The sequence below is a fragment of the Paenibacillus barengoltzii G22 genome, assembly GCF_000403375.2.
GTDB classification, from domain to species: Bacteria; Bacillota; Bacilli; order Paenibacillales; family Paenibacillaceae; genus Fontibacillus; species Fontibacillus barengoltzii.
The window spans coordinates 73,098-188,440 of the sequence record NZ_KE159654.1 but is presented as its reverse complement, the minus strand read 5'-3'; the positions used below and the strand labels follow the sequence as shown (position 1 = coordinate 188,440).

The window sequence follows — 115,343 nt, the reverse complement described above, 5'->3', positions numbered from 1 at the left end:
TGTATCCACATCTGTAATCTGATCTCGGTATGCTCGAATCCAGGTTCGAATGGTTTCTGGGTGCAGGTCATACGACCGGGCAAGCACCCCCACCTTAATCCCGGACAGAGCTTCTCTTACTACCTTTAAACGAAATTCATCTTTGGCTTTTCCCATAACTGAATCCTCTCCCTTATTTCCATTGTAAATCCTTGTAGGGGAGGACTCCAGTTTATTTAGGGGGCCTTAGGGAAAGTGCATTTCATGCAGGGCCAAATCCGGGGAAAGAGGAGCTTTTATCGGATGTAAACTGCACTTTTACATTTAAAACCCTAAATCGAGCCGAATAAGCGAATATGAACTGTACTTTTACATTTCACCTAAGAGAGTAGTTAGGTGTGCGACTTAACCCCTCTACCTCCGACTACTTGATGCCTTTCCCGCCAACGGGCGGAGCAGGATCGATTCCACGCCGGCGATCAAGGGCATGGCACGTTGAATCATCGCTCGCGTGGCTTCATCTTGCAGCGAGGCGTCATGGGCTGCCTTGCTGCTCCAGACTTCGGTAACCCACACGGCCTCGGGCTCCGTCTCCGAAACATTGACTACATACAGTTCACAGTCTGGTTCTGCCCCTGCACCCGCTGCGGCCTCCAGCAAGATCTCGACCAACGAATCGCGTGCTCCGGGTTGCGCTTTGAATTTGGCGTACATGCCGAACTTGTCCATGCACCATCCTCCTCGTATAGTATCTTTAAAAAGCTCTTTTAGGTTCATTTCCATCCCCCCGGGGGATGGAAAACAGCCTCCAAATTTCCAGCTTGTTCTTTGAAAATTCCATCAGGGACTGGACTTTCCGGTATGCCTCTGGACAATGGAACGTAGGGTCCATTCGGGGAAATCCTTCTGCCTCCAGTAGCATCGTCTACTCCTTAAGTCTGTTTCTCCGGTACGCGTCTGAGCTTCTTACCCGCTGGCTGTTCCCTTCGGCATCCCATGCCCGGTTTTAGCAGATCCGGGGCAGCTCATGGCCCGAAGTGTGTCCTCATACGCGAGGGTGATAGATCTGCGCGTGCGCCGGAGGCATCCCGGAGCGTCCATTCCCTGAATCCCTAGCGAAAGGAGGAATTTCACTTGAAGCTTTTTGTCGGTATTGACGTGAGCTCGCAAGAGCTCGAAGCGTGTTTCATGAACGCTGACGGTGACAAGCTTGAGACACTCACCGTCAAAAACAATTTGAATGGCGCCTCGCATTTGCGTGACCAAATCGTCGCTGCAGCGGACAAGTTGGCCGTCACCGAGATTCACATCGGCTTGGAAGCCACTTCCGTCTACAGCTGGCACCCTGCCATGTACCTGCATCAGGATCCAGCGCTTCGAGAGCGCAAGGCCAAGGTGTTCACCTTGAACCCCAAGCTCATCAGCAAGTTCAGAGAAGCCTATGCGGATATGGACAAGACCGACCGGCTCGACGCCTGGGTCATTGCGGATCGCCTGCGCTTCGGCCGCCTGACGACCACCATCGTCATGCAGGAGCAGTATGTCGCCCTTCAACGCCTCACGCGCATGCGTTTCCACTTGGTCCATAACTTGGCTCGCGAGAAGCAGTACTTCTTGCAGAACCTGTTCTACAAGTGCAATGCGTTTACAACCGAGGTCGACAGCTCCGTGTTTGGCCATGCGCTCATGGAGATGCTCTCCGAGAAGTTCAGCCTCGATGACATCGCCGAGATGGACGTGGCCGATCTGGCCGACTATCTGCGGGACAAGGGACGCAATCGTTTCCCCGATCCCGAGCGGGTCGCCCGCTGCATTCAGCAAGCTGCCCGCGCCTCCTATCGGCTGTCCAAGGTCGTGGAGGATTCGATTGACCTGGTGCTCGGCACCTCCATCGAATCCATCCGCAGCATCCAGAAGCAGCTCAAGGATCTCGACAAAGCGATCGAGCGGGTCCTCGACGGCATTCAAGGCGCTCAGTGCTTGCTGTCAGTGCCCGGCATCGGCAAAGTCTATGCAGCCGGTCTGCTCGGCGAACTCGGCGATATTGAACGGTTCAAGGATCAAGCCGCCGTCGCCAAGTACGCGGGTCTGACGTGGCGCAGGCACCAGTCCGGCGTCTTCGAGGCGGAGGACACCGCCCGCATCAAATCCGGCAACCGATTCCTGCGCTACTACCTCGTTGAAGCTGCCAACTCGGTTAGGATGCGCGATGAAGAATTCGGTGAATATTACCGGAAGAAGTATCACGAAGTGCCCAAGAATCAACACAAACGCGCCCTCGTCTTAACGGCAAGAAAACTCGTGCGTCTGGTCGATGTGCTGCTACGCAGCGGCCAACTCTACACGCCTCGAAGGAAGGTGAATAGCGCCAAGGATTAACGCCTCCTTTGCCTTAGTCCTTCACGAATTCCCAGTAAAAATCTGGTATCTGACATGGTTTTTGGCTGGGTTTGGTTTGATGCGCCCTTTTTTCGTGACTCCGCGCTCAACAGGCACGGGAAATTTCCAATTCGATTAAATCAACAGCTTGACATCATACCGCTGGACTTATCTGCAGTTAGAGAGATTATCTCCCAACTCTGCTCGATTTTGCGAATTTTGGATGGAAACCTCATCCTCACCTCCATGATATAATGAAACCAAATATCTGGGCGAAGGAGAGGATCGCATGCCAAAGGTGGTATTGGCCGGGGGAACAGGGTTTGTCGGGCAGGCGTTTGCGCGGCGGTTTCAGGAACGGGGAGCGGACGTTAAGATCATTTCCAGACAAGCTCCGCATATCTCCTGGGAGGACCCAAACGCTATTGTGGAGGCGTTGGAAGGGGCGGACCTGCTGCTTAATTTGGCTGGCCGGTCGGTGAATTGCCGCTATACGCCGGAGAACCGGCGCCAGATCTTGAATTCCCGGACGGAAACGACACGTCAGCTGGGGGAGTGCGTCCTGGCCTGCCATCGTCCGCCGGCATTATGGATGAACTCCAGTACGGCTACAATTTACCGGCATGCGGAAGATCGCCCGATGACGGAGCAGGGCGGGGAAATTGGCACCGGCTTTTCGGTCGACGTCGCGAAGGCGTGGGAGGAGGCTTTTTTTGCCTTTAATCTCCCGGCTACAAGGCAAATCGCCTTGCGGATCGCCATCGTGCTGGACGACGGCGGGGTGATGGCTCCCTTGCGGAACTTAGTGCGCTTTGGGCTGGGCGGAGCTCAAGGATCCGGCCGTCAGCAGTTTAGCTGGATCCATATGGAGGACCTGTTCCGAATCGTCCAGTTCCTGCAGGAGCACCCCGAGCTGGACGGCGTGTTTAACGCATCCGCTCCGAACCCGGTTACGAACCGGGAGCTGATGGCCAGCCTGCGCCGGACGATGGGCGTTCCGATCGGCTTGCCCGCTCCGCGCTGGCTATTGGAGCTGGGCGCACGCCTCATTCGCACGGAAACCGAGCTGGTGCTGAAGAGCCGCTGGGTGTTGCCGGAACGGCTGCAACGGGCGGGCTTCACCTTTCATTACGATACGTTGGATAAAGCCGTGGAGGAAATTGTAGGCCGGATGCGGTCAAGGTAGTCTGCAGGCCGCTGAAGCCGGTTTGCGATGCGGACAAGCAATGGTTTTCTCAACATCATGGGAATCAGAGAACTTTTTTACGGGGTTAACATTTAAGTGCATAAGTGTGGAGTGCCGAAATTTTTCACCCCTGGTGCCGCGATTCTTCTCCTTATGTTTTGAGAGCGCTAACATTACAATGGGTTTAATCAAAGCAAGGGGGGAATCAAACAAGATGAAAAAATGGATCTCATTATTGTGCAGCGCCGCCATGCTGATGGTATTGCTGGCAGGTTGCGGCGGAGGAAATGAAGCTTCCGGCAGCGGAGATAACGGTGGAGAGAAGGTCAGCATCTCCATCTGGCATAACTGGACAGGCCAAGACGCGAAAGCAGTGGCCATGCGGAAAATCATTGAGGACTTCCGGGCGGAGCATCCCGAGATTGAAGTCATCGACGAAGGGCTCCCGACAGACGGGTTGAAGACGCGTCTGCGGACGGTGGCCGCAGCAGACGAAATGCCGGATCTGTTCGTTATGTGGCCGGACGCCATGACGAAGGAGTTCGTGAAGGGCGATTTGCTGCAGCCCATCAATGATGAGCTGGATGCCAATCCGGATTGGAAGAACAACTTCATTCCGAATGCGCTGGACGGTTACACCGTGGACGGAAAAATCTACTCCGTACCGATGAACCTCGCACCAAGCTCGTTTATTTTCTACAATGATGCCCTGTTTAAGAAATATAACGTCAAAGTGCCGGAAACGTGGGAAGAGCTGGAGACCGCTATCCAAACGTTTAACGATAACGGCGTCATTCCAATCGCGCTGGGCAACAAAGCAAACTGGGTTGCACAGTCGACGTTCTTTAGCACCGTGGCAGACCGGATTACCGGTACCGACTGGTTCTTGAAGGCAGTTGATCAAGACGGCGCGAAGTTTACGGATCCTGAGTTTGTCGAAGCGCTGACTACATTCCAGAAGCTGGGTGAAATCAAGGCGTTCCAAGACGGCTTCAACAGTATCGATGAAACGCAAATGATGCAGCTGTACTTCCAAGGGAATGCCGCTATGGTCGTCAACGGCGGTTGGGCATTAGCAAACCTGGTGAACAATGCACCGGCGGAAGTGCTGGATAACACGCATATCACCATCGTTCCGACGATTCCAGGCGGCAAAGGCGCGCCAGACACCACTTCGGGCGTCGTGGGTACCGGCCTGGGAGTCAGCAAGAAGCTGACGGGAGCCCGGAAAGAAGCTGCTATGAAGCTGTTCTATGCACTGGCTGGTCCTGATGGACAGAAGGCTACCTTGGAGAGCAGCACCTTGGTCAGCTACAATATCGAGCTCGACAAGAGCAAAGCGCATCCGCTGTTTGTTGAACTGTACGATTTGATTCAACGCGTGAAGATTGTGCCGGTTTACGACTCCAAGCTGGGCTCGGCCACGGTTGAAGTGGTGAACAACGGGCTGCAGGAGCTGCTGATGGGCGGTAAGGCAGAGGATATTGCGCGCAAAATCCAGGATGCACAGGCTGCAGCGGTAGCCGCCAATTAAAGCGAACCCCTTCCCCTCAGGGGGAGGGGGATTATTTTTTTCCCTTAAAGGATGTGAGTAAGCATGAACGCATTGCGCAGCAAGAGCTTTATCATCACCGGGCTGCTGCCCGCGCTGGTGATCTACTCGCTGTTCGTCTTCGTGCCGGTGATCTGGTCGGCTTACTACGGCTTCTTCAACTGGTCGGGCATCGGCGAAGCGAAATACACCGGACTCAGCAATTATGCGGAAATCCTGCGGGACCCCATATTCTGGCGGGCGCTGAAAAATAACGTCGTGTTCGTGCTGGCCTCGGTGTTCGGACAAATTCCACTCGCTCTCGTGTTGGCCGTGCTGCTGCATAAGAGCAACCTGCTGCAGCGCTTCCTGCGCTCAGCGGTATTCCTCCCGATGGTGTTGTCCACGGTGGTCATCGGGATGATCTGGCAGTACATTTATCATCCGCAGATTGGGATTCTGAACTTCCTGCTGGATGCGTTAGGATTGTCCAGTTGGAAACTGGATTGGCTCTCGGATGGCAATATTGCGATCTATTCACTGCTGCCCCCGCTGATCTGGAGCTACGTTGGATTGTATCTCATCATCTTCATGTCGGCGCTCCAGAACATTCCGGGCGAGATTCACGATGCGGCCAAAATTGACGGCGTCTCCGGCGCCCGCAAGCTGCTGACCATCTCGCTGCCGATGATTAAGAACACGGTGCAGGTGGCGGTAATTTTATGTATTTCGGGCAGCTTGAAGTCCTTCGACCTGGTGTACATCATGACGAAGGGCGGACCGGCGCATGCGACGGAGTTGCTGGCGACGTATATGTATAACTCTACGTTCTCGACCTACCGGTACGGATTCGGGAGCGCAATTTCCACCAGCATTATGATCATTAGTCTGTTGTTGATCGGAACCAGCCAGTGGCTGACCAATCGCAAAAAAGACGCCGCTTAAGGAAAGGAGGAGCCCATGAACTTGAACATCAATACAACCACAACGTTGTCCGCAAAAAAAGCCGGGGTTGGCGGCGGCGGACGAATGTTACGGAAGACAGGCCGCACGTTGTTTTGGGGGCTGCTGACGATTTATGGCGTGATCACGTTGTACCCGTTCTTATGGCTGGTGATCAGTGCGTTTAAGACGAATGAGGATTTCTACGTCCGGCCCTTTGGATTGCCGCAGGTGTGGCACTTTGACAATTTCACGCGGGCTTGGGAAAGCTCGCGGCTGGGCACGGCATTTGGCAATTCGGTGCTCGTGGCAATCGGCTCGCTGGTGCTGACGTTGTTTATCGCCGCGCTGACTTCATTTATTCTCGCTCGCTTCCAGTTCCGCTGGAAAGGCGGGGTGCTGACCTTTTTCGTGATTGGGATGCTGATTCCGATTCATAGTACGTTAGTCCCGTTGTTTATTCTCATGAAGCAGATGTCGCTGCTCAACACGTATTGGGCGCTGATTTTGCCATATACCGCCTTTGCGTTGCCAACAGCAATATTCGTGTTGACGGCCTATTTAACAAGCGTGCCGCGCGATCTGGAGGAGGCAGCGTTTATCGATGGGACTGGATTGTGGGGGTTATTCTTCCGCATCATGCTGCCGATGTCGGTTCCGGCGTTGGCGACGGTGACGATTCTAAGCTTCCTGCATTCCTGGAACGACTTCTCCTTTGCGCTGGTGTTCATCAACAAGACGGCGCTCAAAACGTTGCCGCTGGCCATCGCCAACTTCGCTGACGGTTATCAGACGGATTATGGCTTGTCGCTCGCCGGTATGACGTTGTCGGTGATCCCTACGATCGTCCTCTATTTGCTGTTCCAAGAACAAATGATGAAGGGGATGACGGCCGGCGCGGTGAAAGGATAAGGGAGGAACATCCTACACCGGGGCAAAGGGGGAGCGCAAGATGTTGCATAAATGGTTGACTACGTCGCTTCAGCGCAAGCTGTCGGTGGTGGTTGCAGGGTCCATGATCGTGCCGATGCTGGCTTTGGGACTGTTCGCCTTTGTGATCTCTTCCAACATTACGGAGGAGAAAACGAAGCTGACCGGCAGTGACATGCTGAAGCAAATGGACGCCAATTTGCGCTTTATGTTGGAGGATATCGAGACATTATCGATTTTCTTAATTGGGGAACGGGATCTGCAGGCCTATCTGGCGGGCCCGGAGGACGACGAAGCGAAGCGGACGGAGCTGGTCGGGCGCATGACCAATTTGGCGGCCTCCAAGCCTTATATCGCGAATATCGTGATCTATCCCGAACGATTCGACGCGCGGCTGTCCACGGCCACCTGGTATGAAAATGAGCTTCCCGAGGAGGCGGCGAAGGCGATTGCCAGCGGGAGAAAAACGTGGTCCAGCGTGTACGAAATTCGCGACTACGCTGGGATGGAGCAGGTGATCACCTTGTTTCGCCCCATCCGCAGCATCTACGATTTTCGCCGCTTGGGTTGGCTGGCGATCAGCCTGGATGAACGGGAGTTAGCCCGTAATCTGGAATCACCGGAGTTTGGTCAAGGGATGGGCAAGGTGGAGCTGGTTGGGGGAGACGGGACGATTCTGTCCTCTGCCGACAGATCCAGGCTGGGCCGGCCGCTGGATGAGTATGTGCCCGGTCTGTTCGCCTTGCTGCCAAGGCGCATCCCGGAAGGAGAAGATATCGGGAGCGAACCGCTCTCTGCCAGTATGAACATCAGCGGCAGCGTAATCTTCGGCGAAGGGGACGGAAAGTCGACCGTGCTGTACCGTCATGAGCCGTTAACCGGCTGGATGCTGGTGGGCAGCGTTCCTTACGACCAATACCGGGCGGAGAACCGCTATATTCTCACGTTAACCGCCGAGGTCGTAGGCGTGTCGGTGCTCGTGTGCACGCTGCTCATCTGGTTTACCGTTCGCCGGATTACCCGGCCGCTGCGCGTGTTAACCCGTCATTTGTCGCGGATCGATCCGGAGCGGCCTTTGCCGCGTTTTCCGGCGACCTCGGATGATGAGATCGGGCGGTTGGGCCACAGCTACAACATGCTTGGCGCGCATATCGAACAATTGAAGCGGGAAGTCATCCGCGGCGAAGCCCGCAAGAAAGAGGCTGATTTACGGGCCTTACAGGCGCAGATCAATCCGCATTTTTTATACAATACGTTGTCATCGATCCATTGGATTGCCCTGATGTCAGGAGAGCGGCGGATCGCCGATATGGTTGAAGGGTTAAGCGACTTCTTGCGGATCAGTCTTAATCAAGGCAAAGATTACTGCCCGGTTGAGCAGGAGGTGGCCCATATCCGAAATTATGTGCGCGTCCAATCGATCCGCTTCCCCGATAAATTTACGGTCGAGTATTTCGTAGATGAGACGCTGAACGACAAGTGGATGCTGAAGCTGCTGCTGCAGCCTTTGGTGGAAAATGCCTTGATCCATGGGATCCAAAAACGCGAAGGAATCGGTACCATCACCATCTTCATCCAGCCGGAGGGAAGACGCATGCGCGTAACGGTCATGGACGACGGGCTTGGCATGAACGCCGAGCGCTTGGAGGAGGTACGCCAATCGTTGCTGCTGCCCGCCGCTCACGGGGAGGAGAACGGGCGGCCCGGGATATCAGGAACGGCCTTGGCGGAGACGGCGGCAATGACGGTTACGGATGCCCCAACCCCTGTTCCAGTTGCTTTAACCGGAACTGCAGCCTCGACCTCGGCAACTCGGGTAACTGCGTCATCAGCAGCGACCACACCTGCAGGATGGTCGGCCGGATACGGGCTGCGTAACGTCAACGAGCGGCTGCTCTTGCACTACGGACAGGAAGCGGGGCTCTCGATCGACAGCCGGGAAGGCGAGGGCACGCAGGTTTCATTTTCCATTCCGATCATGGAGGAATCGCCATGAATGTATTAATTGTAGATGACGAGGTGATTATCCGGACTGGGCTGGCCAGCGTCATCTCCTGGAGCGAGCTCGGACTCCATTTACTCCAGCCGGCTGCTTCTGCAGAGGAGGCGCTTGAGCGGCTGGAGGGGGAACGTCCGGATATTTTAATTACTGACATCCGGATGAATGGGTTAACCGGCCTAGAGCTGGCGGAAGAAGCAGTGAGACGGTTGCCTGGGCTGGAAGTGATCATTTTGTCCGGATATGGAGATTTTGCTTATGCCCAACAGGCGATTCGCCAAGGCGTTAGCGATTACCTGTTAAAAACGAGCAAACCGGAGGAAATCATCCGGACCGTGCTCAAAGCCAAGCAGCGGTTATTGGAGCGCCGGGCTGAGGATTCCCGCGCCCATCGGCAGGCACGGGAAGAACGGCAACGGCAGTTGTATAAATGGGTGATCGAGGGTGAGACGGGAGCGGCTCCCGGGGTTCCTGAGCCCTCAGATTCAAGTCAGCAGCTGAAGACCTTCGGGCATTCGGAGTACCGGCAAGTGCTGATTCTAACCGCCGGCGGCTGGGGGCAGGAGGAGGAGACCGGCTCGCTTCTGCGGTTTGCCGTCCAAAATATGCTGGAAGATCTGCTGCCAGGCGCGGCGGTGTTGATCCATCAAGGGCAGATCGTTTGTGTGACGGCGCCTGAGCAGAGTTTTCCGCTATCCAGTGAACAGCGGTTTAAGGGGATGCTGGAGCGGATCGAAAACTTGCTGAACTGCCAGCTGCGCTTGGCTGTCGGCGTACCTGTGGAAGAGCAGGATCAAGTGCATCATAGTTATGTGACTGCCCAGGCGGCTTTGGCTTATCATGATCTGCTGCCCGGCGCGAAGCTGCTGGATTACCAGGCGTTCGCGGACCGGAAAGGCGGGAAGACGGTCATCACGCAAGAAGAGGAGAATGAGCTTGGCTCGATCTTACTAGAGCAGGATCGGATGGCGTTGCGCGCGTGGACACATCGGCTGGCTGACGAGCTCACCGCAGATCCGGAATGCACGCCGGAATCGTATCAAGCCTGCCTGCAGTCCGCCGCCGTTGCCGCACACCGCTGGCTGGAGCGTACCCTCCGGGCGTTAGGGAAGGAAGGGGCCGCGCGCTTCACACCTTGGCAACAGCAGCACAACGGAGGTGCGAAGCTGAAGGATGAGCTGTTCCGCCATTTGCACGCCGTCATGAGCTTGTACCATGGTCATTTGGGCGAGGGGCAGGCTTCCCATGTGCAGCGGGCCAAAGCCTATATGGAGTCTTGCCCGGCGGAGGAGTTAAGCTTGCAGCAGGTTGCAGCTTATGTGCACCTGCATCCCGGCCATCTCAGCGAGCTGTTCAAAAAAGAAACCGGCAGCACTTTTAACGATTACGTTACGGCCTTGCGGATGCGCCGGGCCATGGAGCTGCTGGCGGTATCGCCAGCGAAGGTAAGTGAAATCGCCGGACTCACCGGATACGAGGACGTGAAATATTTCAGCCGGCTGTTTAAGAAGTATACCGGCAAGACGCCAAGCGAATTCCGCGAGGAAACGCCGGGCGGGACGATTCGGCAAGCTTAGCAGTACGGAAGGGATATTTTTTGATACACCATTTCATCAGGAAAAGAGGGACGATTTATGATCCTATCGGGACCATGGAAGCTGCAGCATTTTGAGGTTGGAGAGAAGCCGCCCCTGGAACTGGCCGCTCCCGGTCTGGACGACCGCTTCTGGGTGGAGACCCACGTCCCGAGCGACGTACACTCAACGCTGCTCGCCCGTGGTTTGATCGATTCCCCGTATTACGGGCACAACGATGCGAAATGCCGCTGGATCGAGCGGAAGGAGTGGTGGTACCGCACGACGTTTGAGCTGGAGGCCCTGCCGGGGGAAACGGAGCGAATCGAGCTTGTCTTTGAAGGACTGGACACGTATGCGTCTGTTTTTGTTAACGGACATGAGATCGGTTCAGCGTCCAACATGTTCCGCTGCTACACGTTTGATGTCACGCGGATCGTCCGTGAGGGGCGGAATACGATTGCCGTTCGTTTTGATCCGCTGTATTTGCATCATCGGGACAAAGAGCAGCTCGAATGGTCCTCGTATACGAAGGAGCGGCCATGGATTCGCAAGGCGGCGATGAATTTTGGCTGGGATTGGGGGCCGCGCATCGTCACGACTGGAATCTGGGGACCGGTTCGACTGGAGCGTCGCAGATTGGCGAAGCTGACAAGCGTATATGCCGCGACGATCTCTGCGACGGCAGAGGAGGCGGTGATTCAGATCAGCGCCGAAGTGGAGGCTTATCGCTCCGGGACGGCGGCGGTTGCTGCCCTCCGCTTGCTGGATGCGGAAGGCGAGGAGGTTGCGTCGGCCACACTTTCGATGCTGGATGCAGAGCAGCCCCTTATAGGTGGACAAGCCGCGTTAAGACAAGCTTTCCCGAATGCAATCCGCACCAAAGGGGCCGCATCGGCCGAACTACGCGTCACCAAGCCGCGGCGGTGGTGGACGCATGACTTGGGCGAGCCTTATTTGTACACGCTGGAAGTGACGCTGCTGGCCGGGGATGAAGAGGTTGACCGTTACGAGCAGCCCTTTGGTATACGGACGTTGGAATTATCGCTTGAGCAACCGGACGGCAGTCCGTCATTTGCCTTTATCCTTAATGGCATTAAGGTTTATGCCAAAGGAGCGAATTGGATTCCGGCAGATCATCTGATCGGATCGATTCCGGAGTCGACGTACCGCGGGTTAATTGAACTGGCGGTGGAAGGGCATATGAACATGCTGCGCGTATGGGCGGGCGGCATTTATGAGAAAGAGATTTTTTACGAGGAGTGCGACCGGCGCGGGGTGCTGGTATGGCAGGATTTCGCTTTTGCCAATGCGTTGTTCCCGGACTTCAACCATGACTTTATGGACAATGTGCGCCAGGAAATTATCGATAACGTCAAGCGGTTGCGGAATCGGGCTTCGCTGGCGCTCTGGTGCGGCAATAACGAAATCGATTGGCTGTATGACATGAAGTCGGCGGGCGGGGAGATTACCGGGGATTTTTATGGAGAATCGATTTATCATGAACTGATTCCCGGCTTGCTGGCTGAGTTGGATCCGTATCGACCGTATTGGCCTTCGTCGCCGTACGGGGCGCAGGATGGGTATGATGCCAATGATCCGAATCAGGGGGACCGTCATAACTGGCAGGTATGGCACGGGTCGGTGTATCCGCGTATGCAGGGCGAGAAGCCGCTATTGGATTACAGCATCCAAGGGGTCACTTTCAAAAATTTCAAACAAGACTTTGCCTTATTCAGCAGCGAGTTTGGCATGCACGCTTCCGCAAACCGGTATACGCTGGAGAAGAACATCCCAGAGGGACAGTTTACTTGGGGAAGCGCCGAGATGGCGTACCGGAATAAGGATACGAATCATCGTAAAGGGATTTTGCTCATGGAGGGCTATACCGGAATTCCGCGGGATATCGAGGAGTACATGAATTTCTCCATGTTAACGCAGGCCGAGGGGCTGAAATACGGGATCGAACATTATCGTCGGCATCGTCACCGGAACAGTGGTGCACTGGTGTGGCAGCTCAACGACAGCTGGCCGGGGACGAGCTGGTCGATGATTGATTACGAGCTGTTGCCGAAAGCTTCGTATTATTATGGGAAGACGTTTTTTCATCCGGTGCTCTTGTCGCTGGAGCATGAACCGGGCGAGCCGCTGCACGTGTGGGTCGTGAACGATACGCTGGAGCGGCTGGAGGGAACCATGATTGTAACGGTTCATCCTTTGGTTCAGCAAGGGGGTGCGGCCAAAACGGCGGAAGGTACGAGAGACGGGGGGATTCGTCAGTTTACGCTTCCGGCTGTGGTGCCGCCGCAAACCGCGGTGCGGCTTGGGCGCTTGGAAGAGGCCGAGGCGCTGGCGGGGTTGGCGCCGGAAGAGGTGCTGGTGGAGCTGAGCGCTGCGGGGTTCAGCGCGCCGGTGAACCGCTATTACCTGCGCGATCCGAAGGAGCTGCGCTTGCCAGCGGCTGAACTGGACGTGCAGGTGGACGAAGCGGAGCAGACCGTCACGGTCACCGCCTCCGGCGGGACGGCCGCCCGGCTGGTCAAGCTGGAGCTGCCGCTGGGCGGGGTCCGCTACAGCGACAACTACTTCGACCTGCTGCCGGGCGAGAGTCGGACGGTGCGCCTCCGGCACCCGGACGGCTTGTCATTGCCCTGGGCGGCGCTGCGGGTTGGCGCTCTGAACGCCGCCGTCTGGCTGGGCAAGCGCTAAGGCGGTCGGCGGGGCGAGCCGATGCGACAGCATCCAAAAACACCTCCACATTTGTGGAGGTGTTTTTGGCTATTCCTCGTGCTCGAAGAGGGTGATGCCCTCGATTTGGTTGATCGTTCTGCGCAGCTCCCGGGCTTGCTCTCGGCTGATGTCGCCGTTTTCGAACATCCGGTTGATTTCTGCGCGTTCGGCATCCATTACGATCAGCCGCAGTTCTTCCTTCTGCGCTTCCGTCTTCTCGTTGAAGGGACTTGCGGAACCTTTCAGACGTGCGATGGCACGCTTGTAATCCAGGATGACATATTGAACGATGTTGTCGGAATCGTCTCCCTTTTTCAACCCCTGTAAATATTCGAGTGCTGCTTGCAAGGCCTTCAGGTGAATGTCCCGCCCTACGGCCTTCAAGTTGTCATCTTTGTATTTCCGTCTTGCGCGGCGGAAATCCCGGACGGTCGTACCGACCAGGAAGAAGAAGCGGGAGCTTCCGCTTTGCGACAGCTTCTCTTCCCGGTGATCCAAAGCCTTCTCGAAGGTTTCATACATCTCTTTATCGATGCTGCCTTCCTGGACGGCTTGTTGGATGTAGTTGCGTTCTACCCTAAGTGCGGCCCGGTGCAGTTCGGTAATTTTTCCGAGCATCTCGGGTCGGTCAAGCCGCCGAGCGCCCCATTGATCCAACGCGGGCTTCAGCAGCCGGCTATACTCGTCCATAAGCTGGTAGGCTGCGACTTTGTTGTCGTCGTCCATGACCTCTTTGATCTTGTTCAGCGCCACGCGCAACACGCGGGTCCGAGCTTCGTTGTAATCGAGGAACGGGCTGTCTTCTTCGCCGGGTGCTCCCCCTTTGCTAAGCATCGGCAAAAAGATCGTGGCTGCGATCAACGTAAACAAGATCACGCCCGCGGCCAAGAACAGAATCAACGACCGTTCCGGGAACGGACCGCCGCTGGCTACGACATAAGGGATAGACAGGACCCCCGCCATCGTAACCGCGCCGCGAACCCCGGTCAAGGTCAGCATCAGGCTGGACTTCGCTGTAGGTTTATCCCCTTTGCCTTTCTTGTAATCATGAATGGCAAATAGATGCGACCAGATAAAGCGAATCCCCAAGATGCCAACCCCAACAATGAGCACGTACCCAATCGCCAGCACATTGTTAATATTCGGGTTAGCGACCGTATCCTGAATGGACGAAGGGATGTTGAGACCGAGCAGCAGGAAGACAACCCCGTTCAGGATGAACAGCAGGGTCGACCAAATATTTTCCGTTAACAATTGCTCCTCGGCCAGCATCGTTTCCGTCCGCTCCCGCATCAGCGAATGCACGATCCCGCCGACAACAACGGCAATAACGCCGGAAGCATGCAGGAATTCCTCCGTCACGATGAAGATCAGGAACGGTGTGAGAATTTGCAGCAGCGAGTGCAGCGTCGTATCCTTAATCCCTTGTTTGAGCAGGGAGAACCGGATCCAGGCCATCGCCAAGCTGAGCACGAAACCAAGCAAAGCCCCGACCACGAACATATAGGAGAAGTCAAACAACGCTTCTTTCAGGGAAAAATAACCTGTCACAACCGCCGCAACCGCGTAGTTAAAAGCGACCAGGCCGGAGGCATCATTGATCAACGATTCACCCCGGACCAGATTCAGCACCTTCTCCGGGATATGAATCCGCTTGGCAATCCCGTTGACCGCCACTGGATCGGTAGGGGAGAGGATCGCCGCCAGCGCAAACGCGGCAGCGAGCGGAATGTCAGGAATGACGGCATGAATGAGGTAACCGCCTCCCAACGTAGTTAATACGACGAGGATGATGGCATTCCCCAGAATCGCTCCGCGCATATTCCATAACTGGTCACGGGGGAAGTACCTTCCGTCGTTATACAACAGAGGCGCTACGAAGAGCAGCAAGAACCATTCCGTTTCAAGTTCGAGCGAGAACTCATTGTAGGCTAATGCAATGAGGATCCCAAGGGCGATTTGAGTCAGTGCAGTTGGGATCATTGGGATGTAGTGGCTGATAATGTTGGATACCACTAGACAGATGAGCAGCAAGATAACCGTAATCAGCAAATCCATGCATGCAACGTCCTTCCGAATGTGTTTCGGGCACTAGGCCGATGGTTTAGGATGGTAATGATTATAGCATATCCTGCTTTTTTAAACCGAATTTAAATAGACAAACTTTTCTGCAAAAAAAAGCTCCTCCGTAGCCGATGCGGAAGAGCCATAGATCCGTTTCACTTAAGCAGAGCAAGGAATTACAGGTCATCGAACCCGTTGTCGTCGCCGACCTTGCCATAGTTGCGAGATTTCGCTTCGAAGAAGTCCGTTTTCGTCGCGTTCAGCGCTTCATCGGAGAACGGCTTGATCCACGGCATGCAGTTGATATCCACACCTTCATAGGCTTTGTCCAGCCCCATCAACGTCAGCCGTTTGTTCGCGATGTACTTAATGTAATCGGACAATTCGTTTAAGTCGATGCCAGGGACATTTTTTAAGGTATAGTGCGCCCAGTTCGTCTCTAGTTCGACCGCCTTGTCGATTGTGCGATAGGCGTAATCGATATTTTCCTTCGTGTTGAGTTCCGGATAATCGATCAGCAGTTGTTTGAACACTTCGGCGAAGAAGTAGCAGTGCTGGTTCTCATCCCGTTGGATGTACGAGATCATTTGGCTGGTGCCCATCATTTTCTGGTCCCGCGCCAGATTGTAGAAGAATGCGAACGTACTATAGAAGAAGATGCCCTCCAGAATAAGATCCGCTACCAGCGCTTCAAAAAACGATTGCGGCGTAGGTTCGTCACGGAAGTTCTGATAGATGTTCGCGATAAATTTGTTGCGGTCCAGCAGCACTGGATCGTGCTTCCAATACTCGAAAATTTCTTTCTGCTCCTGCTCCGACACGATCGAGGACAGCACGTAGGAGTAGGATTGGTTATGTACGACTTCCTGCTGCCCGATGATCGCCGAGATCGCCTCCAACGAGGAGTCGGTGAAGTAGCGTTTGACGTCGCCGACAAACATCGTCTGCATCGAGTCGAGCACCGCCAAGAGCGAGATGTTGATCTTGAAGGTACGTTGCTCTTCCGGATCGAGCAGGGCGAATTGCTGTGCGTCTTTGGCCATCGGGATCTCGTCAGCGATCCAGTGGTTGAGCAGGAGCACCTTGTACAGCTTGTACATATGCGGCATGCGGATGTCGTTCCAGTTCAGGATGCCTGAGCATTCGCCGCCGATGATGCGCGTAGATTTGTTGGGGGCTTCGGTATTAAAAATCGTTTGAAGTTGCATGGGATTTTCGCTCCTTAATTTTTGTTGAGTAAGTTGTACATGGGATGGGGGTGCGGGATCAGGCCGCCGGCGTTTCTCTAGAATCATTTCACCCTCTGGCCCATACCCGCATGTATATATGTTCAAAACGTGAGCGCATCCCCGCAGGGGATAGCGTCTCCAAGCACGCAGTTACGCTCAAAGCGCCTTTGCTGCTCCTTCGTCTTGCGCCAAAGGTAAGTGCATCCCGAAGGGACAACGCCTCCCAGCACGAAGTTCCGCCTAAAGCGCCCCGGATGCTTTCTCGTTATGCACTAAAAAGTAAGTGCATCCCCGAAGGGGACAACGACGGTTACGCACGGAGCAGCACCATGTCCGCCGCAGTCGCAGTCCCCGCCCCGCAGGAGCACTGCAGTAGAGCGGGCCCGAAGGGCGACAAGCGGCTCACTGCACATATGCCGCCCGGGTGCGCCGACAGCAGCAGTCCTGAGCAGCACGGTTTTCCAGGTCACTCGGGAGCGCCCAAAGTAAGACGTACCCGAAGGGGGAAAAGCGTTCCACGAGCCAACCTCAGCGAATCCCCGATAGGGGAGAGCGCGCAGGAGCGCCTCTTGCTCTCCCACGTTCTTCCCCTTTGCGGGAGACCAGAGGGCAGCAGGCCCTCGGGCGCCCTCCCTTACGGTAAGGGAGGGGTGGGGAGGGTTGAGTACCTCATGAGGCGCAGCTCTCACACTCCTCAATCGTCAACGCCCGGCTCCGCACATAATACGTCGACTTCAACCCGGCCTTCCAAGCATGCAGATGCAGGTCAAGGAAGTCAGTGGCCCGGATGTCCGGCCGCACGTACAGGTTGAAGCTTTGGCCTTGGTCGACGTGGCGCTGGCGCGCACCGGCCATTTCGATCGACCAATGCTGATCGATCAGGAACGCGGTCTTGTAGTACCAGATCGTTTTTTCGGACAGGTCCGGTGCCGGATTGGCGATTTTGTACGTCGTCTTCTCTTCATACGAGAGCAGCTCGTACAACGGATCGATGCTGGCGGTGGAGCCGGCGATAATCGAGGTTGAACCGTTAGGGGCGATGGCGAACATCCAGGCGTTGCGAACGCCGTTCTCACGCACTTCCTTCTGCAGCTCGCGCCATTGCTCGGTCGTCACGTATTTGCCTTCGCGGGAGCCGTCCACGTAACCGCGGGATACGAAGTATTGCCCGGTTTCCCAATCGGAGCCGGAAAATTTCGGATATTTGCCTTTTTCCTTAGCCAGCTCCATGCTGGATTGGATCAGGAGGTAGTTGATCTTTTCATACAGCGCGTCATTGTATTCCACGGCCTCCTGGGATTCCCAGCGGATGCCTTCGAGCGCGAGCAGATGGTGCAGGCCAAACGTGCCGAGCCCGATCGCCCGATACTGGCTGTTCGTATACTGCGCTTGCAGCACTTCAATATTGTTGATGTCGATAACGTTATCAAGCATCCGCGTCTGAATCGGTACTAACCGCTCCAGTACGCCGGCCGGTACTGCGCGGGCCAGGTGGATGGAGTTCAGGTTGCAGACGACGAAGTCGCCCGGGATTTTGGACACGACGATCCGTGTTTGTCCGTCCTTCGTCACCAGTTCCTCTTGCTCGACGACAGTTGGCGATTGATTTTGCATAATCTCCGTACACAGATTTGACGAGTAAATCATCCCATGCGCGCGGTTCGGGTTCGCCCGGTTTACCGTATCGCGGTAGAACATGTACGGTGTGCCGGTCTCAAGCTGCGATTTCATGATGCGCTTCATGATATCAATCGCTGGCATCGTGATGCGTGACAGAGTAGGGTGGGCCACGGCTTCGGCGTATTTTTCACGGAAGCTGCCTTTCCCAAGCTCCTCGTCATAGAAATCCTCCAGCCCCAACGCACGCCCGTTCTCATCCTTCCAGCCCATCGTCTTCTTCACTTCGTGCGGGCAGAACAGATGCCATTCCCCGCGGGCCTCCACCGCCTCCATAAACAGATCAGGCAAGCATACGCCGTGGAAGACGTCATGCGCGCGCATCCGCTCGTCACCGTTGTTCAGCTTCAAGTCGAGGAAGGCGAGAATATCTTTGTGAAAAACATCCAGATAAACCGCAATCGCACCTTTACGAGTTCCCAGCTGGTCGACGCTGACGGCGGTGTTGTTCAGCTGGCGAATCCAAGGGATTACGCCGGAGCTGGTGTTCTTGTGGCCGCGAATGTCCGAGCCGCGCGCGCGGACCTTGCCGAGGTAAACGCCGATGCCGCCGCCCATTTTGCTCAAGCGGGCAACGTCGGTATTGGAGTCGAAGATGCCCTCAAGGGAATCGTCAACGGTATCAATAAAGCAGCTGGAGAGCTGGCCGGCTACTTTTTTACCGGCATTGGACATCGTTGGGGTTGCCGCGGTCATATACAGGTTGCTCATCGCCCAATACGCTTCCTTCACCAGCTCCAGACGCTTCTCTTCCGGCTCTTTATGCATCAGGTACATGGCGATGACCATATAACGCTCCTGCGGAAGTTCCATTGTCCGTCCGTCGAAGTCGGTCGCCAGGTAACGCTCCGTTAACGTCAACAGACCGATGTAGTCGAACAGCAGATCGCAGGATGGGTCTATCGTGCGGCCCAGCTCTTCAATTTGCTCTTTCGTATAGCACTCCAGCAGCTCTTCGCGGTAAATACCGAGCTGGCATAGCTCGGTGATGAGGTGATAGAACGACCCGTAAGGTTGCTCTGGATAGGCTTTGTAGCGACGATGAACCGCTGCTTTCTTATACAGAGAGGTAAGCAGGGAGCGAGCCGCTGCATATTTCCAATCCGGCTCATCTTTGCTGACCAGCTCCAGCGCGGACATCGTGAACGCATTACTGATTTCTTCCCCGGTCACCACATCCCGGCGGAGCTTCGCATGGACGCCGCGCAGCAGGCGCTCTTTATTGACGTTATGTAATCCTTGCAAAATCCGGTCAGCATAGACGCCAAGGCGTGCGCTGTCAAACGCAAGCTGTCGGTTATTTGGTTTTGTCACTAGAGTAGGCATGAGATAAATCCTCACTTTCCATATATTAAGGTAGGATCAATACTGCAGATGGGGGGCGTTACCCCGAATCTTGAATATTCAAATTGCAGATATTTGCTGAAAAAGGGGCGCAATCAAGTTGCGCTCAGAAGGAATAAGATCAATCCGTTTAAAAAGTGAACCTAGGCTCCCACAACACGGCTTGTCCTTGCTGCAGGCTGGGTTGAATATCGATCAGCCGTTGATTGGAGCTGCCCCGGTAGAGCAGGGAAGGGTCGCGAAGCTCTTCCACGAACCTTCCGTCAACCAGCACCTCGCAGCGCCGCAGCAGTTCATATTCCGGGGAGCCGGGGTGTTCGATTAATTCTTCCAACGTATAACCGGTATAAATCCAGATGGATCGGGGCCCGGCTTCCGCCACTAGCCGATCAATAAAGCCGCACACTTCGGCGGCGGAGAAAAAAGGGTCACCGCCAAGGATCGTAAGCCCGCTGAGCAACGGATTATGTTTAATGTCATGAATGATTTCCGCTTCCCGCTCCAACGTGAACGGTTCCCCGTAATCGAAGCTCCAGGTTTTCGGACTGAAGCAGCCCTTGCAATAATGGCGGCATCCGCTGATGAAGATCGCTGCCCTCATGCCGGGTCCTTCATTAATGGACTCCGGATAATAGCCGCAAATGTTCATGCGTCGTGTTTCACCCGGTCACGAACCTCCGCTTGTTTGGCGGGGTTGAACCGTGTCTGATAATCGCCGGTCAGATAGCCGGTCACCCGGCGCAATCGGCGAATATGCACTTCGTTCTCATGGCTGCCGCAGGAAGGGCAGCTTGCCCCAATGATCCCTTCAAAGCCGCAGGCCGAGCAGCGGTCGATGGGATGATTAATGCTAAAATAGCTGACCTGCTGCTGCAGAGCGTATTGCACGATTTTGACGAATGCTTCCGGATTGTTGCGGGCATTGCCGTTGAGCTCGATATAAGAGATCGCTCCGGCGTTGCACAGCCCGTGGAATTTGGCTTCCAGCTCGATTTTTCGTGCCGCACTGATGTTGTAGTAGACCGGGATATGGAACGAATTCGTGTAATACTCGCGGTCCAAAATCCCGGGCAGCGAGCCGTAGACCGCGCGATCGCGTTTGGTGAACTTGCCGGACAGCCCTTCTGCCGGGGTCGCAAACAGCGTGATATTCAGATTGTGAATTTCACTTTGGCCGTCGCAATAGTCGCGCATGTATGCGATCAGGTCGTAAGCTTTCTGATACACGGCTTCATCCTCACCGTGGTGCCTCCCGTACATCGCCTTCATGCATTCGGCCAACCCGATGAACCCGATGGACAAGCTGCCGTGCTTCAGCAATTCGCCGACCTGATCGTCCGGTGCCAGTTGTTCACCGCCTTCCCAGACGCCTTCCCGCATCATGAAATCGGAAGCTTTGGCTTTCTGGGAAGCCTGAATCGAGAAGCGATGCAGCAATCCCTCAAGGGCGATATTCATATAGTGAGTCAGATCGCGGTAGAAGGCGCGCTCGTCGGGTTCTTGGCGGTGTCCCAACGCAATGCCATGCTTCAAGCCGAGCTTGACCAGGTTCAGCGTATTAAAGGAAAGATTGCCTTTGCCAGACAGGTGATTGCGTCCGAACCGATCCGCCAGCACCCGGGTGCGGCAGCCCATTGTCGCAAATTCCGTATCCGGATCCGTTGGATCGTAGTACATCAGATTCAGCGGAGCATCCAGGTTGGCGAAGTTGGGATAAAGCCGTTTGGCCGAGCATTCCGCCGCTTTCAGGAACAGGGAATAGTTAGGTTCTCCCGGATTCTGGTTGACGCCTTGTTTACATTTAAAAATCTGAATCGGGAAAATCGGCGTTTCCCCATGACCGAGCCCGCGTATCGTGGCCGTAAGCAGGGAGTCGATGACCAACTGTCCTTCCGGTGAGGTGCATGTGCCGTAATTGATGCTGGTGAACGGGATTTGCCCGCCGGCCCGGCTCGACATCGTGTTCAGATTATGGATCAGGCTTTCGGCTGCCTGGAACGTCTCACTTTTGGTTTCCTTGAGCGCATAGCTAAATGCCTTAGGATATTGCTTCTTCAGATCGCTGCGGCTCATGGTGATATCACCAAAATCAGCGTTCGCGTTGCCCTCCTCGAAATAATCCAGCCCTTTGCGGAAGTATTTGGCGAACGATTTGGCTACGTACGGAGCGAGATCAAAGTCCAGCTTATTGGCGGACACGCCGCCGTATTGGGAGTTTTGCTGGGATTGGAAAATGATCGCTACCAGCGCCATCGCCGTCATGATCGAAGTTGGCGGGCGTACGCTGCCGTTGCCGGTGTTGAAGCCTCTGCGCAGCAGCTTGTCAAACGGGATAAAGATACAGTTCGTTGTGCCAAGAGCATACTGATCCAAGTCGTGAACATACACGATATTATCCTGAATCGCCTGGACCAAGCGAGTTGGCAGTACGAAATGACTTGCATACCATTTGGAATACTCGCTGCCGAATTTGCTCATCTTGCCGGAGAAGCTCTCTCCGTTTAAATTGGCGTTCTCACGCAGCACCTCAAGATTGCGGCTCTGGACGATTTCCTCGCCCATTCGAATCACTTCATCCAGCAAGGTGTCCCGGCCGGTATACGTCTGGCTTACCCATGCCATAACACACTTCTCCTCCCTGTAAACCGAGCTTTAGTTCAAAAATAAAAGAGCATGTCCAACCAACGAGGTAGACATGCCCGAATGCACTGCAAAAAAGATGGACAGACCAAATCAAGGCCCAACATTTCGGCGGCAAGCGGACACCATCCCTGATCCTCGCAGGTTTTCCGTCGGTGTCTTTCAAACGGGCAGGTCTCCTGGCTTTCGGAACGTTGCTGACGCCTTCCCGCAGCTCATCAAACATTAAGCTGTAGTGGCATTTCGTCAGTCAACGGCTGGGTCTTCCAGACGATATAGGCGGAACGCCTGTCTTTAGTACCCAGCTACCGATTACAGTGGCGGGACCGCAGCGGACTTGCACCGCACTTCCCTTTTAAGCTCCGGCGGATCGTCCGCCGGATCACCCGTTCACACTATATTTTGTTGCGTTGATCTAAGGATAGCCCAAGATGTTGTGTTTGTAAATGGGATTTTCCCATTGAAAACTGACTGAAAACGATGTGAAAACCTCCGGTCCGCGCAATGATGCGGAGAGCGGGGGACGGATGAAAAATGTGAACATTTATAAATGGGACTGGAGGACTAGACGGCGTTTTACAGGGGATGTGAGTTTTGGGGATGGCCTGGAAATTTAGCAGACGGGTTCGGTTGATCTTCAGGAGCGGGGTTGGTTAGAATAGAGTTATCGGACGAAAAACAGCTTAGGGATCTAAAGGTTTCAAACCAATCCAATAACCAGGAAAGAAGGGAGCCGATTATGGCTATCGCCGAAGTTACCGTTATTCCGATCGGGACGGGGAGCACCAGCCTCAGCGCTTATGTAGCCGAGTTGCATCGGGTGTTGGAGAAGCAGAAGGGCATTACCTTTACCCTCACCTCCATGAGCACGATTATTGAAGGATCGTTAGACGACGTGTTTGCTGCGATTCGCGCGATCCATGAAGCACCGTTCCAGTCCGGTGCCGGCCGGGTGTCGACCTCGATCAAGATCGATGATCGCCGCGACAAAGCCAGCTCCTCAGAGCAGAAGCTGCGCTCGGTGCGCGAGAAATTATAATTTCTTGAAATTGGCGCTTGCATTATTTTTAAAACTCGGTATAATAAATTTTGTTCGCTAAAAACGAACCTGCTGGTGTAGCTCAGCTGGTAGAGCAACGCATTCGTAATGCGTGGGTCGGGGGTTCGAGTCCCTTCACCAGCATCTGATATGCAAGCGTAACGCGCCCTCCGAGGTTTTCGGGGGGCGCTTTTTTTTATCATTTCAAAGCCAACTGAACCGCCGATTTCTCCGCTTCGGTATAGGCATTCTGCAAAACTTCATCTTTATCTAAAATGTCGGTTCCTTGAACCCGAATGATTTCAAAATCCTCGATCCCCAGAAATTGAAACATCGATTTCAGGTACTTATAAGAGAATTCAACTTCGGTATACCAATCGTTGTTGGTATAAATCGCTCCGCTGCCCTGGATGACCACCATGCTGCGTCCGTCCTTAAGAAGACCTACGGATCCATTTTCGGTGTACTTGAAGGTTTCTTTGGCGATCATAATGTTATCCATATAGTCCTTTAATTTGAACGGCACGTTAAAGTTATGCAAAGGGTAGGCGATGATATACTTCCGCGCGCTTTTGAATTGTTGAAGGACCTTGTCCATCTTTCGGGTGACCTCGTGCTCTTCGCTCGTTAGTTCTTTACCGTTTCTTTGTTTTCTCCATGCGCTAAGTACCGTCTTGTCCACCATGGGGACAACGTCCTCGTATAAGTTGATTTGTTCGATGATCTCCTCGCCGGATTGATGCTCTCTATATTTTTTTAGAAAAAAGTCCAATACGTTCAGACTAAAAGATGCAGTCGAATTTGCCTCCGGGTGTGCGTTAATGACCAGTAATTTGCTCATTGTTGGTTCCTCCATTTTGTCTTTATTTTGTGTACATCTATAAGACAAGTGAAGGAATCCATTTGTGACAGCAAACAGGGAGGTTTCCATCAACCTCCCTGTCCCTCATCGAGATTACTCGTGCTCCATCATCGCTTCTCGTTTCGTTCGATGCACCGTGCCAAATTTATGGTGCGGCGGGGCATAAATGACATACACCTTCAGCGGCTCATTGCCGGTGTTGATGATGTTGTGCCACGTGCCCGCGGGGATGAAGACCGCGTCGTCTTCACGGATGTTTCGTACGAAGGTGAGATGGTCCGCCCGATCGCCCATTTGAGCAACGCCTCGCCCCTCTTCCACACGTACAAACTGGTCCGTATTCGGGTGGATCTCCAAGCCGATATCTTCCCCGACAGGGATGCACATTAGAGTGACCTGAAAATGCTTGCCCGTCCACAGCGCAGTCCGGAAGTTTTGATTATGCTCGGCGGCATCGCTGATATTGATGACAAACGGCTGCTGCCCGTAATCCTGAAGGGGCTGCCGATCCCAAGATCCCTCTTGCAAAGGTGACGAATCGTATTCAGGATAGATCGGGCTGGGCTCGATATAGTCAGGATAGCGGGCAGGTTGATAGGCCGGCGGATTGGAGTAACCGTAAGCGAAATAAGGCTGAGGATAGATGTAAGGATCATACGGGGCAGCGTACGACCAGCCGGGGTACGGTCCGGGAACATAACTCATGTCTGACATAACCTCCAAGTTTTTTTTCCATCATATGCCCATTTCTTGCTTCCGTGCTTGTATAAAATTGAGTCAATTCTACTAATGCATTCATCTAAGAATCTTCTTTCTCTCTAACATAGAATAGAACATACCTTAGCAAAGGGGAGAGATGGTATGGCAAAAACGCTTTTGGATTACAACTCGACGGTTGTAACTCCGGTGACCAATGGTGTCAACATTCCGATTCCGGTTGTCGGGGGCGTACAAATTGCAGCGGTTTCGGTTTTCCTGAATCCAGCTGATCCTGCGTCCTTGACCAACCGCGTTGAATTGAAAGCAACGATTGGTGTTGAAGCGCTGGCGGATACGCCGAATATTTTGGTGCGCATTTGGAGAGCCGGCACGGAAATCTTCTATGGACTGGTAGAAATTGAGGACGCCTTCAACGATTGGGGGCTCATCAATGTGCATATGGTTGAACATGCCCCGCTTGGAGTCCAAAACTATCAGCTGATCGTAGAAAATCAGGATAATAACAGCTCCGCCAGAGTTGTAGGACCGGTCGTATTCTCAGCGATGGCGATCGGCGGATAATCCTCTTCTTTCATGAAAGATCCCCTCGCGGTGCGACCGGAGGGGATTTTCTTGATTGTGAACATTATTGGCGAGTATTGATGTTATCGGTTTTTAGGTTCCCTTCGTTTTGAATTGTTGTTTTCACAACCAAGTCCATTCTCAGACGGGGAAAATATTCCGACCGCCAATGGGCGAGCTGTTCCCTCGGGATTTTGTTCCGGAAATATTGGCCTACGCCCAAGATGTCCGCTTCATGCTGTTGCATGGACTTTATCATTTTTCTGAAACGTTCAGTCAACTGGGACTCGAGCTCATCCTTGATTGTATCGAGAGAAGGATGCCCGCGGGTTTCCAGGATCGACACCTTCAGATGGATCTGGCTGCGAATGTACGGTGCTCCGTTTTTCAGTGTAACGTGATGCTTCATGGAGTTGCCTAGGATAATCACGCTGGCGTGGTTCATGACCTCAATTCGGCCATGTGCGCTTCGCTCATTAAACGCATTGAACAGCATGGTTTCATCCGCCGAAATCTGCCCGACCATCCGGCCGTGCTGGATGATGGCAGTGCCGGCGTTTTCGATGATGGTGCTTGTTCCTGATCGAATGAGCGGAATCCCGATGTCCCGGGTGTAAGAATGGATGCTGCGAAAGATTTCCCAGATTCGCGAGACCGCGACGGTTGGGTTTAGACCGGCATTTTTCTCGAAGAAGTTGTATAACACGGTTTGATCGGTTTCTTTCTCTTTATGTAAATGATCGAAGAATTTGCCTATATCCTCATCGCAAATGGCAACCAATGCTTTGGCTGAAATTTCACGGGAACGGATGAAGCTGGAGACGCTGTCGGCTAACCCTTCCTCGGCATATTTTCGTTCAAAGACAATGACTTTTAAATGCAGCAAATCCACGCGGGATTCCATGTTTGAGCTAATCTCATCAACGATCTCGGTAATCGTCTGACCCGTTCGTGTCACGAGCATAGATTTAGTCCCATCTTGGCCCGATTCGGGAATCATAAGAAATACTTTGTACATGGAATCTACCCGGGAGATCCCCATGACGATAGGCAAGGAACGGTGGTTGATGTCTCGATTATCCCAACATCCGCCTAGAATGAAGAGGCAGCAGATGGCCAGTACCATTTTTAGTAGAAGCAGACGGGTCTTCATACGGCAGTCGCAGCCTTCCGTCGGGAAATCCATCCCAGAATATAGATCGAAAACGGAATGACGAGGTAATTATAGGTATGCAGCCAGGCATTCACATCAAAAAGGAAATCAACTTCCTGCAAATCTCGAATTTTGATGCCGGAGATGAAGATCAGCAGGTAGAGCGCGATGACGATGTAAGGCGTCCGGACGGTTTTCGGCAGACAACGCTTCAAGATCTCAGTATTGACCCAAACCGTCAAGGATACAAACAACATGAAGAACGTGACGGTGCAGAGCAAGAAGAACATCGTGATGCGGTCAAACATCAGCCAAGTAATATCAATGGTATCCACTGCGGTGATGAAGGGGAAATAGAACTTGGCCGCCGTATCCTCCCCAAAGGTTAACACCGGAATGTACACCGCAATCAAATAGAACGGAATAAGGGTAATGCTCCACCACAAGATTTTTTTACGGTTATACCGTATGCTGGGCTGGATGAATCCGAGATACATAAACCCGCAGGCAAATGTAGACTCCAGGTACTTGGGGTTGGTAAGGAACGAAAAATCGTTGCTCCATAAGGGGAAGACGTAATGCCAATCGACATTCTGAAACGCCATGCATAATACAAAGAGAATCAGAGGGAAAAAGATCACCCCCATAAGGACGCCGGTACGAAAAAGGGCATGGATGTCCAAGGAAGAGATGAAGGCCGAAATGATCGCGATGAGCAGCATGGTTGCCCATAACGGGGTGTAGGACAGAAACACGAGGGAGATCGTTTCCGCATACGCCCGAATCGTCACGGAGGCTAGCATAGACAAGTAAACGAATAGGGGCAACAGGAAGATCGCGGTAAGGAGCTTCCCATACTGGAGATAGATATCCATCAGGTTCTGGCCTTCAAAGCGGCTTAATCCCTTGGTATAGATGTAGATCAAAAACCAATGCAGAAGAAAGCCCAATAGGATCGAGATCCAGTGGGCTTCCTTCGTGCAGTCTATGATGGTCGTAGGGAAGATAAAGAAAACGATCCCGAGGTGAATCAGGATATGGACGATGATAACTTGAATACTTCTATCCACTCGAATCATCCTTTTGTTTAAAGAAGTGTAAGTAAGGAATGCCGTAGGTGGTCGCACTGGCAAAATAAGCGCAGAGGATAACCAAGCCGGACATAATCCCAAGAATGCCAAATAGGGCAGCCAAGATTAACGTGAGATATTTGTACAGACGCAGGGGCAACGAGTTCTGAAATCCTACCACGGTCGAGTTGGCAATACTGGTTGCCGCCAAGATAATGATCAGCAGGCTGCTGACCAATCTGGCTTGAACGACGGCTTGTCCTAAAATAATCCCTCCAACGACCGTAAGTGTAGGGCCGATGCTCTTGGGCAGTCGGACACTGGCAACGATGATAAGCTCCAGCACAATTAACAGCAGCATGGTCTCTACGAATGCCGGGTACGGTACACCGGATCGGCTCTCAGCAATCGTAAGCGCCAGTTCAATCCGCAGTACCTCCGGGTTCACGGAGACGAGCGCAACATAGAGTGCAGGGATAATGAGGTCGATGAGGATGCCAGCCAAGCGTAGCCCCCGAATGATATACATGAACATAGCCGAGTAATTCCGGTCATTCTCCATCATGAAGATATCGCTGACTAAAGCCGGTAAAATCAATGCAAGCGGTAACCGATCGATAAAAAGAAGAAGACGGCCTTGCCGGAGCGCATGGGCAGCCTCAATCGGCATCTCGGTTGTGTAGAATTTCGGCAAGGCGCTCCACGGATGGAAGCCAAGTGATTTGGAGAGACGTTGCACATTATAGATATCTTGGTGCTTGTTCGCCTCAAGGCGCTCCTTCACTTCTCGGAGCAGATCCGGCCTCACTTGACCTTCCAAGTACATCAGGGTTATTTTTCGAGACGTGTTCTTTCCGGTAAGGTACATCTTCGTACATAACTTCTCCGTGTTTAATTCCTTCTTCATGAGTCCTACATTGGTAAGGAGGTCATCGCTGAAGGCGCTGGCCGCACCTTGCAGTACGTTCTCATTGAGCGGCTGTTCGATCCCGCGGTGCAAGGTAACGGGAACTGGCAAGATCTGCAGGTACACTTGGGGATCTGGACAGCAGACAATCAAGTTGCCGCTCGTCAAAGCGGAATACAAGGTATCTTCGTTAGGTTCCGAGAGGACTTGGCCAAGATGGGCTAATACCGACAAGAAGGCAATTGGATCTTGGCTCCCGTCCCAATCCGCCTCCCGGATGGAGATCTGCAGATTCGCCCAAGTTCTCGGCAGATCGATCAATGACTTGAATCCCATGACGCGAACTGGTCGTCCAGCCCATATATGCTCTTCGATAAAAAAATCGCCATCCTGCTCAAAACGGCTGCGAATGCGGTCCACAAGTTCCATTGCCAATCCTCTTTCTCTTTAAATCGTCTCAATGGAAGTGTTTGCTGGAAAGGATGGGAATATGTACGTTGATAGAAAAACACCGCCAAGGAAATGACGGTGTGCTCCATGCTGAATACCCGGAAGCTGTAGCTTCCGGGTCGTCCGTCTCCCAAACGGATGGCTAACGGTGTTCAATCAAGTCGATGGTACCCAACACAATATGGGCCAAACCAAAGCCAAGCGCACCGGTAGCGGCAAGCTTATACTTGCTTCCAAGCAGTGTTGCGGCCGAAGCGGATACTACAGCTCCAAGAACGGTAGGAATCAAACCTTCGCGCATTTCATACACCCCTTTGGATTGTTTGGAAAGACAGCCTTATTCTAAGCAAAACAGGCACCGGCTATGCGCGCCAATGCCTGCTTCGTATTGTTATCCAAGCCTTCATATACACGTGAAGACCGGCCTTATTGTCCCTGCTCCGACTACAACAAACTGCCTGTTTCTAAAACAACAAATGCCCTACCTCTCATTTGTCCTTGCGGCTCCGATGACCGCGCCAGTGTGAATCAGAAAAACGTCCAAATTCTTACATTGATTGGGTCATTCAAATAAGGAATTTCATACCGAACGGTATAAGGAGAGTTATAATCTTCTGAGGAACTGCAACGTGGTTATAACAACTAATTTATTATTATACTTGAATCAATAAAAAAAAGCAATACATATATTTAGAGGGCTTTTTAAAGTGATGATTTTGTGAAACCCGGGGAAAACCGAAAAACGTGAGATATTTGTCACACTAGAGGAGGGGAGGCACCATGTATAATGAGGTCATCTAAGATTTATATAATCAAAAAATAAGGGAGTTAGCCATGAAACGCGGAGATATCCTGTTGATCGGAGCCATCGTCGTGATTGCTTTGGCCTTCTTGGTTCCGAGATGGTTTGGCGATTCAAGTGAAAACAATCACAATGATGAGAATCGGGTTGCGAGAATCACAGTGGATGGGAAGCTGTATAAGACGGTGCAGTTGACCGGAGAAGAACAGACGGTGGACATTAAAACGGAGTATGGCTACAACATTTTGAAGGTACATGACTACGGGATTGAAATGATCGACGCTGACTGCCCGGATAAAGTGTGCCTAACCTTCGGATTTATTGACCGGAACGGCGGGACGATTGTTTGCTTGCCACATAAGTTGATGGTTGAAGTGGTAGCTACAGAAGGGGGCGACGAAGTTGATGCAATCCTTTAATGAGTCATCAAGCCTGATGTTAAAAAGAACGGTGATCGTCGCGATATTCGCGGCAGTGGCGGTCGTTCTCAGCTTGGTAGAGTCTCTGATTCCCGTGAACATGAGCGTGCCCGGGGCGAAGCTTGGGCTGGCGAATATTATGGTGCTGACTTGCCTTTATTTTCTCAGGGCCCGGGACGCCTTCATGATGGTGCTGTTAAAGACGCTGCTCACGGCGTTTATTTTCGGGACCTTTTCCAGCTTTCTGTTCAGTATTATGGGGGCGTTGTTCAGCTTTGCGGCGATGTGGTTTCTGCTGCTGGTTGGGCGCAGACGGCTAAGCGTTATCGGGATTAGCATCGTTGGGGGGATTGCCCATAATATCGGGCAATTGACCGCCGCTGCTCTGTATTTTAGTACGACGAAAATTTTCTACTATTTACCGATGTTGCTCATCATGGGAGTTCTGACCGGGATCGCCGTTGGGATTGCTGTGAGATATTTGATTCCGTCGTTGTCGAAGCTGTCTTTGTTTGAAGGTTTTTTAGCGGAAACGGCATAAGCCGGAGGGGCTTCACATGACGTACACCTTAAGGGGAGAGAGAAATGGGAGAAACCGGATTCGCATATGAGCTGACGGAGGTTTCCTTCGCCTATCACCCGGAGCATCCTGTGCTTCATGATGTTACGCTTAGCATCCCTTCGGGCAGCTGGGTGTCGTTGGTGGGGCCGAATGGCTGCGGCAAATCCACGCTGGCAAAGCTGTTGGGCGGTTTGTTAATGGCTAACCGCGGCGCGATATATGTGCAGGGAACGAAGCTGGATCGGGATACGTTGACTTCGCTGCGTCCACGCATCGGAATGGTGTTTCAAAACCCGGACAACCAATTTATCGGCGCCACGGTCGAAGAGGACATTGCCTTTGGCTTAGAGGGGCGTAATCTACCGCGAGAAGTTATGGTAGGGCGCGTAAAGGAATATGCGGATAAACTGCACATCGGCCATCTGCTGTCCAAGCATCCCTCGGAGTTGTCGGGAGGACAAAAACAGCGGGTGGCCGTCGCTTCCATCTTGGCGATGGAGCCGGACATCGTCATCTTTGATGAGGCCTCCTCGATGTTGGACGAGAAGGCCCGGGGCGAGCTGCTTGCCATCCTGCGGGACATGAAGCAGAGCGGACGTTACACGATGGTCTCGATTACGCATGACGCCGACGAGATTATGGCTTCGGATCGGGCGATCGTGCTGGGGGACGGAACGGTCGCTGCTGACCTGGAGCCAGGCGAGCTGTTTGGGGATGAAGCCCTGCTGGTAAATTGCCGGCTGATCGCTCCTTATCGGATTCGGCTGCAACAGGAGCTGAGGCGGCGAGGCGTGACGCTTCCTGCGGGCTTTGAACCAGTTGGTGAAGAGGAGGCGAATCTTTAATGGCGATACAGTTCGAGCAAGTCAGCTTCGCTTATGATGAGCGCAGCCTATGGCGGCACCATGCGTTGCAGGAGGTCGACCTCTACCTGGCGGACGGCGTATTTGCCGGGATTGCCGGGGCTTCCGGCTCGGGCAAATCGACGTTGATGCAGCATTTGAACGGCATTTTGAAGCCGACGGGCGGGAAGGTGCACGTTCTGGATGTAACGATGGAAGCTGGCGGCAAGGCACCGCCGCTGCGCGAGCTGCGGAGGCGGGTGGGGCTCGTCTTCCAGTTCCCAGAGCAGCAGTTGTTCGAAGACACGGTGGAGAAGGACCTTTGCTTTGGTCCGCTGAATTTTGGCTGCTCCTTAGACGAAGCTAAGGCGCGAGCCCGCCGCGCGCTGGCCCTGGTCGGGCTGGACGACACCTTCCTCAGCCGCAATCCGCTTCGCTTGAGCGGGGGGCAGATGCGCAAAGTAGCGATTGCCTCAGTGCTGGCGATGGAGCCGGACGTGATCGCGCTGGATGAGCCGACAGCGACGCTAGATCCGCAGAGCCGTGTTGAATTGGCAGAAATGCTCGCGCGGCTGCACCGTGAACAGGGGAAGACGGTGATTGTGGTGACGCACCGGATGGAGGAAATCCTTCCGTACGCAGAGCAATGGATCGTGATGAAAGACGGTCGGAAATCGTTCCAAGGCAGTGCGGCAGAGTTGGTCCGAGAGGCCCCACGGCTGGAATCCGAAGGACTGGCAATCCCCGCGTGTATCCGTTATTGGAATCAAGCGGCAGCCCTGTTCGGTCTGACGGGGGAGCCGCCGTGTTTGACGGCGGAGGCATTGGCCGAGCGGTTGGCTCGGTTGTTGAGCGATGAGTCTGGAGCGGATCGGTCAGAGGAGCAGCCTGAGCTTGTCGGGCGATCGGAAGAACGGGGGGCGTCAGCGGGTGCGTTGGTGGAAGGCCATGTGTTGGAGGAGCTTCCCGTACCGGCCTCGTTGTCCGTGGATCAGCCCGTTCCGGCCGGGCGGCTCAAGCCGATCCTTTCCGGCGTTTCAGGGGAAGGAGGCAACGGACATGCGAAATAAGCTACTGTTCGGACGCAGTATTGATACCGGCTCTTGGGTGCATGCAGTGGATCCCCGGGCCAAGTTGACCGGGATGATGTTGTACTTGATCGCGATCGTAGCCGTTGGCTCTTGGCCTGCTTTGGCGGTGGCCGCGGTGTTCTCGGTGGGCTATATGCTGTCGACCAAGATCCCGCTGAAATATTATTTGAAGGCGGCCAAACCGCTGTGGGTGCTGATGGTGTTCATCTTCATCGTTCAGTGCTTCACGGTAGAGTCGGGGGAAGCGCTTTGGTCGATCGGCTCCTGGACCCTGTACAGCGGCGGTGTCAGCAGCGGATTCATCGCGGCCTCCCGGATGGGGCTGCTAGTATCATTCACGGCGATCCTGACGTTTACGACAACGCCAGGGGTGTTGAATCAAGGATTGAGCGGGGTGCTGAAGCCGCTCAAACGCCTTGGCCTCTCGCCTGAGCGATTGACGCTGATGATGAGCATTGCGCTGCGCTTTATCCCCACGATTTTGGAGGAAACGCACAAGATTCTTAAAGCGCAGGCGTCGCGCGGTGCGGACCTGAAGGAGCTGCCATGGAAGGAGAAGGGGCGCATGCTGGTCTCGCTTCTTGTGCCGGTGACCGTCAGCGCCTTCCGCCGGGCGGAAGAGCTTGTATTGTCCATGGAGTCCCGGGGCTACACGTTAGGCGCACCGCGTTCGGAATACCACTTGTTGGTCTGGAGAAGTCGGGACACTTGGTTTGTCTTGTCCTATGTGGTTCTGGCTGCAGCGGTTGTGGTCTATCGGTTGATTTGAACTACCAATGCAAGACTGTCCGTGAGTCATTCATGTAGATAGAGTTGGATGGGATAGGTTGATAGGTTGGACATCAAAATCTTGTGAGGGGGAAACGGCTGTGGCACGTTTTTTTAATGGAAAAGAAGTGGAGCTGCTGGCGCCTACGGGGACGTTCGAGATTTTCAAACAAGTCATTGTTGAGAATTGTGATGCGGTGTATTTCGGAGGGCCTAACCTGAATATGCGCCTGATGCGCAAAGGATTTAATTTTAGCCTGGAGGAAATTACGGAAGCTGTCCAGATTGCGCATGGACTTGGCAAAAAAGCCTACGTCACCGTCAACAATTTGCTGAATGAAGGCGAGTTGGAGGAGGCGCGGGCCTATTTGCGTTTCCTGGAATCGGCGGGACCGGATGCGATCATTGTCCAGGATTTTGCGGTGCTGAAGCTGATCCGGGAGATGAACTTGAAGTTAAACGTGCACTCCTCCGTCATGATGAACGTGCACAACGTGGAGATGGTCCGCGCTTTACAGGAGCTTGGGGTGACTCGCGTCGTCACTTCGCGGGAAATGGACCTTATGACAACTCGCTATCTTCAACAAGCGACCGGTATGGAGCTGGAGTACTTTGTGCATGGGGATATGTGCTCGGTGCATGGGGCGAACTGTTACTTCAGTTCGGCGGTATTCGGGATGAGCAGTAACCGGGGCAAATGCCTGAAGCCGTGCCGCTGGGATTATCGTGTAAAAAAAGACGGCAACGTCTATCCGGCGGAATACCCGTTGGCGGTTAAAGACATGTTCATGTACGAGCATATCCCAGAGCTGATTCATGGCGGGATCACTTCCTTCAAAATCGAAGGCCGCATGCGGGATGCCGCCTTCGTGGTGATGCTGGTGAAGGCGTATGGCGACGCGATTGACCGTTATATTAACGATCCGGTAGGCTTTGAACGCAACCGGGATACCAAGCTGCTTTATGATCATCGCAAGCGGGATTTTTCAACAGCCTATGCGTTTGGCCGACCGGGATTGTCCAACATCAACCGGCGTTACGAAGGAACAGGGAAGTTCTATAGCACAGGTAAAGTGTTCAGTACGCCAACGGAGGAACGGGAGCTCAGCGACAAACGGGTTGCTGTGATTCGCGAGACACTGGCGGAGGTGGGAGAAGAGAAGGGAACGGTGCAGGAGAATCACGCGGCTCCTGGCGTCTCCGTGCACGTGAATAACGTGGCTCAGGCCAAGGCTGCGCTGGAAGCGGGAGCTGACCATCTTTATCTCTCCGGCGACGTTTTTGAGCCGGATCGTCCGTTTACGAAGCAGGATGTGAAGGAACTGGCGGCAGTCAAAGGGAATGCGAAGCTTTATCTGAGCCTGCCGCGGATGATGACGGAACTGCATTTTGAAATGTATGACGGATTGTTGTCGGGCGAACGGTTGCCGATTGACGGCGTGATGGTGACAAATCTGGGCGCAATTCGGAAATTTGCCGATAAAGGGTACCCGCTGGTCGGGGATTTCAATCTGAACGTCTACAATCAGCTCGCGGCTGAGTTTTACCGGGAGCAGGGCGTCAGCCGGCTTACGGCCTCGATGGAGCTGCCGCTGAAGGAGCTGGCCGCGCTGCTGGCGCATGCCCCAGGCCCGCTGGAGGCCATCGTTCACGGCACACCGGCGATCATGTACATGGAGCATGACTTATACGAAAACGCCGAAGTGTTCCAAGCCATTGGCGAGGAAGACAATCACTTCGTGGATAACAGCATTCTCGTGCTAAAAACCGATAAAGGCGAAAATCCGGTTTACCGGGATGTGCATGGCCGCAACCATCTGATGTTGGCGAAAGAACTCTGTTTGTTGCCCGCGGTGAAGGAGTTGCTTGCGGCGGGACTCTCTGTCTTCCGCATCGAAGGGGCAACCTACCGCCCAGAACAGCTGGCCGAAATCGTGCGCACCTATAAGGCGGCGCTGGCGGATCCTGCAGCGGCCGGGTCGTTGTTTGCCGCGATGAAGCCGGTTTATGCCGGCTATACGCTGGGCGCGTTGCAGTTTGACGGCGGCAGAGCGAGCGGGGCAGCGGGTGCCGGAGCGGAGGCAGCCTCGACTCCCGAAGGCTCTGTCAAGGAAGAGGGCGTGGAAGTACGGGCTGAAGTGGCTGCAGGTGTGAAGTAGGAGTGGGAGCAAGAGCAGGAGTGCAAGCCTAGTTGGGGGAAAGGAAGCGAAAGAACATGTCAAATTACATCGGACCGGACGAAGTGATCAAGAAACGGCAGCAATATTTTTATCCTTGCACCATCCATTTCTATCGAAATCCGCCGCAGTTGGTGAAAGGGGAGATGCAGTATCTGTACGGTCATGACGGGAAGCGGTATACGGACTTTTTTGCCGGCGTCTCCGTTGTGGCCAGCGGGCACTGCAATCCAGAGATTGCGGAACGGACGGCCGAGCAGCTGCGGATGCTGCAACACACGTCCACGATCTATTTGACGCAGCCGAATGTGGATTTGGCGGAGCGGCTGGCGGACGTGCTGCCGGGGAATCTGCGCCGCACCTTCTTCGTGAACAGCGGCTCGGAGGCGAATGAAGGCGCCTTGCTGCTGGCTCGCATGCATACGGGGCGGCGGGGCTTCCTGGCGCTGGAGCAAGGGCTCCACGGCCGGACGTATTTGACGATGAGTGTGACCGGGCTGGCGATGTGGCGGACGGATCCACAGCTGGCGCATGACACGGATGTCACGTTTATCCCCCGGCCGTATGAGCGCGGGCTCAGCGCCGATGAGGCGGCACGCCGTTCCATCGCCGCGCTGGAGGCTGCGCTGGCGGAGAAGGGCGGCGAGATCGCGGCAATGATCGCCGAGCCGATCCAGGGGAACGCCGGCATCGTCGCGCCGGCGGACTGGTATTTCGCTGAAGCGAAGCGGCTGCTGGAGCAGCACGGCGTGCTGCTCATCGCCGATGAGATTCAGACCGGCTTCGGCCGAACGGGCCGTATGTTTGCCATGGACCGTTACGGCGTCACGCCGGACATCCTGACGATGGCCAAGGCGCTGGGCAGCGGCATTCCGGTGGCGGGCTTCGCCACCACGGACGAGATCGCTGCCAGCCTGAACCGGCCATCCGCCTCCACGTTCGGCGGCAACCCGGTCTCGTCCGTGACCGCGCTCGCGGTCCTGGACTACATCGAGGCGCATCGCCTGCCGGAGCGGGCCGAGCGCCTCGGTGAGCTGCTGCGCGGCGGCCTCCTGCGCCTCGCCGCGCGGTTCCCACAGCACGTCTCCGACGTGCGCGGCGCAGGGCTGATGCTCGGCGCAGAGCTGTGCGCCGAGGAGCCCGCCCGCGGCGCGAAGCTCACCGACGACGTGCTGGAAGCGATGCTGGACCGCGGCTATATCATCGGCAAGAACGGCGTGAACCGCAACGTTCTGGCCTTCCAACCGCCGCTGGTCATCGACGAGGCCGACGTGCGCGGCATGCTGGACGCGCTGGAGGCTTCGCTGGCGGAGCTGGTGTAACCCAGCTCCGCCAGCAGATGCGTTAGGCGGCAGTAGTGGGTGTGCCGCCTAAACGACAGGGGCGCCGCTTGCATAGCATGCCGCTGCCTAAGCGTCAGACGCGCCGCGCAGCCACAGGCGCCCCCAGCGCCGGCAGGCACCTCAGCGCTTGCAGGCACCTCAGCGCCTGCCGGCACTTCCGGCGTCGGCCAGGGGTCCCAGCGCTCGCCAGCGTCCCAGCTTTGCTGCGTGAGGGGCCCAACGGGCACTCGCGCACGCAAAGGCCGCCCATGGTGACGCCGGCCCCTGGTCAATAACGGTAAAATTGACCGTTATTTTTCGGCGTACCGGCGATTTACGTGAAATAGCGGTAAATGATACCGCTAATTTTACGATTGGCGGCCGTTTTGGCGGAATATGCGGAAAATAAGAGTACTTTTTACCGTTATTTTGCTGGAAACAGGCCGATGGGCCGAAAATAAAGGTACTTTTTAACGTTAATGAGACGGTCAGCCATGGGAGGGACGTCTGCTGAGTGAGAGACGTCTGTCGAGTGAGATACGTCTGCCGAGAGCGGGGAGACGTGGCCTGACCGCCTGTCGCGCCGTCAGAAACGTGCGCTGGGAGTAGCACCCTGTCCGGCGAGGCTTGTGGTCCTCTAGCTGCACATGCTGTCCCACTGCGTCGGGGCATGCCTGACGGACTGGACTCGCTAGCATGAAGGAGCACTTATATTAACAGTGCACGTTACGCTACGTGTTTTTAAGATGAGGAGAGTGACTATCGATGGAAATAGCCCGCAAAATCGGCACCAAAATTCGGTTGTACAGCGAATTGGTGATGTTTTCGCACACGTTGTTTTCGCTGCCCTTTGCGATCATCTCGATGATTTGGGCGGCAGAGGGATTCCCTTCATGGCACGTGATGCTGTGGGGACTGATCGCCTTGATCGGCGCCCGAAACGGGGCGAACGCCTTTAACCGCGTCGTCGACCGCGTTTTTGACGCGCAAAATCCACGCACCGCGCATCGTCACCTGCCGCAAAAGCTACTCGACGCCAAGGAGGTGCTGGTGTTCGTTGTGGTGAACTATGCGATCTTTATTTTTGCTGCAGGCATGTTAAATCCTTTGTGCTTGATCTTGTCGCCGGTGGCCATTTTCCTGATCTCTTCCTATTCTTATACCAAACGGTTTACGTACTTGAGCCATCTGTACCTGGGCTTTACGATTGCTTCGGCCCCCATCGGCGCCTGGTTTGCGGTTACCGGCCAATTTGCCTTTACGCCGTTTGTCCTCGGCACTGTAGTGATGCTGTGGATTGCCGGCTTCGATATTATCTACGGCTCCCAGGATATTGAATTTGACCGCAATCACGGACTCTGGTCGATCCCTAGCGCGTTTGGGCTCAAGAACGGTCTGCGGATCGCAGCCGGCCTGCATGCGATTATGGTGCTGCTGCTGATTGCTTTAATCCCGATTCGCCACCTGAGCTGGCTTTATATTACGGGGATTATCATCGCGATCCTGCTGCTAATGACGGAGCACAAAATCATTAAGCCGTCGAACTGGAAACGGATGAATGTGGCCTCGTACAATTTGAACCAGGTCATCAGCATGGTGATTCTGTTCTTTACGCTAGGGGATTACTTCCTCCTGTGAAATGGTCGCTGAATACAGAGCAACAGACGCTTTAATACACAAAAAAGCACGAACCATAAGGGATAAGCTTCCTTGAGGTTCGTGCTTATTTTTATTTCTCCCGCCCGCTGAAATACTCCAGCAGCGCTTGCAGATCCCGGTGCGCCGGGTAATGGCTGAGCCGGTGAATAATATCCTGCGCTTCAGCAAGATATTGGCGGCTGAGCGCTTCGGTTTGCTCCAGCGCGCCGCTGGCTTGAATCGCCGCGACGACGGCGTCCACTTCTTCGGCAGGGCTGTCTGCCGAGATAGCCCGGATCGTCGGGGCAAGGGTTTCGTCCTGCAACGCGAACAGGACGGGCAAGGTCACTTGGCCGCTGCGCAGGTCGCTGCCAGCCGGCTTGCCTAGCTTCTCCGCCGATTGGGTGAAATCGAGCACGTCGTCACGGATTTGGAACGACATGCCCAGCTTTTCACCAAAGCGATACAGCAGCTCGGCCGTTCCCGTATCCGCTCCGGCGGCCTTAGCGCCGATTTGCAGGCAAGTGGCCATCAGTTGTGCGGTTTTATTTTTCGATTTCTCCAAGTAGTTGTCGATCGTCACGTCATAGTCGAATAAGTGAGCAAGCTGCTGATATTCTCCGAGACATAGCTTGGTTGTGGCTAGAGAGGAGAGGTCGTACACGAATTTCTCTTGTTCCGCCGAATAGACGGAGATCAGCTCGATGACCCTCGCTGACATATAATTGCCTACATGCAGTGCACTGCTCACGCCCAGCTTGATATGCATCGCTTTCTGGCCGCGCCGCATGGGGGAATCATCGATAATATCGTCATGAATCAGCGAAGCGGCGTGGATGAATTCTGCGGCAGCGGCGAGCCTCCAGACCTTCTTCTCATCGGGATCAGGGCCGAAGCGGCTGCCGACGATCACCATCAGGGGGCGAATCCGTTTGCCGCCGGAACGAATCAATTCGACGATAGCTTTGGCCAATTGGGAGGAACGAGGGACGTCGCGATCATATTTGACCATGTTCTCAATTTCCCGATCGACAGTTTTTAAGGGGATGTTCAGTGTTTCCTCAAGCTTCATGTCGCTTCCCTCCTAAACTTGGGCTGGCAGTCATGGACATTCGGTGCCGAGTATTTTGCAGGGCATCCGAAATCTCACAGGCATTCTCCGTCCACGGCCGTCTACATCGCCTGGCTGGCGGTGCTGCGGTTGTTGTCCAGCTGCAGGAACCGTTCCCAGGCTTTGAGCAAGCGCTCGTCTTCCGGATGACCTTGGGCGCGTTTGATTTGGAGTTGTTTGATGATCGGAGCGAGATGCCCAAGCAGATTGAATTCCTCCCACTTCAGGCAAAGCTCGACGTAAAAGCTGTATAGGTAGTCGCCATCCAACACTTTGCGGGTTAACGTCTCGCCGGGGGCGAGGGAGCTGCATTCACTATGGCGTTGAAGGGCAAGCTTGATTGCGATGTAAATGGATAACAGACGGCATTGGCGTACCTGCGGCATATCGTATTGCTCCAGCAAGGTAGCCAGGGGGGCCGCTTCAGGATAGGGTAAATCTACAATAATGCCGGTTTCGGGCGATAATTCGCCCTGCAATAAGCGATAAGCGTCTTCGATAAGCTTCGGATTCATAAGGACACACACTCCTTAAAGAGGTAGTTCAAAAAAGTCATCAGTTGATTACGAACCAACAATAGGCAGCGTATCCGGTGCTGAATCCTGACTTTTTTGAACCTTCGCCTAAATGCAGGCAGGCTTGCAGGGGATCCTCACACCGATGTCGGCAAAAGGATAAAAATGAGAGTAATGTACGCTTGAGGGCGCACATTACTCCAGTTCAAAGTTGCATAAAGAGCTGCGATTATTCCGTGTATAGGTACCATCTTCGTACGAACGGGATTCGTTTCCATTGTTTCTTGAGCCAAGGAAGTACATAGTAATCCAGGCCAAATGTGCTGCCCGATCCGCCGATCAATGCGACGCCTGCGGTCATGTACCACAGCATTTCCGTCGAGGCCATGCTGGAAGACCAGATCATGACGCCGAGAGCGACGGTGGCTGCCGAAGCGACAGCGGTGAACAGGCCAACGATGATCATGATGCCAAGGGCGATTTCCGCAAACACCATAAAGAACTGGAACACAGTTGCTAGAGCGGTATATCCGCCATCCGAGGTGTAGAAGAAGACATCCATAAACCAGCTGACGATGCTCTTGATAAATCCAGGTACCGGCAAAGCCGTAACCGCGGTCGAGGCGCTTTCTACGGCTGAAGCTGCCGCTTGAGCATCGACGGTCTTTGTCACTTCACTAGCTGCTTCACTGGCTGCTGACACAACGTCAGCTTTCGGAAAAGCAGGGATAAGGAAGATGTTCGAAGGGTCTTTCCAAACCTTCGGAAGCTTATCGAGACCTTCTTCCAGCCACTTGTAGCCTACGAAAATCCGCAGCGGCAGGAGCCAGAAGTTCGGCGAACGCTTCGCAAAGTGACCGCCAACGAAGCTTCTGCGATTGTTCACGTGGAAGAATTCATGCATCATATAAGTCCATACTTTCGCAAAACCAGCCACGGTGAACAGGTAATACATATTGATTAAGTGCTTGCAGAACATGGCCATGAAGCCGCTCATCATGAACATTTTGTTTGGCAATCCGACATTCGCTACGCCGTAGCGGCTGCCGATGCAGACCATTGTTCCGTGGAAGCCCGGTTTATAGGACTTCTTCGGTTTGCCGTGAACGTCCGCATAAATGTTATGAGCGATGAGTGGACCCGCTTGTTCGGCGTTCTCAACCATTTGCGGTACCGGACGGGTTTCGCCTTCCGGGATGAAGAAGATGTTGTCGCCAACAATATAAACGTTCTCGTGATCGACGCTTTGCAGCTTGTCGTTAGTGACGATCCGCTTGCGGCCTTCTTGCTTCACATCGAGCTTGCCGACGAGCTCAGAGCCTTCAACCCCGGCAGTCCACACGATCGTATCCGCTTCGAGCTCTTTCCCTTCGCCAAGCTGTACGCTGGTTGGGGTAACGCCGGTGATTTTGGCGCTTGTAATGATCTCTACGTTCATTTTGTGCAGACGTTTCGTCGCTTTTTCGATCAATTTATCCGGCAGGATCGGCAGGATTTTCGGAGCCATATCGGCTACGACCAGGCGAACCTCGCTCGGATCGATATAGAACTCTTTGCACAGTTCATCGCGGAATTCAGCCAATTCGCCAACCAGTTCCACGCCGGTAAAGCCGGCGCCGACAACGACAAAGGACAGCATTTTACGGCGTTTTGCCGGATTGCTTACCTTCGCCGCTTCGCTGAACTTGCGACGTACTTGCTCTTTCAGACGCACAGCGTCTTCATAAGACCACAGGGTCAAGGCGTGCTCCTCAGCCCCCGGGATCCCAAAGAAGGTTGGTTTACAGCCGGTACCGATGACGAGGTAATCGTATTTATACGTCGCCCGCCCGGATCGAAGCTCATTGGCGTTAAAATCAATGGCATCGATGGAATCGAGCACGACATCCACTTTTTGCCCGGCAAAAATCTTCTTCAATTCAATCTTGACAGAATCCTCTGGCGCCCGGTTTGCTGCAACCTCGTGCAGCTCCGTCAGCAGCGTATGATAGGGATTCCGGTCAATCAGTTGGATCTCCACATCTTTGTCTTTTTTGAACAGTTTGGCCAGATGCTTGGAAGTGACTACACCGCCATAACCGCCGCCCAAAACTACAATTTTCTTCAAGAGATTCACCTTCTCATTTTAGGGTGGGGTGGGAATATGGGTTTATTTCGCTTGCTCAAGTGCTTGGCTCACGAGCTCGAAATGCGGTTGCAGCGTAATCGTTGCCCCAGCGATCGCGTCCGTTTTGCCCTCATCGTTAAATGTCACGGCAGCTGGATCTTGTTTTTCGATCAGGTAAGCTTCCGCTTTCGCTACTTCTTCATGCCATTCGGCTTGAGCACCGCCGGCTTTCATTCCATATTTGCCGTCAATCGAGTATTGCTTCTTGTCTTCGCCTTTGTCGTTCACACCGCTGAAGTTCACTTTGACGATCTTGCCGGCAGCGACGACAACGTCAACGGTATCTTTCCAACCAGAATGCTCGTCGAAGGAAGCTCCTTCTGCATGATAAGTGCCGTCTTTGTAAGGACCAACCTCAACTGGACCGGCATTCAGCGCTTGATCAGCCAAGTTAAAAAATTCACTTACATGGACGGACACACCTGCGATGGCATCCGTTTTGCCGTCATCTCCCAAAGTGATCGCTTTAGGATCTTGCTTTTCGATCAGGTATTGCTCAACCTTCTCGGCTTGTTCGTGCCATTCGGAGGAAGCGCCGCCGGCTTTCATGCCGTACTTGCCTTCTTTGGAATAGGTCACTTTGTCGACGGGAGCTTTTTCGCTCAGCGCATTCCATTTGGCTTCTGTGATTTTGCCTCCGGATACCGTCAGGGTTACGTAGGATTGCCATCCGGAATTTGCATCCACTTCACCTTGGGCGAAGTATACGCCGTCTTGGTATTTCCCTTGCTCTGCAGCTGCGTTATTTGCTCCTGCATTGGTTTCGTTTGCAGCAGAAGTGTTGTTTGCAGGTTGCGCAGAGTTTGTGCTGTTCGCCTCATTGTCCGATCCACAGCCGGCCAATAGACCTAACAACAGTGCACTGCTCAGGATAATTGAAGCTTTTTTCATGATTGAGACCTCCAGTGAATGAAAATATATATATTAAAATGTGAAGACATTTTAATAACGAATATCAGGTGGGGGACCCTTGAAAAAGGCTGATCTGATAAGGGGTTCGGGAGTCCCGAAACCTTTGTTCGAAGGCATTTTAGCATATAAAAATAGGGCTTAATGTGAAATTTATCACATGGAGTGTGATCTAAAACAACTGCTCCAAACGGCGAAACCAGCACTACGTAAGGGAATACCGCGTTCAAAGAATTGCCCAATTTTTAAAATATATATTTTTAAAAGATGAGATGGCCTAGGAGGAACGAATTTCCCGTACCGAAAAGAGGGCATATAAACAAAAAGTTCCAAACGTTTTATGAAAATCGGCATGACTTCTACCGATATAAATAGAAGCGGGCATGCCCGGAAATACGCGAGACGGAAGGAAGGCATCCTCCTTGACGGTTTACAGGACATTTATTTCGCGCTTACTGCTTAACTACACAGCGGGACTCTTGCTTGCGGTCACCGCGGTCGCGAGCCTGATTGCGGCTGCACCGCTGGATATATCCCCTTCGGACTATGCCTGGCTGATCCGGATTCTGATCTTGTCGCTGTGCTGTATGCTGGGGCTGGAATGGCTGGTGTTCAGCCGGCAAATCAAGCCGATCCGCAGCGTGTTCATGGAGGAAGTGGGGAGCTATCAAACGCTTCAAAATGTGTATATCCGTACCCATCGTTTGCCATCGCTTGCCGTCAAGCGGATTCTAGGACCTCATTTGTTTGGCTTGGTTGTTCCGGCTGTGGCCTTATCGCTTGGGTTAATCCGGGCTGGTCACCTGTCAATTCCGCCTTACTATGTGTTGCTGGCTGCCTTGAGCGGCATTCTGGTCAGCAGCATGCATGCATTGGTCGAATATTATTTAACTTCCTATGCGATTCGTCCTGTCCTGCAGGAGTTAATTTCCTGGAGCCGCAGAATGTTTGGCAAAGATTTATCGCTGAACGGCAGGGTTATCGTCCCGGTATCTCGAAAATTAATATGGAGCTTTTTCTTGATGTGTATGGCTCCTTTGCTGCTATACAGCTTATCCATGCAGTTCCGGTTGGAGGACCTTGACCATGGAGCCTATGCCTACTGGCAGTGGGCCGGCTATGTCTTGGCCGTGAGTATTCTATTCGCAATGATTGGCTCCCGGCTGTTGGCCCGTGAGATCATGCTGCCGATTCAGCATTTGTACGAGCGGATGGCCGAGGTAAAAACCGGCAGCATTCGTACAGCGGCCAGCGATATGTTTTCGGATGAATTTTCCCGTCTGATCACGGGATTTAATCATATGCTGCGCGGGCTGCAAACTCAGGCGGCTCGAAATAGCCAACTGGTAGACAGCTACTTCGCGACGCTGGCAGCGGCGCTGGACGCCCGCGATCCGTATACAGCGGGACACTCTCTTCGAGTAGCCGAATACGCCGTCAAAATCGGGGAGTTGGCCGAGTTGCCTGAAGATCGCATTGATGAGCTGCGCAAGTCAGCGTTGCTCCATGATATCGGGAAAATCGGCATTCGCGATGCGATTCTGCTGAAGGATGGCCGATTAACCGACGAGGAATGGGAGCAGGTCAAGCAGCACCCCGTGCTTGGGGAAGCGATCTTAAAGCAGGTCGAGCCTGCGGATGCGATGGCTCCTTATTTGCCAGGGGTTCGGTCGCATCATGAGCGTTATGATGGAAAAGGTTATCCGGACGGGTTAGCCGGGGAGGAGATCCCGCTATTCGGGCGGATTATCGCCGTAGCCGACGCCTTTGACGCCATGACCTCAGATCGGCCTTATCGAAAAGGCTTAGCGAGAGATAAAGCGATCGAGATTCTGGAGCAGGGTCGCGGTACCCAATGGGATCCTTACTTCGCCGGACTGTTGGTGCAGCATTTTCGCAGCGATATCCCAAAAAAAGAGTCCAGCTGATCTTGAAGAGAAGCGGGTTCTACGAGCAGGAGTGGGGATATGGGGATCGGTATTAGCTTTATACTAAATTTAAGTATGTTAATCACCGTCGCTTATTTAACCAACATCCTATATAAATATGGTTTGCGAAAAATGCCGCCGCCCAGCTTGTACGTCTTGTCCGTTCTAATGATGATTTTCTCGGGCTGGCTATGTATCAAGTTTGGCTTCCGGCTTCACGATGACGTCAGATTCGATCTTCGGGCAGTGCCGCTAATTATAGCGGCATTTGTTTATTCCCAGCCGTTAACGATGATCATCATCGGCTTCGGGATTGGCCTGGCCCGTCTGACGTTCGGTTTGAGCGAAGCAGCGATGGCCGGCTTTATTAACTTAACGGTCTTGGGATTTTTGTGCGCCGGACTAAATATCTGGATTCGGCGGACCAATTACAGCATTACCTTTAAGGGGATTGTAACCATTATTGTTGTGAATGTGGTCAACTCTCTGAACCTTGCCATCATCGGAGTCGTGCCCCGTAAGCATTATTTGCTGGATATCATGCCGATTGGACTTTCGTTAAGTATTGTACTTAGTATTGGCTTTGCTCTGATCCTTCGTGATTTTCAGTTGGGGGCAAAACAAAACCTGGAGCTGAAATACGCAAACGAGCTGCTCCGCAAGCAGGCCGATGAGCTGCAAAAGGCCAAGATTGGGCTGGAAGATCGGGCGAAGCAGTTATCTGAAGCATCCAGCCACAAATCGGAGTTCTTGGCGACCATGTCGCATGAGTTGCGCACGCCGCTCAATAGTATTATTAACCTGGCGGAAATGATCGCCGAATCCGACGAAGCCAGCGAGGAAATTTCGGAATATGGCCGGATCATTCACAGGTCAGGGGAAGAATTGCTTCAGATTATTAATGATATTTTGGATTTGTCCAAGGTGGAGGCAGGTCGGCTGGAGATTACAGACGAAGAAGTGGTATTGGAAGAAATCCCAGTATGGATTCAGCTGCAGTTCGAGCAAATTGCCGCTCAGAAGAATATTGCCTTTACGATCCAACTGGAGCAAGGTTTGCCCGATTCCATCATCTCTGATCCACAGCGGATCGCACAAATCCTGCGGAATTTATTGTCCAATGCGTTTAAGTTTACACATGAGGGACATGTGGAATTAGACATCCGCCGTGCTCCGGCGAAGGGAATGCACGAAGGGGAATGGCTGGTGTTTACCGTCTCGGATACCGGCATCGGCGTGGCTGAGGAGAAGCAGCAGGCGGTATTCGAGGCGTTTCAGCAAGCCGACGGCTCAATAAGTCGGCGATATGGAGGGACGGGTCTGGGCTTATCGATTAGCAGCAACCTGGCCCGCCTGCTGGGGGGGCACCTCCGTATGGAAAGCCAAGAAGGGCGAGGCAGCACCTTTTCCTTCTATTTGCCTTTAAAAATCGCTCGATCCCATTTCGGCGAAGTTCATGTACAGTCCGAGTTGCCGTGACGAAGGGGTTATCGGTAAAATGGGGAGAAGAAAGGATGGGATGATGAAGATGAAACAAGTAATTTCTACGACCGCTGCGCCAGGTGCCATTGGTCCATATTCGCAGGGGATTCAATTGGGAGATATGATCTTTACTTCCGGCCAATTGGGATTGGTGCCGGAAACCGGCCAGCTTGCTGAAGGCGTGGAAGCACAGGCTGCACAAGCGCTGCGGAACGTTCAGGCAGTATTGGCTGCAGCCGGCAGCGGATTGGACAAGGTCATCAAGACGACCGTATTTTTGAAGGACATGAACGATTTTGCCAAGGTGAACGAAGTTTATGGTTCGTTCTTCGCAGAGCCGTATCCCGCGCGCAGTGCCGTCGAAGTGGCGCGTCTGCCTAAGGACGGCCTGGTAGAAATCGAAGTTATTGCGGTGAAGTAAAATAAACCCCGTGGACAGGCTTGGATGAAGCCAGTCCAACCAAGCTGCCGGAGGCGATGCCTTACGGCGGCTTTTTTTGTCAGGGAGGGGAAGGTAACTCTATCGGCTGCGCTCCTTTCGTGATTATCCCGTTGCCTCAGGGTGAGGTAGAAGATCTCTTGAATCAGAATGAAAGGGATATGCCGCACCTCTTGGTGGATGTTTTTGTGGGAGAGAGGGTCCCTATGTTGGAAGCCTTCTTCTGACGATTATCCCGTTGCTTCAGGGGGAGGTAGAAGATCTCTCGAATCTGAATGAAAGGGATAGCCGCACCTATTGATGGATGTTTGTGGGAGAGGGTCCTGTGTGGAAGCCATCCTCTGACGATTATCCCGTTGCTTTAGACAGGGAGTGGAGAATATTGAAGGGCTTCTAATCTGAACGAAAGGGATAATCGTGCAAAAGGAGGCGTGAAAGGGCCCCACAAGGGCAGCGGGGCTTTAGTCCCGCTCATGAGAGCGCAGAAAGACGATCCAAAGTGCGTACGCTATCAAAGCTAGCGATCCGGCGCTGGAGGCAATGGCGACAATTTGGTGCAGCTGAGGACCAGCTGCTAGGGCGCCATACCCCCACGCGAAGGTGAGCGGGACGATGGCGTCCCGCCAACGGAAGCCAACAAAGCAGGCGCTGAGGATCCCTACTGCAAGCAGCAGGAGGGTAAGCCCAAGATGGGATGGAGCCGAGACAGACGTTGCCGATATCGTAGCAGCAGATATAGAGGAATGGGGCAGCAGGGCGTCCACGCTAGCAAGCGCTGTAACACAGATCCATCCAAAATATAAGCTGAACGGCAGGCGTACGAACCAAATTTCTGCGGCTGACGGGCGAAGGATATTCCGGGTGCTGTGGTACATCGAGGCGGCCACGAATACCAACAGAAATAACACCAGGGTCGATATCAGGGGTTGCCGCTCCCCTAAGGTGATCCACACGATCGAGAGGGTGCAGGTAAGCAGGAAGCGCACGGGCATGGGCGTCACTGAGAAGGGCTCGCGGTTAGGCCGCAGTAACGGGTAGAGGACCCAGCCAGACATCAGGACATAAATGATCAGCCAGATCGTAAAAGTATAGCCCGCCGGCGTAAGGAGCGCATGTAATCCGTGGGGAAACCGCTGGGGCCGGCGTAAGCCAAATGGAAGCGCTGCTGCCGCCAGGTTTGCCGCCATTAACGCCGCAAACGAGGCGAGATTTAACCAATGACCGGACCGACCGCGCAACATGGGAATGCACCTCCTTGATCTTTTTTTGGGTACTAGAAATATTCCCCATTTTTTCTCAAATGATAAGGGAGGGGATCGCGAGGCAGCAGGAGAGGGAGGAAGGCGGTTTTATATGCCGCCGTTTTCGTATAAGATGTTAGTAATGAATTTGGCTAGAATTAGTAACCGACGGGAGATCACCATGAATCAACGTCTTTATGGAATATGGCTGGGCGATGTAATGTTTTGCTTCTCCGGCGAAGTATCGGAGTCGAAGGTGGATGCTTGGACCGCCGTGCTCCGGCGTAAGGAGCTGGAGCCGGGGGTCCGGCCGTTTCAGCATGCCGTGCTTCGGTTGGCAGAGGTCAGGTATCCGGTCTCTTCCGTACGGAGGTCATATAAGAACGGAGAGCGGCGCAGTCTGATCGGCCGATCCCTGGAAGGATTGGCTTTGTCTGTGCCGGAGGCCTGGCGTTTGCTGCTGCATTGGGACGAATCCGTATGGGAGGAGCAGGGAATCAAGCCGGGCGCGGAAATGAGCTATTGGAGCAAGGCGGCCAAGTTTGCCTTGGAGCTGCTGCTGCGCGGCCGAATCGCGCCATCCATCCGTCCGGTGGCAACCACCGGACGCCGCCGCGGATCGCAGGGACAAATGCGGGCAGCATGGGGGCCGCTCCTGACCGCGCCGGAGGACGAGGTGCGGTTCCGGCGTTTGGCCGGAGCGATGCCGCCGATCTGCCTTGCTGCTGTGCAGACTGGGGCCGGAGCGTCCTCTGAAGACGAGGGGACGCTGGAGGATCGGCAGATGGCGGTGCTGCATTCGTTTTTAACGGCAATGATTGATCACGAAGCGCGCGGGGCGGTCCAAGATTTGGGACGTAAGCTGAATGCCAGCCGGGCGGATTATCACCGGGGGTCGTCGCCGCTGGCAGAGCTGTGGTGGAACGGGTTGTTAACCGGTGCACAACCGCCGGATATTCAAGGCAGTGTGACGGAGCTGGAACAGCTGAGCGCAGACATCGCCGCTGCTGGAGGCGGTCGCCCCCGGGCGGTAGAATCCGAGACCAGCGGTCCGGAACCGGGAAGCTTGCGCCTCTGCCTGCGGTTGGAGCCGTATCAGGATGCTCATGGCGAATCCGCTACAGGTGAAGTGGTGACTGCATTTTGGCGGCTCACTTTCTGGGCTGAGGGAGCAGAGCATCCAAGCGTGCTCTTACCAGCCGGGCTCATCTGGAGTTATCCCGGGCCTGACATGGAAATTCACGGAATTCTGTACCGGAATGTCCAGGAGAACTTCTTGCTGCGACTGAGCAAAGCCGCTGCGGTATCTCGGGAAGTCGCCGCTGCGTTGGAGCATCCTCGCCCGCAGGATCTGCTTATGGACCCCAAAGACCTGATCACGTTCTTAAGCAAATCGGTGCCGGCACTGCGCAAGCTAGGCGTGAACGTGCAGATGCCAACCCGCTGGACCCGAGAGGGACGGCGTTCCGCCAGTATTCGGATCCGAACCCGAGGGTTTGCGAGCGGGATGCTGGAGGGCAGCGGCGAGGAGAGACCTAAGCTGGGAGTGGATCAGCTGGTCGCTTTTGAAGCGGAGGCACTGCTTGGAGGGCGTGAGCTTACCCGGGAAGAATTGATGGAGCTGGCTTCGGCGAAGCTGCCGCTCGTATTTTTTCGCGGCGAATGGATTGAAGTGGATACGAAGGAGATCCGGCAGGTGCTGAAGTTCATGAAGCGACATGAAACCGGCACCTTGACCTTCCGCGAGTTGATGCACCTCGCTTCCGGCGATCAGGAAGTCCAATTGGAGGGCGTGAACATCGCTGGCATTGAAACCGCCGGGATGCTGTCGATCCTGATGGCAGGCGGAGCTGTTCGGCAACTTCATCCGCGTCCGGTGCCATCCGGGTTAAACGGAACGCTGCGCCCCTATCAGGAACGGGGATACCAGTGGCTGGCTACGATGCGCGAGCTGGGGTTTGGCGCCTTGCTGGCCGACGATATGGGTTTAGGAAAAACGGTGCAGGTGATCTCGGTGTTGTTGGACGGTGCTCAGCAGGCAGGGACCAAATGTCTGATTATCTGTCCGACCTCCTTGTTAGGCAACTGGCAACGTGAATTTTCGCGGTTTGCTCCGGGGCTCAAGCTGTACGTCCATCACGGGAGTGACCGTTATCACGGAGAGCGGTTCCTCCAGGAGTACCGGACCTGCGATGTGGTTTTAACGACGTATCAGCTGGCCGGCCGTGATGCGAAGGAGCTGCGTTCGGCGGAATGGACGACGGTGGTGCTGGATGAAGCCCAGTACATCAAAAATTACGGCACCAAGCAAGCGCAAAGCGTGATGAAACTCAGCGCGCCGCACCGCATCGCCATGACGGGGACTCCCGTTGAGAATAGGCTCAGCGAATTGTGGTCGATTTTTCAATTCCTGAACCCGGGATACTTGGGGACGCATGCTTCGTTTCGGGCGCGTTACTCCGGGGCTGGGGGAGAACAGCAAGCAGCCGAGCTGCAGAAGCTGCGGAAGTTGGTTGCGCCGTTTCTGCTGCGCCGGCTCAAGAGCGATCCGGACATCCGCAAGGACTTGCCGGAGAAGATCGAGCTGAAATCGTACTGCTCCTTAACCGTTGAACAGGCGCGCTTATATCAATCGGTGACGACGGAACTGCTTCATCAGATCGGCGCCCAGAGCGGGATCGCCCGCAAGGGATTGGTGTTATCCTCGTTGACCCGGTTGAAGCAAATTTGTGATCACCCGGAGTTGGTTGCAGGAAGCCGGGCGACAGAGTCGGCGGCTTTTGGCCGCTCAGGCAAAATGGAACGGCTCGGCGAGCTGCTCGACATGATCATGGACAATGGCGAAGCGGCGCTGATTTTTACGCAATACGTTCGCATGGGTGAATTGCTGCAGGAGCGTTTGACGGAGCGGTATGGCGTGCGGCCGTTTTTTCTGCACGGCGGGGTGCCGAAGGCTGAGCGAGATCAGATGGTCCGGGCATTTCAGGAGGGAGAAGGCTCGCCGATCTTCGTGTTATCGCTGAAAGCTGGCGGCGTCGGCCTTAACCTGACCCGGGCGAATCATGTGGTCCACTATGACCGGTGGTGGAATCCGGCGGTGGAGAACCAGGCAACGGACCGGGTATTCCGAATTGGGCAGCAAAAGAACGTCGAGGTACATAAGCTGATCTGCCAAGGAACGCTGGAGGAGCGAATCGACGAATTAATCGAACGAAAAAAAACGCTGTCTGAACAGGTCGTTGGCTCAGGTGAGCAATGGCTGACGGAAATGAGCGACGAGGAGCTGCGCAACCTGATCGTGCTGCAGGAAAGCGGACTGTCTCCAGAGGGCGCGTTTGGTTGAGCGGTAAAGATAGAGTGCCTAGACAACAAGCTTGCTGAGAGGAGGAACATGCATGACCAGGCCCAAGACGAACGCCCAGGAACCTGACCAGCCGCTTGTCCGCTATGAAGCAGGCGGGCTGCAGGTTGAGATGGGACGGGATCATGTGGTACAGATCCCGCTGGCCCCAGGCGCAGCGCAGGATAAGCAGGCGCTGCTGCGCAAGCTCGCGGAACGGCCGCGCCTGGTGGCGGCGTTGGCCGAAGATGGAGCCGGCAGCATAGCGAAGCTGCTGCCGGCCGAGCGCGCGCCGTGGCCGTTTGGCATGGGCTCGGCGGCACCCGGGGCCGCGAATGCGGGCGATGCCGCAGACGGCGGCGCTGCTGCGGGCACCGGCGATGCGGCAGGCGGTGCCACGGGTGCAGGCACCCGCGCGAACGCACCTGCCCGCGGCGCAGGGACCGCCCCTGGCCCTGGTGCGGGCCAGGGGGCTGCGGCGCCAGGTGCACCTGGCGGCGTGCACTGCGCGTGCGGCGACCCGGGCTGCGCCCGGTTGGCGCCCGCGCTAGCCGCGGCCCGTGCGGCCTGGGCCGCCGATGCCGAGCTGCGGCTGCGCCAGCTCGGCTGGACGCGCGAGGCGCTGCTCGCCGCCGTCTGGGCGGCCTGGGCCGCCGAGGCGCCGCTGGCGGACGCCGAAGCGGCGCTGCGCCGTGCCGCCGGGCCGCACGACAGCGTCCGGCGCGAGGCCGCCGGCCCGGGCGGTCCGCCGCTGGCCGAGCGGCTGGCGGAAGCAGCCGAGCAAGGCCGGCTGCACGAGCCCGGGCCGGAGTTCCACGACGTCGACGTGGAACTCGGCCCTGTGGGCCCGCCGGCGGCAGGCGCCGAGGCGCCGCAGGCGGGCCCGGACCCCGCGCCATGGGCAGCGCTGCTGCCCGGCGTGCGGGGGGCGGCGACGGGGCTGGCGCTCGTCGCCGAGCGGGTCATGCAGCGGGCGGAGGCACTCGCCGCCCCGCTGCGCCGCAAGCCGGACTGACCGCTGGGCATAGTCAGTCCGGCCGTGCGCCGGCCTCCCGGTGCCGGCGCCTAGAAGTCGCGCTGTAGCATGCGCACCCTTCTTGGCTGCGTCCTCGCCACACCCACCCCGAAATATTCGCTGCGGCCAGCAGTGAAGCGCAAAGGGGCATTTGAGGTCCCTAAATTGGAGCTGGATGGCCGCGGAGAACCCGAAGAGGCCGCTTCCTGAGTCGCAGGACGGTTTCATGGGGCTGCAAAATCTGGTATGATTATGAATATTTCGCGGGGAGGAATCATGTCATGAAAATTTTACAACGCTTGAAAGACGGTGCGGGCAAGGTTACCGATCGCGCGCAAAATGTCGTGGAGATTAGTAAACTAAACACTCAGATTTCAAATATCGAACGTGAGCTTGGTTTATATTTTCATAAAATGGGCGAAGTGTTCTATGAAGCTTATCGGAAGAAGGATATGGCTGCAGCGGAGAAAGAGATGCTCGAACTGGCCAAAACCTGCGATCTGCTGACGGAGGAACGCGACGAGATTCGGATGAAAATCGCCGAGCTCAAGAATGAGCGCTTATGCGGCGCCTGCGGTCGGAACGTGGCGGAGGACGCCTTGTTCTGCCAATACTGCGGCCATAAGCTGGCCGTGGCGAAGCGAGCCGTTCCGACCGAGCTGCTGAAGCCGGTGCAGGAGCCGGTGGAGTCCTCAGCAGCCAACGAGGCCGCCGCGAGTGTCGAGCCGCCTGTGATGAAGCGAGTTGAGGTGGACGAGATGGATACGCTGGAGCTTGCTGCGTCCCTCGTTCGGGAGAAAGCGGAGCAGCGGGAGCCGGAGCCCGCAGCAGCGGTGAAGCCGATCGATCCTGAGGAAGAGGAGCGTCTCCAGCGCGAGCTGGAGCGGGAACGTAGACGTCAGGAGGAACTGGATCGCCGCATTCGCAGCTGGAAGCAGGACGCTGTCGCTCCACAACCGGAGAATTTGGATGAACCTGAAGTGATCATCGGCGGAGTGGCTACGGTGAAATGCCAAATCTGTTCGTCGACGCTGGTCAAAGGGACAAAATGGTGCCCGCATTGCGGCTCTGAACAAATCTAGCGTCGTACTGCGGGAACGGCTGGTTGCTTCAAAAAGTTCATCAGGTTGTCAAAAAGTATACTGCCGCAGCCGCACGCTGATTCGTAAGTATAGTTAAGAGCATGCGGTCTACGCCGGTACGGCGGCCCAGGGGCTGGGTTAGGGAATCCCAGCAGCTCCGCAGCTGTCGTGCCGTTTTTCTTATCGCGGGCGCTCGGCTTCAAGTGGATGCGACTGCCTGCTGCAGGAGATGCTATACCGCATAGAACAGGATACAGGAGCGTGCAGCGCATGGAATGCATTGTACATTTTGACGTCGTACATAAGGATGAAGTGAAGCACCTGCGCGGATTGCTTTTTCTCGATCAAGGAAAGACGCCAACCGAAGCGGACTATCTGCAAATGTTCGATGAGATGGGATATAAGCTGCGTTTAGAAGATTGGGAGCATCTGGTGTTTAAGCCGACGGAAGCCGGTGCTGATTACAGCGAGATCCGGGTACGCCGCCTTGACACAGGGGAGAAGACGTACAAAGAAGACGGCGAGTTAAAAACGTTGCTCACCCATCTATTGCCGCAGGAGCCGAAGCCGCTTTAAACCAGCTCTGGTGCGGTTAGACGGCACTGCTTCGCGCAGGGCTTTGCAAAGTTTTCACAGAACCCTAAAAGATTCCTCTTTCTCTACCCGGGCGGAATGCGTTATACTTCTAGCATTGTGTGTTATATATGAATCCATGAATTTTCCGTATAAGTGCAGGAATGGGCCTGCGCGTCTCTACCTGATCACCGGAAATGATCGGACTACGGAAAGTACCGCCTCGCATGCGCCCAGGAATCAAGGGGATCAGCTTTAGGCTTCTAGCCGTCCTGATCGCTTAGTATTGCTGTTCGGGCTTATTCGGTGCTTTCTAAATTTAAAGTCCATTTCCGTTGAGAAATGGGCTTTTTTGCGTTTAGTTCATGTGATGAATGATTGAAGGAGAGGGGAAACAGGAGTGAAACTGCTAAAAGACAAAGTGATGGCAGAAGGGATTGTTCTGAGCAACCAGGTGCTGAAGGTCGACTCGTTTCTTAACCACCAAATGGATCCGGTGCTGATGAAGGAAATAGGGGCCGAGTTCGCCCGGCGCTTTGGCGAAGAAGGGATTACGAAGGTGCTGACGATTGAATCCTCGGGGATTGCCCCGGCGATTATGACCGCGTCGGAGCTGAATGTGCCGATGATCTTTGCCCGCAAGCATCAATCCTTGACGCTGAAGGACAACATTTTTGTGGAAAAAGTCTACTCGTTTACCAAGCGGGAAACCAACGAGATCACGGTGTCGAAAAAGTTTCTGCATGCAGCCGATCGGGTGTTGATCGTGGACGACTTTTTGGCGAACGGTGAGGCAGCCTTTGGATTGACCCGCATTGTAGAGAAATCCGGGGCTTCGGTCGCCGGCATCGGGATCGTCATCGAGAAGTCGTTTCAGCCGGGAGGACGGTTGCTTACGGAAGCGGGGTACCGCGTTGAATCGCTCGTTCGGGTGGCCTCGTTGGAAGACGGTGCGGTGACGTTCGTGGAAGAAACACCGAATTATTCATGAGATGAACTATTAAATCGGGGAGGAACCAGATTTTTATGAAACGGGAACGTATTTTTCAGAAACACCGTCATCCGCTTAAAACCTTTTCATTAGGACTGCAGCACGTACTGGCGATGTATGCCGGGGCTGTCATCGTCCCGTTGATCGTTGGGGGAGCGCTTGATTTTACTAATCAGCAGCTGACTTACCTGATCGCCATCGACCTGTTGGCCTGCGGTGTCGCCACGTTGCTTCAAGTCTGGGGCAACCGCCTGTTTGGCATCGGGCTTCCGGTCATGCTGGGCTGCGCATTTCAAGCGGTGTCGCCGATGATTACCATCGGGCTGACCGACGGCGCTGGGGTCTCCGCGATTTACGGCGCTATTATTGCCTCCGGGCTGTTTGTTTTCCTGTTTGCCGGTTTGTTTGGCAAGCTGATTGCGTTGTTTCCGCCGGTGGTTACCGGCTCCGTGGTCACGATTATCGGCGTTACGCTGATCCCGGTGGCGATTACGGATCTTGGCGGCGGCAGTCCAGGGGACAATCCCGACTTTGGGAGCCCGCTGAATCTTGCGCTGGGCTTTGGGGTATTGCTGTTCGTGATTTTGATGAACCGCTTTGCCAAGGGCTTTCTGCGTTCCATCTCCGTGTTGCTGGCGCTGATTGCGGGGACGTTGGTGGCAGCGCTTGCCGGTAAAGTGGATTTGACGCCGCTGAAGGAAGCGAGCTGGTTTCATGCGGTACAACCGTTTTATTTTGGTGCACCTACGTTTCACGCTTCCGCGATTTTGACGATGATTCTGGTCGCGATCGTGAGCGTTGCCGAGTCGACCGGCGTCTTTATGGCGCTTGGCAAAATCGTGGATAAAGAGATTACGGATAAGGATTTGACGCGGGGGTATCGGGCGGAAGGACTGGCGATCATGCTCGGCGGGATTTTCAACTCGTTTCCGTACACAACATATTCTCAAAATGTCGGGCTTGTCCAAATGAGCCGGGTGAAAACCCGGGATGTCATCGTAGTAGCCGGCGTGTTGCTGATCTTGATCGGCTTCGTACCGAAGATCGCTGCGTTAACGCAGCTCGTGCCGACGTCGGTGCTCGGCGGAGCGATGATCGCGTTGTTTGGTCTCGTGTTGTCCTCCGGCGTTCGGATGCTGGGCGACCAAGTGGATTTGAACCGGCATGAAAATTTGCTGATCATCGCTTGTTCCGTCGGCATGGGGCTGGGTGTGACCGTGATGCCGGAGCTGTTCGACCAACTGCCAGCTAAGCTGCAGATTCTGGTGGACAATGGTATCGTTGCCGGCAGCTTTACGGCGATTGTGCTGAACTTGCTGTTTAACGGCTGGAAGGGCCAACGCAAGGCAGCTGAGCTGAATGGGGCTGCTGAACCAAGCGAAACCGCCAAAGCTACCGCATAAAATGTGCCTCGGTCTCGCGGGTGAATTACATCCGTTGCAGCTGTTTTTCTGCGAGTTCGCCGATCCAAGGCAGCTTCAGCCATTTGCCCTGGAGCGCAGCCAGCATCATGACCACCCAAAGCGTAACGCCCAGCAGAGTCAAGAGCAGATTGACGACCACGCCGATGACCGGTAGAAAGCCGGACAAGGCATGAGCTAGCATCAACCCGCCAAACAGCATAACCGACTGCAGGGCGTGGAACAGCACGTATCGGCTGCGCTTCTCAAGCACGAGAAACGCAACTCCACCCACAAACGCAAGCAAGTAGCACAGGAAGCCGGCGACATTTTCGTAAAGGCCGGTGGATGATTTAAAAGGGGACATCAGGACGACACCTACTTTCAGGAGAGGATTGTCTTATCCTAAATGTATGACGAGCCCCCTTATGAAAGAACCAGCTCGGCCTGCTTGGGCGCGAACCACTGCTCTAAAATATCGTCTGCAATCACCTCCGCGGCTTCCGGCCGACGGAGGTTTTCTATTTTTTGGCGAAGCTTGGTCAGCCGGTGTGGATCTTGGAATAGCGCATCGATTTCCTCGGTCAGCTCTGCAGGGGTTCGGGTGATGCAGGCCACACCTTTTTGGGCCAGATAACGTGCATTATTGAGCTCTTGCCCTGGGACAGGGCGATAGACGAACACCGGCAGTCGGCAAGCCAGCGCCTCGGACAAGGTGATCCCTCCCGGCTTGGTTACGATGCAGTCGCATTGTTGCATCAAGGCAGCTACTTGCTCAACATATTCCAAGAGGTGCACGTCTGGATGGGGAGGGAGCTGCTCATGCAGTGCACGGTACAGCTCATGGTTTCTGCCGCAAACGGCGATCACACGGTAATGTTCCAGTGCCATAAACCGCTCTATTACTTCGCGTACCCCCTGCATGGAACCGTAAGCCCCTGCCATCAGCAGGATGGTGGTTTTGTTGTTGGTGTGATTTTTCACGAAAAGCTCTTGAAGTGGACCAGTGAGGCATTCTTGTCTGTCCGGATGCTGCAGATGAAACTCCGGCTTAACCGGGATGCCGCTTACTCGGATGCGTTCCTCGGGGATTCCCCGGCTGACCATTTCTGCCTTCAAGTCCTCGGTGGCGACGTAATAGCGGTCGACTCCGGAGTGGATCCACCGTCCGTGCAGGTCAAAGTCGGTGATGATATTTGCCATCGGCAGGGATTGGCCGGTCCGCTTCAGCAGTCTAGGCATGGCAAGCTGGGGGAAGGTGTGGATGATCAGATTCGGCTGGGTTTGTTGCAGGGTTTGCTGCAGCTTGTTCATGCCAAACGAATTGATGACCTCGAGCAGCGGCGCTTCTTGCGGCATCTGTTTGGTGGCGTTATAGACCCAACCGTAGAGGCCGGGGATGGTTTTGAAGCTCTGCATATATACGAACTTCGTCAGTCCGTTAATCAGCGGATGCGCTTCGGCCATCAGATCAAGCAGTGTGATGTCGGTTACGCCTCGGCTTCGCAAGCTGGCTTCCACCGCTTTGGAGGCTTGGTAATGTCCATCCCCGTAGCTGGCATATAAAATCAGAATTTTTGGAGACTGGGAAGTCATGGCGGTATCCCTCCTCTTCAAGTCCAGGCAATGACTCTCAACTGCTTGTAGTTTGCCCCTGCACCCGTTTATAAATAGTATTAGGTGAAGCGGATAAAAAATGTACGTTTGGAAGAAAGCTGAAACCTTCTTCTGAATATGTTACAATAAGGCAATAGGAGGTCTTTCCATTACAACTAAATAGCCGGCATAGCTTCATGAATCTGAACCCGCACTTTTCGGCATCGCAAAATCGGAGCATTTACCTTAAGCGTTCTGGGAGGGAATCAGTATGGCAACAAAAGGTCATGATGAAGTGAAAGAAAGTTTACGGGAAATGACCCGAATCTTCAGACCGAAAGATCCGAAGAAGTTCGTGAAAGAATATGTACGCAAGTATCGGATTATGGGCGGCTATGAAGAGGAATTGACCCACCTGGTTGAGCATGAGCTCGGGAAATTGGACTCGTCTGTTTCCTGAAGACCATTTGAATCGAAGCATATTCGCCGTTCCGGCGCCTTGGGCGTTCGGGACGGTTTTTTTCTGCTGTTCCCACATATATTAAACTGACGGGAACATCACGAAATCAATCGTCGTGCGGCAGCGGAAGGAGAACAAGATGTGAAGGTACGCATAAAAACCAAAGAGGAAATCAAGCGGATCCGTGAGGCGGGACGGATATTGGCCGAGTGCCACCGCGAAATCGCCAAAATGATCGGACCGGGAATTACCACCTTGGAGATCGACGCCTTCGTGGAGTCGTTTCTGGCGAAGCGGGGAGCTAAGGCGGAGCAGAAGGGATACCACGGCTTTCCGTTTGCGACGTGTGCGTCGATTAATGACGTGGTTTGCCACGGGTTCCCAAGCGATCAGAAGCTGGCGCTCGGAGACATCGTCACGATCGACATTGTCGTAGGTAAAAACGGTTGGATGGCCGATTCCGGCTGGTCTTACCGGATCGGACAGGTGAGCGCTGAGGCAGAGAAGCTGCTGACGACCACCGAGCAGGCGCTGATGGCCGGCATCGCGCAGGCCGTCCCCGGGAACAAGATCGGGGACATCGGGTATGCGGTGCAGCGCGTGGCGCAGGCCGCGAACATCGGCATCGTGAAGCCGCTGATCGGCCACGGCATCGGCCAGTCGATGCACGAAGCGCCGGACGTGCCGAACTTCGGCCGGCCGCGCACGGGAGTGACGCTGCGACCGGGGATGGTGATCACGATCGAGCCGATCTTCACCGGCGGAGAAACCGGCGCGGTGTTGTGGGAGGACGACGGCTGGACGATTCGTACCGCGGACGGCAGCCTTGGGGCGCATTACGAACACACGCTGGCGATCACGGAGGATGGACCGTTGGTATTGACCAACGGGGAATAATGTGGACGAAGAGAGAGAGCGGGAGCTCTCTTTTTCTTTTGTTCTAACGGAACGTAGAGCCGTTATTTGGCCAGTTAGCCGGTGCCCTGATTTCTAACGGAACCAGGAGACCTTATTTGGAGCGGGGACGGGGGATTGCAGCCAAAAACGAGGAATAAGGTCATTTGGTTCCGTTACAGCGGGAAATAGCCGGGAAATGTGTAAATAAGGTCGCTACGTTCCGTTAGAGTTACATGTTCCGCACCAGGCCACGCGCATCGCGCCAAACCACATCTTCCGCACCAAGTCACACGCATCGCACCAAACCACTCGTTTCTCACCATTTCAACACGTTTAGCGCCACAGCCCGCACCATCACGTTCCCCAACAGCCACTTTTTTCTACTACTCGCAGCACGACCACGTAAGTCCCTGCAGCATAACCTCAAACTCCCAGACTCCCCCTGCACGCACTCGAACAGCGCCGCGCCTTCACGCCTGACCTGAGGCAATGTTTAAATTTCTTCTGCTGAAATGAAATAAAGTTTGAAGAAATGTCAAAAATGAAGCAGAGTAGGGAATCGTCACAATTCACCGAGTTTTGTTCAAAATTGGCAGCCTTTTCACTTGATGTCGAACTGGAGAAAACGTTCACAAAACCTTTTGTGACGCGGGTTTTCGGATTTTTGAACAATTTGTGAACTGCCCCTGAATCATTGACAAACGAGGGGTTCAATCATATATTTAATAGGTGATTGTTGTAATTGACAGGAATGTAGTTTCCGTGATAGACAGGTAGATTTTTGAGCTGCGCAGGCTGGAAATCTCTGTGATGCTGCGGAAGAAAACGTAAGAAGTGGGGTAGATCAATGATGAAACCTTGGAAGGCTGTTAAGCGGCTAGTACCTTTGTTTGCCATGCTAGCGTTGCTCTTGTCCGCATGCGGCCGTGAAGACCTGTCCGTGCTCAGACCGCAGGGTCCAGTAGCTGAAGGGCAGCTCGGATTAATTAAACTGTCGATTACGATCATGATTGTAGTCATGCTGATCGTATTCGGGATCGCGGCTTACGTGTGGATCAAGTATCGCCGTAAACCGGGGCAAAACGACATTCCCAAGCAAGTTGAAGGCAACCATAAGCTGGAGATCATCTGGACTGCCATTCCGTTGGTTCTGGTTCTGATTCTGGCGGTTGCAACGGTGCAGAAAGTTTTTGCCTTTGGCGAAGATTATTCGAAGGATGCCAATGCGGTGAAGGTTAAAGTCACTTCGCATTTGTTCTGGTGGGAGTTCACCTATCCGGATTACGGCATTACGACTGCCCAGGATATGATTATCCCTACGGGGAAGAAGATTGCGCTTGAGTTGAAGACAGCTGACGTGCTGCACTCCTTCTGGGTGCCTTCGCTCGGCGGCAAAACGGATACCAATACGGACGGAACGATTAACAAAGCTTGGCTAGAAGCCACGAACGAAGGGGTTTACCTCGGGAAGTGCGCCGAGCTGTGCGGGAAATCCCATGCTTTCATGGAGTTTAAAGTCAAGGCGGTTAGCCCAGAGTCGTTTGACCGTTGGGTTGAAGCGATGAAGGCGCCGGTACAAACAATTCAGGATCCAGCCGTTGCGGAAGTATTTAAGACGCAATGCTTGAGCTGCCACGCGATCGGTGATCAAGGCGGGCCACTGGGACCGAACTTGACGGGGATCGGCAGCAGAGAGACGGTTGCGAGCATTTTACATAATGCAGAAGCGTCCGGCAAACCGATCGACGGCAAACCGGTTAAGGATAATTTGGTGGAATGGCTGACGGATCCGCAAAAGGTAAAACCAGGTAACAAAATGCCAAATCCGAAGGAAGATCTCGGATTAACGGATGCTGAAATCGAAGCCATCGCCGACTACTTGGCTAACAGCAAATTATCTTATTAATCTTGCGTGCCTCTATGGACGGCATGGATGGATAGGAATTAATAGAGGGGGTACAAACCTTGGCTCATGCTCACACTGTCAAGCGGCACAAGGGGTTAATGGACTGGTTGACGACGGTCGATCACAAGAAAATCGCCATTTTGTATTTAGTGGCGGGCGGTTTGTTCTTTGGAATCGGCGGCATCGAAGCATTGCTGATCCGCGTGCAGCTGGCAAAACCGATGAATGATTTTGTATCGGCACAGCAATTTAACGAATTGATTACGATGCACGGCACAACGATGATTTTCCTTGGCGTTATGCCGGTGATCTTCGCCCTGATGAACGCGGTTATCCCGCTGCAAATCGGGGCTCGGGACGTCGCGTTCCCTTTCTTGAACGCTCTCGGATTTTGGACCTTCCTGTTTGGTGGACTGCTGCTGAACCTGAGCTGGTTGATGGGCGGTGCACCGGATGCAGGCTGGACCTCGTATACGCCGTTGTCGAGTACGACGTACAGCTTGACACACGGGGTTGACTTCTACACGATCGGCTTGCAGATCGCTGGTCTGGGGACACTGATCGGCGGTATCAACTTCCTGGCGACGATCATTACGATGCGCGCGCCGGGGATGTCCTTTATGCGGATGCCGATGTTTACTTGGACCACATTTGTAACGTCTGCCATGATCTTATTCGCTTTCCCGGCGATCACGGTAGGTCTGGTTCTGTTGACGTTTGACCGGATTCTCGGCGCAAACTTCTTTAATGTAGAAAGCGGCGGTAACCCGGTATTGTGGCAACATATTTTCTGGATTTTCGGACACCCTGAAGTTTACATTTTGATCTTGCCAGCGTTTGGGGTCATCTCCGAAGTTGTAAGTACGTTCTCGCGTAAGCGGTTGTTTGGTTATAGCTCGATGGTATTCGCTACGATCCTGATCGCCTTCCTGGGCTTCATGGTTTGGGCGCACCATATGTTTACGACAGGGATGGGGCCGGTGGCCAATGCGCTGTTCTCCATCGCTACGATGCTGATTGCCGTTCCGACGGGGATCAAAATCTTCAACTGGTTGTTTACGATGTGGGGCGGTCAAATCCGCTTTACGACGGCTAACCTGTTCGCTTCCGGTTTTATCCCAACGTTCGTTATGGGTGGGGTTACCGGGGTAATGCTGGCTTCGGCGCCGGCAGACTATCAATACCATGATACTTACTTTGTCGTAGCGCACTTCCACTATGTTATCGTAGGTGGTCTGGTTCTGGGCTTGTTCGCCGGACTGCATTACTGGTGGCCGAAGATGTTTGGCCGCGTCTTGAATGAGAAGCTTGGCAAATGGGAGTTCTGGACGTTTATTATTGGCTTCCATATGACGTTCTTCGTACAGCATTTCCTTGGCTTGCTAGGGATGCAACGCCGCGTCTTTACGTATTTGCCGAACCAAGGCTTTGACCTGTTGAACTTGATCAGTACGATCGGTGCGTTCTTGATGGGCGTTGGGGTTATCTTGTTCCTGGTGAATATTGCAATTACGGCAAGACAACCGAAGGGCGTTCCAGGTGATGTCTGGGAAGATGGACGTACGCTGGAATGGTCGATTGCTTCTCCGCCAGAGGAATATAACTTCAAGCAAATTCCGCTGGTTCGCGGGATTGACGCTTTCTGGAAAGAGAAGATGGCTGGCAACAAAGAAATGACGCCGGCAGAGCCGGTTGGTCCGATTCATATGCCTTCGCCGACGATTCTTCCATTTATTATGTCGGTAGGTTTGTTTATTGCTGGTCTGGGCTTTATGTTCGCGAACGATGATTTTGGTAACGGTGCGATGAACTTCCTGTTCAACAACTACATTGTAGTTGGCCTCGGCTTGGCGATTACGTTCTTGTCGATGCTGCTCCGTTCCTTGTTTGACGATCACGGCTGGCACATCGAACCTGATGAACTGAATGGGAAGGAGGTCAAAGCATGAGTGCACCAAACACATCGCATGTAGCAGGTACGCTGCCGCACGAACCAGAGAAGGCAACGCTGGAGGGCCGTAATAAAATTTTGGGCTTCTGGTTATTCCTTGGGGGCGAGGCCGTCCTGTTTGGTACCTTGTTTGCAACCTTCCTGACCTTGCGGAATCAAATCGCCGATGGCCCGTCCGCAAGTGAGCTGTTTAATTTGGGGATGACGGCCGCTGCAACCTTTATCCTCTTGGTCAGCAGTTTGACGAGTGTGTTCGCCATTCAAGCGATGCACCGCGGAGACAAAGGGAAGCTGGCAGGCTGGTTGGCTGTAACTGTTCTGCTTGGCCTGGCCTTCCTTGTGCTGGAGATATATGAATTTGCTGAGTATGTCCTGCATGAAGACTACGGCATGACCACAAGTGCGTTCAGTTCGGCGTTCTATACGCTGGTAGGCTTCCACGGCGCGCACGTGTTGTTCGGGATTTTGTGGATTTCCTTGCTCATTGGGCAACTCTTCAAAAAAGGTCTGACCGTCGTCACGGCACCGAAGATTTACGTGTCGGCTATTTACTGGCACTTCATCGACGTTGTCTGGGTGTTCATTTTCACGGTTGTCTACCTGCTCGGAAAGGTGGTCTAACGGATGGTCAATCAGGAATCAAACGCTTCACCGACGGTAAAGCACCGTCAGCGGCATGAAGGTCCGGAGAAACACATTGTCGCGTTTATTTTCTCCATCGTTCTGACCTTGATCGCTTTTGCAGCGGTTGCAGCCGGCGGAGTGAATACCGCGTTCACCGTCATTTTGTTGCTGTTGATGGCGGTACTGCAGGTGCTGGTTCAATTGGGTTACTGGATGCACATGAAGGATAAGGGCCATTTGATCCCGATCATCTTCATGGCTGGTGGATTTTTCGTTGCATTTACCGCGATTATTGCCGCTTTATATTGGATGTGGTGGTAAGAGAAGAAGAGGAGGCTCTCTCCAGATGGCGGGCCCCCTCTTTTGCGGGTTCAACTGCATAGTTAAGATAGGTATAGCACAAAAACGGTACCTTCCCGCTTGGGATGCTGTCACCGTTTTTGTCGTATTTACCCCCTTGTTCACAATTTGGACAGAACTAAGCGCGCTGCGGAAGGAGGGTTTGCCGTGCTGGGGTTAGAATATTTTAATTTCACAGCGGTCTGGAGTCCGGTTTTCTTGGCTTTCATGCTGCTGGTGACAGCCGGATATTTTGTGTTGATTGGGCCGGGCGCTGAGAAATGGGCTGAAGGTGATGTCCACGTTCCCGTGGGACGGAAAGTGTTGTTTGTCACCGGGATGCTGTTGCTTTATTTAGCACAAGGCGGTCCGGTGGAACTGCTCGGCCATATGATGTTCAGCTTCCATATGCTCAGCATGGCGATGTCCTATCTGTTGGCGCCGCCGCTGTTAATGCTGGGGCTACCCCCTTGGGTTTGGCGCCGTGTGACAGCGTTTCTGGCTTCAAGCCCGCTCAGAGCATTGAAGTTTTTGGCTCGCCCGGTGGTGGCAGCTGTCGTGTTTAACGGGTTGTTTTCGTTTTATCATCTGCCGGTCGTGCATGACTATGTGATGCTTCATTTTGGCGTGCATCGACTGTACTATGTCATTTTGTTTATCGCCGCAGTTCTCATGTGGTGGACGCTGGTCAATCCGTTGCCTGAGCGGGCAGGGGTTCAGGGCCTTAAGAAAATGGGCTTTATCTTCCTTAACATGGTGCTGCTCACGCCAGCCTGCGGCTTGATTATTTTTGCGGACGAGCCGCTGTACGCGACTTACAGCGATCCGGCTGTCTGGGCGCGGGCGATGGGATATTGCGTGGCTGGAGACCCGGCGCAGCTGCTTCGTCAGTTCGGCGGACCGCAATTTTTTGGCTACTTGCAGCCGAACATCGATCAGCAGGTTGGGGGAATCCTGATGAAATTCATTCAGGAGTTCATCTTTGCGTCGATGCTGGCGTACGTGTTTTATCATTGGTACAAGCAGGAGAACCGCGAGAATGACCAGGAAGAAGCGGAAGGTGCTGCTTTGTCTAACTCTACGCTGAATCCACCTCCGCCTCAGACCGGATCTTAAGTCAACGGGATGGGAGGCCGGCCGGCGATTTTGGGTTGGAAGGCTATCTCACAAAACGTTTAGGAGGATGCAAATTGGATCTGTTCACGTTATTTCCGACGCTTAGCACATCATTTATCGTCATTAGTGCCGTGCTGGTAGCGATCGGGTGGGGGCTTATTATTAAAGGGAAACGGGAAGCTCACAAGAAGACGATGATTGCGGCGGCTGTGGCTGCGCTTCTGTTCTTCCTGATCTATATGTCGCGAACTGTATTTATCGGCAATACGTCGTGGGGCGGACCGGATAGCCTCAAAGGCTATTATCAGACGTTCCTCACCTTCCATATCGTTCTAGCGACCGTTGCAGCCGTATTTGGCATCACCACATTGGTGCTTGGCTTTAAGGAGAAGTACGCCAAACACCGCAAATGGGGACGGGTCACTTCGGTCATCTGGTTTTGCACGGCGATTACGGGGGTTGTCGTTTATGTGCTGCTGTATTTGCTGTATCCAGGCGGCCATACGAAGCCGGTATGGGAAGTTATCTTGGGCATGTAAATATTCGTAAGTATAATCTGGATCATCCACGGCCAATGGCCGATTCGTAAAGAATCGCGCTGTTGGCTTTTTTTTGTGGATGGAATGAGCATTGACATGGAGATGAGCACAGATTATACTGTGTATAAAGATATAAACAGTAAGCACAGTGACCATCACATCTTGTAGATGTCGAAGGATGAAGATGGGAATGAAAGAGGTTGATGAACGATGGATAGTTGGAAAGGCGCTTGGGTGATCTTCAAAAGAGATCTGCAAAGCGATCGGATGTATCTCATTTGGAATGTCATCTTTATGCTGTACATTGCGCTGATGCTCGGCATCTTTATTGGAACACAAGAGCATGTCCAGTACGTGATGAATCCAATGAGCGACTTCCTGATGTTGATCATGGTACCTTTCACAGGGTTCTTTTTTACCCGGCGGTCATTTAACTATATTCGGGAAAATTCGTATACCCAAATGCTGCGATATTATCGCGTGTTGCCAATTTCGGTGAACACGGTGCTGAGAAGCAGGCTGATTCAATTGGGAGCGGCGATGCTGCTCAACGGGATTCTGTTCTACGGCGGATTTTATCTGGTCACGTATCTGATGAATAGTATGGTGTGGGATTTTGGAGCCTTTCTTGTGTTTTGCTTCACCTGGACGGGATACAGCTTACTGATTAACGGATTGTTTATTTATTGCGAGCTTCTGATGAGCGGCAAAGTATATTTAGGGTTAACCTTCCTGCTCATGCTGTTACTGGCGGGAGCCGCTTTTGTCATGAATTGGCTTGACGTCAACCTGCTGGCGTTCATCTTGGAAAACTCCCGGCGTTACACAATACTCTCACCAATGATGTGGTGCTCCTTAGCTGTCGGCGGTCTCGGGTTCACTTACCTGTTATCGCTGACGCGGCGAAGACTAATGAAGCGGGATTTGACTTAAGGATGGCAGAGAAATACGGGAGTAAGGCGGAGGTGAGCAAGAAAGGTGTGGATTCCCATTCAAATCAACGAAAATAGTGCAGCACCGCTGTATCATCAAATTGAGTCGCAGCTTCGCTCCCTAATCGTCAGCGGCCAGATCGCAGAAGGTACGTTGTTACCTTCGATTCGGGAATTCGCCGGCGCCTTAAACTGCAGCGTCATTACCGTCCGCCGGGTCTATCAAGATTTGGAGGCGGAGGGACTGCTTCGGACGCGGCAGGGAACAGGAACGTTTGTGGCCAAGGTCGGCGCGGACGAACGGGATGAATACCGCACCGCTGTAGTGAAGGAAGCGTTGGAGAAGGCGGTAGATACCGGAAAATCGATGCAATACGGGGCGGAAGAGTTGAAGCAGCTATTTTTGCAGGTTATGCAACAGAAATATAACTCAAATCCAGACAAGGAGGGGACGGATGAATGACACAACCGATGGCGATTGAGCTGATTGGAGCGCTGAAACGGGGACGCCGTAAAACGATCGGGCCGTTACATTTGCAAGTGCCAAAGGGGTATATCGTGGCTCTCGTAGGGCCTAACGGCTCTGGAAAAAGCACGATGATGCAATTAATTCAGCAAATGCTGCAGCCAGATGCGGGGGAAATTCGTTGGTTCGGCCAGTCGTGCTCCGGTGAGTTGCCGCTGGAGCTGCGCCAACACATCGGATATGTCTCGGAAGCGCCCGAACCGGAAGAAAATTATATGACCGCCGAGCGCGCAGCGGAGTTCCGATCGCAATGGTATCCAACTTGGGATCAGCAGCTCTTTGAGGATCTCATGAACCGGTTTGACGTCCCGAGAAATGAACGGTTAAACCGGATGTCCAAGGGGGAGCGGCGGAAATACGAGATCGCGGCAGCATTGGCTGCCCGGCCGAAGCTGTTATTGCTCGACGAGCCCTCCTCAGGGCTGGATCCCTTCGCATGGAAGGGCATGATCGACGAGCTCCGGGACTTTATGGAGGGCGAGGACATGACGATCTTGATCGCGACCCATATCGTGGAGGAAGTGAAGCGGCTGGCTGACTACATTGCTTTGATTCACCAGGGGAAGATACTCGGAATGGCCGAGAAGGATCAGTTATTTAGCAGCTGGAAGGAGATTTGGATCCGCAGCAGCGATTGCTCGCCGGGCGGCCTGCCCGAGGGAACGATTCTTCGCGTAGATGGACCGCAGGTAAGGAAGCTGATCGTTCAAGAGCAGTACGAAGGAGAACTGCAGCAGAGTCTAGCCGCCAAAGGCCTGCAGGTGATGCAAACCCGCAGCCTCGAGTTAGATGAAATTTTGCAGTTGTGGATTCAAGGGCATTCACCGGCGAAGCTGGTAACCCCATCCACGGCGACATTGGTTTAATCGCATCAATTATTTTGTAGCGAAGAAGGAGAGGGAATATGGCGAAACCATTGGTACTGGACAATGTCATGAAGCAGTTTGGCGAGAAAACGGCGGTCAACAACATTTCGCTTCAGGTGGAGGAAGGCGAGATTTACGGTTTGCTGGGCGCCAACGGTGCCGGGAAGACAACAACGATGCGGATGGTGCTGGGGTTGATCTATCCGGACGGCGGACAGATTCTGTACAACGGTAAGCCTTACAGCCGGGAGCTGCAATCGCAAATGGGATATTTGCCGGAGGAACGCGGGTTGTATCCAAAGGTGAAGGTCAGCGACCAAATCATCTACCTGGCCCGCTTGCGCGGCATGTCTGCAGCAGAGGCTGACAAGAGCCTGAAATACTGGCTCGAGCGATTTGAAGTGCCGGAATACTACGATAAGAAAATTGAGGAGCTGTCCAAAGGCAATCAGCAAAAAATGGGCTTTATCGCCGCGGTTGTTCATAAACCTAAAATTGTTATTATGGACGAAGCGTTTAGCGGCTTGGACCCGGTTAACGTCGAGCTGCTGAAAGCGACGGTGAAGGAGCTGCGCGATCAAGGCACCAGTATTCTGTTCTCCACTCACCGGATGGAGCATGTGGAGGAGCTGTGCCGGAACATCACGATTTTGCACCGTTCAAATACCGTGCTGCAGGGCAATCTGCAAGAGATCAAAAAACGTTATCCTCGCGAAGAAGTGCTCCTGCATACTGCCGGAGAAGTAGCAGGGCTCGAGCGGATCGCAGGCGTGGAGAAGGTGGAGCGGAAAGAACGCGGTTATCTGGTACGGATCTCGCAGGTATCGGCAGCACAAGAGATTTTGCGTAGAGCGATGGAGGTCAGCGAAGTAGAGCATTTCGAGATTAAGGAGCCTACGCTGAATCAGATCTTTATTAAAGAGGTAGGTGAATCCAATGAATAAAATGGGGACGGTCGTTGGCTTTACGTTCATGAATAAAGTTCGTACAAAATCATTTATCATTACGACGCTCGTGTTGGCGCTGTTGGTGACGATCGGGCTGCATGTGCCTTATTTTATCGATAAATTTACCGGCGGGGATGATCAGCCAACGAAGATTGGCCTTGTGTACGAAGGGCAACCGGAGTTGGCGAAGTCGCTGGAAGCCTATACAGAGAAGCAGCAGGCAGCAGGCTACACGTTGATTCCTTACGAGCAAGCGGACAAAGCCAAGCTGCAAGCGGCAATTGAAGCCGGGGAGATCGATGGGTATCTGCAGTTTGCTGAAGGAGACGGCGGTGTCTTCCCAGCAGTAACCTACACCTCGAAGAAAGACAGCTTGGGCATGGGGCTGCAAAATGCGCTGCAAGCGGCACTGCAGAACGTCAAGGCGGAGTATATCACGAAAGGCATGCTGACAGAGGAACAAATCGCTGCGTTAAGCACGCCGGTCCAAATCGATGCGGTGAAGGCTTCACCGGATTCTGGTGCGGGCGAAAGCGGCAATCCGACGGAAGCGATGGGGGCAATTAATTACGTTATCGTATACGTGCTGATCATTCTGTTCTTCATGACCATTATGATGACGGGGAATATGATCTCGGCGGAAGTCACCGCAGAGAAAAGCTCGCGCATTATGGAGATTCTTATCACCAGCGTATCGCCGCTCGCGCAAATGTTCGGGAAGATTATTGGGATGTTTTTTATCGGTCTGCTGCAAATTGCTGTTTTTGCCGCAGTGATTGCAATTAATATCTCGCTGCCGTATAACCAGCCGGTGTTGGCGGATTTCAATCTGCATCTGTCCGATATCCGCGTGGAAGTATTAGTGCTTGGCCTAGTATTCTATATCTTGGGTTACTTCTTGTATGCTACGCTGTTTGCCGCGATCGGCTCGCTGGTCAGCCGGACCGAGGAGCTGGGGCAAGCGGTGATGCCGATTACGATGCTGTCGCTGGCGGCATTCTATATCGGGATCTTCAGCTTGGGCACGCCTAACTCGCTGCTCATGAAGGTCAGCTCCTTCATCCCGTTCGTTTCACCGGTATCGATGATCGTGCGGATTGGCATCGGAGAGCCGCCAATTTGGGAAATTGCGGCTTCGCTGGTCGTCCTGGCTATTGCGATCTTCGTGTTCGGCTGGCTGTCGGCGAAGATTTACCGCACCGGCGTCTTGCTGTACGGTAAGCGCCCAACCTTCAAAGAGCTGCGCAAAGCGATGAAGGCCTATAAGATCTAGTTCATAAGTGCAATAAGCCTTGGTAGACTTACGTTCGTCTATCAAGGCTTTTCTTTTAAGCAAAGTTATGTGGTGCAAGGCACATCAGATGCTGAACCGTCATTATTTGGGGAAAATCGCTTTACAGATTGGTGAAGACTTCACAGCCTGATTGTCAGTGTTAGATAGAAAACCAATGCATAGAACTAACGGGATACCTGAGAAGAGGCTTTCTGCGATCAGCGGAGCGCCTCTTTTTTTTCTTGGTCACGTCAAGTTCACACGGCAGACACATCACTGCTTTATACTTGGTTTTGCAAGGAGAAATGGAGGTGCCGACCGAGTTCATAGAAGGGGAATGAATAGGCTAGAATAGGAGCAAGGTGATGTCGGGATGAAACGAAGTATATTGCTGGTGGAAGACGACGCACTGATGCGTGAGTTTATCACCGATTATTTTAAAAAAGAACAATGGGAAGTCCACGAAGCCGAGAACGGCCGCATCGCGCTGGACATTTTCGAGCAGACCTCTGTTGATCTGGTCGTGCTGGACATCATGATGCCTGAAATGGACGGTTGGTCCGTCTGCCGGCGAATTCGCGGCAAATCGGATGTGCCGATCATCATTATGACGGCTCGAACCGAGGACGACGATCAGCTGCTCGGATTCGAGCTGGGCGCCGACGAATATGTGACAAAGCCGCTGAGCCCCCGGGTGCTCGTCGCCCGCGCCACGGCTTTGATGAAACGAAAGGAAGGCACGGTTGGCCGGGCCAGCGAGGTGCAAGTGTTCGGCGACTTGTCGATCAATCGCGAAGCGCATGTCGTGGCCGTCAAAGGGACGCCGGTGAATTTAACGCCCAAGGAGTATGAGCTGCTGATCTTTCTGGTCAAGCATGCTGGCAAGGTGTTAACCCGGGAGGCCATTTTGGATGCGGTCTGGGGATACGATTATTTGGGCGACTCACGTACCGTGGATACCCATATCAAAAAATTAAGAGCCAAGCTGGGAGACGAAGGTCGGTACATCGTTACCGTAATCCGGTCAGGCTATAAATTCGATGTGAACATATGAGAAGGCATAGCGTTGTTTTTAAGTTGTTCATTGTCACTTCGGTGCTGGTGTTACTGGCCTTCTCGGTCGTCATGGTGGCTGAAGGCATGTTCTTCGAGCGCTTCTATCGGGAGACCAAAATCAACCGGTTGGTCGAGAGCATGCGGAGCTTTGCCAAGCAGTTCAGCGAGCATCCCAACGATGACCAGCAAGTATCCCGGCTGTTAGGCGAATACATGAACCGGCATGACGCCAGTATCGCTATATTAAGTCGAGAATTTGTGCAGCTTCACTATGAACCTTATTATATCGATTTGCAGACGTTAAGCGGGAAGAAGATCAAGGTCGTCATTCCGACGGAAGGGACAACCTGGGAAGAGATTCCGAAATTTGCGGTTGGCGATCAGCTGACGGTCGACGGGATGTTTATGGATCAGTTGGATACGATTATGAATCCCGTGGAGATTCATTTGTCGGCAGAAGCGAGTCGTGAGCCTGATCTCGGGCTGGTGCGGGTGGAAGGCAAGGTAGAGGATCTGTTGCTGCCGGAGCCCAATTCTCGCTCATATAATCCGTTTTATCAGGATTCGTTGATCGATGATGCGGTTCAAGCTTGGAGAGAGCAAATTTACAGAAATAATTCCTCCGAAACGGAGCTGCTTCAAGAGGGACTCGTTCGATTCGAATGGCGGGATCCGTGGAGCGGTGTCGAGTACGCTGTACTGCTTCAGCCGCTCGCCAACGAAGAGCAGAGGGGTCCGCATTACATGATCGCATTAAGCTCATTGCAGCCGGTTGGAGAAGCCGTGGACATTCTTCAAAATTATGTGATTGTGCTGGCTCCGCTGATCCTTGTGCTGGTCGTTCTGCTGTCCCTGATCTTTTCGCGGCTGGTGTCCCGTCCGTTGCTTGCCTTAAATCGCACGGCTGCCCGCCTGGCGGAGTTGGATTTCTCTGTAGTGCCGGAAGCTCGGTCCAAGGACGAGTTCGGCGAGCTGTCCCGCAATCTGGCCCGGCTGTCGCGCAATTTGGACGAAGCGTTGAAGGAGCTGACCTTGGCTAATCGTCAATTGCAGCAGGATGTAGAGGAGAAGCGGAAAGCGGAGGAGCTGCGCAAAGAGCTCGTCGCCAACATATCTCACGAGCTGAAGACACCTCTAGGCATCGTTAAGGGGTTTGCGGAAGGGCTGCAGGACGGAGTGGCAGACGACAAAAAAGAGCGTTATTTGGCATTGATCGTCAGCGAAACCGATCGAATGAACGCCTTGATTATGGATATGCTGGAACTGTCCAAATTTGAGGTGAAGAAGATCCAACTGCAACCGCGCAGCTTCTCCTTGTCCCGCCTCGTCAAGCGGGTAGCCGAGTCCTTTGATCAGCAGCTGGAAGCCAAGGGGCTTCAAATCAAGTTGACACTTAGTTATGAGAAAAGCGGACTGCATTCATCCCATGTGGAGGAGATGACGGTTTGGGCCGATCCGAGACGGATTGAGCAGGTAGTCCTGAACTTACTAAGCAACGCCGTTCGCCACGCCCGGGAGGAAAGCATCATCTGCATTGAACTGCATCGGGAAGTGAATGGAAAGATCACGACGACGATCGAAAATGTAGGCCCCACGATTCCTGAGGCGGATCTGGCCCGGATTTGGGACCAATTTTACCGGGCAGAACGTTCGAGGGACCGCAAATCCGGCGGGACCGGGCTGGGGCTGGCGATCGTGAAGCATATTTTGGAGCTGCATGGCAGTGAATACGGAGCTCGGAATACGGAGCAAGGTGTAGCGTTCTATTTTACCTTAGCAAATCAAGATCACATAAACGGAGGAGAAACTCATGATGAAAAATAAAACACTGGTACTTTTGATGGCAGCTCTGACGGCGGTATTGATGCTGAGCGCATGCGGGAATAAATCATTAAGTGGAGCGCTGCAAGAGCCAACAACAAACGACAATTCTGCCAATACGTCTGATGATAACGCCAGCACGGAGAATGCTGCCAACGGCGACATTCTGATCGTCATCGATCAAACCCCGAAACCGCTGGCTGAAGGGGGAAGCTTTGACTTCACGGTCAAAAAAGCACCGGAAGGCTACATGCTGAAGGAGATCCATTGGACATCCGAGAAAAACAACATCGTAAATACGTTGGAGGAAGCCATTAAGCATGGTCAAGAAGGCGGAAACGGATTCTATATCAGCGGTAACGGACAGTTTATGGGCTTCATTTATCCTGACGAAATGAAAGACGAAACTGGCAAGGTCACCTTTGTTTTCGCGAATGATCAAGGTAAGGAAGTGACCTGGGAGAAAGAAATTACGTTAAAATAAAAAGAAGACCCAAGCCATCATTGGAATGAATGGAGGCTTGGGTCTTCTTTTTGGAAAAGCACAACGGTGTACCGTTCGGCTTAAGCCTTGACAGCTCCTTGCGTAATCCCGCTAATGATCCATTTCTGAAGGAACAGATAAACGATAACCATCGGCAACAGCGCCAGTAAATAGGAGGCGAAGGCCAGATTATAGTCCGTGCTGAATTGGCCTTGGAACACGTATTGCACGAGCGGCAGTGTATATTGAGTTGGATCAGCCAGCAAAATGAGCGGCAACAGGAAGTCGTTCCACGTTGACAGGCAGGACAGAATCGCAACCGTAGCACTGATTGGCGCCAGCAGCGGGAAGATGATCCGCCAGAAGGTCCCCCAGGTAGACGTCCCGTCGACTGTCGCTGCTTCCTCCAGCTCAATAGGTATGGAGCGGATGTAACCGACATACACGAAGACGTTAAACGGCAGACCATAAACGATGTACAGGATGATCAGACCGGGAATGTTATTCATGCTTAAGTCAGTTGTTACTTTAACGACAGGCAGCATAATAATTTGAAACGGAATGAACATCGCACTGATAAAGTAAAGGTACAGCCCTTTGAAGAACTTGCGGTTCATGTTCCGGGCGATCGCATAAGAAACCAGCGAGTTGGTCAATAGAATAAAAACAACCGATACGGCAGTAATGACAAAGCTATTGCCGAGGGCTTGAAAGAATTTGGTGGCTTCGATAGCCCGTTTAAAATTGCTGAAATGGAGGCCTGTCGGCAATGAGAATATCGACGCCGCCATTTCCTCCGGATTTTTCAAAGCGATGCTCACGGTCATATATAGCGGGAACAAAATGAAAAGGGAGCCAAGCGCAATGAGTATCGTTGCGAGCCAATTGGTTTTCTTAGTCATAGTTGATCCAACTCCCGTCTTTGTAGAACTTTAATTTGGAACAGAGAAATGGCGACGATCACGATAAAGTAGATGACCGCATTTGCTGATTGATAAGCGAATTCACCGCCAGTAAAGCCACCTTGGTAAATCAATAACGCGATCGATCGGGTGGCTGTACCCGGTCCGCCTCCGGTTAATGCAACGATTTGGTCAAATACCATTAATCCGCCCTTCATGGCCAGGACCATGTTGATGGTGAAGAACGAGGCCAGCATTGGAAAAGTGATCTTCCAGAACTCTTTCCATTTGGAGGCACCATCGAGACTCGAAGCTTCGTACAGGTCGGCAGGAATTGTCTGCAAGCCGGCCAAGTAAAGAATCGTATTATAGGCTATGGCCTGCCAAACTCCGACGATGACGACACCAACCCAGGCCCAGTCAGGTTTTCCAAGAAGGTTAATCGAGAGAAAATCGCTGCCTAACTTCTCGCCCAAGATCGGGAAGGCGTTGGAGAACAGGTAGTTAAAAATATAACCGATGATCAACACACCAAGGACGTTGGGCAGAAAATAAAAGGCGCGAAAAAAGTTTTTAGCCTTAATTTTCGCATTAAGTCCCAGTGCAATTAACAAGCTGAGTACGTTAATCAGGATCGTGGCTGTAATCGCATATTTGAACGTAAAGATATATGAATCCAGGACATTCGAATCCTTAAATACATTAATAAAATTCTTCAGACCGATGAAATCATAACTTTTGCTGAAGCCGTCCCAGTTTGTAAAAGCATAGAAAATGCCTTGAAGCGCTGGATAGGTGTGAAAAGCAAAAAATAACACGAGAGCGGGTAAAGTCATCCAATAAAAGGCCGTACGGCGTTTCGTCATGTTTATTCCTCCTTAAGAAATGCTTGAATCCTTAGTTACTAGTAAACGTTTACGTACCCTTGAAAAAAAGAACGTGAGCGAGCACTTAGATCATTGACCATCAGGCTATCGCTTACGTTTTTGGATTATGGATATCCCGCTTGTCATGGGAGCTAATCGCCCGTACCGTCTGTCTTTCGACGATGGAATGGGCTACGATGCAGCTGCTTTCGGCTTTCCCCGTTTTGATCATGTGAATCAGTTTCTGAGAGGCTAGATTGCCCATATCGTACAATGGTTGTCGTACGGTAGTCAAAGGGGGAACCGACATCTGGGCCAGCTTCAGATCATCGTATCCGATAATGGACAACTCATCAGGCACCTTAATTCCATACTTGGCAGCTACAGAGATTGCAGCAATTGCCATCTCGTCGCTCGCCGCAAAGATGGCGGTGATATCAGGGGCCCGGCTTAAGAGTTCTTCCATAGCTTTATAGCTTACGTCGAATAAGAAATCTCCATAGGCGATATAAGATTCGTTAATCGGTATGCCGTGGTTCTCAAGGGCTTTCTTGTAACCTTCAATTCTTGGAATCCCGGCGATCGTATCGTGCTTAGTACCGCTCAGCAAAGCGATTTTGCGATGGCCGAATCGAATCAAATACTCTACGGCATCATAAGCGGCCTGAAAATCGTTGACCTTGATATACGGTACATGATCATAGCCGGATTCCGTCGAGACCAGGACATAAGGAATTCGCATTTGCTGAAGTGTCTGATAGTATTCTTCTTTCAGGACTTCGCTGGAAAAGATCAAACCATCAACCTGCTTCTCACGCAATACCTGTAAGTATTTGAGAGTCCGCTTTCCGTCTGAATCGGTGTTGCATACCATAACGCTGTATCCGTTATCTTGAGCGAAGTCCTCCACACCGTGGAGAATCTCGGAAGAGAACAGGCTGGATACGGTCGGAAACATCACGCCGATCGTTTGTGTTCTTTTATTGATCAGTCCACGGGCGATGGCGTTAGGCTGATATCCGATTTCCTCGATGGCTCGGTATACTTTGGCTTTCGTTTGCTCCGAATAGCCTTGCAAATTATTGAGTACACGGGATACGGTAGCTATGGATACATTGGCCTTTTTGGCAACATCTTTGATGGTAGGGTTCATGATATTACCCGCCTCATTCGTTTCAATATGGTTCTACTCTGATAGTAGACAACGTAAACGCTTACTCGATTTTAGAACTTGTGCTCCTATTTGTCAACGATATTTTTAGGGGAGAGGGGGAATTGTCTTGTAGGATCGAAGGCGAAAAAAATGCTTGATCAAAATTATTGACAAACCTATCACACAGGGATATATTTAGGTAAGCGTTTACGTTTCCGAGCGTTTGATTTGAAATGAGCGCAAATGGAAGAACTAATGGCTTTCATTGTCTCAGTTCGTAAACGTTTACCTTGCAGAGATGAAACCAACGCAAAGAGGTGAAGTCCGGAACTAGGTGAAGTCAACGAAGGATTCATGGTTACTCACGAGAAGGGGCTTAAGTAGTGGCTGAATGGGTACATATTGAGTAAAAAGTAAACGTTTACGTATCCTGATAACCTCTATTTTCTGTCCTACGCCAACAGTGAAAATTTTACGATCAGGGGGATAAAACATGATGAAAAAAATCATAGCACCCGTATTAGCAGGGTTGTTAGCTGCTTCGATGCTTAGCGCTTGCGGTAATGGTGGAGGAAATAACGCAGGAACGGCGTCCAACAACGGATCAACCGCCACTTCCGGCAAGCAGGTTGAAATCGAATTTTTCCAAAATAAAACCGAAGCGAAGGACACCTTCGATAAGCTGATTGCGAAGTTTAACGAAGCGAACCCTAATATCAAGGTGACTCAGGTAAACCCGCCAGACGCGGAAACTGTCCTGAAGACAAGAGCGGCAAAGGATGATATTCCGGATGTTATTGGTATGGGGGCAACGGATACTTACAAGTCGTTGGCTGCCGGAGGGGTGTTCAAAGACTTCACAGGTGATGCAATTCTCTCCTCGATTCAACCAGCTTATATTCAAATGATGAACGATTTGACCGGATCGGATGTAGTGAACGGCATCCCATTCTCGGCGAACGCCAGCGGCGTGATTTATAACAAAGCGATCTTTGCCGAAGCCGGCGTAGAAGTACCAAAAACCTGGGATGAGTTTATTGCTGCAGCAGAGAAGTTCAAATCTCAAGGGATCACTCCTTTTTATCTGACCTATAAAGATTCTTGGACCGTGTTGGTTCCGTTCAATGCACTGGAGCCAAGTATCGTTGGTACGGATATCTTCAAACAACGTCAAGAAGGTACGGTGAAGTTCGCCGACGCGTTCAAAGAAGTGGCTGAGAAACAGCTGAAGCTTCTGGACTACGGGCAAAAAGACATTTTTGGCAAAGGTTACAACGATGGAAATACAGGGTTTGCTAAAGGCGAGTCCGCGATGTACTTGCAAGGAGTATGGGCGATTCCGGAAATTCAGAAGGCGAACCCTTCCATCGAGCTGGGCGTGTTCCCGCTGCCGGCAACGAATGATCCAACGCAGAATAAAGTCATTTCCGGCGTAGATACGCTGTTGACGGTTGCCAAAAATACCAAGCATCCGGAAGAAGCTATGAAGTTTATCCAATTCTTAATGGAACCGGAAAATGTACAACAATATATCGATGAACAAAAAGCGTTCCCAGCTATCACCGGCGTATCGCAAAGTGATCCGATTGTGGACGGCTTTAAAGAAGCCTTTGCAGCCGGTCAAATTTCTGATTTTGCGGACCACTATATTCCAAGTGCTATGAAGCTTGACGCTTTGATTCAAGAGTTCCTGCTGAAGAAGGATGTCAATGCATACCTGAAAAACCTGGATACAGAATGGGACAAAGTTGCCAATCGGAAATAAGCTGAATATGTAGTTGTGTTGAGGGGCGGAGATGATTCTCCGCCCTTTTTGGTGTTACGCTCGACTTGCGAGGTTGACGAGGGGGTGACTTTCAATTATTATATATACCCGTGGGGGTATCCACTCGAACGAGATGTCAGGCACGATGAATGATGGAAAGGAGTGCAGGACATGGCTGAGGAACATCTCTATTCAGAAGAAGTCAAACGGAGATTGAAACGAATCGAAGGTCAGGTGCGCGGAGTGCTTCGCATGATGGAGGAAGGGAAGCCCTGCAAGGAAGTGGTAGGTCAGCTTTCTGCAGTGCGGAGTGCTACGGATAAGGCTTTGGCCCAGATCGTTGCGGATAACTTGCAGCAGTGTATCTTGGAGGAGCAGGCTCAAGGGGGCGACACCGCCCATTTGGTGAAGGAAGCGGTAGAGCTGCTGGTCAAGAGCCGGTAATTTGAAAAGGAGACGATAACGATGGCGTTTCAGCCAGAGAAGGAAATAACCCCGGACGAGCTGGCCGCGCGGTTGAAGCAGGGTGAGCAGGTCCATGTGCTGGATGTGCGTGAGCCATTGGAGTGGGCTGAAGGCCACATTCCAGGGGCTAAGCATATTCCGTTGGGACAGCTGCCAGAGCGGTTAGCGGAGCTGGATCCGGAGGAAGAGGTAATCGTCGTCTGCCGCAGCGGCGGGCGGAGCAGTCTGGCCTATGAGCTGCTTAGTGAGAGAGGCTACCGTGTGGTCAACATGACCGGCGGAATGCTGGCTTGGCAGGATGAAGTGGAGTGAGTGACATGCTGATCACGGCAGGAGGATTATTGCTTGCCGCCTGGATAAGCGGATATGGACTTCGGTTGGTATGGCCTGTCCCGGGCCTAAAGTTCGTAGGGGAGAAGGGCTTACGCAGGTTCGACCTGCCGCCGCAGACGAAGATGCTGGATGTCCGGGACGCGTCTTATTATGAAGAATGCCATCTGGATGGAGCGATTAACATTTCGTTAGGTCGATTGCCGTTTCTATGGCATAAGGAGTTATCGCCATCTTGTCCTGTTCTGATCATTGCAAACCGTCGATCTGCGGTGTTAAAAGCAGCACGAATTTTACGCAGACGAGGCTTCAAGCAGCTCTACGCCTTGCGCGGAGAAGCTTGCCGGGAAGGATCTTCGCGGAAGCCTTGCTTAGAGAAGGGCCCCGCCTGTTGATGCAGGCGGGTTTTTGGTGTACAGTGAAGCGATCATGGTTCTCACGCGCTCGAGTGTGAGGTTGAAACTTTCAGACTAATATGAACGTTTATTGTACAGCAAGTATATTAGAGAGCAGGGGAGAGACAAGCATCATGCCAACGCCTACATTACCCAGCCGCGCGAGCCGGACAAGCCGGACAGGCCGCGCGTCGGCCAAGCGGGGAACGGGGGCTAAGAAGCGTACGTCCGCTAAGAAACGGCGGAAGCGTGGTTTTTTCTATCTGATGTCCCGGCTGATCATCGCGATGATGCTGATCGGGACGGTGGCCTTATTCTGGTTGTTCTTTACCCCGTCAGGGAACAATATGCGCTATTTAATGGCCGATACGCTGATTACGACGCAGCATCGCCATTGGGCCAAATATATCATCGGACAAGCCGAGCTGGACAAACGGGTCGCCGCTTACCAGGCGCAATTCGAGCAGATGGGAACGGAGAAGGACACCCATACGATTGATTTGCCCGACCCGGAGGATCAAGAAGACACACAAGCGGAGAAGCCGCTCATTGAAATTGAAGAGGTCTCCGGCAAAAGCTATCACGGGTACGTGCTTACTGTAAACGACCCGACCAAAATCCGTTTGGGGGTTCCAGCGAAACGGGGCAAAGGGGAGAAGGTCTCCAGCATGGTCGCGCGGACCGGTGCCATTGCCGGCGTGAACGGCGGCGGCTTTGCCGACCCGAACTGGAAAGGCAACGGCTTCAAGCCGATTGGGGTGGTCATTTCCCAAGGGAAGCTGTATTACAACGGCATTAGTTCAGGGGCATCGACGCAGATCGTGGGCCTGGACAAGAAGGGCAAGATGATCGCCGGTAAATATACGCTGGAGGAATTGAACAAGCTGGGGATTCAGGAAGCGGTGACGTTTCAGCCGCGAATTATCGTAAACGGCAAAGGACAGATTCGCAGTCAAAAAGAAGGCTGGGGCATCGCACCGCGGACGGCCATGGGGCAACGCGAAGATGGCGCGATCCTGTTCGTTGTCATCGACGGGCGTCAGCCGGGCTACAGCATCGGCGCCAGCCTGTACGATGTTCAGCAGATTATGCTGGAACGCGGCGCCGTGATCGCCGCCAATTTGGACGGCGGGTCGTCTACCGTATTGGTGAAGGAAGGCGGGGAGATCGTGAACAAGCCTTCGTCCGAATACGGAGAGCGGTATTTGCCAACCGCGTTTCTCGTCTTTGAGGATCCGTCCAAGGTGAATATCCCGAACATTTGGGAAGGCTTGCGTCCACAGGACATTGATCCGGGGAAGAAGTGAGGCAGCAGAAGCAGAGGCCGAGCAGAGGGGAGTATCCCTTTGCCCGGCCTCTTTGTTATGAAGTAAATCCGTTAGTCCTTGCTCCAAGTAAAGCGCTGACGATATTTTCGCGGGGACATGCCTTCGGTCTTGCTGAAGCAAGCGGTGAAATAAGCGGCCTGATTAAAGCCCACTTGTTCAGCGATCCGTTCGATGGTCAGATCCGTTTGCAGAAGCAGCAGCTTAGCCTGCTGGATGCGCAGCCGTTGCAAGTAGACGGCAGGCGAACAGCCGAACACCTTCTGCATACAGCGGGCGATATAGACCGGATGGAAATTGATACTCTCCCCAAGCTTTTGCGCGGAGAAGGGTTCGTTATAATGCTCGCGCAAATAGGAGGCTGCCTTCTCGGCGCAGGCTGACTGCGGAGAGAGTCCGGCATTGGATGAGGAGGCCGACAGTTCGACGATTACATCTTGAAATAGAGCCTGTTGGCGCAACCGGACGCTGTCCAAATGGAGATCTCGATTCAAATCCGTCAGTTCCTTCAGCAGCGCGATCATTTTCTGCGGCTGGGCCAGCTTCGCGTATTGGGGAAGAGGGACGGTATACGATGTCGCCGTGAACGGAGGCAGTGAAATTGAACCAGGGGTGCCCTGATCCGTCAGGCTGCATCCGCAATGCTGGTAATCTTCCTCCTCAACGACGCGCCATTCGCCCAAGAGTTGAAAATGCAGCCAATGGTGCAGCGTATCCTCCCGGCAGCCTTCCAGCGCATAGTGGTAACAGTCCGGGCGGAGGATGAGCGAGTGTCCGGCGGGCACTTCGTAATCACGGCCTTCTTCGCTGATATATAAACATCCGTACTCGACGACCAGCAGGTCGAAGGCGCCGATATTTTGCCGGCTGGGATGCTTGCCGCCGACCGGGATCACCGCTGAGCCGCTGACGATGTAGTGGGGAAGTGGCGGCGCGGTAAATTCAATGATGGGAGGCAAAGGATACCCACTCCTCTTAGGTTGGAATATTGAAAAATCGAGTTGATTCAATGATACATCAAAACGAAATTACGATCTATAATGTGTTTCATGCTAACACGATGACAGGGAATCCGCGGGATTCTCCGAACTTCAGGAGGTTGTAATAATGAAAAGTAACAAGGGCGGCGAGAAGAATAAATTCTCTCTCTGGCTGCTCGCATGGCCTATATTTATCGAGTTGTTTCTGCAAATCTTGCTGGGAACCGTCGATACGCTGATGGTCAGCCGTATTTCCGACAATGCGGTGGCGGTCGTGGGCTTCTCCAACCAGTTGTTTAATGCGCTGACAACGCTGTTTGCTACCGTCGCTAGCGGGGCGGGGATTGTAATCGCCCAGAAGATCGGTTCAGGCCGCGAAGAGGATGCTCGGACCGTTGCGATCATCGCCTTCAAAGTGACGGCGGGAATTGGTCTTTTTCTCAGTATTTTGCTGATCGCGGTTCCTGGTCCCATCGCTACGATATTGCAGCTTCCGAATGAACTGCTGCCGCTGGCAAAAATCTACATCTCCATTGTTGGCGGAGGGATGATCCTAACCGCGATGATTTCCCTGCTTGGTACTGCGATCCGCAACACTGGAAATACGAAAGGCCCGATGTACACGGCGGTAGGCATGAACGTTTTGCATATCCTGATGAACTATTGCTTTATCTTTGGAGCGTTTGGATTTCCGCAATGGGGGCTGACTGGCGTGGCAATTTCAACGGTAATCAGCCGCTTCGTTGCTACGATTGTGTTGTTGTTCATTTTCCTCGGTACGTTTCAGCGTCGAATCGGATTTAAGGACATGTCTGTCTACGATGGCAAGCTGTTTAAGGAGGTGCTGGTCATCGGCTGGCCGCTGGGGGTCAATTCGGCGAGCTGGGTGTTCTCGCAGCTGGCGATTTTCTCCTTCCTGGCGATGCTTGGCGCAACCGAGTTGGCCGCCAGAACCTATATGAATACGCTGGAGTCGTTCTGCTTTATGCTGGGCTTCTCGCTGGCGATGGCGGCGCAGATCCAGATCGCTCACCTGTACGGTGCAGGCAAAACCAAAGAAGCTTACCGTGCCGTATACCGCGTGCTGGCCTTTGGGCTGCCGCTCGTGATCGTCAACGCATTTATCCTTGTGCTGTTTGGTCCGAAGCTGTTGGGGCTGTTTACGCAGGATCCCGAGATTTTAACCCTCTGCGCCGCTTTGCTCTGGCTTAATCTGTTGCTGCAGCCGGGCAAAATGATCAACATGGCTCTCGGCAACTCGTTAAATGCAGTAGGGGATACGCGGTACACGATGATCATTTCCTTGATCTTTATGTCGGTTGTCGCAACCGGCTGCTCGTATTTGTTTGGCGTTTCGATTGGCTGGGGCATTATCGCCATTTACGCTTGCATGATCAGCGATGAATATATTCGCGGCGTCTTTTCGTTCTTCCGTTGGAGAGGGCGTAAGTACCTGCGCAGAAAAGAGCAGGAGCTGCTGCAAGAACGGGGATGGGCCCAGGAAGACCAAGGACAGGGGCAAGGGAATCAGACGATGGATGGCGTTGCTCCTTCGGCATTATAGAATGTGCAAATAAAAAAAAGAGTCGCAGGACGGCCCGGAAGGGCGCCTGCGGCTCTTTCTGTTTTTGTGTGAACTCCTACTCTTTCTCTCGGTCAGGCAGCTGCTTGACGTAGCTGTCGCTGAGGCGGAGCAGTTCAAGCGCACGGTTATATTCGCTTTCCGTTGTTAACGCTTGGGTCACGCCATCCTTAGGGAGCGGATACTTCGTACCGTCATCATACCATACCCCAGGGATAAACAGCGCCTGGTCATTGATGAACGATCCGGAAGGCAGATAGTAACGCTGCGGTAACAGGTTGTAAGATGTTTGGTTCAGCAGATCCTCACCAAAGTGAATATGGTTATCGAGATTGATCCCAAACAGATTGGCTACCGTCGGCAGGATATCGACTTGACCGCCTACATTGTCCATGACCTCAGGCAATTCGGTACCCGGCACATGAAGGAGCATAGGGATATTGATCATATCAATGTAGCTGTAATCCCGTCCGTAAATTTCTTTCATCAGTTCAAGTCCATGTTTATCCAGCGAATACATCGGCAAGCCGAGATGGTCCCCATAAATGACAACCACACTGTTGTCCCAGATGCCTCTTTGCTTCAAATCCTCAATAAATTGGCCGAGGGCGTAATCCGCATAGCTTTGCGCCCGCAAATAATCGCCAACCATATTGTCTTGGTAACGCTCAGGCAGCTGAATTTTATCCTTGTCATGCGGTGTTGTAAACGGATGGTGCGCCGTCATCGAGATCACTTGAGTGTAGAACGGCTGTCCCGTTTGCTGCATGCGATCCAACTCTTCAATGGTCTTCTTGTAGAGCACTTCATCCGAAGGTCCAAAGAAGACGGTATCTTCGGTACCAAACCATTTCTGGTCATAATAGCGGTTGAAGCCAATCGCTTTGTACAATTCCCCGCGGTTCCAGAAATCAACGACATTCGTATGGAACGTTGCCGTATCATACCCTTGATCACGCATCAGCTTCGGCAAGCTTGGCAGATCTTTGTCCGGGTAGTTTTGCGTTGCGGCCTCATTGTACGGGATGTAGAACGAGGTGTTCACCACAAACTCGGCATCTGAGGTATTTCCTTGTCCGACCATTTGATAGAAATGGCTGAAATAGGTGTTTTCCTTAACCAGTTTATTCATATTTGGCGTAACTTCCTGACCATCGATCTTCAGGCCAATCAGGAAGTTCTGGAACGATTCCATCTGAATGATGATTAGATTCTTGCCTTTGGCCGCACCAAAATATTTCGGTTCAGCCGGAGGGGTAATGCCTTTCAAGTTATTGATTTTCGCCTGGGAGATCTCGTTCTTGTCAACCAGCTCTTCCTTCTTGGCGCTGGAGAAAATCGTGTACGTTTCATAGTTCAGGATGCCCATTTGCTCAGCCTGCTTGATCTCATTCATGCTGGCCCGGTTCGGCCATACATTAAAGATACACAGCAGCAGGGAGAAAGCGAAAATCCCGGTAATGACGCCGGTGCTGGCTTTTCTTAGATTAAATAAAGCTTTCAACTTCTCTGCGCGTTTCTTCCGGAACAACCAGAAGCCGATCACCACGATATCCACAAAGATCAGCAGATAATAAGGGGCGAGCAGCGAGAACACGCTGTTCTTCACCGCGGTAACCTGATTCACCTGCTGCAGGGCCGTGTAGTTCACGATAACCCCATAATATTTATGGTACATAACAGCGGCGAAGAATACGGCTGTAACGATGAGATTGACGGTTAAATAAAGGCCGATCTTACGTTTGGAGGAGAACCATTCAATCAAGCAGAACAAAATCCAGATAAACGGGATTTCCTTCAACAATGGCCCCCAAGCGGGTACTACATCAAAGATAGCCGTCCAGACAAGATAAATCTTGAAGATCATGATGACAGAGAAGAAGACAAACGGCTTGATGCTGGCGAGCCGGATGCGATTGAACTGTGACACTTCGTTTCCTTCCTTTCCGTAAAAACTCCTTAGTTAGAATTAATGCCGAGTTTACAATTTTAACACCTCATATATAATACATGAAATAGCCGCAAGAATAAAATTAATCAATTCACTCAATTAGCAAGATATTCCACTTAAAGTGAGACGCAACGCGTCGAAAGCCGTATTATTGACGGATAACGCCCCTTTTTGGTAAATTAAAGGTAATCTTTCTTTTCGGAAATGTAGCTTCGTGATCGAAAGATGACTTTAGAACCACCCGATTTAATGAAAGTTCTAAAAGTCAGGTTTGGAGCACCGAGAAGGTTGAATGAAGCTAGGGACTGAGTAGCAGAGCGTAGCTGGAAGCTACGTGAGCAACGGAAGGCCCGGGTGAAATCAAGATTCGATGTCGAGTAAACTTCGATGAGTTAGCTTCGTGATCGAAAGATGACTTTTAGAACAACCCAATTTTAATGAAAGTTCTAAAAGTCAGGTTTGGAGCACCGAGAAGGTTGAATGAAGCCAGGGACTGAGTAGCGGAGCGTAGCTGGAAGCTACGTGAGCAACGAAAGGCCCGGGTGAATTCAAGATTCGATGTCGAGTAAACTTCGATGAGTTAGCTTCGTGATCGAAAGATGACTTTTAGAACAACCTCTAAAGAGGAGAGATATTGATGTCGGTGAAGGTTCTTAACTAGTAATTTCATAGAGACGGTTACACAGGGTACAGAACGTGCCGCTTGAGCTATAAGCGTGCATGTATTTTTCCGTACGCTGGTTTCGGTCTATGAAGTAGTTAAGAACACACACGAGAGCATCTTGCAGCTCATCCGAGTAGCTGCCGTTATCTGTATAACGATGAAGCCGTGCTGTTTTCAGCACGGCTTTTTTGATTATTTAGATCGGCAGCGAGCGGGAGGAGTATAGGCAAAGGATGGCATACGTGCGTCCTTTGCCTTTTTTATTTCCGAAAAGAAGGAAGATTAACCCCATTTGAAGGAGGCTTCCCTTGGAAAGATTTTCACTAAGCACATTGGAATATGAAAGCATCAAACAGGAATTGCTGAGATATGCAGTATCTTATGCTGGTCGAAAACGCATCGAAGAGCTCGCACCGATGATGGAGAAGCGGGCTGTCGAGCGGGCGATTGCGGAAACGGCGGAGGCGCTTGCCCTGTATGGAAAAGGAGCCAGTGTCCCGCTGCCTTCGCTGGAAGGGATTGAGCAGGTCGTCTCTTTACTGGGCACAGGCTATCTGTTCACAGAGCAGGATTTGACGGCGGTGCAGATGTTCCTGCACAGCTGCGGGCAGCTTAAGAAATATATGGCGGCCAAAGGCGAGCTGGCCTGGAGAATCGGCGTCTATGCGGCGGATTTGCAGGACTTGCCTGCTCTGCAGCAGGAGATTCTCCGCTGCATCCGGCACGGAGTAATTATGGATGACGCCAGCCGGGAGCTGGAGAAGGTACGCAAAAAAATCAGCATCGTCAAAGAGCGGATCCAGAAGCGGATTCAGGCCGTCATGGCTCGGCATGCTTCGATTTTGCAGGAGAACATCGTCAGCGTGCGCGGCGGCAGATATGTGATTCCGGTGAAAAAAGACTACTACAGGCAAGTTAACGGCCGGATGCTGGACCAATCGACCAGCGGGCAGACCGCGTTCATCGAACCGCAGGAGGTTGCTGCCTTGCAAGGCGAGCTGGAGCTGCTTCAAGGCGAAGAGGCGCGGGAGGAAGCGAAAATCCTCGGATACCTTGCCGGATTGGTCGAACGGGAAGCGGCTGATCTGATCCGGAATATCGAGATTACAGGGTTGTATGATTTTATTTTTGCCAAGGCGAAATACGCAGCGGCGATTGGCGGGATCGAGGTGCAGCTCAGCGAGACCGGAGAGACGGTGATTCGCGGGGCCAAGCATCCGAAGCTTCTGCAATTGATGGTTCCCCTGGATATGGCAATCGGAAGAGAGTACCGGACGCTGATTATCACCGGCCCCAATACCGGCGGGAAGACGGTCGTTCTGAAGACGTTTGGCCTGCTGACGTTGATGGTGCAGTCGGGGCTGCTGGTACCGGTATCACCGGGCAGCCGCTTTGCGGTGTACCAGAGCATTCGCGCTGTCATCGGGGACGGTCAGAATCTGGAGCAGTCGCTCAGCACGTTCTCCGCTCAGATTGGCGCACTGGTGCAAATTCTGAAGGAGGCGGGGCCTGCAACCCTGGTGCTGGTCGATGAGCTGGCGGCGGGGACCGATCCCGGCGAAGGAATCGCCTTGTCGATCGCGATTCTGGAAGAGTTCGCCCGGAAAGGGGCGACGGTTATGGTCACGACCCATTTCAACGAACTCAAGACGTTCGCCTCTCGGGCGGAGGGGTTTGAGAACGCACGGATGGAATTCGACGCCGAGACGTTGCGTCCGCTGTACCGGCTGACCATCGGGCAATCCGGCCGCAGCTATGCGATCGAAATCGCCCGCAAGCTCGGGATGTCCGGCGGGATCATCGAACGCTCGCAGCATATCATCAGCCGCCAGCAATCCACCGATGGCTCTGGCAGCGGCGGTCTGCGCTGGGATGAGATCGTTCCGGCGAAGCCGGCAGCGGAAGCGAGAGATGGGCGAGGCAAGGCGTCTTCTGTGCCCGGGAGCTCGCGAGAAACGGGACAGCGGGAGAAGGAGGCGGGAGTGACGGCACAACCGGAAGCCTTGCGAGCAGGCTTGAACGGTCAAAGAACGGAGGACGGAGGGGGCGCAGGTCAACCCGCTGACGCCGGGGCGTTAACCGGAGAAGCAGCCCTTTCGCTTCCCCGCAAGTTTGAGGTGGGTGACGCCGTTCTCGTCACCTCCATCGGGAAGATTGGCATCGTCGTGGAACCGCCGGATTTGCGCGGTATGGCGTTAGTTCAGGTCCAGAAGCAGAAAATCAAGGTGAACCATAAACGCTTAAAGCCATATCTCAAGAACGAGTCTCTGTATCCGGAGGATTACGACTTGGACATCGTCTTCGATTCGAAGGAAAACCGGAAAAAGCGCAAGCTGATGAGCAAACGGCACGTGGAAGGTTTAATGATCATTAAGAAACCGGGGGAGGATGTACTTTGAACGGGAATTAGCCGGCGTCGGCGCCGGGTATAGGTGAATAAGCGCGAGCTTAGATGGCCGTTTCGTTTGGCCCTAGGCTCGCGCTTTCGTTTACTTGTGGCGGTTTTTTTTCTGCTCATTTCCGGAAATTCGGCGTTTCGAGCGAGAAAAACTGCATTTTTGCAGGAATCGTAACCTGGCGCAGTCAGTGTAAGCTTCGGTTATCCGCCTTTAAGCGGGAACTGGCAGCTGTTGAACCAGCGTCGCCACGAATTGCTCAAGAAACGCTTGGTCTTCTGCGTCAAACCGACCTTTCCGCGGACTATCGATGTCCAGAACGCCGATCAGCCGGTCCTCCTTCACGATGGGCACGACGATTTCGCTGTTGGATGCTGCATCACAGGCAATATGGCCCGGGAAAGCGTGGACATCCTCCACCCGCAGCGTTTCGCGGCGTTCTGCACTGGTGCCGCAGACTCCTTTGCCAAGCGGGATCCGAATGCAGGCCGGTAGGCCCTGAAACGGTCCGAGCACGAGCTCGTTGCCGTCGTATAAGTAAAAGCCCACCCAGTTGATATCATCCAGGTAATGGTTCAACAGGGCAGCCGCATTAGCTAAATTGGCTACCTGGTTCGTTTCTCCGCTGATGAGAGCTTGAAGCTGCGACAAGACAGCTTGCTGCTGCTCTTTGCGGGTACCGCTATATTCATTGGCATGAAACATGCATCATTCCTCCTTAAAACTGACGGCGTGATCAGGTTGCCGGCAGCGATAGGTCTATTATAAAGGAGTTTTTTGTCGAGTGATAGCACCCAGATGGTAAGGGAGCGTTAAAATCTTACAAAGTCCGACACTGAGTGCTATTTTTTATCAAATTTGCAAAATATGTTTTTTGGCATCATGCGATAAAATAGGGACAAGATTAATGAAAAGGTGATTTTTATGGTACCTCAATCTCTCCGAAGCGCAAGCCGTACCAATAATAAAATCAGCAACGACTTGAAGGCAACCATCGAGCATTTGCGTATGGAGTTGATGAATGCCGCTACCCAAGATGACTTCAGCAGCGGCACCATTCTGGAATTAAGCCAGCGTCTGGATCAGTATATTGTGATGGCCCAAAGTCAAATGCTAGGCAAATAAGCGGTCGCCTCAGGCATTTCTGCGCCAAGAGCCTTCTCGATGAAGGCATGGACCACTTCGGTATACCGCTTCGGATTGATGCCGTATGCATTGGCATGAACCGCGCCTTCCACGAGCAGCAGTTCTTTAGGTTCAGGCTTCACTTGATACATCTCCCGGCTCATATAAGTGGGAACGTAGTTGTCCTCCGTCCCGTGGATAAACAACACCGGCAGCGTGCTGTTCTCAACGGCTTTAATCGGGCTGACCTGATGCAGCCGGAAGCCGGCTTTGCGATGCAGCAGCTTATCGACCAGCGGCAAGAGCGGTTTGGCTGGAAGCTTGTTCAGCTTGGTGATCTGATGTCGAATGAGCTCCGTCAAATCCGAGTAAGGGCAGTCCGCGATCACAAATCTCACGTTTGGATGGGCGATGGTAAGATACTCCAGCACCGTTCCACCCCCCAACGATTGGCCATGCAGGCCGATCACACTCTTTTCCCCGTAATTCTCCAAAATCCAGTTGACCCAGGCTTGGACATCGTATTTTTCCTGATATCCATAGGTCGTGTAATCCCCCTCGCTGCCGCCATGTCGACGTTGATCGACCAGCAGAATGTTAAACCCTGCCTTCCGGAACACGTCAATGTATTGCGTGGAAGCGAGCAAGGAAACCGTATAGCCGTGGACGATGATCATCCAGCGTTGTCTTCCCGGAAACAGTTCCAAAACATACCCGTTAAGCTTCAGCCCATCTCGGGATCGGACTTGAACTTGTCGTTTCGGCAGCCGTTCGAATTGGTCGCGCGTAAATACCCCGGTTCGTTCCAAATACTCGTAGATGCTCTCGTTCGTCTGCAGTCGCATCTGGGTGATTTGGCGCACCGCAAACCGCGGCAGACCAGTTACGAATGCCAAAACAATCAGCATGAAAAACAAAATAACGATCGTAAATACCATGTTGCTGGTTCCTCCTTGCGAGCCTATCCATGAAGCTCTCTTACGCTTTTATAGTATCACCGAAAAGTTGGAAGGAAAATCGCCGCAGGGAAAATTTCTCCTGTCCCTTTGACGTGCCCATTCCGATATGATTAGCTAGTAAAGGATGCAGCGATCAATGACCACAAGTGAAAGGGAGGAGGGCGAACGTGTACAAATGCGGCGGAGACATACCTGTGCTGGAAAGCGAACGGCTGCGGCTGCGGCGGATGGAGCGAAGCGATGCCGAGGTAATGTTTCGGTATTGGAGCGATCCGGAAGTCACTAAGTATATGAATGTTCCACCGTTTGCTTCGGTGGAGGATGCTTGGGAAATGATTAACCTGCTGAACGGTTTATCCGAGAGCGAGGATGCGCTCCGTTTCGGTATCGAGCTGAAGGAAGAACAGAAGCTGATCGGCAGCTGCGGCTATAATGTTTGGGAGCTGGCCGGGGCTTATCGCGGGGAAATCGGCTATGACCTAGGCCGCGAATATTGGGGGCACGGGTATATGTCGGAGGCGCTGCGAATGTTGCTTGCGTACGGCTATGAGACGATGGGACTGAACCGGATTGAAGCGCTGGTCGATCCGCGCAACGGCGCTTCCCGTAAGTTGCTGAAAGGATTTGGGTTTGTGGAAGAGGGGTTGCTTCGGGAATATCAGAAGACGGAGAGAGGTTTTGTGGATTTGTTGATGTATTCATTGCTGAAAAAAGAGTATTACTCGGGAGGAACAACATAAACGATGAGGAAGTCTGAGCAGAAATATAGCGGCGATCTGCTGCACCACTTGGATCCGCTAAGCAAGCTGGTTGCGTTAGCTTGTATTGCTACGCTTGCTATGCATTGGGACGAGCTGGAGCGGCAGGTGATCTTGTTGCTTGTATTGGCAGCGGGGGCCAAGCTGGGGGCAGGAATCGGCTGGGGGCGGTTATTGCGGCGTATCGCCTGGATTTTGGGCTTTGGCCTGCCGTTATTTGTGGTTACTGCGCTGGCGGTGCAGCTTCAAGAGGGAGGTGCTGGAGGCGGAGGAATCCTGCCGATTTCAGGCCATGCGCTGGAGGACGCTGCCGCCGTGACGTTGCGGCTGGTGAATTTATTTTTGTCCTCGCTGGCGTATATTGAATCCACGAATCCCAAAGATTTTGTTGTGATGATGTCGACTCGATTAAAGCTGCCTTACCGGTTCGTGTTTGGCGTATCGCTGGCAATGACGTTCTTGCCGTTGCTTGCGGAGGAAGGAAGACAGGCGGCCGCCGCCCGTAAACTTCGGTTGGGTCGCAAACCGCGGGGGATTGCCGAACGGCTAGCGCAGTGGCGGGGCCAGTTGGTCACGGTGTTCACCGGGGCGATCCGCCGTGTGGAACAAACCGCAGGAGCGATGGATGTGAAGGGATTTGGTGCGTATCGGGAGCGTACGTTTTTGCGAGATGTACCGCTGAAGGCGGCGGGGGTATGGACGATGCTGGCAAGCTTGGTGCTGACGGCGGGCCTGTGGATGCTGTAACAGAATTTGACTCGTTGGAGGGCGGTTTTTACAGACATGCAGGCCCTGAGGGTAAGGGCAGTTCCGGCTTTAATTTGAAAAAAGGACTTGACGCGAGTTGATTGTTAACCTAGATTATTAATTGTGGTTAACAATTGTCGCGCTGAATAGGGGGATTGCCTGGGGAGCGCGCAAATATGTATGAAATTTCGAATACAATTTGTCCGAAAGTTGTGAAACAGTCGAAATGTATATGATTTTTCGAATACATTGGGCTGTAATGCGGGGATAAGCCTGTAATGTACTCGATTTTTCATATAGAATTTGGCGAATTGTCTGGGGAGCACTCAAATATGTATGAAATTTCGAATACAATTTGCCCCAAGGTTGTAAAACGCAGAAATGTAGTGTGATTTTTTCGAATGGATGAGAGGATGGTTCAAATGAAAGAGAGAAATTCCGGCAAAGTGTTTCAGCGCTTTACGACGCTTGATATTGTGCTTATGGCGATGCTGGCCGCGGCGAATGCGGTCATGACGGTGTTTCTGTCGCCGGTGAACCAAGCGCTGAATGGGCTGGGGGGACCGATCCTCACCTCAACGATTACCGGTTTGTATATGATTTATGGCTTGCTGGCGTATTATATTATCCGCAAACCGGGGACAGCTCTGATCACTTATGGGATCGGTGCGGTTGTCCAAGCGTTTATGGGAACGGCCTATGGCATTTTATCTTGTTTTGTGGCCGCGGCTTGTTATTTGGTGATTGTGGAAGCCGCTTTTGCCCTTGTTCGTTATAAAAATTGGAGCTTGCCAATGCTGCTGATTACCGGCGGGGCGATGGTGCCGTTGTGGTTCTTTTTTGCGGTGCAAATGTATGGTTACACGAAGTGGGGCATGGATGTCCTGCTGATCGCCCTCGTCGTTCGGGTACTCAGCGGCATGATCCTATGCGGGCTGTTGGTCAAGCTGCTCGGCGATGCGCTGGCGAGCAGCGGGCTGCTGCGCCGCTTCGCGGTCGACGGCCGGGCGGAGGCGTAACATGCCGCAACCGGCATTGGAGCTGGCGAACGTCAGCTATGCTTTTGAGCCAGGCGGCGCCCCGGCGCTGCGCGACGTGACGCTCACCGTGGAACGCGGGGAGTGGGTGGCCATCGTCGGCGCGAGCGGCAGCGGCAAATCGGCCCTGGCGCAGCTGATCAGCGGTTATCTCCCCCGTGCCGGGGGAGGAAGCCGGTCGGGCCGAGTGTGCGTGTACGGCGTCGATCCCGCAGAAGCGGCGATCGGCGAGGTGGCTCGGCGCGTCGGGGTCGTGTTCCAGGACCCCGACGCGCAGCTCGTGCAGGGCCGGGTCGAAGACGAAGTCGCCTTCGGCCCGGAGAACCTGCGCGTGCCCGCCGCTGAGCTGGAACGGCGGGTCGCGGACGCGCTGGCGGCGGTGGCGTTGACGCCGCGCCGCCTGGAGGCCGTGCACGCGCTGTCCGGCGGCGGCCGACAGCGCACGGCGATCGCGGCGGTGCTGGCGCTGGAGCCGCCGCTGCTCGTGCTCGACGAGGCGGCGGCCAGCCTCGACGCCGCCTCGCGCCGGCGGCTGCTGGCGTTGCTGCGCCGCCTGCACGACGAAGGCCGGACCATCGTCACGATGTCCGGCCGGATGGACGAGCTCGCGCTGGCTGCGCCGCGGCTCGTCGTGTTGGACGCCGGAACCGTCGCATTGGACGGTCCGGCGGAGCGCATCCGCCGCGGCGCGAGCGCGCGGCTGGAAGCGCTGGGCCTGCTGCCGGCCGGCAAGGCGTCGGCGGCGGCAGCAGGCCCGGGCCCAAGCGGCGGCGGCCCGGAGGGGCACGCCGCCGCAAGCGAGGGCGGGGCCCCGCAGGGCGGCCCCGCCTCGGGCGCGCGGCGCGCGGCCGCCGCCCTCGTGAGATCGCCGGCGGAGCTCGCCTTGTCGCCGGCCCCAGCCCGGGCTGCCTCGGCGGAGCCCGCTCCGGCCCCAGCCGCGCCAACGGCCGCCGCCAAGCGCGGCGCCGCGCCCGCTCCCGCGACTGCCGCGCCGCGCCGCACGCCCCTGCTCGAGGTGCGCGGGCTCAGCTACGCCTTCGCCCGCGAGGCCGAGCCGGTGCTGCGAGATATCCGCCTCACGCTGTACCCCGGTGAATGGCGGCTGCTGTGCGGGGACAACGGCTCCGGCAAAACGACGTTGTCCCGCCTGCTGATGGGCCTTCTGCGCCCGCCCAAAGGGACGGTGTTCTGGCAGGGCCAGGATACCGCTCGCCGGACGCTATACGATCTGGCGTCCGAGATCGGTTATGTGTTCCAGCAGCCGGAACAGCAATTTGTCGCTTCGACGGTGCTGGACGAGCTGCTGTACAGCCCGCGCGCCGAACTGGGACTGCGGCCGCGGGACCCGGTCCCGGAGGAAGTGCGGCAGCGCGCGGAACGGATGCTGGAGGCGATCGGCTTAAGCGGCAAAATGAACGAATCGCCCTATTACTTAAGCGGCGGGGAGAAGCGGCTCCTAAGTGCCGCCTCGGTCATGATCTGCCCCAAGAAGCTGTATATCCTTGATGAGCCTACGGCGGGCATCGATTACATCGGCGTCCGCTTGTTGACGGCGTTATGCCGTGAGGCGCTGGATCAAGGGGCCGCGCTGATCATGATCACCCATGAGCCGGAGTTGTTTGAAGGCCAGCCCATCCAGCGTTGGCGAATCGCGGAAGGGCAGATTCACTAAACGAATTAATATACTTCCATTGCGGATGACAAACCAGAAGAAGAAGGTTCTGGTTTGGTCATCCGCTTTCTTTTTTCAGAGGGTTCAACTATAATGAGAGTTTATGGAATCCTTGCCCGGTATGGAAAGAAAGGAAGTTTTATTTCATCATGAAACCAATGCAATTGAAACGGAATTATATTTTGACGGGCTTGCTGCTGTCTACGTTTTTAGCGGCGATCGAAGGCACCGTCATCGGTCCGGCCGGACCGCGGATCGTGGGGGATCTGGGCGGCGCGCGGCTGCTGAGCTGGGTGTTTACCGCCTATTTGCTGACCATGTCCGTCACAACGCCAATCTTTGGCAAAATCAGTGACTTGTACGGCCGCAAGCTGGTGTTTGTGATCAGTTCCCTGCTGTTCTTGGCGGGTTCGGTCCTGTCCGGTACGGCGCACAGCATGGGTCAGCTGATCGGGTTCCGCGCCCTGCAGGGCATCGGAGCTGGCGGCCTGCTGCCGGTGACATTTACGATTATCGGCGACATTTATTCAATTGAGGAACGCTCCAAAATTCAGGGATGGATCAGCTCGGTGTGGGGCATCTCTTCTTTGATTGGACCGTTGCTGGGCGGATATGTCGTGGATTCGTTGAATTGGCGCTGGGCATTCTATTTTAATGTACTGTTTGGCCTATTGTCGCTCTATTTCATCATCGTCTATTTACATGAACAGATCGAGAAACGGAAGGTGAAGGTGGACTATCTGGGGGCCGTCACCTTTACGATTGGGGTCTCCGCTTTGCTGATTGGGCTGGCGACGGGCGGGCAGCAGTTGGCTTGGGCCTCGCCTTGGCTGATCGGGATGTTTGCCGTGGCCGCCGGTTTCCTGGTGCTCTTCTTCATCGTCGAGCAACGGGCCGAGGAGCCGCTGGTGCCGCTGAAGCTGTTCCGAATCCGGGATATCGCCTTCTCCAATATCACCAGTTTGTTGGCGAGTGCCCTGCTCATCGGATTAACCTCGTACTTGCCGCTCTGGATTCAAGGGGTGAAAGGGCAAAATGCGACGACCTCCGGGCTGGTACTCGCCCCAATGTCCATCGGCTGGATGTTGGGCTCCGTGCTGGGCGGCCGTTGGATCATCACCCGCGGCTGCCGTCAAACTTCGCTGATCGGGATGGTGATTATCGCCCTCGGGGCGGTAGGATTAGCTACGATCCATGACAGCACGCCAATTTGGCCGCTGTTGATTTATAATGCGCTGTATGGGGTCGGATTTGGCTTTTCGTTTACCGTATTTACGATTATCTCCCAATCCTCCGTGGGCTATAGCTTGCGCGGGGCTTCGACAGCGCTGAACTCCTTCGTCAAATCGATAGGGCAGACGATCGGAGTCACTGCCTTTGGGACTTTGATAAATCTGCAGATTGTCGCCCGGACGAAGAACGGCACGGCATCAGGGATTCCAATCTCCCAGGATGATATCGACCAGCTGCTGTCCCCGGAAAAAGTTCATTTGCTCTCTCCCGATCTGTGGACTGAACTGAAGGAAGTGCTGGCGCAAAGCCTGGATACGCTGTTTATCGTCATGGCTGTGCTTGCGATCGTGGGCATCTTATTCGCTTTCGGGCTGCGCAACCAAGCACCGGAGCAAGAGGAGGACGTTGAGGCGGGGGAACCCTCCATCGATCTCGATAGAGCTTAAATTTATGTGGTTGCTGCGGGCGGTCTCTGAAATGGGGACGGCCCGTTTGGCTTTCCAGCGACCTTTGAGTGGACCTCGTTTGGCTGTATCTTTTACATGAAACGGTATAAAAAAGCCTGCCTCTCCGCACCTTAAGAGGAAAGGGGAGGTGTAACTATGAACAAGGTCATGAATGTGGACCAACACACGCTCGTCAACGCTTGGCAGAAGCAGCTGCCGGAATATTTGAACCCGGGAGACTCCGTGCAGGTGCAAGCTGATGAGGCGGACCCCCAGGGGCTGCGGATTCATATTAATGCGGCGGGACATCAGCTTTATTCCTTCGATTTTCAATGCTCTTATATGGACCCGCGCGAGGTTCGTGTCGAGCTGGTAGATGTGGAGCGGGATGGGCAGACGATTGCCGAGAACAGCGAGGAAATTCAGGAGTTAACCGGAGACTATGTCCGTCATATTCATGAATGCGCGCAAGCCTTAGCGCCGCTGACGAACCCTTAACAACGAGAAAGCGAGGACTTAGGCTTATGTCACGAAGCAAATCGGGAATCGATAAAAATTTGACGAATGTCGTAGAGGATCTGGACCAAACGCCGGTCAACGCCCATCATGCCCAACAGATGCAACAAAAGGTGAATGACCGACGGCACACCAATATGGAAAACCGCGATCACAACAAGGATATGGACCCGACCCATTAAGGGTTGGAGCAACCATAAAAAATCACCTTATCGGGCCCATAGCTCCTAAGAATAAGGTGATTTCATCACTGTATTTTTATGTAAGGAAATTCTCAGGGATATGCCGAAGCAGGCTGTGTCCAGGTTCATCATGCCGATGAGCCATGGATACAGCCTATTTGTTATCTTACTTCCGCAGCAACGGGGCAAGCTTCTCAGCTTCACGGCCCATTTTCTTCAGCAATTCAATCATGACCTTCTTCTCCTCATCGGTCAGCCCGCTCAGCGCGTGGTCAATCCGCTCCGCATACTCCGGATACAGTTGGTCCATCAGCTCTTTGCCCCTAGGCGTCAGATTAGCATGAATTACGCGCCGATCGCGTGGGCAAGGCGTGCGGTGCAGCAAGCCGGCTGCTTCCAGCTTATCGATGACATACGTTACGTTTCCGCTTTGCAGCAGCAGCTTCGCGCCAATTTGTTGAATCGGTTGAGAGCCTTTGTAATACAGGACCTCCAGAACGGCAAAGGCCGTCGGATTAAATCCTTGGATTTTGCTCCCCATAACTGCATGTTCGTTGACACTCTTAAATGATTTGGCAAAAACCCGGTACAAATGCAGTGACAAATCCGTTCCGCGTTGTTCGGTGGTCATCATGTGCATCCCGCCCTTATTTTATATTTGTGAATCTTTGAACTTGATCGAGTACTTGTAATCTTAAACCACCTGAGATTTAAAAAAAATATAATTTATCACAATTTGCGTCTTTTTGTATGGAAATAAATGTAACTCGCTCTGCCTTCAGACCGCAAAAATTTCATTCTGCGGCGCAGGGACGGAATCGGCCCCGAGACGGATGGAAACCCCTTTCCGATTCATTAAGATAACTTCATAAAATCAAAGCGGAGTAGGGGATGACGAAGATGCGAAGATTCGGGAAAGGTTTAGCCGGCCGGGAGGGCTCCGGTATTTTGCAAAACCGTGCATATTTGGCGCTGTTATCGGCGCAGTTGGTATCCAATATCGGCGACTGGTTGTATTTGCTCGCCTTGCTGACGATGGTTGGCTTGAAATGGCATGCCACGCCTTGGGAAATCACAATGGTCTCGCTTTGTATGGTGCTGCCGGTCTTGTTGGGCGGCCCGTTGGCGGGGATGCTGGCAGATCGTTTTGAACGCAAAAAGTTGATGGTTATCTCCGACCTCGTTCGGTTTGGAGTACTGCTCGGCTTTGTGTTCGTCACCGCGATTTGGCAAGTGTACGTCCTGTTAATCGCCAAGGGATTTTTGGACGTCATCTTCTCCCCGGCGAAGAACGGAAAAATTAAGGAGATCGTGCCGCATGAGCAACTGGAGCAGGCGGTTTCCTACAGTGCAATCATTGAGCAAGGCACTAAAATCATTGGCCCGGCTTTGGGCGGAATGCTGACGGCGGCATTTAGCGTAACCGTATGTTTTGTGGTAGACGCAGGAACTTTTCTTATTTCGGCGCTCTTGCTTACCAAGGTGCCTGGAAAATTGCGGAGCGCGGCGTCGACACCGGCGGAAGGGGAAGCCGGGCAAGCGACAGCGTCCCGGAAACTGAAGCGGGGATTTTGGACCGAAATGGCGGCTGGCATCAAAATTATCGGCGGCATTCCGTTGCTTGCCGTTGCCACGTTGACTTTGTGCGCGTGTTTGCTTGTTCTGCAAATCGCTGATTCGCAAGCTGTGGTCTTGTTCCGGGAGATCCCCGGGGTGCCCGACGATTTGCTGGGGTGGTGCATCACGTTTAGCGGGGTTGGGACCTTAACTGCAGCGTGGCTCACGAGGCATCTTAAACTTACGCCGCTGTATAAAATGGGGATCGGCGGAGCCATGCTGGGGTTGGTGTTCGCGGCAGCGGGCTTTATCGTAAGCCAGGTCACGTTTACCGAAGGAGTGATGGCGTTGATGCTGGCACTGTTCGCCTTCGCCGGGTTAGGCGCGGGGATGACGTTTATCCCGTTTCAGGTCACGTTGCAGCAGCGGACCCCGGAAGCGGTGACCGGACGCGTATTCGGTACGGTATCGAGCTTGACCTCGACCGCAACGCTGATTGGACCGCTGTTTGGCGGCTCACTGGTGACCGCCTTTGGGCCGGAGCCCGCCTTCATTTTATCGGGCAGCCTCATGGCCGTTATGGGCTTCCTGCTCTTGTCGATTGCTCCGGCCATTATGAAGCGGGATCGTGCCGCAGCTGTACCAGCGGTTTCGGGGGCGGAGGCTGTAGAGGCTGTGGAGGCGTAACGGAAGCAGCTTGATTTTCCTGGTTTCCGGTGCGACATGTACAAAAAGCCATCATGTCTTATAATGAAAGAAATGACTGGAGATTCGAGGAGATTCTTATTGGAACAAACACAAGCATGGTTGGAAGTGAATATTCATGAGGCGGGGTATGAGTCCGGAAAGGCCGCCATCAAGCAAATTTCACTCGAAGTGAAGCCCGGTGTTCTTACCGGGCTTATTGGGCCTAACGGAGCGGGGAAGAGCACCACGCTGAAGGCGATCCTTGGCCTGCTGCCGTTTGCAGACGCAGAGGTGACCTTTCATGGCGGGGCGAACCATTATGCTTATATTCCGGAGCAGCCGGTATTTTACGATACGCTGACGTTATGGGAGCATTTAGGGCTGGCTGCTGCCGTATATGGAATGGACGAGTCCACGTTTGAGCGGGAAGCTGCAGCGTTGCTGGAGAAGTTCCGCATGACTGACGCGCGCGACTTGTTGCCGGGAGGTTTCTCCAAAGGCATGCGGCAGAAAATGATGCTGATGATCGGGTTTCTTGGCCGTCCGGATGTATATATTGTGGACGAGCCGTTTATTGGGTTGGATCCGCGGGCGACCAAAGATTTTCTTGGCTTGCTGGAAGAAGAGCGCCGCCGCGGTGCCGGCGTGTTGATGTCCACGCACGTGTTGGATACAGCGGAACGGATTTGTGATGATTTTATTCTTGTTGCCGACGGACAGGTCAAAGCGGGCGGCTCGCTGGACGATATCCGTGCGGCTGCGGGGATGCCGGGGGCTTCCTTGTTTGATTGCTTCGATGCTTTAACTGTCAATGATTGATGAGAGCGGTGTCAATAAAAAAGAGGGAGCCCGGAAAACAGAGAGAGGGGGGCGCGGGTTGAGCAGCAAAACATCGATGACAACAATGACGCCTGCGGCATCCGCAGCATCAATGGTATCCATGACGGTGAGGCGCTTGTTCCTTCGGCGCTGGCGTGACCGGTTGCGGGAGAAGCTGGGCGTCTTGAAGTTTACGTTTGATTTGACGATCCTGTTATATCTTGGCATTCCCGGGTTGCTGTTAGGCGGTCGAGCGTATTACGGATTATGGCGGGAGGAGCTGCCGGCTTGGCTGGCCGGGCTGCCATACCCGATGATTCCGGTCCTGCTGCTGCTAGTTCTGTATAGCAGCGGCGGGATATCCTTCTATATCGAAGCGGCAGATGTTCTATTCTTGCGTCAGCGGCCCCATTGGATCAAGAGATTAATGCTTAGCGGACTGGCCGCATCAGCCGTGGTTCAAGCCGTGGTGCTGGCCCTTGCCATCGCTGTGCTAAGTCCACTGCTGGTTCGCGTTTATGGGATGAGTTGGGCAATGATTGGCGGCGTCTATGTCGTCGCGTGGGCCGCAAAAATCGTGCAGATGCTCATCCAGCAGTTACTTGGCGTATTAACCGCAGGCTGGCGCCTGCTGGTGCTGCGTTCGCTGGCCTATTCGGCTCTGGCGGCGGGCTTTGGGGCTTGGGCCGCTTGGGCCGCAACGTCGGCGGAAGCCGGGCGGCCAGCCGGGCTGGCGATTGGCATCGCCTTGCCGGTGCTGGCGCTGCTTGCCGGCGCGCTCGGCTGGTACCGCTTCCGCCTGCGGGGCCGCTTTGATGCCGAGGTGCGCGAGGAGGAGCGGCAGCGTACGAGGCTGACCGCACTGCTCCTCGCTCCGGCGGTTGAGCGGCCCAAACCTCCGCGGCCCGGAGGCTCCAAGCCTTGGTTATTCCGCCGCCTGCGCCGACTAACGCGCTCACGCCAGCCGGAGGCTCGCATCGCCGAGGCGCTGGTCAAGGCGTTCTTTCGCGGCAGCGAGTGGAAGCTGTACGCCCAAATGACGTTGGCTGGATTAGCCGCCATCGTCTTGCCGCCATATCCCGCAGTGAATCTGATTGTGTATGCGGCATTGCTTGTGCTATTGGTCTACTGGCTGAATGGCCACCGGAAATCCTTCTTTGAGCGCGAGCTGATGTCGATTCTCCCGCTGGAGGAGTCGTTGGAATACCGCAGCGGGGCACCGGCCATGCAGCTGCTGTTGCTGCCCGCGGTCATCGTTTGGACAGCGGCGCTGGGCGCCAAGTTGTATCCCCCGGGGTTGGGCTTGCTGGCAGGAGCAATCCTTGGCGTGCTGCTCGCCCGATGGCTTGGCAGTTTTTCGCGTGGAATGGGCTTATCCTCCAGACGATGGAAATCGTAGGCGAGGGCGGCCCTCTATGAAATCATAAGATATAACGTAAAGCGCTTTACTAGATTATCGTAAAAACAGCTCGGGATCGTAAATCTGATACCGGGTTGTTTTATTTTTTGTTGTCCATGCTCGTCCCAATAACCACCGTTTCGACTTGATACCTCAGACATTCCCGATATATCGCAACCTTTGTCGAGATCGACCCAAGCCTAAAAAAATGATTGCGCTTACTTCAAATTTATAGTAAAAAGTTAATTAAGCGCTTTACTAAAATTCATTGCATCATTCGGTTAAAAATGAAAGCGTTGTATTTTTAAGCGATTAAAGAAAAGTGGGAGGGCAAAATGCGGACGATCCGGCTTACAATGGCACAAGCGTTGTTAAGGTTTCTGGACAATCAATACGTATCCGTCGACGGCGTTGAGACGAAGTTCGTAGCTGGAGTCATGGGTATCTTCGGCCATGGCAATGTAACGGGCATCGGCGAGGCGCTGGAGCGAAGCCCAGGCAAGCTAGTTTATGTGCAAGGCAAGAACGAGCAAGGTATGGCTCATGCAGCGATCGCGTTTGCGAAGCAATCGCGGCGCCGGAGCATCTACGCGTGTACGACCTCGATCGGTCCTGGCGCGTTGAACATGGTGACCGCAGCTGGGACGGCAACGGTCAACCGTATCCCGCTGCTGCTGTTGCCCGGCGACAATTTCGCCTCACGGCAGCCTGACCCGGTGTTGCAGCAACTGGAAGCCGGCTACGACTATACGATCGCAGCCACAGATTGCTTCAAACCGGTAAGCAAATATTGGGACCGCATCGTTCGTCCGGAGCAGCTGATGACCGCGGCGCTGAACGCGATGCGCGTGCTGACGGACCCGGCGGAGACGGGGACGGTGACGCTTGCGCTTCCGCAGGATGTGCAGGCGGAGGCTTATGATTATCCGGAGGCGTTTTTTAACAAGCGGGTGTATGTCATTGAACGGCATCGTCCATCTGAGGAGACCCTCCGCCGGGCAGCGGAAGCCATCTCCGCCAAGCGTCGTCCCATCATCGTTGCTGGCGGCGGTGTGCGTTATTCCGGGGCAGAGGCCGAGCTGGCAGCATTCGCTGAGCGCTTTGGCATTCCGGTGGCGGAGACGCAAGCAGGTAAAGGCGCCTTGCCTTGGAACCATCCGCTGAACGTCGGCGGCGTTGGGGTCACCGGCGGCCTTGCGGCGAACCGGCTCGCGCATCAGGCTGATCTTGTTATCGGCGTCGGCACGCGGTATTCCGACTTTACGACCGCATCCAAATCGGCGTACCGGGAAGACGCGCTGTTTGTGAATGTGAACGTCAGCCGCCTGGACGGCGTCAAGCTGGATGGTATCCCGCTTGCGGGAGATGCGAAGGCAACGTTGCCGGCGCTGGCGGACATGTTGGCGGCAGCGGGGTATGCGTCGGGTTACGGTGAGACAGAGATCAAAACGCTCAAGGCCGAGTGGGATCGGGAGGTCGACCGGTTGTATGGGCTGGAACGCGAAGATGGGCTGGCGCAGACACGCGCGCTTGGGGTGATCAACGAAGTGATCGGCAACGACGCGATTATCGTATGCGCATCGGGCAGTCTGCCTGGTGACCTGCAGCGGTTGTGGCGGACGTCCCGGCCGGGTACCTACCATATGGAATACGGCTTCTCCTGTATGGGTTATGAAGTGAACGGAGCCTTTGGGGTGTCGCTGGCAGCACCGCAGCAGGAGGTTTACGCCCTGGTAGGGGACGGCGGCTATTTAATGCTTCATTCCGAGCTGATCACCAGCCTGCAGGAAGGCCGGAAAATGACGGTGCTGCTGTTTAATAACCACGGCTTCCAATGCATTCATAACCTGCAGCGCGAGCACGGAAGCGATGGCTTCGGCAATGAATTCCGTTATCGGGAGGCTGGCACAGGCCGCTATACGGGCGATGTGCTTCCGATTGACTTCGCTGCACACGCCCGCAGTCTTGGCGCGGCTTCGTACAAAGCTTCGAACGCGGAGGAACTGCGCGAGGCGCTTCGCTTGGCCCAGGCAGAGACGCGGACGACGCTGATCGAGATCGCGGTGCTGCCTGGCACCAATACGGAGGGCTATGAGTCCTGGTGGAACGTAGGCGTCCCTGCGGTCTCAACCGGCGAACGGGTTGTGAAGGCCCACGAAGCCATGAACGAGCGGATTCGGCAGGCAAGAGCTTATTAATTGAAACCGGCAATGGGGAGGGATGAGGATGGGTGGTTTTTCTTTTCGCTTAGGGGCGCATCCCATTAATTGGGTGGGGGAAGACGTCAAGGAGCATGGAGCGGACACCACGTACGAACAAATCTTGAATGATATCCAAGCGCTGGGTCTGACGGGAACAGAGATGGGGAGAAAATATCCAACCGAGATCGGCCTGTTGAAGCAGGAGTTGTCCAAACGCGGCATCCAGCTGGTCTCGCAATGGAAGTCGGTGCTCTTCTCCGACCCGGTTTATCGGGAGCAGGAACTGGAGGCATACCGGAAGCATGCCAAGTTTCTGAAAGAGATGGGAGCCGAGGTAATAAGCACGTGTGAAGTTGGCGGTTCCCTGCACTTTGATCCACGCCGCACACCCAACGAACGACAGGTAATTCCTTTGGATGATGCGGGGTGGAGCAGTTTGGTTGAGGGGCTGAATGCCGCTGGCCAGATCGCCCGCGAGTACGGGCTGAAGCTGACCTACCATCACCATGGCGGCACGGTTATCGAAGGGCCTGAAGAGATCGACAAGCTGATGGAACTGACCGATCCGGAATTGGTATGGCTGCTGTTTGATACCGGGCACGCGCTGTATGGCGGGGCGGACCCGCTGAACGTGCTTCGCAAACATTATGATCGCATCGCTTACGTGCATTTGAAAGACGTGCGCGACGACAGATTACGCAAGCTGAAGATGGACGGCTCTGACTTCATCACCTGTATTCGGGAAGGCGTATTTACGGTTCCGGGCGACGGTTGCATCGATTTTGGGCCGATCATGGCTGAACTGGTCAGCCGCGGTTACGACGGTTGGGCCATGCTTGAGGGCGAGCAGGATCCTGCAGAGCATCCGCCGCGCGAATATACAGCGAAGGCACTTGCCTATCTGCACTCGCTCATTCCGACTGAAGGAGGGAAGCCTTCATGACAACGTTGGTTTCGCTGTTCCCGGAGAACCGGAGGTTTGACCTTACGGCGCTTGGACGGCTATGTATTGACCTGAATGCGAACGAAATTAACCGTCCGATGGAGGAGACGGTGACATTCACCAAGTATGTTGGAGGTTCGCCCGCGAATATCGCCATCGGCATGAGCCGGCTTGGCCGACGTGTCGCCTTCATCGGTAAATTGGCTGATGATCAGATGGGGCGATTTATTCGAACGTACCTGCGGGAGAACGGCATCGACGACAGCGGCGTCTCGACGGATGACACCGGCGCTGTCACCGGGCTGGCTTTTACGGAAATCAAGAGCCCTACAGATTGCAGCATCCTGATGTATCGGGATAATGTGGCCGATCTGAAGCTGGGGCCGCTGGAGGTGAATGAATCGCTGATTGCGGAGAGCAGAGCGCTCTTGATCTCGGGTACAGCACTGGCCGCAAGTCCGTCTCGGGAGGCGGTATTCGTCGCTCTGGAATATGCACGGGCTTACGGGACTCCGGTCGCTTTTGATATCGACTATCGGCCTTATACCTGGAAATCGCCGGAGGAGACGGCGGTATACTGCCACCTTGTCGCCGAGAAGAGCGACATTATCCTTGGGACGCGTGAGGAATTCGATAGCATGGAGCGATTCGAGCAGAATGCCGACCGTAGTGACCGCTACACCGCTGCCAAGTGGTTCGAGCGCGGGGCGAAGCTCGTCGTCATCAAGCATGGCAAGGAAGGGTCGATCGCCTATACCCAAGATGGCCTGGAGCATCGCGCTCCGTCGTACCCGGCGAAGGTCATCAAGACGTTTGGGGCCGGCGATGCCTATGCTTCCGGCTTCCTCCACGGACTGATGTCTGGCTGGGACGTTGCTCGGAGCATGGCTTTTGGCGGGGCGGCAGCAAGTATTGTTATCTCGAGTCACAGCTGTTCGGACGCGATGCCCACTGCCAAAGCGGTGGAGGACTATATTCAGCGCTGCGAGCGCGGGGAAATTACAGCCGGTTAACTTGAGAGGCAAGTGGGCCGGCCTATAGAAACGGGGAGAACATGCGCTATGAACTCAACGACGCTAAACAACTGGATCGGCGGACAATGGGTTAAGTCCGCATCCGAACTAACGGAGGATGTCTACAACCCGGCAACAGGCGAAGTATTGGCGAAGGTGCCGTTGTCTACGCAGGCTGAGGTGGATCAGGCGGTTTCGGCTGCGGCCGAAGCTTTTACCGCATGGAGCCGGACACCGGTTCCGCGCCGTGCACGGGTGTTGTTTAAGTACCAGCAGCTGCTTGTGGAGCATTGGGATGAATTAGCCCGCCTGATTACGCAAGAGAACGGCAAAAGCTTTAACGAGGCGCATGGTGAGGTGTTGCGCGGGATCGAATGTGTCGAGTTCGCCGCAGGCGCACCTTCGCTGATGATGGGGAAGCAGCTGCCGGATATTGCCTCGAACCTGGAATCCGGCATGTACCGCTACCCGCTCGGAGTTGTCGGTGGCATCACGCCGTTTAATTTTCCGATGATGGTGCCTTGCTGGATGTTCCCGCTGGCGATTGCGTGCGGCAATACGTTTGTGCTCAAGCCGTCCGAGCGGACGCCGCTGCTGGCGAACCGGCTGGCTGAACTGTTCCATGAGGCTGGCCTGCCGCCTGGCGTGCTGAACGTCGTACACGGTGCGCATGATGTTGTAAACGGCTTGCTGCAGCATCCCTGCGTCAAGGCGATCTCGTTTGTTGGCTCACAACCGGTGGCGGAATACGTGTACAAGACCGGTGCAGCTCACGGCAAACGCGTTCAGGCCTTGGCCGGAGCCAAAAACTACACGATCGTCATGCCGGACGCGGATTTGGACCTGGCCGTCAAGGAGATCATCAGCGCGGCGTTTGGCTCTGCGGGCGAGCGCTGCATGGCGTGTGCCGTTGTCGTTGCCGTTGGCGATGTCGCGGACGAACTTGTCGCCAGACTGTCTGCTGCAGCGGATCGGATCAAGATCGGCAACGGCCTTGACGAAGGTGTGCTCCTTGGTCCGGTCATTCGGCAGTCCCACAAGGAACGGACGATTGGCTACATCGAAAGCGGCATTACCGAAGGAGCTGTGCTCGTCCGGGATGGCCGTGAAGATGCGGCGGCGAGCGGCGAAGGCTTTTTCCTCGGACCCACGATCTTTGATCAGGTGAATGGCGAGATGGCGATTGGCCGAGATGAGATTTTTGCGCCGGTCTTGTCGGTCATGCGGGCGAAGACATTGGAGGAAGCAATCGAACTCGCCAACCGCTCGGAGTTCGCGAACGGTGCTTGTCTGTTCACAAGCAGCGGCGCCAACGTGCGGACCTTCCGCGAGACCATTGACGCCGGGATGCTGGGCATTAATTTGGGCGTGCCTGCCCCGATGGCGTTCTTCCCGTTCTCCGGTTACAAGAAGTCGTTCTACGGCGACTTGCATGCGAACGGCACAGACGGGGTCGAATTTTATACGCGCAAAAAAATGGTGACCGCTCGCTGGTTGTAACCAAGCTGAAGCTAAGTGGGAGGAACGACATGGATAAATTAAGAATCGGCGTCATCGGCGCCGGGAGAATCGGCAAAATTCACGCGGACAATCTCAAACGACTGCCGCAGGCAGAGGTCATTGCGATCAGCGACTTGTATGCGGACGCCGAATTGGAGAAATGGGCAAGGGAAAGAGAGATTCCGCTCGTCACAACAAGCAGCGACGCCATTATTCATCATCCCGACATCGACGCGGTATTCATCTGCTCGTCCACCGACAGCCATGTTCCACTCATCAAGAGCGCTGCGAGAAACGGTAAGCATATTTTTTGTGAAAAGCCAATCAGCATGGATATCCGTCAGACGGAGGAGGCGCTGGAGGAAGTGCGCCGTGCCGGCGTGAAGCTGCAGGTCGGCTTCAACCGCCGCTTCGATCACAATTTTCGCCGCGTCCGCGAGCATGTCGAGTCAGGGGCCATCGGTGACGTACATCTCATTAAAATTACGTCCCGAGATCCGAGCCCGCCTCCGGAAGCCTACATCGCAGTGTCCGGCGGCATTTTCATGGACATGATGATCCATGACTTCGACATGGCGCGCTATTTGTCCGGCAGCGAGGTGGTGGAGGTGTCCGCGCACGGCGGGGTGTTAATTGATCCCGCATTTGCGGAATACGACGATGTTGATACGGCGATCGTGACGTTGCGCTTCGCCAATGGGGCGCTGGGCGTGATCGACTGCAGCCGTCAAGCGGCGTACGGTTACGATCAACGTGCAGAAGCGTTTGGATCGCTGGGTGCAGCATTTGCTGACAACGACTACGCCAATACGGTGGTGTTGAGCACATCGTCAGGCGTACAGAGCGATAAGCCGTTGTACTTCTTCCTCGAGCGGTACAACGAGGCGTACATTTTGGAGACGCAGCAATTTATTGACTGCGTGTTAAGCGGCACACCGGTTCCAGTTGACGGTGAGGACGGGTTGCAGGCGGAACGGATCGCTCGGGCGGCGAAGCTGTCGCTTCAGGAGCGCCGGATCGTCAAGCTGTCGGAGCTGGATCTTGCTGGATCGGTCCATGCTGAACGCGAAGGGAGATGAGAGGATGTCAAATCTAATCGTTCGTCCTGAGAAGGGAGGGCCGGGCCAGCATCCGCTGCTATCGGTGACGCCGGAATCCGCCGGTTGGAGCTATGTCGGGTTTGAGGTGTACCGGCTGAAGCCTGGGGAGACCATTGAACGGAGTACAGAGGATCGGGAATACTGCTTGGTGATTATAGAAGGGAAAGCCCATGTATCAACGGCGGAGACAAGGTGGGAGTCGGTTGGCGAGCGGTTGAGCGTATTTGAGCGGATTCCCCCGTATGCGGTCTATGTGCCGGGCGGCAACCGATACGAAGTTGAAGCGGTAACCGAGTTGGAGCTGGGGGTCTGCCATGCTCCGGATCGGAAGAGCGGTCATCCGGCCCGTTTGATTGGGCCAGAGGATATGGACAGCGAAGTCCGGGGAGAAGGGGCAACGCAGCGGTATATTCATCACATTTTGCCGGAACAGCAGCCTGCGGATAGCTTGCTCGTTGTTGAGGTGTTTACGCCTGCGGGACATTGGTCCAGCTATCCCCCGCACAAGCATGACCAGGATGCCTTGCCGGATGAAGCGCTGCTGGAGGAGACGTATTATTATCGGGTGAACCCGCCACAGGGTTTTGCCGTTCAACGTGTGTACACGGATGACCGGTCGCTTGATTCAACGATGGCGATAAGAAATGGCGAGACGGTGCTCGTGCCAAAGGGCTATCATCCGGTGTCTGCACCTCCCGGTTACGATGTCTATTACCTCAACGTCATGGCTGGTCCCGTCCGAACCTGGAGGATCCGCAACGATCCGGAACACGCATGGACGCTTAAATCGGCAGGAATGCGCCAGACTCAACCCGATTGAACATTTGCAAAGGCAAATGAATCGTCGGATAATAGCTCCATAGAGAGCGGTAACGCTCGGACTACTATCCGATAATAAATGAGGTTGTTTATGAAAGGGACTACGATTTACGACGTTGCCAAAGAAGCGGGCGTGTCGATTGCGACGGTCTCCAACGTGATTAACGGCAAAGGCAACGTGGGCAAGAAGAAGCGGGAAGAAATCTTTAAGGTAATGGAGCGACTTCAATACAAGCCCAGCGTCATCGCATCCGCTTTGATGGGGAAGAAGACGTATACCCTGGGGCTGCTGATCCCGGATGTGTCGAACCCGTTCTTCTCCGAAATCGCCCGGGCTGTGGAAGATATGGCTCATGAGGAAGGGTACAGCGTCATTGTATGCAGCACCGATAATAACGACGAACGCATCGAGAAATACATCAAGCTGCTGGAGCAAAAAAGCGTGGACGGCCTGCTGATCGGCACCGGCGTTGAGAACGCCAACATTATTGCGCAACTGTCCGAAAATTCCGTTCCGATCGTAATGATCGCGCGGGAGGCGTCGGATATCAATGTGCATCGTGTGCTGACGGACGACTTTAAGGGCGGTTCGCTGGCGGCGGGGCATCTTCTGCAACTTGGCCATGAGCATGTTGCTATCTTGTCGGAGAGCACGAAGTTCAGCAGCAGTAAGGAGCGTGTGAGAGGGTTCCGATTTGCGTTGTTCGAGGCCGGAAAGACGCTGGACGACGAGCGGATCGTTGCCTGCCAATCCACGATCATGGACGGCAAGCGAGCAGCGACGACGCTGCTTACGGGGCCTAATCCGCCGACAGCGATCTTCTGCTGCAACGATATGCTGGCGATCGGTGCGCTGCAGGCAGCTAGGGAATGCGGTGTCCGCGTCCCGGAGCAGCTGTCGATCATCGGCTTCGACAACACGATTTTGTCAACGGTCACGAATCCGACGCTGACCACGATCGCCCAGCCGACGGACGAAATGGCGAAACTGGCCTTTGGCTTGCTTCTCTCTTCGCCGGACGAAGGGAGCGAGGACATCAAGCAACGCATCGTGATGGAACCCAAGCTGATCGAACGGGAATCTACGGGACCTGTGCAACACGAAGCTGCCGGCTGTTAAGGCCGGCTCGCAGCATCGTGCCGCAGGTATGCCGCTACTTTGCAACCGTATCGCAGTTCTTACCTACCAACCCTACCAACGCTTTAGTCATCCTTGTCCTAAAACTCCACATAACAAACGCATATAACCTATCCATCGTAATCATCACTCACCGTTGCATCTATCCAGATACCAGCACTACCTCCAAACACAGCTCTTACCGCCAAAAATCAGGACTCATCTTCGCAAGAAATTGAATAAAAAAACTCTTCAGATATGGGACCGATATACAACTGCAACTTCAGGTTTCCAACTTTTTTCATCCGAAACAATATTAAGCGCTTACAAAATGGAGAGGCGGAAATCTCGTGTCCATGGGTGATAGGCGCCATGGGAAGCCGCTGATTCTTGCGGGGGGTGAGGCCGAGGCACTTGGAGTGCCAAATGACAGCCAGAAGGGCAGAACAGGATGCCAAATCATTAATGGAGGGGTTAATCGTGAAAAAGTCCGGAATGTTAGGGACGCTTCTTTTAACGATAGCTGTCATTTTCGCAGGATGCGACGGGAATAATGCGGCGGCGCCCGATGCAGCGAAGTCCAACAATTCATCGAAGGGCGAACAGTCGAAGCCCGTGGCAGGCGGAGTCAACACGGACAGCAAGGAAGCTCCCGAGCTCGCGAAACTCGTGGCAGAGGGCAAGCTGCCGAAGCTGGAGGAGAGACTCCCGAAGGCTGAAGACATCATGGTCGAGCCGGTCGTGGAGGAACTTGGTCAATACGGTGGAGACTGGACGATGGCCTGGACGGGGCCGGGCGATAAATGGGCTGTCGGGCAGCCAACAGAGGAGGCGTTGTTCCGCTTCAATGCGGACGGCACCGGGGTGGAGCCTAACGTAGCGAAGAGCTACGAAGTGAACGAGGATTCTACGGTGTTTACGATCCATCTGCGGGAAGGCATGAAATGGTCGGATGGCGTGCCATTTACAGCCGATGATGTGTTGTTTTATTGGGAGCACATGCTGACCAAAGAAACGTTTGGCAAAAAGATCTATGACGCCTATTACTCGGTTGATCCCGTCACAGGCGAAAGAGCGCTCGCAGAAGTGAAGAAGGTCGACGACTACACCTTCACGGTGACGCACAAGTATCCAAATGTACAGTTCCTTGAGCGGGTCGCGATTGATAATAAGTGGTTTTTTGCACCGGCGCACTTCCACAAGACGATCCTTCCAGAGTTTGTTGGCGAGGCGAAAACAGCCGAAATCGCCAGGGAGTGGGGCTATGAGGATGTGAAGGCGTTCCTCGTCGACACCGGCTACTATTACTGGCTGCATCCGCAAATTCCAACGCTGCGCCCTTGGGTTGCCGCCACGGATCCAAACAGCGACCAGTTCGTGATGGAGCGTAACCCCTATTATTGGAAAACTGACGCCGAAGGTCGTCAACTGCCTTACTTGGATCGCATTGTCGTGACCAAGATTCAGGATCCGAGCCAGATTTTGCTTGGTACGCTGGCTGGCAACTACAATCTGGCAACCTTCGGGGCTAAAGACTTTACGATTCTGAAGGAAAACGAGAAGAAGGGCGATTTCCGCGTATTGCAATGGACCCAACCCAGCTGGACGAGTGCGGGGATTCAGCTCAATCAGACGACGAAAGATCCGAAGCTGCGCGAGCTGTTCCGGGATATTCGTTTCCGCGAGGCGCTGTCGATCGGGGTGGATCGCAACGAGATCACCGAAATCGTGACGAACGGCATCGCCGACCCGGTGCAAGCGTCCGTTCCTGAAGGAGTGTTCGGATACCAAGAGGGCTGGGCGCAGAAGTGGGCGGAGTATGATCCCGAGCGCGCGAACCAGTTGCTGGATGAAATCGGCCTAAAACGCGGCAAGGACGGCTTCCGCACGTTCCCGGACGGCTCGGATCTGACCTTAACGGACATCGAATCCAGTACAAACGCCGACTCCTTCTTGGAACTTTTGAAGAAGTATTTTGAGGATATGGGACTCAAGTTCAATGTGAAGGTTGTCGAATCCGGTGCATATAACGATCTGAAATATGCCAACGAGGTCCCGATAAACACGGAAGCGATTTCTGTCGTGAACATCTCGTTCCGCCCAGATACGCTTGTGCCGCTGCGTGTGATCACACCGTGGTTTGGTCATTACGGTCTGTATACGGAGTCCGGCGGCAAAGAGGGCTTTAAGCCGGAAGGGGATGTCGCCAAAATTTTGGATCTTTGGGCACAGCTCAAGGCTAGCAATTCCAAGGATGACATCAATCGCATTGCGAATGAAATCTACAAGGTTCATATGGATAATCAGTGGGTCATCGGTTACGCCGGACCAACGCCAGCGCTGGTTGTCGCCAGCAACAAGATGCGTAATGTTCCGGAGAAAGCGGTATGGGCCGACGAATTTCGTTCCTTAGGACACGGGCATCCGGCGCAGTTTTTCCTGAAGCAGTAACTCGGTAGGGAGTCGGCGGCGGGGAATGAAGGACTCCCCGTGCCGTTCTTCCATCCTGAAGGCACGCGTTAATCGCATTGGAGGGGACTGATGACAGATGCTTCAATATATACTCAAGCGGATTGTATTGGCCATTCCGGTCGTGATCCTGATTTCGTTCATCGTCTTCTATATTATTCAGCTTCCTCCCGGAGACTACGTGTCTACTTATGCGGCGCAAATGGCAGCCGCGGGCGACAACATGACGGCGGAGGAAATGGAGGAGATGAGGGAAAATCTGGGGCTTAGCGGACCCGTATACGAGCAGTATGCGGTCTGGATCAAAAAAATCGTGCTGCACGGTGATTTTGGCTTTTCCTTTAGCTACAACAAACCGGTGTTAGACGTGATTAAGCAGTATATGGGGCTGACGTTGGTGGTCTCGTTTGTTACGTTGTTTTTTCACTATATCGTTGCGATTCCGATTGGCATTTATACCGCGGTTAAACAGTATTCCGCCGGGGACTATTTCTTCTCAGGTCTCAGTTTTATCGGCATGGCGACTCCCAACTTCCTGCTGGCTATCATTCTGATGTTCTTCTCGTACAAATGGTTTGGGGACCCGCTGCTTGGACTGTTCTCGCCCGAGTACGTCAATGCGCCGTGGTCGATGGACAAAGTGGTGGATTTGATGAAGCATTTGATCATCCCTGTGATCGTCATCGGGATTGCGCATACCGCGGATTTGATCCGCGTCATGAGAGGCCAGATGCTCGATGAGCTGAACAAGCCGAGCATCGTCACCGCCCGCGCCAAGGGCGTATCCAATCTGAAAATCCTGTTCAAATACCCGACGCGCTCTGCCTTGAACCCAATCGTAAGCACGCTGGGCTGGTCATTGTCCTCGATTTTTACCGGTTCGACCATTACCGCGATCGTACTGAACCTGCCGATCCAGGGACCGGTCATGTACAAAGCGCTGCTGAGCCAAGATATGTACCTGGCCGGGACATGGCTGTTGTTTATGGCGCTGCTCACCGTGTTGGGGACGTTGATCTCGGATATTTTGCTGGCTTGGCTTGATCCGAAAATCCGTACAGAGTTCAGAGGTAATTGACTATGAACCCATCGACGATATTTAAGAAAAAAACTCCGACAAACAACAAAGTATCGAGGCCGGCGAAGCGGAAAAACAACATTGATCTGAACTACAGCTCGCAATGGAAGCTGATGTATCTGCGGTTTAAGAAGCACAAGCTGGCCCGGATCAGCCTGGTCATTCTCGGAGTTCTGTATCTTGTTGCCTTGCTCGCTCAATTTATTGCACCTTACAGTCTGCAAAGCTATGACAGTAAATACGTCAATGCGCCGCCGACATTGCTGCGTTTCGTTGACGCCGAGGGTAAGTTCCATCTTCGCCCGTTTGTCTATGAATTAAAGTCTGATCGGGACCCGGAGACGATGCGCAAAATCTTCGTGAACAACGAGGAGAAGACCTATCCGCTGCAGCTGTTCGTCAAAGGGGAAGAATACAAGTTCCTCGGCCTGTTCCGTACCGACATTCACTTGCTCGGAGTGGAGCAGCCGGGCCGAATCTTCCTGCTAGGCACGGATGGGATGGGGAGGGATTTATTTTCCCGTATCGTCCTGGGCAGTCAAATCTCGCTGTCGATCCCGCTGGTCGGGGTGGGGATCAGCTTCGTGATCGGCCTCATCCTGGGCGGCATCTCCGGTTACTTCGGCGGCTGGATTGATTCGCTAATCCAACGGATCATCGAGATTATCCGCTCATTCCCGACGCTTCCGCTGTGGATGGCGTTATCGGCGGCGATTCCGCCGCGCATTCCGGTGGTGACGATGTATTTTTACATCGTAATTATCTTTGCGTTGATCGGCTGGACCGATCTGGCACGCGTTGTCCGGGGCAAGTTCATCTCGCTGAAAAATGAAGATTACGTCATCGCCGCCAAAATTGCCGGAGTCAGCGACGCCAAAATCATTATCAAGCATTTGCTGCCCGGATTTATCAGCTATCTCGTTGTGGCGACGACGCTGGCGATTCCCGGCATGATTCTCTCCGAGACGGCCATGAGCTTCCTTGGGCTGGGTATCCGCTCTCCGGCGACTAGCTGGGGCGTATTGCTGCAGGAAGCCCAGCAGATTGAGAACGTCGCTTTGTATCCGTGGAAGTTGTTC

Annotated in this window: 101 protein-coding genes, 1 tRNA gene and 2 riboswitches (2 of these 104 cut by a window edge); of the genes, 73 read left to right on the top strand and 29 right to left on the bottom strand. The window is 53.8% G+C overall.

What is annotated here, in order from left to right; translation table 11 throughout:
- Both C812_RS15845 and C812_RS15840 read right to left on the bottom strand, forming a co-directional pair.
- Positions 1 to 156, bottom strand: part of the annotated coding region (locus tag C812_RS15845; RefSeq protein WP_016313667.1) for a transposase (this coding region is incomplete at its 3' end). 75 nt of the annotated region lie to the left of the window's left edge; 156 of its 231 annotated nt are in view.
- 237 nt (positions 157 to 393) lie between these two features.
- Entirely contained in the window at positions 394 to 708 is a 315-nt protein-coding gene (locus C812_RS15840) for a putative quinol monooxygenase (protein ID WP_016313666.1), read from the bottom strand.
- A gap of 405 nt (positions 709 to 1,113) precedes the next feature.
- Between C812_RS15840 and C812_RS15835 the strand changes: the two genes are divergently transcribed.
- From C812_RS15835 to C812_RS15800, 8 genes are all read left to right on the top strand, one after another.
- A complete protein-coding gene (locus tag C812_RS15835) occupies positions 1,114 to 2,358 on the top strand; it encodes an IS110 family RNA-guided transposase (protein WP_016310842.1) in 1,245 nt (414 codons plus the stop codon).
- A gap of 289 nt (positions 2,359 to 2,647) precedes the next feature.
- Positions 2,648 to 3,544 (top strand): TIGR01777 family oxidoreductase, encoded by an 897-nt coding sequence (locus C812_RS15830; RefSeq protein WP_016313665.1) that lies wholly within the window; start codon positions 2,648 to 2,650, stop codon positions 3,542 to 3,544.
- A 214-nt stretch (positions 3,545 to 3,758) separates the two neighbouring features.
- Positions 3,759 to 5,078 carry an extracellular solute-binding protein gene (locus C812_RS15825; protein ID WP_016313664.1) on the top strand — a complete coding sequence of 440 codons (1,320 nt, stop codon included), beginning with the start codon at positions 3,759 to 3,761 and terminating at the stop codon, positions 5,076 to 5,078.
- A 63-nt stretch (positions 5,079 to 5,141) separates the two neighbouring features.
- Positions 5,142 to 6,020: a carbohydrate ABC transporter permease gene (locus C812_RS15820; protein ID WP_016313663.1), complete on the top strand. Its 879-nt coding sequence runs from the start codon at positions 5,142 to 5,144 to the stop codon at positions 6,018 to 6,020.
- A gap of 84 nt (positions 6,021 to 6,104) precedes the next feature.
- Positions 6,105 to 6,929: a carbohydrate ABC transporter permease gene (locus C812_RS15815; protein ID WP_051135010.1), complete on the top strand. Its 825-nt coding sequence runs from the start codon at positions 6,105 to 6,107 to the stop codon at positions 6,927 to 6,929.
- Positions 6,930 to 6,969: 40 nt separating this feature from the next.
- Positions 6,970 to 8,943, top strand: a complete 1,974-nt coding sequence (locus C812_RS15810; RefSeq protein WP_016313661.1) for a sensor histidine kinase — start codon at positions 6,970 to 6,972, stop codon at positions 8,941 to 8,943.
- Positions 8,940 to 10,523, top strand: coding sequence for a helix-turn-helix domain-containing protein (locus tag C812_RS15805; RefSeq protein ID WP_016313660.1), 1,584 nt, complete (start codon positions 8,940 to 8,942; stop codon positions 10,521 to 10,523). The genes C812_RS15810 and C812_RS15805 overlap by 4 nt, the downstream gene beginning before the upstream one ends.
- 57 nt (positions 10,524 to 10,580) lie before the next feature.
- Positions 10,581 to 13,229, top strand: coding sequence for a beta-mannosidase (locus tag C812_RS15800; protein ID WP_016313659.1), 2,649 nt, complete (start codon positions 10,581 to 10,583; stop codon positions 13,227 to 13,229).
- A 69-nt stretch (positions 13,230 to 13,298) separates the two neighbouring features.
- On the opposite strand, the gene C812_RS15795 is transcribed toward C812_RS15800, so the two are convergent.
- The 6 genes from C812_RS15795 to C812_RS15775 form a co-directional block, all read right to left on the bottom strand.
- Positions 13,299 to 15,308, bottom strand: coding sequence for a Na+/H+ antiporter (locus tag C812_RS15795; protein ID WP_016313658.1), 2,010 nt, complete (start codon positions 15,306 to 15,308; stop codon positions 13,299 to 13,301).
- Positions 15,309 to 15,490: 182 nt separating this feature from the next.
- Positions 15,491 to 16,522 (bottom strand): ribonucleotide-diphosphate reductase subunit beta, encoded by a 1,032-nt coding sequence (locus C812_RS15790; RefSeq protein ID WP_016313657.1) that lies wholly within the window; start codon positions 16,520 to 16,522, stop codon positions 15,491 to 15,493.
- 293 nt (positions 16,523 to 16,815) lie between these two features.
- Complete coding sequence (locus C812_RS22340) at positions 16,816 to 17,124, bottom strand: hypothetical protein (RefSeq protein WP_157274737.1); 309 nt, start codon at positions 17,122 to 17,124, stop codon at positions 16,816 to 16,818.
- 88 nt (positions 17,125 to 17,212) lie between these two features.
- Complete coding sequence (locus tag C812_RS15785) at positions 17,213 to 19,546, bottom strand: ribonucleoside-diphosphate reductase subunit alpha (RefSeq protein WP_016313655.1); 2,334 nt, start codon at positions 19,544 to 19,546, stop codon at positions 17,213 to 17,215.
- Between the two features lie 148 nt (positions 19,547 to 19,694).
- Positions 19,695 to 20,213 (bottom strand): anaerobic ribonucleoside-triphosphate reductase activating protein, encoded by a 519-nt coding sequence (gene nrdG, locus C812_RS15780; protein WP_016313654.1) that lies wholly within the window; start codon positions 20,211 to 20,213, stop codon positions 19,695 to 19,697.
- On the bottom strand, positions 20,210 to 22,186 hold the full coding sequence (locus C812_RS15775) for an anaerobic ribonucleoside triphosphate reductase (protein WP_016313653.1): 1,977 nt from the start codon (positions 22,184 to 22,186) through the stop codon (positions 20,210 to 20,212). Before C812_RS15775 ends, nrdG begins: the two co-directional genes overlap by 4 nt.
- 170 nt (positions 22,187 to 22,356) lie before the next feature.
- Positions 22,357 to 22,609, bottom strand: a riboswitch (cobalamin riboswitch).
- 334 nt (positions 22,610 to 22,943) lie between these two features.
- Between C812_RS15775 and C812_RS15770 the strand changes: the two genes are divergently transcribed.
- Both C812_RS15770 and C812_RS15765 read left to right on the top strand, forming a co-directional pair.
- Positions 22,944 to 23,243: an MTH1187 family thiamine-binding protein gene (locus C812_RS15770; RefSeq protein ID WP_016313652.1), complete on the top strand. Its 300-nt coding sequence runs from the start codon at positions 22,944 to 22,946 to the stop codon at positions 23,241 to 23,243.
- A gap of 71 nt (positions 23,244 to 23,314) precedes the next feature.
- Positions 23,315 to 23,387: transfer RNA gene (locus tag C812_RS15765), tRNA-Thr, on the top strand.
- Positions 23,388 to 23,442: 55 nt separating this feature from the next.
- Here the strand turns inward: C812_RS15765 and C812_RS15760 are convergent.
- The gene (locus C812_RS15760) at positions 23,443 to 24,084 is read right to left on the bottom strand and encodes an FMN-dependent NADH-azoreductase (RefSeq protein WP_016313651.1); all 642 of its coding nucleotides are present in this window, start codon (positions 24,082 to 24,084) and stop codon (positions 23,443 to 23,445) included.
- A 114-nt stretch (positions 24,085 to 24,198) separates the two neighbouring features.
- Positions 24,199 to 24,810, bottom strand: coding sequence for a cupin domain-containing protein (locus C812_RS15755; RefSeq protein ID WP_016313650.1), 612 nt, complete (start codon positions 24,808 to 24,810; stop codon positions 24,199 to 24,201).
- Positions 24,811 to 24,966: 156 nt separating this feature from the next.
- Between C812_RS15755 and C812_RS15750 the strand changes: the two genes are divergently transcribed.
- Positions 24,967 to 25,386: a hypothetical protein gene (locus C812_RS15750; protein WP_016313649.1), complete on the top strand. Its 420-nt coding sequence runs from the start codon at positions 24,967 to 24,969 to the stop codon at positions 25,384 to 25,386.
- A gap of 64 nt (positions 25,387 to 25,450) precedes the next feature.
- Here the strand turns inward: C812_RS15750 and C812_RS15745 are convergent, their stop codons facing one another.
- From C812_RS15745 to C812_RS15730, 4 genes are all read right to left on the bottom strand, one after another.
- On the bottom strand, positions 25,451 to 26,539 hold the full coding sequence (locus C812_RS15745; protein ID WP_016313647.1) for a Ger(x)C family spore germination protein: 1,089 nt from the start codon (positions 26,537 to 26,539) through the stop codon (positions 25,451 to 25,453).
- Complete coding sequence (locus tag C812_RS15740; RefSeq protein ID WP_016313646.1) at positions 26,536 to 27,609, bottom strand: GerAB/ArcD/ProY family transporter; 1,074 nt, start codon at positions 27,607 to 27,609, stop codon at positions 26,536 to 26,538. The genes C812_RS15745 and C812_RS15740 overlap by 4 nt, the downstream gene beginning before the upstream one ends.
- On the bottom strand, positions 27,602 to 28,945 hold the full coding sequence (locus C812_RS15735; RefSeq protein ID WP_016313645.1) for a spore germination protein: 1,344 nt from the start codon (positions 28,943 to 28,945) through the stop codon (positions 27,602 to 27,604). Before C812_RS15735 ends, C812_RS15740 begins: the two co-directional genes overlap by 8 nt.
- Before the next feature lie 163 nt (positions 28,946 to 29,108).
- A complete protein-coding gene (locus tag C812_RS15730; RefSeq protein WP_028538097.1) occupies positions 29,109 to 29,267 on the bottom strand; it encodes a hypothetical protein in 159 nt (52 codons plus the stop codon).
- 533 nt (positions 29,268 to 29,800) lie between these two features.
- Here C812_RS15730 and C812_RS15725 point away from each other — a divergent pair.
- The 8 genes from C812_RS15725 to C812_RS15690 all read left to right on the top strand — a co-directional run bounded on the left by C812_RS15725 (position 29,801) and on the right by C812_RS15690 (position 38,587).
- Positions 29,801 to 30,187, top strand: a complete 387-nt coding sequence (locus C812_RS15725) for a NusG domain II-containing protein (protein ID WP_016313644.1) — start codon at positions 29,801 to 29,803, stop codon at positions 30,185 to 30,187.
- The gene (locus C812_RS15720) at positions 30,174 to 30,728 is read left to right on the top strand and encodes a Gx transporter family protein (protein ID WP_016313643.1); all 555 of its coding nucleotides are present in this window, start codon (positions 30,174 to 30,176) and stop codon (positions 30,726 to 30,728) included. The genes C812_RS15725 and C812_RS15720 overlap by 14 nt, the downstream gene beginning before the upstream one ends.
- 44 nt (positions 30,729 to 30,772) lie before the next feature.
- Complete coding sequence (locus C812_RS15715; RefSeq protein WP_016313642.1) at positions 30,773 to 31,594, top strand: ATP-binding cassette domain-containing protein; 822 nt, start codon at positions 30,773 to 30,775, stop codon at positions 31,592 to 31,594.
- On the top strand, positions 31,594 to 32,661 hold the full coding sequence (locus C812_RS15710) for an ATP-binding cassette domain-containing protein (protein WP_016313641.1): 1,068 nt from the start codon (positions 31,594 to 31,596) through the stop codon (positions 32,659 to 32,661). Before C812_RS15715 ends, C812_RS15710 begins: the two co-directional genes overlap by 1 nt.
- On the top strand, positions 32,651 to 33,451 hold the full coding sequence (locus C812_RS15705; protein WP_016313640.1) for an energy-coupling factor transporter transmembrane component T family protein: 801 nt from the start codon (positions 32,651 to 32,653) through the stop codon (positions 33,449 to 33,451). Before C812_RS15710 ends, C812_RS15705 begins: the two co-directional genes overlap by 11 nt.
- Positions 33,452 to 33,551: 100 nt before the next feature.
- On the top strand, positions 33,552 to 35,609 hold the full coding sequence (locus tag C812_RS15700) for a peptidase U32 family protein (RefSeq protein WP_016313639.1): 2,058 nt from the start codon (positions 33,552 to 33,554) through the stop codon (positions 35,607 to 35,609).
- Positions 35,610 to 35,665: 56 nt separating this feature from the next.
- Complete coding sequence (locus C812_RS15695; RefSeq protein ID WP_016313638.1) at positions 35,666 to 36,949, top strand: aspartate aminotransferase family protein; 1,284 nt, start codon at positions 35,666 to 35,668, stop codon at positions 36,947 to 36,949.
- Positions 36,950 to 37,714: 765 nt separating this feature from the next.
- Entirely contained in the window at positions 37,715 to 38,587 is an 873-nt protein-coding gene (locus tag C812_RS15690; RefSeq protein WP_016313637.1) for a UbiA-like polyprenyltransferase, read from the top strand.
- A 91-nt stretch (positions 38,588 to 38,678) separates the two neighbouring features.
- Here the strand turns inward: C812_RS15690 and C812_RS15685 are convergent, their stop codons facing one another.
- From C812_RS15685 to C812_RS15670, 4 genes are all read right to left on the bottom strand, one after another.
- The gene (locus C812_RS15685; RefSeq protein WP_016313636.1) at positions 38,679 to 39,659 is read right to left on the bottom strand and encodes a polyprenyl synthetase family protein; all 981 of its coding nucleotides are present in this window, start codon (positions 39,657 to 39,659) and stop codon (positions 38,679 to 38,681) included.
- Between the two features lie 101 nt (positions 39,660 to 39,760).
- Entirely contained in the window at positions 39,761 to 40,213 is a 453-nt protein-coding gene (locus C812_RS15680; protein WP_016313635.1) for a hypothetical protein, read from the bottom strand.
- Positions 40,214 to 40,442: 229 nt separating this feature from the next.
- Complete coding sequence (locus tag C812_RS15675; RefSeq protein WP_016313634.1) at positions 40,443 to 42,320, bottom strand: NAD(P)/FAD-dependent oxidoreductase; 1,878 nt, start codon at positions 42,318 to 42,320, stop codon at positions 40,443 to 40,445.
- Positions 42,321 to 42,362: 42 nt separating this feature from the next.
- Complete coding sequence (locus C812_RS15670; protein WP_016313633.1) at positions 42,363 to 43,271, bottom strand: FMN-binding protein; 909 nt, start codon at positions 43,269 to 43,271, stop codon at positions 42,363 to 42,365.
- Positions 43,272 to 43,711: 440 nt separating this feature from the next.
- Here C812_RS15670 and C812_RS15665 point away from each other — a divergent pair, with 440 nt between their 5' ends.
- The 3 genes from C812_RS15665 to C812_RS15655 are packed head-to-tail and all read left to right on the top strand — an operon-like array spanning position 43,712 to position 47,120.
- On the top strand, positions 43,712 to 45,217 hold the full coding sequence (locus C812_RS15665; protein WP_036625635.1) for an HD-GYP domain-containing protein: 1,506 nt from the start codon (positions 43,712 to 43,714) through the stop codon (positions 45,215 to 45,217).
- 39 nt (positions 45,218 to 45,256) lie between these two features.
- Positions 45,257 to 46,696 carry a sensor histidine kinase gene (locus C812_RS15660; RefSeq protein ID WP_016313631.1) on the top strand — a complete coding sequence of 480 codons (1,440 nt, stop codon included), beginning with the start codon at positions 45,257 to 45,259 and terminating at the stop codon, positions 46,694 to 46,696.
- 40 nt (positions 46,697 to 46,736) lie between these two features.
- Complete coding sequence (locus tag C812_RS15655; RefSeq protein ID WP_084770805.1) at positions 46,737 to 47,120, top strand: RidA family protein; 384 nt, start codon at positions 46,737 to 46,739, stop codon at positions 47,118 to 47,120.
- Positions 47,121 to 47,599: 479 nt separating this feature from the next.
- Here C812_RS15655 and C812_RS15645 read toward each other — a convergent pair whose 3' ends face one another.
- On the bottom strand, positions 47,600 to 48,379 hold the full coding sequence (locus tag C812_RS15645; RefSeq protein WP_016313628.1) for a hypothetical protein: 780 nt from the start codon (positions 48,377 to 48,379) through the stop codon (positions 47,600 to 47,602).
- Between the two features lie 181 nt (positions 48,380 to 48,560).
- Here C812_RS15645 and C812_RS15640 point away from each other — a divergent pair, with 181 nt between their 5' ends.
- The 7 genes from C812_RS15640 (at position 48,561) to C812_RS15615 (ending at position 56,783) form a co-directional block, all read left to right on the top strand.
- A complete protein-coding gene (locus C812_RS15640; protein ID WP_036625767.1) occupies positions 48,561 to 51,722 on the top strand; it encodes a DEAD/DEAH box helicase in 3,162 nt (1,053 codons plus the stop codon).
- Positions 51,723 to 51,774: 52 nt separating this feature from the next.
- Positions 51,775 to 52,734 carry a hypothetical protein gene (locus C812_RS21600; RefSeq protein ID WP_016313626.1) on the top strand — a complete coding sequence of 320 codons (960 nt, stop codon included), beginning with the start codon at positions 51,775 to 51,777 and terminating at the stop codon, positions 52,732 to 52,734.
- Positions 52,735 to 52,803: 69 nt separating this feature from the next.
- On the top strand, positions 52,804 to 52,944 hold the full coding sequence (locus tag C812_RS22335; RefSeq protein ID WP_157274735.1) for a hypothetical protein: 141 nt from the start codon (positions 52,804 to 52,806) through the stop codon (positions 52,942 to 52,944).
- A gap of 71 nt (positions 52,945 to 53,015) precedes the next feature.
- Entirely contained in the window at positions 53,016 to 53,816 is an 801-nt protein-coding gene (locus C812_RS15630) for a zinc ribbon domain-containing protein (RefSeq protein ID WP_016313625.1), read from the top strand.
- 270 nt (positions 53,817 to 54,086) lie between these two features.
- Positions 54,087 to 54,392, top strand: a complete 306-nt coding sequence (locus C812_RS15625; protein WP_016313624.1) for a hypothetical protein — start codon at positions 54,087 to 54,089, stop codon at positions 54,390 to 54,392.
- Between the two features lie 125 nt (positions 54,393 to 54,517).
- Positions 54,518 to 54,618, top strand: a riboswitch (purine riboswitch).
- A gap of 171 nt (positions 54,619 to 54,789) precedes the next feature.
- The gene (locus tag C812_RS15620) at positions 54,790 to 55,380 is read left to right on the top strand and encodes a xanthine phosphoribosyltransferase (protein ID WP_016313623.1); all 591 of its coding nucleotides are present in this window, start codon (positions 54,790 to 54,792) and stop codon (positions 55,378 to 55,380) included.
- A gap of 35 nt (positions 55,381 to 55,415) precedes the next feature.
- Positions 55,416 to 56,783, top strand: a complete 1,368-nt coding sequence (locus tag C812_RS15615) for a nucleobase:cation symporter-2 family protein (RefSeq protein WP_016313622.1) — start codon at positions 55,416 to 55,418, stop codon at positions 56,781 to 56,783.
- A gap of 25 nt (positions 56,784 to 56,808) precedes the next feature.
- Here the strand turns inward: C812_RS15615 and C812_RS15610 are convergent, their stop codons facing one another.
- The gene (locus tag C812_RS15610; protein ID WP_016313621.1) at positions 56,809 to 57,147 is read right to left on the bottom strand and encodes a DUF4870 domain-containing protein; all 339 of its coding nucleotides are present in this window, start codon (positions 57,145 to 57,147) and stop codon (positions 56,809 to 56,811) included.
- Positions 57,148 to 57,206: 59 nt separating this feature from the next.
- Complete coding sequence (locus C812_RS15605; RefSeq protein ID WP_016313620.1) at positions 57,207 to 58,376, bottom strand: MGDG synthase family glycosyltransferase; 1,170 nt, start codon at positions 58,374 to 58,376, stop codon at positions 57,207 to 57,209.
- 271 nt (positions 58,377 to 58,647) lie between these two features.
- On the opposite strand from C812_RS15605, the gene C812_RS15600 reads away from it, so the two are divergent.
- From C812_RS15600 to C812_RS15525, 16 genes are all read left to right on the top strand, one after another.
- The gene (locus C812_RS15600) at positions 58,648 to 58,836 is read left to right on the top strand and encodes a hypothetical protein (RefSeq protein WP_009224055.1); all 189 of its coding nucleotides are present in this window, start codon (positions 58,648 to 58,650) and stop codon (positions 58,834 to 58,836) included.
- Between the two features lie 141 nt (positions 58,837 to 58,977).
- Positions 58,978 to 59,733 (top strand): type I methionyl aminopeptidase, encoded by a 756-nt coding sequence (gene map, locus C812_RS15595; RefSeq protein ID WP_016313619.1) that lies wholly within the window; start codon positions 58,978 to 58,980, stop codon positions 59,731 to 59,733.
- Between the two features lie 847 nt (positions 59,734 to 60,580).
- A complete protein-coding gene (coxB, locus tag C812_RS15590; RefSeq protein WP_016313618.1) occupies positions 60,581 to 61,639 on the top strand; it encodes a cytochrome c oxidase subunit II in 1,059 nt (352 codons plus the stop codon).
- A gap of 98 nt (positions 61,640 to 61,737) precedes the next feature.
- The gene (gene ctaD, locus C812_RS15585; RefSeq protein ID WP_051135009.1) at positions 61,738 to 63,588 is read left to right on the top strand and encodes a cytochrome c oxidase subunit I; all 1,851 of its coding nucleotides are present in this window, start codon (positions 61,738 to 61,740) and stop codon (positions 63,586 to 63,588) included.
- Positions 63,585 to 64,211 (top strand): cytochrome (ubi)quinol oxidase subunit III, encoded by a 627-nt coding sequence (locus tag C812_RS15580; RefSeq protein WP_016313616.1) that lies wholly within the window; start codon positions 63,585 to 63,587, stop codon positions 64,209 to 64,211. The genes ctaD and C812_RS15580 overlap by 4 nt, the downstream gene beginning before the upstream one ends.
- Positions 64,212 to 64,214: 3 nt before the next feature.
- Positions 64,215 to 64,535, top strand: a complete 321-nt coding sequence (locus tag C812_RS15575; RefSeq protein WP_016313615.1) for a cytochrome C oxidase subunit IV family protein — start codon at positions 64,215 to 64,217, stop codon at positions 64,533 to 64,535.
- Positions 64,536 to 64,721: 186 nt separating this feature from the next.
- Complete coding sequence (gene ctaG, locus C812_RS15570) at positions 64,722 to 65,669, top strand: cytochrome c oxidase assembly factor CtaG (RefSeq protein WP_016313613.1); 948 nt, start codon at positions 64,722 to 64,724, stop codon at positions 65,667 to 65,669.
- Positions 65,670 to 65,743: 74 nt separating this feature from the next.
- Positions 65,744 to 66,208, top strand: coding sequence for a DUF420 domain-containing protein (locus tag C812_RS15565; protein ID WP_016313612.1), 465 nt, complete (start codon positions 65,744 to 65,746; stop codon positions 66,206 to 66,208).
- 210 nt (positions 66,209 to 66,418) lie between these two features.
- A complete protein-coding gene (locus tag C812_RS15560) occupies positions 66,419 to 67,141 on the top strand; it encodes a hypothetical protein (protein WP_016313611.1) in 723 nt (240 codons plus the stop codon).
- Between the two features lie 45 nt (positions 67,142 to 67,186).
- Positions 67,187 to 67,603: a GntR family transcriptional regulator gene (locus C812_RS15555; protein ID WP_016313610.1), complete on the top strand. Its 417-nt coding sequence runs from the start codon at positions 67,187 to 67,189 to the stop codon at positions 67,601 to 67,603.
- Positions 67,600 to 68,532, top strand: a complete 933-nt coding sequence (locus C812_RS15550; protein ID WP_016313609.1) for an ABC transporter ATP-binding protein — start codon at positions 67,600 to 67,602, stop codon at positions 68,530 to 68,532. Before C812_RS15555 ends, C812_RS15550 begins: the two co-directional genes overlap by 4 nt.
- A 38-nt stretch (positions 68,533 to 68,570) precedes the next feature.
- Positions 68,571 to 69,476, top strand: coding sequence for an ABC transporter ATP-binding protein (locus C812_RS15545; RefSeq protein WP_016313608.1), 906 nt, complete (start codon positions 68,571 to 68,573; stop codon positions 69,474 to 69,476).
- On the top strand, positions 69,469 to 70,752 hold the full coding sequence (locus C812_RS15540; RefSeq protein ID WP_016313607.1) for an ABC transporter permease: 1,284 nt from the start codon (positions 69,469 to 69,471) through the stop codon (positions 70,750 to 70,752). Before C812_RS15545 ends, C812_RS15540 begins: the two co-directional genes overlap by 8 nt.
- Positions 70,753 to 71,125: 373 nt before the next feature.
- The gene (locus C812_RS15535) at positions 71,126 to 71,806 is read left to right on the top strand and encodes a response regulator transcription factor (RefSeq protein ID WP_016313606.1); all 681 of its coding nucleotides are present in this window, start codon (positions 71,126 to 71,128) and stop codon (positions 71,804 to 71,806) included.
- Positions 71,807 to 71,829: 23 nt separating this feature from the next.
- Entirely contained in the window at positions 71,830 to 73,632 is a 1,803-nt protein-coding gene (locus tag C812_RS15530; protein ID WP_244268341.1) for a sensor histidine kinase, read from the top strand.
- Complete coding sequence (locus C812_RS15525; RefSeq protein ID WP_036625630.1) at positions 73,622 to 74,113, top strand: hypothetical protein; 492 nt, start codon at positions 73,622 to 73,624, stop codon at positions 74,111 to 74,113. Before C812_RS15530 ends, C812_RS15525 begins: the two co-directional genes overlap by 11 nt.
- Positions 74,114 to 74,193: 80 nt before the next feature.
- On the opposite strand, the gene C812_RS15520 is transcribed toward C812_RS15525, so the two are convergent.
- From C812_RS15520 to C812_RS15510, 3 genes are all read right to left on the bottom strand, one after another.
- Positions 74,194 to 75,015, bottom strand: coding sequence for a carbohydrate ABC transporter permease (locus C812_RS15520; protein WP_016313603.1), 822 nt, complete (start codon positions 75,013 to 75,015; stop codon positions 74,194 to 74,196).
- Positions 75,012 to 75,881: a carbohydrate ABC transporter permease gene (locus C812_RS15515; RefSeq protein WP_016313602.1), complete on the bottom strand. Its 870-nt coding sequence runs from the start codon at positions 75,879 to 75,881 to the stop codon at positions 75,012 to 75,014. Before C812_RS15515 ends, C812_RS15520 begins: the two co-directional genes overlap by 4 nt.
- Positions 75,882 to 75,993: 112 nt before the next feature.
- Positions 75,994 to 77,034 carry a LacI family DNA-binding transcriptional regulator gene (locus C812_RS15510; protein ID WP_016313601.1) on the bottom strand — a complete coding sequence of 347 codons (1,041 nt, stop codon included), beginning with the start codon at positions 77,032 to 77,034 and terminating at the stop codon, positions 75,994 to 75,996.
- Between the two features lie 496 nt (positions 77,035 to 77,530).
- On the opposite strand from C812_RS15510, the gene C812_RS15505 reads away from it, so the two are divergent.
- The 5 genes from C812_RS15505 (at position 77,531) to C812_RS15485 (ending at position 81,296) form a co-directional block, all read left to right on the top strand.
- A complete protein-coding gene (locus tag C812_RS15505) occupies positions 77,531 to 78,799 on the top strand; it encodes an ABC transporter substrate-binding protein (protein WP_244268340.1) in 1,269 nt (422 codons plus the stop codon).
- Between the two features lie 171 nt (positions 78,800 to 78,970).
- Complete coding sequence (locus C812_RS15500; protein ID WP_016313599.1) at positions 78,971 to 79,243, top strand: metal-sensitive transcriptional regulator; 273 nt, start codon at positions 78,971 to 78,973, stop codon at positions 79,241 to 79,243.
- A 21-nt stretch (positions 79,244 to 79,264) separates the two neighbouring features.
- Entirely contained in the window at positions 79,265 to 79,576 is a 312-nt protein-coding gene (locus C812_RS15495) for a rhodanese-like domain-containing protein (protein WP_016313598.1), read from the top strand.
- A 5-nt stretch (positions 79,577 to 79,581) separates the two neighbouring features.
- Positions 79,582 to 79,989 (top strand): rhodanese-like domain-containing protein, encoded by a 408-nt coding sequence (locus C812_RS15490; RefSeq protein WP_016313597.1) that lies wholly within the window; start codon positions 79,582 to 79,584, stop codon positions 79,987 to 79,989.
- 266 nt (positions 79,990 to 80,255) lie between these two features.
- Positions 80,256 to 81,296 carry a phosphodiester glycosidase family protein gene (locus C812_RS15485; protein ID WP_232228293.1) on the top strand — a complete coding sequence of 347 codons (1,041 nt, stop codon included), beginning with the start codon at positions 80,256 to 80,258 and terminating at the stop codon, positions 81,294 to 81,296.
- A gap of 71 nt (positions 81,297 to 81,367) precedes the next feature.
- Here C812_RS15485 and C812_RS15480 read toward each other — a convergent pair whose 3' ends face one another.
- Positions 81,368 to 82,273 carry an AraC family transcriptional regulator gene (locus C812_RS15480; protein ID WP_016313595.1) on the bottom strand — a complete coding sequence of 302 codons (906 nt, stop codon included), beginning with the start codon at positions 82,271 to 82,273 and terminating at the stop codon, positions 81,368 to 81,370.
- Positions 82,274 to 82,421: 148 nt separating this feature from the next.
- On the opposite strand from C812_RS15480, the gene C812_RS15475 reads away from it, so the two are divergent.
- On the top strand, positions 82,422 to 83,858 hold the full coding sequence (locus C812_RS15475; RefSeq protein ID WP_016313594.1) for an MATE family efflux transporter: 1,437 nt from the start codon (positions 82,422 to 82,424) through the stop codon (positions 83,856 to 83,858).
- Positions 83,859 to 83,934: 76 nt separating this feature from the next.
- Here C812_RS15475 and C812_RS15470 read toward each other — a convergent pair whose 3' ends face one another.
- Positions 83,935 to 85,806, bottom strand: coding sequence for an LTA synthase family protein (locus tag C812_RS15470; protein WP_016313593.1), 1,872 nt, complete (start codon positions 85,804 to 85,806; stop codon positions 83,935 to 83,937).
- A gap of 993 nt (positions 85,807 to 86,799) precedes the next feature.
- On the opposite strand from C812_RS15470, the gene C812_RS15465 reads away from it, so the two are divergent.
- The gene (locus C812_RS15465) at positions 86,800 to 88,890 is read left to right on the top strand and encodes an endonuclease MutS2 (RefSeq protein WP_016313592.1); all 2,091 of its coding nucleotides are present in this window, start codon (positions 86,800 to 86,802) and stop codon (positions 88,888 to 88,890) included.
- A gap of 210 nt (positions 88,891 to 89,100) precedes the next feature.
- On the opposite strand, the gene C812_RS15460 is transcribed toward C812_RS15465, so the two are convergent.
- Positions 89,101 to 89,592, bottom strand: coding sequence for a GAF domain-containing protein (locus C812_RS15460; protein WP_016313591.1), 492 nt, complete (start codon positions 89,590 to 89,592; stop codon positions 89,101 to 89,103).
- 219 nt (positions 89,593 to 89,811) lie between these two features.
- Here C812_RS15460 and C812_RS15455 point away from each other — a divergent pair, with 219 nt between their 5' ends.
- On the top strand, positions 89,812 to 90,012 hold the full coding sequence (locus tag C812_RS15455) for an aspartyl-phosphate phosphatase Spo0E family protein (protein WP_016313590.1): 201 nt from the start codon (positions 89,812 to 89,814) through the stop codon (positions 90,010 to 90,012).
- On the opposite strand, the gene C812_RS15450 is transcribed toward C812_RS15455, so the two are convergent.
- Complete coding sequence (locus C812_RS15450) at positions 89,994 to 90,950, bottom strand: alpha/beta hydrolase (protein WP_016313589.1); 957 nt, start codon at positions 90,948 to 90,950, stop codon at positions 89,994 to 89,996. The two genes, C812_RS15455 and C812_RS15450, sit on opposite strands and share 19 nt — an antisense overlap.
- A 188-nt stretch (positions 90,951 to 91,138) precedes the next feature.
- On the opposite strand from C812_RS15450, the gene C812_RS15445 reads away from it, so the two are divergent.
- The 7 genes from C812_RS15445 (at position 91,139) to C812_RS22585 (ending at position 97,562) form a co-directional block, all read left to right on the top strand.
- Positions 91,139 to 91,711 carry a GNAT family N-acetyltransferase gene (locus tag C812_RS15445; RefSeq protein ID WP_016313588.1) on the top strand — a complete coding sequence of 191 codons (573 nt, stop codon included), beginning with the start codon at positions 91,139 to 91,141 and terminating at the stop codon, positions 91,709 to 91,711.
- A 3-nt stretch (positions 91,712 to 91,714) separates the two neighbouring features.
- Positions 91,715 to 92,476, top strand: coding sequence for an energy-coupling factor transporter transmembrane component T family protein (locus C812_RS15440; protein ID WP_016313587.1), 762 nt, complete (start codon positions 91,715 to 91,717; stop codon positions 92,474 to 92,476).
- 413 nt (positions 92,477 to 92,889) lie between these two features.
- On the top strand, positions 92,890 to 93,495 hold the full coding sequence (locus C812_RS15435; protein ID WP_425270093.1) for an ECF transporter S component: 606 nt from the start codon (positions 92,890 to 92,892) through the stop codon (positions 93,493 to 93,495).
- Position 93,496: 1 nt separating this feature from the next.
- Positions 93,497 to 95,185: an ABC transporter ATP-binding protein gene (locus C812_RS21595; protein WP_016313584.1), complete on the top strand. Its 1,689-nt coding sequence runs from the start codon at positions 93,497 to 93,499 to the stop codon at positions 95,183 to 95,185.
- Between the two features lie 149 nt (positions 95,186 to 95,334).
- Positions 95,335 to 96,864: an MDR family MFS transporter gene (locus C812_RS15425; protein WP_016313583.1), complete on the top strand. Its 1,530-nt coding sequence runs from the start codon at positions 95,335 to 95,337 to the stop codon at positions 96,862 to 96,864.
- 156 nt (positions 96,865 to 97,020) lie between these two features.
- Positions 97,021 to 97,362 (top strand): hypothetical protein, encoded by a 342-nt coding sequence (locus C812_RS15420; protein ID WP_016313582.1) that lies wholly within the window; start codon positions 97,021 to 97,023, stop codon positions 97,360 to 97,362.
- A 26-nt stretch (positions 97,363 to 97,388) separates the two neighbouring features.
- Entirely contained in the window at positions 97,389 to 97,562 is a 174-nt protein-coding gene (locus C812_RS22585) for a hypothetical protein (protein WP_016313581.1), read from the top strand.
- A gap of 166 nt (positions 97,563 to 97,728) precedes the next feature.
- Here C812_RS22585 and C812_RS15415 read toward each other — a convergent pair whose 3' ends face one another.
- Positions 97,729 to 98,196 (bottom strand): MarR family winged helix-turn-helix transcriptional regulator, encoded by a 468-nt coding sequence (locus C812_RS15415; protein ID WP_016313580.1) that lies wholly within the window; start codon positions 98,194 to 98,196, stop codon positions 97,729 to 97,731.
- A 266-nt stretch (positions 98,197 to 98,462) separates the two neighbouring features.
- Here C812_RS15415 and C812_RS15410 point away from each other — a divergent pair, with 266 nt between their 5' ends.
- The 13 genes from C812_RS15410 to C812_RS15350 form a co-directional block, all read left to right on the top strand.
- Positions 98,463 to 99,806 (top strand): MFS transporter, encoded by a 1,344-nt coding sequence (locus C812_RS15410; RefSeq protein ID WP_232228289.1) that lies wholly within the window; start codon positions 98,463 to 98,465, stop codon positions 99,804 to 99,806.
- A 99-nt stretch (positions 99,807 to 99,905) separates the two neighbouring features.
- On the top strand, positions 99,906 to 100,625 hold the full coding sequence (locus tag C812_RS15405; RefSeq protein ID WP_016313578.1) for an ABC transporter ATP-binding protein: 720 nt from the start codon (positions 99,906 to 99,908) through the stop codon (positions 100,623 to 100,625).
- Positions 100,626 to 100,683: 58 nt separating this feature from the next.
- Complete coding sequence (locus C812_RS15400) at positions 100,684 to 102,024, top strand: ABC transporter permease (RefSeq protein WP_016313577.1); 1,341 nt, start codon at positions 100,684 to 100,686, stop codon at positions 102,022 to 102,024.
- Between the two features lie 335 nt (positions 102,025 to 102,359).
- The gene (gene iolD / locus C812_RS15395) at positions 102,360 to 104,222 is read left to right on the top strand and encodes a 3D-(3,5/4)-trihydroxycyclohexane-1,2-dione acylhydrolase (decyclizing) (protein WP_016313576.1); all 1,863 of its coding nucleotides are present in this window, start codon (positions 102,360 to 102,362) and stop codon (positions 104,220 to 104,222) included.
- 28 nt (positions 104,223 to 104,250) lie between these two features.
- Positions 104,251 to 105,168 (top strand): myo-inosose-2 dehydratase, encoded by a 918-nt coding sequence (gene iolE, locus C812_RS15390; protein WP_016313575.1) that lies wholly within the window; start codon positions 104,251 to 104,253, stop codon positions 105,166 to 105,168.
- Positions 105,165 to 106,181 carry a 5-dehydro-2-deoxygluconokinase gene (iolC, locus tag C812_RS15385; protein WP_016313574.1) on the top strand — a complete coding sequence of 339 codons (1,017 nt, stop codon included), beginning with the start codon at positions 105,165 to 105,167 and terminating at the stop codon, positions 106,179 to 106,181. The genes iolE and iolC overlap by 4 nt, the downstream gene beginning before the upstream one ends.
- A 48-nt stretch (positions 106,182 to 106,229) precedes the next feature.
- Complete coding sequence (locus tag C812_RS15380; protein ID WP_016313573.1) at positions 106,230 to 107,681, top strand: CoA-acylating methylmalonate-semialdehyde dehydrogenase; 1,452 nt, start codon at positions 106,230 to 106,232, stop codon at positions 107,679 to 107,681.
- A 29-nt stretch (positions 107,682 to 107,710) separates the two neighbouring features.
- Positions 107,711 to 108,760, top strand: coding sequence for an inositol 2-dehydrogenase (iolG, locus tag C812_RS15375; protein WP_016313572.1), 1,050 nt, complete (start codon positions 107,711 to 107,713; stop codon positions 108,758 to 108,760).
- Between the two features lie 4 nt (positions 108,761 to 108,764).
- Entirely contained in the window at positions 108,765 to 109,601 is an 837-nt protein-coding gene (iolB, locus tag C812_RS15370) for a 5-deoxy-glucuronate isomerase (protein WP_016313571.1), read from the top strand.
- A 90-nt stretch (positions 109,602 to 109,691) separates the two neighbouring features.
- The gene (locus tag C812_RS15365) at positions 109,692 to 110,720 is read left to right on the top strand and encodes a LacI family DNA-binding transcriptional regulator (protein WP_016313570.1); all 1,029 of its coding nucleotides are present in this window, start codon (positions 109,692 to 109,694) and stop codon (positions 110,718 to 110,720) included.
- Between the two features lie 477 nt (positions 110,721 to 111,197).
- Complete coding sequence (locus C812_RS15360; protein ID WP_244268339.1) at positions 111,198 to 113,168, top strand: ABC transporter substrate-binding protein; 1,971 nt, start codon at positions 111,198 to 111,200, stop codon at positions 113,166 to 113,168.
- Positions 113,169 to 113,265: 97 nt separating this feature from the next.
- A complete protein-coding gene (locus tag C812_RS15355) occupies positions 113,266 to 114,264 on the top strand; it encodes an ABC transporter permease (protein WP_016313568.1) in 999 nt (332 codons plus the stop codon).
- Positions 114,265 to 114,266: 2 nt separating this feature from the next.
- Positions 114,267 to 115,343 carry the 5' portion of an ABC transporter permease gene (locus tag C812_RS15350; protein ID WP_016313567.1) on the top strand. 87 nt of this gene lie beyond the right edge of the window, so only the first 1,077 of its 1,164 coding nucleotides appear in the window; it begins with the start codon at positions 114,267 to 114,269; its stop codon lies off the right edge, out of view.

Coding starts and splice junctions, on each gene's coding strand:
- C812_RS15840 (WP_016313666.1), bottom strand. CDS start 708: ATGGACAAGTTCGGCATGTACGCCAAATTCAAAGCGCAACCCGGAGCA.
- C812_RS15830 (WP_016313665.1), top strand. CDS start 2,648: ATGCCAAAGGTGGTATTGGCCGGGGGAACAGGGTTTGTCGGGCAGGCG.
- C812_RS15825 (WP_016313664.1), top strand. CDS start 3,759: ATGAAAAAATGGATCTCATTATTGTGCAGCGCCGCCATGCTGATGGTA.
- C812_RS15820 (WP_016313663.1), top strand. CDS start 5,142: ATGAACGCATTGCGCAGCAAGAGCTTTATCATCACCGGGCTGCTGCCC.
- C812_RS15815 (WP_051135010.1), top strand. CDS start 6,105: ATGTTACGGAAGACAGGCCGCACGTTGTTTTGGGGGCTGCTGACGATT.
- C812_RS15810 (WP_016313661.1), top strand. CDS start 6,970: ATGTTGCATAAATGGTTGACTACGTCGCTTCAGCGCAAGCTGTCGGTG.
- C812_RS15805 (WP_016313660.1), top strand. CDS start 8,940: ATGAATGTATTAATTGTAGATGACGAGGTGATTATCCGGACTGGGCTG.
- C812_RS15800 (WP_016313659.1), top strand. CDS start 10,581: ATGATCCTATCGGGACCATGGAAGCTGCAGCATTTTGAGGTTGGAGAG.
- C812_RS15795 (WP_016313658.1), bottom strand. CDS start 15,308: ATGGATTTGCTGATTACGGTTATCTTGCTGCTCATCTGTCTAGTGGTA.
- C812_RS15790 (WP_016313657.1), bottom strand. CDS start 16,522: ATGCAACTTCAAACGATTTTTAATACCGAAGCCCCCAACAAATCTACG.
- C812_RS15785 (WP_016313655.1), bottom strand. CDS start 19,546: ATGCCTACTCTAGTGACAAAACCAAATAACCGACAGCTTGCGTTTGAC.
- nrdG (WP_016313654.1), bottom strand. CDS start 20,213: ATGAACATTTGCGGCTATTATCCGGAGTCCATTAATGAAGGACCCGGC.
- C812_RS15775 (WP_016313653.1), bottom strand. CDS start 22,186: ATGGCATGGGTAAGCCAGACGTATACCGGCCGGGACACCTTGCTGGAT.
- C812_RS15770 (WP_016313652.1), top strand. CDS start 22,944: ATGGCTATCGCCGAAGTTACCGTTATTCCGATCGGGACGGGGAGCACC.
- C812_RS15760 (WP_016313651.1), bottom strand. CDS start 24,084: ATGAGCAAATTACTGGTCATTAACGCACACCCGGAGGCAAATTCGACT.
- C812_RS15755 (WP_016313650.1), bottom strand. CDS start 24,810: ATGAGTTATGTTCCCGGACCGTACCCCGGCTGGTCGTACGCTGCCCCG.
- C812_RS15750 (WP_016313649.1), top strand. CDS start 24,967: ATGGCAAAAACGCTTTTGGATTACAACTCGACGGTTGTAACTCCGGTG.
- C812_RS15745 (WP_016313647.1), bottom strand. CDS start 26,539: ATGAAGACCCGTCTGCTTCTACTAAAAATGGTACTGGCCATCTGCTGC.
- C812_RS15735 (WP_016313645.1), bottom strand. CDS start 28,945: ATGGAACTTGTGGACCGCATTCGCAGCCGTTTTGAGCAGGATGGCGAT.
- C812_RS15730 (WP_028538097.1), bottom strand. CDS start 29,267: ATGCGCGAAGGTTTGATTCCTACCGTTCTTGGAGCTGTAGTATCCGCT.
- C812_RS15725 (WP_016313644.1), top strand. CDS start 29,801: ATGAAACGCGGAGATATCCTGTTGATCGGAGCCATCGTCGTGATTGCT.
- C812_RS15720 (WP_016313643.1), top strand. CDS start 30,174: ATGCAATCCTTTAATGAGTCATCAAGCCTGATGTTAAAAAGAACGGTG.
- C812_RS15715 (WP_016313642.1), top strand. CDS start 30,773: ATGGGAGAAACCGGATTCGCATATGAGCTGACGGAGGTTTCCTTCGCC.
- C812_RS15710 (WP_016313641.1), top strand. CDS start 31,594: ATGGCGATACAGTTCGAGCAAGTCAGCTTCGCTTATGATGAGCGCAGC.
- C812_RS15705 (WP_016313640.1), top strand. CDS start 32,651: ATGCGAAATAAGCTACTGTTCGGACGCAGTATTGATACCGGCTCTTGG.
- C812_RS15695 (WP_016313638.1), top strand. CDS start 35,666: ATGTCAAATTACATCGGACCGGACGAAGTGATCAAGAAACGGCAGCAA.
- C812_RS15690 (WP_016313637.1), top strand. CDS start 37,715: ATGGAAATAGCCCGCAAAATCGGCACCAAAATTCGGTTGTACAGCGAA.
- C812_RS15685 (WP_016313636.1), bottom strand. CDS start 39,659: ATGAAGCTTGAGGAAACACTGAACATCCCCTTAAAAACTGTCGATCGG.
- C812_RS15680 (WP_016313635.1), bottom strand. CDS start 40,213: ATGAATCCGAAGCTTATCGAAGACGCTTATCGCTTATTGCAGGGCGAA.
- C812_RS15670 (WP_016313633.1), bottom strand. CDS start 43,271: ATGAAAAAAGCTTCAATTATCCTGAGCAGTGCACTGTTGTTAGGTCTA.
- C812_RS15660 (WP_016313631.1), top strand. CDS start 45,257: ATGGGGATCGGTATTAGCTTTATACTAAATTTAAGTATGTTAATCACC.
- C812_RS15655 (WP_084770805.1), top strand. CDS start 46,737: ATGATGAAGATGAAACAAGTAATTTCTACGACCGCTGCGCCAGGTGCC.
- C812_RS15645 (WP_016313628.1), bottom strand. CDS start 48,379: ATGTTGCGCGGTCGGTCCGGTCATTGGTTAAATCTCGCCTCGTTTGCG.
- C812_RS15640 (WP_036625767.1), top strand. CDS start 48,561: ATGAATCAACGTCTTTATGGAATATGGCTGGGCGATGTAATGTTTTGC.
- C812_RS21600 (WP_016313626.1), top strand. CDS start 51,775: ATGACCAGGCCCAAGACGAACGCCCAGGAACCTGACCAGCCGCTTGTC.
- C812_RS22335 (WP_157274735.1), top strand. CDS start 52,804: ATGCGCACCCTTCTTGGCTGCGTCCTCGCCACACCCACCCCGAAATAT.
- C812_RS15630 (WP_016313625.1), top strand. CDS start 53,016: ATGAAAATTTTACAACGCTTGAAAGACGGTGCGGGCAAGGTTACCGAT.
- C812_RS15625 (WP_016313624.1), top strand. CDS start 54,087: ATGGAATGCATTGTACATTTTGACGTCGTACATAAGGATGAAGTGAAG.
- C812_RS15615 (WP_016313622.1), top strand. CDS start 55,416: ATGAAACGGGAACGTATTTTTCAGAAACACCGTCATCCGCTTAAAACC.
- C812_RS15610 (WP_016313621.1), bottom strand. CDS start 57,147: ATGTCCCCTTTTAAATCATCCACCGGCCTTTACGAAAATGTCGCCGGC.
- C812_RS15605 (WP_016313620.1), bottom strand. CDS start 58,376: ATGACTTCCCAGTCTCCAAAAATTCTGATTTTATATGCCAGCTACGGG.
- C812_RS15600 (WP_009224055.1), top strand. CDS start 58,648: ATGGCAACAAAAGGTCATGATGAAGTGAAAGAAAGTTTACGGGAAATG.
- coxB (WP_016313618.1), top strand. CDS start 60,581: ATGATGAAACCTTGGAAGGCTGTTAAGCGGCTAGTACCTTTGTTTGCC.
- ctaD (WP_051135009.1), top strand. CDS start 61,738: ATGGACTGGTTGACGACGGTCGATCACAAGAAAATCGCCATTTTGTAT.
- C812_RS15580 (WP_016313616.1), top strand. CDS start 63,585: ATGAGTGCACCAAACACATCGCATGTAGCAGGTACGCTGCCGCACGAA.
- C812_RS15575 (WP_016313615.1), top strand. CDS start 64,215: ATGGTCAATCAGGAATCAAACGCTTCACCGACGGTAAAGCACCGTCAG.
- C812_RS15560 (WP_016313611.1), top strand. CDS start 66,419: ATGGATAGTTGGAAAGGCGCTTGGGTGATCTTCAAAAGAGATCTGCAA.
- C812_RS15550 (WP_016313609.1), top strand. CDS start 67,600: ATGACACAACCGATGGCGATTGAGCTGATTGGAGCGCTGAAACGGGGA.
- C812_RS15545 (WP_016313608.1), top strand. CDS start 68,571: ATGGCGAAACCATTGGTACTGGACAATGTCATGAAGCAGTTTGGCGAG.
- C812_RS15540 (WP_016313607.1), top strand. CDS start 69,469: ATGAATAAAATGGGGACGGTCGTTGGCTTTACGTTCATGAATAAAGTT.
- C812_RS15535 (WP_016313606.1), top strand. CDS start 71,126: ATGAAACGAAGTATATTGCTGGTGGAAGACGACGCACTGATGCGTGAG.
- C812_RS15525 (WP_036625630.1), top strand. CDS start 73,622: ATGAAAAATAAAACACTGGTACTTTTGATGGCAGCTCTGACGGCGGTA.
- C812_RS15520 (WP_016313603.1), bottom strand. CDS start 75,015: ATGACTAAGAAAACCAATTGGCTCGCAACGATACTCATTGCGCTTGGC.
- C812_RS15515 (WP_016313602.1), bottom strand. CDS start 75,881: ATGACGAAACGCCGTACGGCCTTTTATTGGATGACTTTACCCGCTCTC.
- C812_RS15510 (WP_016313601.1), bottom strand. CDS start 77,034: ATGAACCCTACCATCAAAGATGTTGCCAAAAAGGCCAATGTATCCATA.
- C812_RS15505 (WP_244268340.1), top strand. CDS start 77,531: ATGAAAAAAATCATAGCACCCGTATTAGCAGGGTTGTTAGCTGCTTCG.
- C812_RS15500 (WP_016313599.1), top strand. CDS start 78,971: ATGGCTGAGGAACATCTCTATTCAGAAGAAGTCAAACGGAGATTGAAA.
- C812_RS15495 (WP_016313598.1), top strand. CDS start 79,265: ATGGCGTTTCAGCCAGAGAAGGAAATAACCCCGGACGAGCTGGCCGCG.
- C812_RS15490 (WP_016313597.1), top strand. CDS start 79,582: ATGCTGATCACGGCAGGAGGATTATTGCTTGCCGCCTGGATAAGCGGA.
- C812_RS15485 (WP_232228293.1), top strand. CDS start 80,256: ATGTCCCGGCTGATCATCGCGATGATGCTGATCGGGACGGTGGCCTTA.
- C812_RS15475 (WP_016313594.1), top strand. CDS start 82,422: ATGAAAAGTAACAAGGGCGGCGAGAAGAATAAATTCTCTCTCTGGCTG.
- C812_RS15460 (WP_016313591.1), bottom strand. CDS start 89,592: ATGTTTCATGCCAATGAATATAGCGGTACCCGCAAAGAGCAGCAGCAA.
- C812_RS15455 (WP_016313590.1), top strand. CDS start 89,812: ATGGTACCTCAATCTCTCCGAAGCGCAAGCCGTACCAATAATAAAATC.
- C812_RS15450 (WP_016313589.1), bottom strand. CDS start 90,950: ATGGTATTTACGATCGTTATTTTGTTTTTCATGCTGATTGTTTTGGCA.
- C812_RS15440 (WP_016313587.1), top strand. CDS start 91,715: ATGAGGAAGTCTGAGCAGAAATATAGCGGCGATCTGCTGCACCACTTG.
- C812_RS15435 (WP_425270093.1), top strand. CDS start 92,890: ATGGTTCAAATGAAAGAGAGAAATTCCGGCAAAGTGTTTCAGCGCTTT.
- C812_RS21595 (WP_016313584.1), top strand. CDS start 93,497: ATGCCGCAACCGGCATTGGAGCTGGCGAACGTCAGCTATGCTTTTGAG.
- C812_RS15425 (WP_016313583.1), top strand. CDS start 95,335: ATGAAACCAATGCAATTGAAACGGAATTATATTTTGACGGGCTTGCTG.
- C812_RS15420 (WP_016313582.1), top strand. CDS start 97,021: ATGAACAAGGTCATGAATGTGGACCAACACACGCTCGTCAACGCTTGG.
- C812_RS22585 (WP_016313581.1), top strand. CDS start 97,389: ATGTCACGAAGCAAATCGGGAATCGATAAAAATTTGACGAATGTCGTA.
- C812_RS15415 (WP_016313580.1), bottom strand. CDS start 98,196: ATGATGACCACCGAACAACGCGGAACGGATTTGTCACTGCATTTGTAC.
- C812_RS15410 (WP_232228289.1), top strand. CDS start 98,463: ATGCGAAGATTCGGGAAAGGTTTAGCCGGCCGGGAGGGCTCCGGTATT.
- iolD (WP_016313576.1), top strand. CDS start 102,360: ATGCGGACGATCCGGCTTACAATGGCACAAGCGTTGTTAAGGTTTCTG.
- iolE (WP_016313575.1), top strand. CDS start 104,251: ATGGGTGGTTTTTCTTTTCGCTTAGGGGCGCATCCCATTAATTGGGTG.
- iolC (WP_016313574.1), top strand. CDS start 105,165: ATGACAACGTTGGTTTCGCTGTTCCCGGAGAACCGGAGGTTTGACCTT.
- C812_RS15380 (WP_016313573.1), top strand. CDS start 106,230: ATGAACTCAACGACGCTAAACAACTGGATCGGCGGACAATGGGTTAAG.
- iolG (WP_016313572.1), top strand. CDS start 107,711: ATGGATAAATTAAGAATCGGCGTCATCGGCGCCGGGAGAATCGGCAAA.
- iolB (WP_016313571.1), top strand. CDS start 108,765: ATGTCAAATCTAATCGTTCGTCCTGAGAAGGGAGGGCCGGGCCAGCAT.
- C812_RS15365 (WP_016313570.1), top strand. CDS start 109,692: ATGAAAGGGACTACGATTTACGACGTTGCCAAAGAAGCGGGCGTGTCG.
- C812_RS15355 (WP_016313568.1), top strand. CDS start 113,266: ATGCTTCAATATATACTCAAGCGGATTGTATTGGCCATTCCGGTCGTG.